Annotated in this window: 88 protein-coding genes, 1 other RNA gene and 5 pseudogenes (1 of these 94 only partly in view); 31 read left to right on the top strand and 63 right to left on the bottom strand. The window is 63.2% G+C overall.

Going from position 1 to position 89,433, the window contains the following annotated elements:
- A protein-coding gene (locus NKJ55_RS11830) for a potassium transporter Kup (RefSeq protein WP_352450050.1) crosses the window boundary here: on the bottom strand, positions 1 to 806 show its 5' end (the start). 1,108 nt of this gene lie to the left of the window's left edge; 806 of the gene's 1,914 nt are visible here — the first part of the coding sequence; the start codon lies at positions 804 to 806; its stop codon lies off the left edge, out of view.
- Between the two features lie 96 nt (positions 807 to 902).
- Positions 903 to 1,643, bottom strand: a complete 741-nt coding sequence (locus NKJ55_RS11835) for a pyridoxine 5'-phosphate synthase (protein ID WP_352450051.1) — start codon at positions 1,641 to 1,643, stop codon at positions 903 to 905.
- A gap of 115 nt (positions 1,644 to 1,758) precedes the next feature.
- On the opposite strand from NKJ55_RS11835, the gene NKJ55_RS11840 reads away from it, so the two are divergent.
- Positions 1,759 to 2,163 carry a SpoIIAA family protein gene (locus tag NKJ55_RS11840; RefSeq protein WP_352450052.1) on the top strand — a complete coding sequence of 135 codons (405 nt, stop codon included), beginning with the start codon at positions 1,759 to 1,761 and terminating at the stop codon, positions 2,161 to 2,163.
- A 19-nt stretch (positions 2,164 to 2,182) separates the two neighbouring features.
- Here the strand turns inward: NKJ55_RS11840 and NKJ55_RS11845 are convergent, their stop codons facing one another.
- The 8 genes from NKJ55_RS11845 to NKJ55_RS11880 all read right to left on the bottom strand — a co-directional run bounded on the left by NKJ55_RS11845 (position 2,183) and on the right by NKJ55_RS11880 (position 11,384).
- Entirely contained in the window at positions 2,183 to 3,310 is a 1,128-nt protein-coding gene (locus NKJ55_RS11845) for an ATP-dependent DNA helicase (RefSeq protein ID WP_023720791.1), read from the bottom strand.
- A gap of 147 nt (positions 3,311 to 3,457) precedes the next feature.
- Positions 3,458 to 3,790: a nitrile hydratase accessory protein gene (locus tag NKJ55_RS11850; protein ID WP_156937343.1), complete on the bottom strand. Its 333-nt coding sequence runs from the start codon at positions 3,788 to 3,790 to the stop codon at positions 3,458 to 3,460.
- Positions 3,791 to 3,809: 19 nt separating this feature from the next.
- Positions 3,810 to 4,469, bottom strand: coding sequence for a nitrile hydratase subunit beta (gene nthB, locus NKJ55_RS11855; protein ID WP_352450053.1), 660 nt, complete (start codon positions 4,467 to 4,469; stop codon positions 3,810 to 3,812).
- Positions 4,466 to 5,071 (bottom strand): nitrile hydratase subunit alpha, encoded by a 606-nt coding sequence (gene nthA, locus NKJ55_RS11860; protein ID WP_352450054.1) that lies wholly within the window; start codon positions 5,069 to 5,071, stop codon positions 4,466 to 4,468. Before nthA ends, nthB begins: the two co-directional genes overlap by 4 nt.
- A 56-nt stretch (positions 5,072 to 5,127) precedes the next feature.
- Complete coding sequence (locus tag NKJ55_RS11865) at positions 5,128 to 8,286, bottom strand: efflux RND transporter permease subunit (protein WP_352450055.1); 3,159 nt, start codon at positions 8,284 to 8,286, stop codon at positions 5,128 to 5,130.
- Positions 8,283 to 9,530 (bottom strand): efflux RND transporter periplasmic adaptor subunit, encoded by a 1,248-nt coding sequence (locus NKJ55_RS11870; protein WP_352450056.1) that lies wholly within the window; start codon positions 9,528 to 9,530, stop codon positions 8,283 to 8,285. Before NKJ55_RS11870 ends, NKJ55_RS11865 begins: the two co-directional genes overlap by 4 nt.
- Before the next feature lie 168 nt (positions 9,531 to 9,698).
- Complete coding sequence (locus NKJ55_RS11875) at positions 9,699 to 10,295, bottom strand: LysE family translocator (RefSeq protein ID WP_352450057.1); 597 nt, start codon at positions 10,293 to 10,295, stop codon at positions 9,699 to 9,701.
- Between the two features lie 132 nt (positions 10,296 to 10,427).
- On the bottom strand, positions 10,428 to 11,384 hold the full coding sequence (locus tag NKJ55_RS11880) for an acyl-CoA desaturase (RefSeq protein ID WP_352450058.1): 957 nt from the start codon (positions 11,382 to 11,384) through the stop codon (positions 10,428 to 10,430).
- Positions 11,385 to 11,570: 186 nt separating this feature from the next.
- Here NKJ55_RS11880 and NKJ55_RS11885 point away from each other — a divergent pair, with 186 nt between their 5' ends.
- On the top strand, positions 11,571 to 11,975 hold the full coding sequence (locus NKJ55_RS11885) for a metalloregulator ArsR/SmtB family transcription factor (protein ID WP_352450059.1): 405 nt from the start codon (positions 11,571 to 11,573) through the stop codon (positions 11,973 to 11,975).
- Here the strand turns inward: NKJ55_RS11885 and NKJ55_RS11890 are convergent.
- The 7 genes from NKJ55_RS11890 to NKJ55_RS11920 form a co-directional block, all read right to left on the bottom strand.
- Positions 11,972 to 12,658 (bottom strand): SEL1-like repeat protein, encoded by a 687-nt coding sequence (locus tag NKJ55_RS11890; protein ID WP_352450060.1) that lies wholly within the window; start codon positions 12,656 to 12,658, stop codon positions 11,972 to 11,974. The genes NKJ55_RS11885 and NKJ55_RS11890 overlap by 4 nt on opposite strands.
- A gap of 2 nt (positions 12,659 to 12,660) precedes the next feature.
- On the bottom strand, positions 12,661 to 13,233 hold the full coding sequence (gene ilvN, locus NKJ55_RS11895) for an acetolactate synthase small subunit (RefSeq protein WP_023676680.1): 573 nt from the start codon (positions 13,231 to 13,233) through the stop codon (positions 12,661 to 12,663).
- Positions 13,234 to 13,299: 66 nt separating this feature from the next.
- Positions 13,300 to 15,051 (bottom strand): acetolactate synthase 3 large subunit, encoded by a 1,752-nt coding sequence (locus tag NKJ55_RS11900; RefSeq protein WP_352450061.1) that lies wholly within the window; start codon positions 15,049 to 15,051, stop codon positions 13,300 to 13,302.
- 352 nt (positions 15,052 to 15,403) lie between these two features.
- Complete coding sequence (locus NKJ55_RS11905; protein WP_352450062.1) at positions 15,404 to 16,564, bottom strand: PcfJ domain-containing protein; 1,161 nt, start codon at positions 16,562 to 16,564, stop codon at positions 15,404 to 15,406.
- A 219-nt stretch (positions 16,565 to 16,783) separates the two neighbouring features.
- Entirely contained in the window at positions 16,784 to 17,311 is a 528-nt protein-coding gene (locus NKJ55_RS11910; RefSeq protein ID WP_352450063.1) for a GNAT family N-acetyltransferase, read from the bottom strand.
- A 21-nt stretch (positions 17,312 to 17,332) separates the two neighbouring features.
- Positions 17,333 to 17,644: a hypothetical protein gene (locus NKJ55_RS11915; RefSeq protein ID WP_352450064.1), complete on the bottom strand. Its 312-nt coding sequence runs from the start codon at positions 17,642 to 17,644 to the stop codon at positions 17,333 to 17,335.
- A gap of 1 nt (position 17,645) precedes the next feature.
- The gene (locus NKJ55_RS11920) at positions 17,646 to 18,212 is read right to left on the bottom strand and encodes a helix-turn-helix domain-containing protein (protein WP_352450065.1); all 567 of its coding nucleotides are present in this window, start codon (positions 18,210 to 18,212) and stop codon (positions 17,646 to 17,648) included.
- 150 nt (positions 18,213 to 18,362) lie between these two features.
- On the opposite strand from NKJ55_RS11920, the gene NKJ55_RS11925 reads away from it, so the two are divergent.
- Positions 18,363 to 20,189, top strand: coding sequence for an ATP-binding protein (locus NKJ55_RS11925; RefSeq protein WP_352450066.1), 1,827 nt, complete (start codon positions 18,363 to 18,365; stop codon positions 20,187 to 20,189).
- 36 nt (positions 20,190 to 20,225) lie between these two features.
- On the opposite strand, the gene NKJ55_RS11930 is transcribed toward NKJ55_RS11925, so the two are convergent.
- From NKJ55_RS11930 to miaA, 3 genes are all read right to left on the bottom strand, one after another.
- Complete coding sequence (locus NKJ55_RS11930) at positions 20,226 to 20,612, bottom strand: ester cyclase (protein ID WP_023676687.1); 387 nt, start codon at positions 20,610 to 20,612, stop codon at positions 20,226 to 20,228.
- A 135-nt stretch (positions 20,613 to 20,747) separates the two neighbouring features.
- Positions 20,748 to 21,542, bottom strand: a complete 795-nt coding sequence (locus tag NKJ55_RS11935) for a GGDEF domain-containing protein (protein ID WP_023676688.1) — start codon at positions 21,540 to 21,542, stop codon at positions 20,748 to 20,750.
- A 104-nt stretch (positions 21,543 to 21,646) separates the two neighbouring features.
- The gene (miaA, locus tag NKJ55_RS11940; protein ID WP_023676689.1) at positions 21,647 to 22,615 is read right to left on the bottom strand and encodes a tRNA (adenosine(37)-N6)-dimethylallyltransferase MiaA; all 969 of its coding nucleotides are present in this window, start codon (positions 22,613 to 22,615) and stop codon (positions 21,647 to 21,649) included.
- Here miaA and serB point away from each other — a divergent pair.
- Both serB and NKJ55_RS11950 read left to right on the top strand, forming a co-directional pair.
- Positions 22,605 to 23,492 carry a phosphoserine phosphatase SerB gene (gene serB, locus NKJ55_RS11945; protein WP_352450067.1) on the top strand — a complete coding sequence of 296 codons (888 nt, stop codon included), beginning with the start codon at positions 22,605 to 22,607 and terminating at the stop codon, positions 23,490 to 23,492. The two genes, miaA and serB, sit on opposite strands and share 11 nt — an antisense overlap.
- Positions 23,489 to 24,061: a GNAT family N-acetyltransferase gene (locus NKJ55_RS11950; RefSeq protein WP_023676690.1), complete on the top strand. Its 573-nt coding sequence runs from the start codon at positions 23,489 to 23,491 to the stop codon at positions 24,059 to 24,061. Before serB ends, NKJ55_RS11950 begins: the two co-directional genes overlap by 4 nt.
- Before the next feature lie 47 nt (positions 24,062 to 24,108).
- Here the strand turns inward: NKJ55_RS11950 and NKJ55_RS11955 are convergent, their stop codons facing one another.
- The 5 genes from NKJ55_RS11955 to NKJ55_RS11975 all read right to left on the bottom strand — a co-directional run bounded on the left by NKJ55_RS11955 (position 24,109) and on the right by NKJ55_RS11975 (position 29,519).
- Positions 24,109 to 25,626, bottom strand: a complete 1,518-nt coding sequence (locus NKJ55_RS11955) for a DegQ family serine endoprotease (protein ID WP_352450068.1) — start codon at positions 25,624 to 25,626, stop codon at positions 24,109 to 24,111.
- Between the two features lie 146 nt (positions 25,627 to 25,772).
- The gene (gene hflC / locus NKJ55_RS11960; RefSeq protein WP_023676692.1) at positions 25,773 to 26,735 is read right to left on the bottom strand and encodes a protease modulator HflC; all 963 of its coding nucleotides are present in this window, start codon (positions 26,733 to 26,735) and stop codon (positions 25,773 to 25,775) included.
- The gene (gene hflK, locus NKJ55_RS11965) at positions 26,735 to 27,829 is read right to left on the bottom strand and encodes an FtsH protease activity modulator HflK (protein WP_023676693.1); all 1,095 of its coding nucleotides are present in this window, start codon (positions 27,827 to 27,829) and stop codon (positions 26,735 to 26,737) included. Before hflK ends, hflC begins: the two co-directional genes overlap by 1 nt.
- A 161-nt stretch (positions 27,830 to 27,990) precedes the next feature.
- Complete coding sequence (locus NKJ55_RS11970) at positions 27,991 to 28,509, bottom strand: dihydrofolate reductase (RefSeq protein ID WP_352450069.1); 519 nt, start codon at positions 28,507 to 28,509, stop codon at positions 27,991 to 27,993.
- Entirely contained in the window at positions 28,509 to 29,519 is a 1,011-nt protein-coding gene (locus NKJ55_RS11975) for a DUF4424 domain-containing protein (protein ID WP_352450070.1), read from the bottom strand. The genes NKJ55_RS11970 and NKJ55_RS11975 overlap by 1 nt, the downstream gene beginning before the upstream one ends.
- A gap of 141 nt (positions 29,520 to 29,660) precedes the next feature.
- Between NKJ55_RS11975 and cobF the strand changes: the two genes are divergently transcribed.
- Complete coding sequence (cobF, locus tag NKJ55_RS11980) at positions 29,661 to 30,434, top strand: precorrin-6A synthase (deacetylating) (protein WP_352450071.1); 774 nt, start codon at positions 29,661 to 29,663, stop codon at positions 30,432 to 30,434.
- Between the two features lie 33 nt (positions 30,435 to 30,467).
- On the opposite strand, the gene NKJ55_RS11985 is transcribed toward cobF, so the two are convergent.
- The 6 genes from NKJ55_RS11985 to NKJ55_RS12010 all read right to left on the bottom strand — a co-directional run bounded on the left by NKJ55_RS11985 (position 30,468) and on the right by NKJ55_RS12010 (position 35,017).
- Positions 30,468 to 30,809, bottom strand: coding sequence for a winged helix-turn-helix domain-containing protein (locus NKJ55_RS11985; RefSeq protein ID WP_023676697.1), 342 nt, complete (start codon positions 30,807 to 30,809; stop codon positions 30,468 to 30,470).
- A gap of 81 nt (positions 30,810 to 30,890) precedes the next feature.
- Complete coding sequence (modC, locus tag NKJ55_RS11990; protein ID WP_352450072.1) at positions 30,891 to 32,003, bottom strand: molybdenum ABC transporter ATP-binding protein; 1,113 nt, start codon at positions 32,001 to 32,003, stop codon at positions 30,891 to 30,893.
- Positions 32,000 to 32,704, bottom strand: a complete 705-nt coding sequence (modB, locus tag NKJ55_RS11995) for a molybdate ABC transporter permease subunit (protein ID WP_023676699.1) — start codon at positions 32,702 to 32,704, stop codon at positions 32,000 to 32,002. The genes modC and modB overlap by 4 nt, the downstream gene beginning before the upstream one ends.
- A 15-nt stretch (positions 32,705 to 32,719) precedes the next feature.
- Positions 32,720 to 33,511, bottom strand: a complete 792-nt coding sequence (modA, locus tag NKJ55_RS12000) for a molybdate ABC transporter substrate-binding protein (RefSeq protein WP_352450073.1) — start codon at positions 33,509 to 33,511, stop codon at positions 32,720 to 32,722.
- Between the two features lie 286 nt (positions 33,512 to 33,797).
- A complete protein-coding gene (locus NKJ55_RS12005; protein WP_023676701.1) occupies positions 33,798 to 34,592 on the bottom strand; it encodes a thymidylate synthase in 795 nt (264 codons plus the stop codon).
- Positions 34,593 to 34,705: 113 nt separating this feature from the next.
- A complete protein-coding gene (locus tag NKJ55_RS12010; RefSeq protein ID WP_023676702.1) occupies positions 34,706 to 35,017 on the bottom strand; it encodes a DUF2853 family protein in 312 nt (103 codons plus the stop codon).
- Between the two features lie 162 nt (positions 35,018 to 35,179).
- Here NKJ55_RS12010 and ssrA point away from each other — a divergent pair.
- The 4 genes and pseudogenes from ssrA (at position 35,180) to NKJ55_RS12030 (ending at position 37,099) form a co-directional block, all read left to right on the top strand.
- Positions 35,180 to 35,535, top strand: a transfer-messenger RNA (tmRNA) gene (gene ssrA / locus NKJ55_RS12015).
- Between the two features lie 113 nt (positions 35,536 to 35,648).
- A pseudogene (locus NKJ55_RS12020) lies at positions 35,649 to 36,068 on the top strand (AAA family ATPase).
- On the top strand, positions 35,986 to 36,186 hold the full coding sequence (locus NKJ55_RS12025) for an AAA family ATPase (RefSeq protein WP_352450074.1): 201 nt from the start codon (positions 35,986 to 35,988) through the stop codon (positions 36,184 to 36,186). The pseudogene NKJ55_RS12020 and the gene NKJ55_RS12025 overlap by 83 nt, the downstream one beginning before the upstream one ends.
- A 172-nt stretch (positions 36,187 to 36,358) precedes the next feature.
- Positions 36,359 to 37,099: an SDR family oxidoreductase gene (locus NKJ55_RS12030; RefSeq protein ID WP_352450075.1), complete on the top strand. Its 741-nt coding sequence runs from the start codon at positions 36,359 to 36,361 to the stop codon at positions 37,097 to 37,099.
- 72 nt (positions 37,100 to 37,171) lie between these two features.
- On the opposite strand, the pseudogene NKJ55_RS12035 reads toward NKJ55_RS12030, so the two are convergent.
- Together NKJ55_RS12035 and NKJ55_RS12040 are read right to left on the bottom strand one after the other, a co-directional pair.
- Positions 37,172 to 37,987 (bottom strand): annotated as a pseudogene (locus NKJ55_RS12035) (LysR family transcriptional regulator); the annotation flags it as partial.
- Between the two features lie 101 nt (positions 37,988 to 38,088).
- Entirely contained in the window at positions 38,089 to 39,294 is a 1,206-nt protein-coding gene (locus tag NKJ55_RS12040) for a multidrug effflux MFS transporter (RefSeq protein ID WP_023676705.1), read from the bottom strand.
- A gap of 167 nt (positions 39,295 to 39,461) precedes the next feature.
- On the opposite strand from NKJ55_RS12040, the gene NKJ55_RS12045 reads away from it, so the two are divergent.
- From NKJ55_RS12045 to NKJ55_RS12060, 4 genes are all read left to right on the top strand, one after another.
- Positions 39,462 to 40,151 carry a TetR/AcrR family transcriptional regulator gene (locus NKJ55_RS12045; RefSeq protein WP_352450076.1) on the top strand — a complete coding sequence of 230 codons (690 nt, stop codon included), beginning with the start codon at positions 39,462 to 39,464 and terminating at the stop codon, positions 40,149 to 40,151.
- Between the two features lie 134 nt (positions 40,152 to 40,285).
- The gene (locus tag NKJ55_RS12050; RefSeq protein ID WP_352450077.1) at positions 40,286 to 40,822 is read left to right on the top strand and encodes an SspB family protein; all 537 of its coding nucleotides are present in this window, start codon (positions 40,286 to 40,288) and stop codon (positions 40,820 to 40,822) included.
- An 18-nt stretch (positions 40,823 to 40,840) separates the two neighbouring features.
- Complete coding sequence (locus NKJ55_RS12055; protein WP_352450078.1) at positions 40,841 to 41,044, top strand: DUF4169 family protein; 204 nt, start codon at positions 40,841 to 40,843, stop codon at positions 41,042 to 41,044.
- Between the two features lie 20 nt (positions 41,045 to 41,064).
- Positions 41,065 to 41,286, top strand: a complete 222-nt coding sequence (locus tag NKJ55_RS12060; protein ID WP_352450079.1) for a ribbon-helix-helix domain-containing protein — start codon at positions 41,065 to 41,067, stop codon at positions 41,284 to 41,286.
- Positions 41,287 to 41,446: 160 nt separating this feature from the next.
- On the opposite strand, the gene NKJ55_RS12065 is transcribed toward NKJ55_RS12060, so the two are convergent.
- Positions 41,447 to 41,572: a hypothetical protein gene (locus NKJ55_RS12065; RefSeq protein WP_352450080.1), complete on the bottom strand. Its 126-nt coding sequence runs from the start codon at positions 41,570 to 41,572 to the stop codon at positions 41,447 to 41,449.
- 86 nt (positions 41,573 to 41,658) lie between these two features.
- On the opposite strand from NKJ55_RS12065, the pseudogene NKJ55_RS12070 reads away from it, so the two are divergent.
- A pseudogene (locus NKJ55_RS12070) lies at positions 41,659 to 42,030 on the top strand (MarR family winged helix-turn-helix transcriptional regulator); the annotation flags it as partial.
- On the opposite strand, the gene NKJ55_RS12075 reads toward NKJ55_RS12070, so the two are convergent.
- Both NKJ55_RS12075 and NKJ55_RS12080 read right to left on the bottom strand, forming a co-directional pair.
- The gene (locus NKJ55_RS12075; RefSeq protein WP_352450081.1) at positions 41,975 to 46,006 is read right to left on the bottom strand and encodes an AsmA family protein; all 4,032 of its coding nucleotides are present in this window, start codon (positions 46,004 to 46,006) and stop codon (positions 41,975 to 41,977) included. The pseudogene NKJ55_RS12070 and the gene NKJ55_RS12075 overlap by 56 nt on opposite strands.
- Positions 46,007 to 46,100: 94 nt before the next feature.
- Positions 46,101 to 47,516: an FAD-binding oxidoreductase gene (locus NKJ55_RS12080; RefSeq protein WP_352450082.1), complete on the bottom strand. Its 1,416-nt coding sequence runs from the start codon at positions 47,514 to 47,516 to the stop codon at positions 46,101 to 46,103.
- A 119-nt stretch (positions 47,517 to 47,635) separates the two neighbouring features.
- Here NKJ55_RS12080 and NKJ55_RS12085 point away from each other — a divergent pair, with 119 nt between their 5' ends.
- From NKJ55_RS12085 to NKJ55_RS12095, 3 genes are all read left to right on the top strand, one after another.
- Positions 47,636 to 48,121 (top strand): thioesterase family protein, encoded by a 486-nt coding sequence (locus NKJ55_RS12085; RefSeq protein ID WP_352450083.1) that lies wholly within the window; start codon positions 47,636 to 47,638, stop codon positions 48,119 to 48,121.
- Positions 48,122 to 48,268: 147 nt separating this feature from the next.
- Complete coding sequence (locus NKJ55_RS12090; RefSeq protein ID WP_023676715.1) at positions 48,269 to 48,466, top strand: hypothetical protein; 198 nt, start codon at positions 48,269 to 48,271, stop codon at positions 48,464 to 48,466.
- A 180-nt stretch (positions 48,467 to 48,646) separates the two neighbouring features.
- The gene (locus NKJ55_RS12095; RefSeq protein ID WP_352450084.1) at positions 48,647 to 49,177 is read left to right on the top strand and encodes a hypothetical protein; all 531 of its coding nucleotides are present in this window, start codon (positions 48,647 to 48,649) and stop codon (positions 49,175 to 49,177) included.
- Positions 49,178 to 49,276: 99 nt separating this feature from the next.
- Here NKJ55_RS12095 and NKJ55_RS12100 read toward each other — a convergent pair whose 3' ends face one another.
- Entirely contained in the window at positions 49,277 to 49,756 is a 480-nt protein-coding gene (locus tag NKJ55_RS12100; protein WP_352450133.1) for an Lrp/AsnC family transcriptional regulator, read from the bottom strand.
- Positions 49,757 to 49,846: 90 nt separating this feature from the next.
- On the opposite strand from NKJ55_RS12100, the gene NKJ55_RS12105 reads away from it, so the two are divergent.
- A complete protein-coding gene (locus NKJ55_RS12105) occupies positions 49,847 to 50,755 on the top strand; it encodes an EamA family transporter (RefSeq protein ID WP_352450085.1) in 909 nt (302 codons plus the stop codon).
- Here NKJ55_RS12105 and NKJ55_RS12110 read toward each other — a convergent pair whose 3' ends face one another.
- Positions 50,756 to 51,655 carry a dienelactone hydrolase family protein gene (locus NKJ55_RS12110; protein ID WP_352450086.1) on the bottom strand — a complete coding sequence of 300 codons (900 nt, stop codon included), beginning with the start codon at positions 51,653 to 51,655 and terminating at the stop codon, positions 50,756 to 50,758. It abuts the gene before it with no gap.
- A 255-nt stretch (positions 51,656 to 51,910) separates the two neighbouring features.
- Between NKJ55_RS12110 and NKJ55_RS12115 the strand changes: the two genes are divergently transcribed.
- Together NKJ55_RS12115 and NKJ55_RS12120 are read left to right on the top strand one after the other, a co-directional pair.
- Positions 51,911 to 52,060 (top strand): hypothetical protein, encoded by a 150-nt coding sequence (locus NKJ55_RS12115; RefSeq protein ID WP_352450087.1) that lies wholly within the window; start codon positions 51,911 to 51,913, stop codon positions 52,058 to 52,060.
- Between the two features lie 9 nt (positions 52,061 to 52,069).
- Positions 52,070 to 52,501, top strand: a complete 432-nt coding sequence (locus NKJ55_RS12120; RefSeq protein WP_352450088.1) for a hypothetical protein — start codon at positions 52,070 to 52,072, stop codon at positions 52,499 to 52,501.
- A gap of 10 nt (positions 52,502 to 52,511) precedes the next feature.
- Here the strand turns inward: NKJ55_RS12120 and NKJ55_RS12125 are convergent, their stop codons facing one another.
- On the bottom strand, positions 52,512 to 54,821 hold the full coding sequence (locus NKJ55_RS12125) for a glucose/quinate/shikimate family membrane-bound PQQ-dependent dehydrogenase (protein ID WP_352450089.1): 2,310 nt from the start codon (positions 54,819 to 54,821) through the stop codon (positions 52,512 to 52,514).
- A gap of 252 nt (positions 54,822 to 55,073) precedes the next feature.
- Here NKJ55_RS12125 and NKJ55_RS12130 point away from each other — a divergent pair, with 252 nt between their 5' ends.
- Positions 55,074 to 57,797, top strand: coding sequence for an ATP-dependent helicase (locus tag NKJ55_RS12130; protein ID WP_352450090.1), 2,724 nt, complete (start codon positions 55,074 to 55,076; stop codon positions 57,795 to 57,797).
- Between the two features lie 12 nt (positions 57,798 to 57,809).
- Here NKJ55_RS12130 and NKJ55_RS12135 read toward each other — a convergent pair whose 3' ends face one another.
- From NKJ55_RS12135 to NKJ55_RS12155, 5 genes are all read right to left on the bottom strand, one after another.
- Complete coding sequence (locus NKJ55_RS12135; protein ID WP_352450091.1) at positions 57,810 to 58,859, bottom strand: ABC transporter permease; 1,050 nt, start codon at positions 58,857 to 58,859, stop codon at positions 57,810 to 57,812.
- Entirely contained in the window at positions 58,856 to 59,653 is a 798-nt protein-coding gene (locus tag NKJ55_RS12140; RefSeq protein WP_352450092.1) for an ATP-binding cassette domain-containing protein, read from the bottom strand. The genes NKJ55_RS12135 and NKJ55_RS12140 overlap by 4 nt, the downstream gene beginning before the upstream one ends.
- Positions 59,654 to 59,739: 86 nt before the next feature.
- A complete protein-coding gene (locus NKJ55_RS12145) occupies positions 59,740 to 60,753 on the bottom strand; it encodes a substrate-binding domain-containing protein (RefSeq protein ID WP_023676725.1) in 1,014 nt (337 codons plus the stop codon).
- Positions 60,754 to 60,917: 164 nt separating this feature from the next.
- Positions 60,918 to 61,826 carry a sugar phosphate isomerase/epimerase family protein gene (locus NKJ55_RS12150; RefSeq protein ID WP_352450093.1) on the bottom strand — a complete coding sequence of 303 codons (909 nt, stop codon included), beginning with the start codon at positions 61,824 to 61,826 and terminating at the stop codon, positions 60,918 to 60,920.
- On the bottom strand, positions 61,823 to 62,857 hold the full coding sequence (locus NKJ55_RS12155) for a Gfo/Idh/MocA family protein (RefSeq protein WP_352450094.1): 1,035 nt from the start codon (positions 62,855 to 62,857) through the stop codon (positions 61,823 to 61,825). Before NKJ55_RS12155 ends, NKJ55_RS12150 begins: the two co-directional genes overlap by 4 nt.
- Before the next feature lie 196 nt (positions 62,858 to 63,053).
- On the opposite strand from NKJ55_RS12155, the gene NKJ55_RS12160 reads away from it, so the two are divergent.
- A complete protein-coding gene (locus NKJ55_RS12160; protein WP_023676728.1) occupies positions 63,054 to 64,079 on the top strand; it encodes a LacI family DNA-binding transcriptional regulator in 1,026 nt (341 codons plus the stop codon).
- A gap of 10 nt (positions 64,080 to 64,089) precedes the next feature.
- Here NKJ55_RS12160 and NKJ55_RS12165 read toward each other — a convergent pair whose 3' ends face one another.
- From NKJ55_RS12165 to NKJ55_RS12190, 6 genes are read right to left on the bottom strand one after another with little or no spacing between them, the layout of a single operon-like run.
- Positions 64,090 to 65,007, bottom strand: coding sequence for a ribokinase (locus tag NKJ55_RS12165; RefSeq protein WP_352450095.1), 918 nt, complete (start codon positions 65,005 to 65,007; stop codon positions 64,090 to 64,092).
- Complete coding sequence (locus NKJ55_RS12170) at positions 65,004 to 65,879, bottom strand: MurR/RpiR family transcriptional regulator (RefSeq protein WP_023676730.1); 876 nt, start codon at positions 65,877 to 65,879, stop codon at positions 65,004 to 65,006. The genes NKJ55_RS12165 and NKJ55_RS12170 overlap by 4 nt, the downstream gene beginning before the upstream one ends.
- Positions 65,876 to 66,853, bottom strand: a complete 978-nt coding sequence (locus tag NKJ55_RS12175; RefSeq protein ID WP_352450097.1) for an ABC transporter permease — start codon at positions 66,851 to 66,853, stop codon at positions 65,876 to 65,878. Before NKJ55_RS12175 ends, NKJ55_RS12170 begins: the two co-directional genes overlap by 4 nt.
- Before the next feature lie 16 nt (positions 66,854 to 66,869).
- Positions 66,870 to 68,396 (bottom strand): sugar ABC transporter ATP-binding protein, encoded by a 1,527-nt coding sequence (locus tag NKJ55_RS12180; protein WP_352450098.1) that lies wholly within the window; start codon positions 68,394 to 68,396, stop codon positions 66,870 to 66,872.
- A gap of 46 nt (positions 68,397 to 68,442) precedes the next feature.
- The gene (locus NKJ55_RS12185; RefSeq protein ID WP_352450099.1) at positions 68,443 to 69,501 is read right to left on the bottom strand and encodes a sugar ABC transporter substrate-binding protein; all 1,059 of its coding nucleotides are present in this window, start codon (positions 69,499 to 69,501) and stop codon (positions 68,443 to 68,445) included.
- Positions 69,502 to 69,543: 42 nt separating this feature from the next.
- Entirely contained in the window at positions 69,544 to 70,533 is a 990-nt protein-coding gene (locus NKJ55_RS12190) for a TIM barrel protein (protein ID WP_352450100.1), read from the bottom strand.
- Positions 70,534 to 70,781: 248 nt separating this feature from the next.
- Here NKJ55_RS12190 and NKJ55_RS12195 point away from each other — a divergent pair, with 248 nt between their 5' ends.
- Positions 70,782 to 72,260 carry an esterase-like activity of phytase family protein gene (locus tag NKJ55_RS12195; RefSeq protein ID WP_352450101.1) on the top strand — a complete coding sequence of 493 codons (1,479 nt, stop codon included), beginning with the start codon at positions 70,782 to 70,784 and terminating at the stop codon, positions 72,258 to 72,260.
- Between the two features lie 145 nt (positions 72,261 to 72,405).
- Here NKJ55_RS12195 and NKJ55_RS12200 read toward each other — a convergent pair whose 3' ends face one another.
- Complete coding sequence (locus NKJ55_RS12200; protein ID WP_352450102.1) at positions 72,406 to 73,194, bottom strand: L,D-transpeptidase; 789 nt, start codon at positions 73,192 to 73,194, stop codon at positions 72,406 to 72,408.
- 204 nt (positions 73,195 to 73,398) lie between these two features.
- On the opposite strand from NKJ55_RS12200, the pseudogene NKJ55_RS12205 reads away from it, so the two are divergent.
- A pseudogene (locus NKJ55_RS12205) lies at positions 73,399 to 73,725 on the top strand (MATE family efflux transporter); the annotation flags it as partial.
- 31 nt (positions 73,726 to 73,756) lie between these two features.
- The gene (locus tag NKJ55_RS12210; RefSeq protein ID WP_352450103.1) at positions 73,757 to 74,860 is read left to right on the top strand and encodes an MATE family efflux transporter; all 1,104 of its coding nucleotides are present in this window, start codon (positions 73,757 to 73,759) and stop codon (positions 74,858 to 74,860) included.
- A 9-nt stretch (positions 74,861 to 74,869) separates the two neighbouring features.
- Here the strand turns inward: NKJ55_RS12210 and NKJ55_RS12215 are convergent, their stop codons facing one another.
- Positions 74,870 to 76,078, bottom strand: a complete 1,209-nt coding sequence (locus NKJ55_RS12215; protein ID WP_352450104.1) for an MFS transporter — start codon at positions 76,076 to 76,078, stop codon at positions 74,870 to 74,872.
- A gap of 156 nt (positions 76,079 to 76,234) precedes the next feature.
- On the opposite strand from NKJ55_RS12215, the gene NKJ55_RS12220 reads away from it, so the two are divergent.
- Positions 76,235 to 76,810: a TMEM175 family protein gene (locus NKJ55_RS12220; protein ID WP_352450106.1), complete on the top strand. Its 576-nt coding sequence runs from the start codon at positions 76,235 to 76,237 to the stop codon at positions 76,808 to 76,810.
- 7 nt (positions 76,811 to 76,817) lie between these two features.
- Here NKJ55_RS12220 and NKJ55_RS12225 read toward each other — a convergent pair whose 3' ends face one another.
- Entirely contained in the window at positions 76,818 to 77,099 is a 282-nt protein-coding gene (locus NKJ55_RS12225) for a hypothetical protein (RefSeq protein ID WP_029351415.1), read from the bottom strand.
- A gap of 129 nt (positions 77,100 to 77,228) precedes the next feature.
- On the opposite strand from NKJ55_RS12225, the gene NKJ55_RS12230 reads away from it, so the two are divergent.
- Positions 77,229 to 78,101, top strand: coding sequence for an SDR family NAD(P)-dependent oxidoreductase (locus tag NKJ55_RS12230; RefSeq protein WP_352450107.1), 873 nt, complete (start codon positions 77,229 to 77,231; stop codon positions 78,099 to 78,101).
- A 69-nt stretch (positions 78,102 to 78,170) separates the two neighbouring features.
- Here the strand turns inward: NKJ55_RS12230 and NKJ55_RS12235 are convergent, their stop codons facing one another.
- The 3 genes from NKJ55_RS12235 to NKJ55_RS12245 form a co-directional block, all read right to left on the bottom strand.
- Positions 78,171 to 78,602 carry a low affinity iron permease family protein gene (locus NKJ55_RS12235; RefSeq protein ID WP_031211766.1) on the bottom strand — a complete coding sequence of 144 codons (432 nt, stop codon included), beginning with the start codon at positions 78,600 to 78,602 and terminating at the stop codon, positions 78,171 to 78,173.
- A gap of 170 nt (positions 78,603 to 78,772) precedes the next feature.
- The gene (locus NKJ55_RS12240) at positions 78,773 to 79,414 is read right to left on the bottom strand and encodes a DapH/DapD/GlmU-related protein (RefSeq protein WP_352450109.1); all 642 of its coding nucleotides are present in this window, start codon (positions 79,412 to 79,414) and stop codon (positions 78,773 to 78,775) included.
- A gap of 96 nt (positions 79,415 to 79,510) precedes the next feature.
- Complete coding sequence (locus NKJ55_RS12245; protein WP_502901444.1) at positions 79,511 to 79,999, bottom strand: CreA family protein; 489 nt, start codon at positions 79,997 to 79,999, stop codon at positions 79,511 to 79,513.
- A 205-nt stretch (positions 80,000 to 80,204) separates the two neighbouring features.
- Here NKJ55_RS12245 and NKJ55_RS12250 point away from each other — a divergent pair, with 205 nt between their 5' ends.
- Both NKJ55_RS12250 and NKJ55_RS12255 read left to right on the top strand, forming a co-directional pair.
- A complete protein-coding gene (locus NKJ55_RS12250; RefSeq protein WP_352450110.1) occupies positions 80,205 to 80,783 on the top strand; it encodes an SCO family protein in 579 nt (192 codons plus the stop codon).
- Positions 80,784 to 80,794: 11 nt separating this feature from the next.
- Positions 80,795 to 81,667, top strand: coding sequence for a 50S ribosomal protein L11 methyltransferase (locus NKJ55_RS12255; protein ID WP_352450112.1), 873 nt, complete (start codon positions 80,795 to 80,797; stop codon positions 81,665 to 81,667).
- Between the two features lie 39 nt (positions 81,668 to 81,706).
- On the opposite strand, the gene NKJ55_RS12260 is transcribed toward NKJ55_RS12255, so the two are convergent.
- The gene (locus NKJ55_RS12260) at positions 81,707 to 81,886 is read right to left on the bottom strand and encodes a hypothetical protein (protein WP_352450114.1); all 180 of its coding nucleotides are present in this window, start codon (positions 81,884 to 81,886) and stop codon (positions 81,707 to 81,709) included.
- A 200-nt stretch (positions 81,887 to 82,086) separates the two neighbouring features.
- On the opposite strand from NKJ55_RS12260, the gene NKJ55_RS12265 reads away from it, so the two are divergent.
- A complete protein-coding gene (locus NKJ55_RS12265) occupies positions 82,087 to 83,931 on the top strand; it encodes an aminopeptidase P family protein (protein WP_352450116.1) in 1,845 nt (614 codons plus the stop codon).
- On the opposite strand, the gene NKJ55_RS12270 is transcribed toward NKJ55_RS12265, so the two are convergent.
- The 6 genes and pseudogenes from NKJ55_RS12270 to NKJ55_RS12295 all read right to left on the bottom strand — a co-directional run.
- Entirely contained in the window at positions 83,921 to 84,811 is an 891-nt protein-coding gene (locus NKJ55_RS12270) for a LysR family transcriptional regulator (RefSeq protein WP_352450117.1), read from the bottom strand. The genes NKJ55_RS12265 and NKJ55_RS12270 overlap by 11 nt on opposite strands.
- Before the next feature lie 316 nt (positions 84,812 to 85,127).
- The gene (locus NKJ55_RS12275) at positions 85,128 to 85,424 is read right to left on the bottom strand and encodes an AzlD family protein (protein ID WP_352450118.1); all 297 of its coding nucleotides are present in this window, start codon (positions 85,422 to 85,424) and stop codon (positions 85,128 to 85,130) included.
- Complete coding sequence (locus NKJ55_RS12280) at positions 85,421 to 86,149, bottom strand: AzlC family ABC transporter permease (RefSeq protein ID WP_352450120.1); 729 nt, start codon at positions 86,147 to 86,149, stop codon at positions 85,421 to 85,423. The genes NKJ55_RS12275 and NKJ55_RS12280 overlap by 4 nt, the downstream gene beginning before the upstream one ends.
- 107 nt (positions 86,150 to 86,256) lie before the next feature.
- Positions 86,257 to 86,949: a DUF2461 domain-containing protein gene (locus NKJ55_RS12285; protein ID WP_352450121.1), complete on the bottom strand. Its 693-nt coding sequence runs from the start codon at positions 86,947 to 86,949 to the stop codon at positions 86,257 to 86,259.
- Positions 86,949 to 89,156, bottom strand: coding sequence for an NAD-dependent DNA ligase LigA (ligA, locus tag NKJ55_RS12290; RefSeq protein WP_352450122.1), 2,208 nt, complete (start codon positions 89,154 to 89,156; stop codon positions 86,949 to 86,951). The genes NKJ55_RS12285 and ligA overlap by 1 nt, the downstream gene beginning before the upstream one ends.
- A 158-nt stretch (positions 89,157 to 89,314) precedes the next feature.
- Positions 89,315 to 89,433 (bottom strand): annotated as a pseudogene (locus NKJ55_RS12295) (IS110 family transposase); the annotation flags it as partial.

The raw sequence follows: 89,433 nt of genomic DNA on the forward strand, positions 1-89,433 counted from the left end.
CAAGGGAACACCACGGAGAACCACGCCAGCACGATCGGCCTGCGGCCGAAATGGCCGAGATCGACATAAAGGGCTTCGGCCCCGGTGACCGCCAGGAACACCGCCCCGACCGTGACGAACGCACCGGTGGGCGTATTGGCCAGATAAGCGACCGCGTAATAGGGATTGATCGCCAGCAGGACCGACGGGTCGTCCAGCAGATGGTAGACCCCGGCGGCGCCGATCGCCAGGAACCACGCTGCCGTCACCGGTCCGAACACGGCCGCCACCCTGCCGGTGCCAAAGCGTTGCACGGCAAAAAGTATTGCCAGGATGATCAGCGTGATCGGAACAACATAAGTTTCCAGCGTCGGGGTCACCACTTCCAGGCCCTCGACCGCCGAAAGCACGGAGATGGCCGGCGTTATGATGGCGTCGCCGAAAAACAGCGCCGCGCCGCAAAGTCCGATCCCCAGAATGAACCGGGCTCCCTTTGGATAAGCGTTGCGCGCAAGCGCCATCAGCGACAGCGTGCCGCCCTCACCCTTGTTGTCGGCTCTGAGCACGAAAGCGACGTACTTTATCGTGACGATGATCGTCAGCGCCCAGACGATAAGCGACAGCACGCCAAGGACGTCGTTGCGCGCTACCGGTCCCGACGATGCGTGCAGCGCTTCCCGAAACGCGTAGATTGGGCTCGTGCCGATATCGCCGTAAACCACGCCCAACGCGCCCAGCATCAAAACTCTGGTGCTGTGCTGCTCGGCCTTGGAGTGGCTGGATTGTTCGATGGGTTCTGCCTCGCTACCAGCGTGGGCAAGGGCCATGGACGACACTCCCATAGACGTGCGGCGCTCTATGCTGCGGGATGGAAAGGACGCGCTGCCGTGCCGGGAACGCATGGCCTATCGGCTCGCCTTTCTCTACCAGCCACAAGCCTTCAGAAACCGCCTGACCGTTGCGGCCATGCCATACTCCAACGCATCGGCTGTCAACCCATGTCCGATCGACACTTCGGCCAATGCCGGGATGCGCCTGGCCAGTGCCGGCAAATTGCTCACCACAAGGTCGTGCCCGGCATTGACCTGGAGCCCTGCAGCCAGTGCGGCATCCGCCGTTTTTCCCAATTTCTCCAATTCCTTCGCCGCTTTTGCCGAATCGGAATGATAGCTGCCGTATGGACCCGTATAGAGTTCGATCCGGTCGGCGCCGGTGTCGCGAGCGGCGTTCACGCCAGCGGGATCCGGATCGGAAAACAGCGATACGCGAAAGCCTCCCTTCTTCAGGCGCTTGACGACCGGTCTCAGGAACGCAGCCTCGGCGGCGAAGTTCCAGCCATGGTCGGAAGTCGCCTGCGCCGGGTCGTCGGGCACCAGCGTCACCTGCTCCGGCTGGTGCTTTTCCACAAGCGCCAGGAAATCCTCGCTCGGATAGCCCTCGATGTTGAATTCCGCATTCGGGAACTCGTCGTCGATCAGCGCCCTGATCTCAGGCAGATCGGAATGCCTGGTGTGCCGCTCGTCGGGTCGCGGGTGCACCGTCAGCCCATGCGCGCCGGCAGCAAGCGCGATGCGTCCAAGCCCGGTCACGCTTGGCCACGGCAGGTCGCGTCGGTTGCGCAGCATGGCGATGGCATTAAGGTTGACGGAAAGCTTTGCAGGCATTTGCACGGCTCCAGGCTGATCTTGGCGCGCATCTATACCGCCTTTAACGGGAACAGACAGAGGGTTTCAGGTGTTCCAAGGTGTGCGAAGAAAATCGAGCGCAAGGAGTTCCCTGTTGAATTTTCTCGAGGCCGTGCCGGCGGTTCGCCGCATCGACACCGATCGCGAAGATCTTTTCGCCATCGATGTCGTCGGCCATGTCGCAGCGGCTGACGCCGAAAACCTGTTCGGATTGCTGGAGGCGGCCTATGCGCTGCATCCGAAGATCGACGTGCTGGTGCGCCTGATCGACCATGAGGGTGTCGACTGGGCCGACGTATCGGACGAGACGATCGAACAGGGCATAGCTCATGCCGTGGAGCATATCGGCCGCTGCGCGGCGATCGGTGAGCCGAACTGGATACCGGAGGCAAGAGCCTTTTTGCCTGCCTCTTTGCCTATCGAACTCCGGCATTTCGAGGCCAAGGACGAAGCCGCCGCCTGGGAATGGCTTGACGCCAGACCGATCGCCCAGCGCTGATACGACGGACCTGACAGCCCTATCGGACGATCGTCAACCGTTCGGCCGCGCGCGTGATCGCGGTGTAGAGCCAACGCTGGCGAGTTTCCTTGAATGCCCAGCTTTCGTCGAAAAGCACGATCTCGTTCCATTGCGACCCTTGCGCCTTGTGCACGGTCAGCGCGTAACCGTAATCGAAATCGTCGAAGCGCTTCTTCTGCTGCCAGGGAATGTCGGCGTCGGGATCCTCGAATGCGGCCTTGAGCAGCTTGATCTTGGCGACGCCGCGATCCGGGTCATCTTCCTCCGGTGAGACCAGCAGATTGATGCCGGGCTTGACCGTCTCGCGCGACGAGGTCATCACCTTCCACAGCGAGCCGTTGAGCAGTCCCTTGGCCGGATCGTTGCGCAGACAGACCAGCTTGTCGCCGGCTTGCGGATAATCGGCGTTGAACCCCTTCAGCTCGCGCAGCCGCTGGTTATAACGGCGGCGCGTGCGGTTGGTACCGACCAGCACCTGGTCCGCCTTCAGCACCAGTTCCTGGGTGACGTCTTCCTTGCCGATCACCTGCGCCGCGCCATAGTCGCCGCGCATGAACTCGCGGCCCTCGCGCACGTCGAGCGCAAGCCGGATGATCGGGTTGTCTCGCGCCTGGCGATGGATTTCGGTGAGCAGAATGTCCGGCTCATGGTCCGTGAAGAAGCCGCCGCCGGAAATTGGCGGCAACTGGCCGGGATCGCCGAGCACCAGGATCGGCGTGCCGAAGCTCATCAGGTCACGGCCGAGTTGCTCGTCGACCATTGAGCATTCGTCGATGACGACGAGCTTGGCGCGCGAGATCGGGCTCTGCCGGTTGAGCGAAAATGTCGGCGACATCGATGTCTTGCCGGTTACCTCGTCCGCTACCGATTCTTCGCCCTTCGGCCGGTAGATCAGCGAATGGATGGTGCGGGCATTGACCGCGCCCTTGGAACGCAGCACCTGCGCCGCCTTACCCGTAAACGCGGCGAACTGCACCTGGCCGTCGACATGCTCGGCGAAATAGCGCGCCAGCGTCGTCTTACCGGTGCCGGCATAGCCGAACAGCCGGAACAGCTGCGGCTTGCCGGCTTTCAGCCAGCCGGCCACCGCCTTCAGCGCTTCGTCCTGTTGAGGGGAGAATTCCATCAGCGCGACAGACCGGATTCGCGAGGGAAAGACAAGGTGACTGCCGTCACCATCAATTTTCATCGCCGGCAATCACGCCGCTGCGACAGGGTCAGGCTATCAGTGACGAACAGGAACGTAAAGAGAACAAGGCCAGGCGACCGCAGCTTACCCGGCCCGCTGTGGATCGTTCTCCAGCTGGATCGGCTTGCCATGCGGCGTTGCATGCGCGGCGCGTTCCCAGGCAGCGGCGAGCGCATCGACGTCGCGCTTTCCGGCAACGCCCTTGGCCAAAAGCAGCTTTTCCAGCGCTGCCAGCCAGTGCTCGTAGTAATCGTGACCGTCGCGCGCGGCGCCCGGCCGCTTCACCTCTGCCGACAAAGCATCCGCCCATTCGCTCCACGAAAACAGCCCGTTGTCGTGCAGTGCTACCGTCATGGCAAAGGCCTCTGCTTGCCACGGCTCGGCAAACACAGGCGCCTCGACACCGGCGGGCAGCATGGCGGCGACTGAGCCCGTCTCACGCCGGCTCAAGGTAGCTCTCCCAGGCATCGATCGACACGACGAGTGTCGGATCGGCGCGCTCGCCCCAGATTTCGCCGCCGGTGAAGGCCACCGTATAGACCCATTGCGGGTTTTCGCCCTGGCCGTGCGCATTGGTGTCGGGAAAGACAAAGCCGTCGCGCACAGCCTCGACGACACCTCGCTTGCCGCGTGCATAGCGCGGCAGTCTGGTGTGGCCGGTCGGATGAAAGTTCCTGGTTCGCACGGGGTCGCCCGCCTTGAACCGCGCAGGCACGGCGACAGGCCGGTCGCAGTGCCCGCCCTTGGCCAGCACCGCCGGAACGTCCTTAGCCTTCAGCACCCGTTTGGGTGTCGCTGCCGGGTCGACTGCGTCGCCCGTAGCCAGGTCGCGGTCGCTGACGAAACCATGGCGTTTGAGCAGCACCTCCAGCGCCTTGATCCATATCTGGTAGTAGCTGGAGGCATAATAATCCGCTGGATGCAGCGATTCCCGCGCGTGCCGACTCTCGTCGATGGTCCAGGCGCCCATGGCGCCGGCGCACAACGTCACGCCCAGCGCCCGCCTTTCCCAATCGGCATGGAAATAGGGTTCGTCCGGTTCGGGCGCGACCGGCCCGAAACCCATCTGGCCGCCGAGATCCTGCGGCCCGTTCATGCCGGCTCCCGCGCCAACGCGGTGCCGATCATGGCATCGCGCGTCACCAGATCGGCGAGCAGTGCCTCATCCCAGCCCTCGGTGCCCCTTGGCTGCATAGGCACCACCAGATAGCGCAGCTCGGCGGTCGAATCCCACACCCGGATTGTCGTCCTCGCCGGCAAGGTCAGACCGAATTCCTCGAGCACGCCGCGCGGATCGATCACTGCGCGCGAACGGTAGGGCGGCGCCTTGTACCAGACCGGCGGCAAGCCGAGCACCGACCACGGATAGCAGGAACATAGCGTGCAGACGACGAGGTTGTGCGTGTCGGCCGTATTGAAGACCGCCTGCATGTGCTCGCCTTGCCGGCCGGTGTAGCCGAGCGATTCGATGGCCGCCGTCGCATCACGCTTCAGCCATGCGGCAAACGCGGGATCAACCCAGGCTTTCGCCACCACCTTTGCGCCGTTGCGCGGCCCGATCTTGGTCTCATAGGTGTCGACAATGACATCGATCGCCGCCGGATCGATCAGGCCTTTGCGGGTGAGAATCGTCTCCAGCGCGCGCACCCGCGCCGCAAAAGGATCAAGCTCGTTGTCGTGGTCGTGATTGTGCGGCATGGCGTCAAATTACGATCGCGGACCTCCGGCCGCAAGCACCACGGCTTGGGCCAGCGCTATTCGGCTGCCGCCTTCTGCGGCACTGGTTCTTCCTCCTCGTCGAACAGTGACGGCTGGTCGACCGCTTCGACCGGCCTCGGCTCGCCCCGGCGCCGCGCCCACAGCCTGACCAGCCAGCCGGAAAAATGCTCCATGTAGACGTAGATGACGGGCGTGACGAACAGCGTCAGTGCCTGCGAGGCGACAAGACCGCCGACCACGGCCACGCCGAGAGGCTGGCGCAGTTCCGCGCTGGCGCCGGTGCCGAGCGCGATCGGGATGGTACCCATCAGCGCGGCAAGCGTGGTCATCATGATCGGCCGGAAGCGCATCAGGCAGGCCTTGTGGATGGATTCGACGGGCGACATCCCCTCGCGCCTGAGTTCCAGCGCCACGTCGATCATCATGATGCCGTTCTTCTTGACGATGCCGATCAGCATCAGGATGCCGATCACCGCGATCACCGACAGATCCATCCCCGCCAGCCGCAGTGCCACCAGCGCGCCCAGCACCGCCGACGGAAGCCCGGTCAGGATGGTAAGCGGATGGATGAAGCTCTCATAAAGCATGCCGAGCACGATATAGATGGTCAGGATCGCGCCGCCGATCAGCAGCCCCTGGTTGGAAAGCGAATCCTGGAACGTCTTGGCCGTGCCCGAGAAGGCGGTCGAGATCGTCGGCGGCATGCCGATCTTGTCCTTCAGCGCGTTGATGTGGCTCACGCTGTCGCCGAGGGCCACGCCTTGCGGCAGATTGTAGGAGATGGTCACTGCCGGAAGCTGGCCGAGCTGGTTGACGGTCAAAGCACCGGCGGTCCGATCGACGCGGGCGAACGCACCGAGCGGCACCAGGCTGCCGCTCGCCGTTCTCACCTTGATGGCCAGCATCCGCTCGGGCGACCACTCGATCTTCGGATCGAGCTCCATGATCACGTCGTAGCTGTCGGCCGAACCGAAGATGGTCGACACCTGCTGGGTGCCGAAACCGCCATAGAGGCTGGAGCGCAACGTGTCGGTATCGACACCGAGGTTCGCCGCCTTGTCGCGGTCGATCACCAGCGTCGCCTGTAGCGCGTTGTTCTGCAGGTCATTGGTGACGTCGGTGAAGGCGGCATGATCGGCAGCCATCGCGTCCGTCAGCCTTTGCGCCCAGACGTTCGTCAGGCCGGTATCGAGGCCCTGCACGGCAAGCTGGTAGGCACTCGCCGAAGAACGCGCGCCGAGCCGCAGGTTCTGCACCGGTTGCATGTAGGTTTCGATGCCGGGCACATTGGCAAGCTGGCGCCGTAGATCCGAAAGCACCTTGTCGATGTTCGGTCGGTGGTCCTTGTCTTTCAGCTGCACAAACAGCTGGCCCTGGTTGAGCGCATTGTTTCCACTGCCCGCCGACCAGCCGACATGCGCCACGTAGGGCGAATGGGTGAAGACATCCGCCACTTGCCCCTGCAGCTTCACCATCGCGTCAAACGAAATGTCCTGGCGCGCGATGGTCGTCACCGAGACCTGGCCGATATCCTCCTGCGGGAAGAAGCCCTTCGGCGAGATCTGGATCAGCCACACCGACAGCCCGGCGGTCACGAGGAAGACAAGGCAGACCAGGAAATTGTGGCGCAGACAGAATGTCAGCAACCAGTCATAGCCCCGCATGAAGACGTTTTGTCTATGGTCCTCGCCGTGCGCTGCCTTCTGCTCGGCTTTCGATAATGACAACAGCCGCGAACACAGCATCGGCGTCAGTGTCAGCGAGACGAACATCGACGCCAGGATGGCGACCGTCACCACCACCGCGAATTCGTTGAAGATGCGCCCGATCACGCCGCCCATCAAAAGCACCGGAATGAACACGGCGACCAGCGAGATCGAGATCGAGATGATGGTGAAGCCGATCTCGCGCGCGCCCTTGAGCGACGCCTCGAGGGCCGAGAACCCGTCCTCCTCCATATGGCGGAAAATATTTTCCAGCATGACGATGGCATCGTCGACGACAAGGCCGACCGCCAATGTCAGCCCCATCAATGAGACGTTGTCGATGGAAAAGCCGAACAGGTACATCACGCCTAGCGTGGCGATGAGCGAAATCGGCACCGCCACAGCCGGGATGACCGTCGCCGTTACCCGGCGCAGGAACAGGAAGATCACCATCACCACCAGCGCGATGGTGAGCAGCAGCGTGAACTGCACGTCATCGACCGCCTCGCGGATCGATGTCGAGCGGTCGTTGAGCAACTGGATGCTCGCCGCTGCCGGCATCTGATCGTCGAAGGAAGGTAGCATCGCCTTGACGCGGTCGACGACGTCGACGGTATTGGCATCCGGCTGGCGCTGCACCGCCATGATGATGGCGCGCGTGCCGTCATACCAGCTTGCCGTCGTCGTGGTCTCGACCGAATCGATGACGCGGGTCACCTCGCCGAGCCGCACCGGATGGCCGTTCTTGGTGGCGATGATGATGTTGGAGAATCCCGCCGCATCGGTCAGCTGCGTGTTCGCGGTGATCGTCAGCTGCTGTTTGTTGTTCTTGAGCACGCCGAGCGGCGTGTTGCTGTTGGCCGAGGCAATGGCCGTCTGCAGCTGGTCGATCGAGATGCCCCGTGCGGCGAGCGCCGTCGGATCGATCTGGACGCGCACGGCATATTTCTGCTGACCGTAGATCGAAACCTGCGCAACGCCATCGATCGTCGACAGCGATGGCGAAATCACATTCTCGGCAAAGGCGTCGAGATCGGTCAGCGGAATGGTGTCGCTGACCAGCGACATCAGCAGGATCGGCGCGTCGGCTGGATTGACCTTGCGATAGCTCGGCGGGCTGGTCATCTCCGGCGGCAATTGTCGTTGCGTGCGTGCGATCGCTGCCTGCACGTCGGCCGCGGCGGCGTCTATGTCGCGGTTGAGCACGAACTGAATGGCGATCGAGGTCGAGCCGAGCGAGTTGGTCGTCGAAATCGAATCGATGCCGGCGATGGTGGCAAACTGCTTGATGAGCGGCGTTGCCACCGAGGTCGCCATGGTTTCCGGCGAGGCCCCGGGCAGCGAGGCCGAGACGTTGACCACCGGAAATTCGGCGCTTGGCAGTGCCGCCACCGGCAGGAATTTGTAAGCAAATAGCCCGCCCAGAACCAGAGCGAACGACATGAGCAGCGTGGCGACGGGCCTGCGGATGCAGAATTCGGAAATCATGGCTGTGTTCCGGCTGTCCGGTCAGCCTCGGCAACCTTCGGAGCCGCCTGATCGCCGGTGCCGGTCGAAGCCTTGCCTTCGCGCACCGCCGCGCCGTTCTTCAGTTTGGTCTGACCCTCGACGACGACACGCTCGCCGCTTTTCAATCCTTGGCTAATTGCGGTGTTGGTGCCTTCTGTCAGCGCGACCTGCACGGGCCGCATTTCAACGGTGTTGTCCGGCTTGATCACATAGACGAACGGGCCCTTCTGGCTGGGCTGGACGGCGACCGTCGGAACGGAGGTCATTTGTGGCATGATGCCGGCATCGAGCACGACGTTGACGTATTGGCCCGGCCATAGCGAAAGATCGGCGTTGGGCACACTGGCCCGCGTTGCGATCGTGCCGGACGCCGTGTCTACGCTGGAATCGACGAAATCCAGCGTTCCCTTGCCGATCTGCTTCGGGTCGCCGTCCTTGGTCAGCGTCACCGCACCTTGCTGCGGCGCTGCCAGCGCCTTGTGCAGCAAGGCAAGATCGCTTTCGGGGAGATTGAAGTTCACCTGCAGCGGGTCGACCTGCGTGATCGTCACCAGTGGAGTCGACGTGCTGCTGCCGTTGCTGGTGGTGACGAGATCGCCGACGGCGACGCTGACTGCGCCAAGCCTGCCGGAGATCGGCGCCCTGATCGTGGCGAAGCCAAGCTGGATTTGGTCCGCATCGATCGTTGCCTTGTCGGCGTCGACGGTGGCCGCGGCGGATTTCTGCGCCGCGACGGCCTGATCGTAGGTCTGCTGTGTTCCGGCCTGCCTGGCGACGAGATTTTTGGCGCGCTGAAGATCGGCCGTGGCGCTGGCAAGCAGCGCCTGGTCTTTCGCGAGCGTCGCCTGATCGCGTGCCAGTTGCGCCTTCAACGAGCGATCGTCCAGCGAGAAAAGAAGGTCGCCGGCCTTCACCATCTGTCCGTCCTTGACCGCGATTGCGACGATCTGGCTCGAGACCCGCGCGTTGATGCTGACCACGGCTGGAGAGGACACAAAGCCGATGGCATAGCGCCGGACCGGGAAATCGGCCGTCGTAGCGGTGGCGGCAACCACCGAAGTCGTACGCGCGGCATTTGCCGCTGCAGCGGGCTTGTCCGCCGTCGCCGTCTGCTTCGCCGACAGCATCTGCTGAAGACCGCTCATTGCGCTGGGCGAAAGATAGAGCCACGCCGCGGCAACGCAGGCTGCAGCGATCACCGCTAATACGATCTTTCCGCGCATCGACAAAAGACCTCTCGATCCGACACGCCGCTATCCGGTGGCCGTAGTCTAGCTCAACTCGCAGCCTCTTGCCGCGCTTTTGCCAGATAATAGAGGATGCCGACGGCGAAAAAGGGCCAAAACCCGTCATTACGAAGATTTAATGTGCAGTGCACAATAGAACGGCAGCTAACGCAGCATCGGCCACAGCGTCGCCGCAAGCATCACACCCATGGCGATGTTGAACCATTTGAGCCGCACCGCATCCGCCAGAAAGCCGCGCAGCGCCATGCCGAAACCGGCCCAGGTCGAAATGCTCGGCAGCATGACGACGGCGAAAGCGGCTCCGATCAGCACCACCGACACAAACGGGCGTTCCGGATTGGTATAGACGGCCATGGCTGTAATCGCCATCACCCAGGCCTTGGGATTGACCCACTGGAAAGCCGCAGCCTCGATGAAGCGCATCGGCTGGCCCTTCGCCTCGCCTTCGCCGCCGAGCGAGCGCGACATGGCGATCTTCCAGGCGAGATAAAGCAGGTAGAGGCCGCCGGCGATCTTCAACCCGGTATGCAGGACCGGAAAGGCCGTCAACACGGCGCCAAGCCCGAAGCCTACGGCAAGCAACAGCACGAGGAAGCCGATGCCGATGCCGAGCATGTGTGGCACGGTCTTGACCAAGCCGAAATTCACGCCCGAGGCCAAAAGCATGAAATTGTTCGGACCCGGCGTGATCGAGGTCACGAAGGCATAAACCAGCAGGGCGAAGAATGCGTCGAATGTCATGGAGGAATCGCAAAGATCAATAATACTAAAATACTGACTTAAATCGATGAAATGCTGAGTGCAAATGCAATTCGTTGGTCCACGCGCCCCAAGCGTTCCTTCATATCTTAGGCCAATATCCGCTGAGAACATCTATCTGCGGTAGGGCTGCACCGACCATAGATCTGAATCCGGGGCAGTTTCGCGCTGACGGCGCACGCGTCGCAGCCCTTTGCGTCTCGGCGTATTCTCCGGAATCTTGACGCTGTGCGCCAGACCCAGGATCGCCAGAACCTGAATGAATAGCCAGCCGAGATCGATCTGTCCGTGTTCCAGACCAAGCCGTGCAGACTCGGGAAACGCGTGATGGTTGCCGTGGAAACTCTCGCCGAACGTTACCAGCCCGAAACGCGGCAAATTGTATCCTTGCACGGCAACGTCGTCGACGCGCCATCCTTGCTCCCCATCCCGGTGCGCAAAATGCCCAACCAACCAATGCCCGGTAAGCGACACTGAAACGCGCACCGCGATTCCCCATACCACCCAATCCCAGCCGCCAAGTGCGAAAAAGAGGATCGCCCAGGGCAGTTGTTGCAGCATCCAGGTGCGTTCGACGAACTTGTAGAACCGGTCATTCCTGATCGAGGGTTCGATGACGAAGGTGGGTGGATTGCGCAAAGCGACCGCGCAATGCATCTGCCAGAAGGCATCGGTGAAAAATGGCCGACGATGGGCATGGAGATCGTGACATGCGGTCTGGCGCTGAGCCCAGTCACGAATATCGTGAGCATAGATCATCCCAAAAGGACCGGCCATGCCGACGAGCACGCCAAGGTAGACCAGCGCATGCTCGATCCAGATATGAACCTTGAACGACCGGTGGATGAGCAGACGGTGCATCCCCACCGAGTGTCCGGCGCAGATTGTCGCCGCCGTTGTCGCAACGAATAAGGCGAAGGCACTCCAGCTAAATGTCATCGGTCCCAACACAATGGCGGCTATCGTCATCGCCCCGACCCAGATCGACTTTGCCGGCACCCACACGACTTTGCCGTCTTCGGCGTCACTGTCCTGTTGGGAAATCATTCTGCCCGTGGATATGGTTTTCATCGGTACCCCTCCTCCTGCATGAACATTTCCGGACCACAGGCTTGCCTTCTGGCGCGTCTTCCGTTACTTAGGCAGTAAGCTAATCGTCTACTACTACGAATTAGGTATTTAGGCAATAGTCTAAATTAAAATGAGAAAAGCGGACCGAGGCGCAGCCAACGCCTCGGCATCACAAGGTGGCAGACAGTGATCGAAGATGCAGAGCACGCAGCGGATGCCGAAACGGCTGCTCACGCAAATGGCGCGATACAGCGCGTGTTTGAAGCGCTATCTTCAGCGCCCCGGCGCAAGATCCTCGCCTATCTTGCGCACTCTTCCCTAACGGCGGGCGAGATCGCGGCGCGCTTCGAGATGTCGAAACCGTCGATCTCGCAGCATTTGAGCATTCTCGAGACGGCCGGGCTCATCGCCAAGGAGCGGCACGGACAGTTCATCCACTACTCTCTGGTCCAGAACAATCTTGTGAACACGCTGAATGGATTTGTTCAGGATGTCTGCCCGGTATCGCGCCCTATCAAGAGAGAAAGCAAAGTACTTGGTCGAGGCGAGGCAGCGCAAAGATCGCACTTGCGCAAATCTGAAAAGCCCTAGCGGCTTTGCATCGTTTTCATGAGCGCCTTGGCGTATCGGCAGGCGTCAAATTCCATAGCGATCTCGCAAGACTTTTTGTAAGCGGCCATCGCCTCGGCTTCGTCCACAGAGACGCCTTCACCATGCTGAAGGGCGCTGCCATACATGGTGCAACCCCAGGCATCGCCCTCATTGCAGCTCAGCTTGAATGTGCGATAAGGGCAAGATTCATTGGCACTGCCGGCGGCAAGCAGTTTGTTTAGCCCAAGCCGACCCAAGAGAATTCCCGCGCCGCGATTTGTGCAGCCGCCGATACTGCCAATAGCGCAGGCCTGGGCGAACATCTCCTCGGTCCATTGCTTGTCTTCTGGCGAGTGCTCCTGGATGACCCTGGCCGTCTCGAAACAGGCTTCGCCCCTGCGTCCGTCGAAACACCGCTTGGCACAGGCCAAGACGTCTTTCTCACAACCTTGGTAATCTATTCCCGGCGTGGAAAAGAGCGCGTCATCGACGCCCGACGCCCTGCGCCAAATATCGGCCGGGCATTGTTGGAAATAATAGCTCGGTGTGCCCCTGCGGTCGATTTCTTCAAACAATTTCGGCAGCACTGACTTGTCGAATACCGGCTCCTGGCTGGCCGCCGCCGTCGTGACCGCAAGAACGATTGCGCCGGCGCCTGCTAGAATTGCCGCCGCGAGCATCATGATCACATCCCTTGTGGGCCGCGGTTCATCGCCGCCACTCCGGTACGGCAGATTTCAACTAGCCCGAGCGGTTTCATGATGGCGATGAACTGATCGAGCTTGGAGCCCTTGCCGGTGATCTCGAAGATGAAATGCTCGGTGTTGGCATCGATGACGCTGGCGCGGAATGCATCGGCGAGCCGGAGCGCCTCGACGCGGGCTTCGCCGGTGCCGGCGACCTTGACCAGCGCAAGTTCCCGCTCCAGTGGCCGCTCTTGTCCGAATTCCTGCGACCGCACGGTGAGATCGACGACGCGGTGCACCGGCACGATGCGCTCGAGCTGGTGCTTGATCTGCTCCAGCACGTGCGGCGTGCCGCGCGTCACGATGGTGATGCGCGACAGGTGCTTTTCGTGCTCGGTTTCCGAGACCGTCAGGCTCTCGATGTTGTAGCCACGTCCGGAAAACAGGCCGATGACCCGCGCAAGCACGCCCGGCTCGTTGTCGACCAGGACCGAAAGCGTGTGGTTCTCTGGTTTTTCCGTCTCCTTGGCGATGAAATAGGCGGAGCCGGTCGGTTGCAACTGTGCGTTCATGACATAAATCTCGATTTCAAACTTTTGCGCTAATCTGCTGTTTCCGCACAGCTTCCTCCAACCAGACTACACCAGTTCCCTGCCCTTGGCGTCGATCGCGTTGGCCACAGCTTCGTCCGTCGCCTCGTCCGGCAACAGCATCTCGTTATGCGCCTTGCCGGACGGGATCATCGGGAAGCAGTTGGCGAGCGTCGCCACGCGGCAGTCGAACAGGACGGGCTTCTTGACCGCTATCATCTCCTTGATGGCGTCGTCGAGCTCGTCCGGCTTGTCGCAGCGAATGCCGTGGCCGCCATAGGCTTCGGCGAGCTTGACGAAATCCGGCATCGCCTCGGTATAGGAGTGCGACAGCCGGTTGCCGTGCAGCAGCTGCTGCCACTGCCGCACCATGCCCATATATTGGTTGTTGAGGATGAAGATCTTGATCGGCGCCTCGTGCTGCACCGCGGCGCTCATCTCCTGCATCGTCATCTGCACCGAGGCGTCGCCGGCGATATCGATGACCAGCGCATCCGGGTGCGCGATCTGCACGCCGAGCGCGGCCGGCAGGCCGTAGCCCATCGTGCCCAGTCCGCCGGAGGTCATCCAGCGGTTCGGCTTCTCGAAATGATAGTGCTGTGCCGCCCACATCTGATGCTGGCCGACCTCGGTGGTGATGTAGGTGTCGAGGTCCTTGGTCAGCGCATAGAGCCGCTGGACGGCATATTGCGGCATGATCACCTCGTGGTTCATCTTGTAGGCGAGCGAATCGCGCGCGCGCCATTTGGCAATCTGCTCCCACCACGGGTGAAGCGCTTTCTTGTCGGCCTTGGCGGTTGCCCGCCACAGCCGCACCAGATCCTCCAGCACACGCCCGACATCGCCGATGATCGGCACGTCGGTGTGGACGTTCTTGTTGATCGACGACGGGTCGATGTCGATGTGGATCTTCTTCGAATTCGGCGAAAACGCCGTCAGCCGCCCGGTGATGCGGTCGTCGAAGCGCGCGCCGATGCAGAGCATGACGTCGCAATCGTGCATCGCCATGTTCGCTTCATACGTGCCGTGCATGCCGAGCATGCCCATCCAGTTCTTGCCCGACGCCGGATAGGCGCCGAGGCCCATCAGCGTCGAGGTGATGGGAAAGCCGGTGAGGTCGACCAGCTCGCGCAGCAAATGGCTCGCCTCCGGGCCGGAATTGATGACGCCGCCGCCCGAATAGATGATCGGCTTCCTGGCGCCGGCCATCAGCTCGACCGCCGCCTTGATCTTTTCCAGATCGCCCTTGACCTTCGGTTGGTAGCTGGTGCGCGGCGCCGTCTGCGGCGGGACATAGATACCCTTGGCGAACTGCACGTCCTTCGGAATGTCGACGACGACCGGACCGGGGCGCCCTGTAGTTGCCACATGGAAGGCCTCGTGGATCGTTGCCGCGAGCTCGTTGACGTCCTTCACCAGCCAGTTGTGCTTGGTGCAGGGCCGCGTGATGCCGACCGTGTCGCACTCCTGGAACGCATCCGAGCCGATCAGCGAAGTCGGCACCTGGCCGGTCAGGCAGACCAGCGGGATCGAATCCATCAGCGCGTCCTGCAATGGCGTCACCGCATTGGTGGCGCCCGGCCCTGAGGTCACCAGCATGACGCCGGCCTTGCCGGTCGAGCGCGCATAGCCTTCCGCCGCATGGCCCGCGCCCTGCTCATGGCGGACGAGGATGTGCTCGACCTCGTCCTGCTGGAAGATTTCATCGTAGATTGGCAGAACCGCGCCGCCCGGATAGCCGAAAACATGCTTGACGCCGTTGTCCTTCAGCGCCTGCACCACCATTTCGGCGCCCGTCATTTCGCTCCTTGGCATTTCAGTTCTTGGCATTTCGCGCCGCTCATTCTGTCCACTGCTCATCGGTCTGGTCCCGTACTGTTCGCCATCTGGCGATTGCTGGTCGTTTAGTCGTATTTCGGGCAATAAAAAAGGCCCCCGAGGGAGCCTGTGTCTTGCGCATGGGAGGTCATCGCCCGGCGGTTACACCGCCTTGCCCACGCGCTTTCCTACGAGAATGAGTGCCTTTTTCATGGTGGCGGACAATAGAATTGGTTTGACGCCGCTGTCAACGGCGAATGTGCACTTGGCCTGACGTCGGCACATCCGTCCATTGTGCACCCGCGCGGCCTTTCCGCCGCGCGGGTCTTCCGTTTCAGGCGCAGAGCACCACACCCCTCGCCTTGGCCCAGCGCTCGATGATCTTGCGCTCCTCGAGCGAGGCGAGACGGTTGCCGAAACCGCGCACCTGCACCGCACGGTTTTGCGGGTCGAGTTCGATCGTCAGCAACCGCTCGATCTTGCCGAGCGCCGAGCGCCGCAGCACCCAGATCGAGGCATTGCCGGCGATGCATTTGGCCGCGTATATCGAGACGCAATGATGCATCGCCCGGCTCTCGGCGACCAGATCCTCGGCTGTCTTCAACTGACGGATGAAGAAACGCTCGCCATGCGCCCTTGCCTCTTTGGTCGACGGCTGCCAGTCCCAGTCGTCGAGGCGCGAGCCGTCCCAGGCGCGACCCTGCGACTGCGTCCCGGCAGTACGCGTGGCCCGCCCGGCAGCGCGGCGGCGCATTGCCTCGATGCGTTCGATCGCGGCAATGTCTCGATGCCATTCCAGCATCTGCCGACGCAGCGAGGCGAGCGTGCGACCCTTCAGGCTGTACGCCGCATCGCGCTGGTGCACGGCGCCGATATAGTCGCATAGATCGTCGATCTCCTCCTTCGACGCGGGTTGCCCGCAGAAGAACCGTGTCACCTCGCGCCAGAAGCCCAGATCGTTACGTGGCGTGCGCGCAATTTTCGACTTGGCAAGTCGGGCCGCCAACCCGGAATCATCCGTGTAGGACCGGGCGATCGCCACCCAAAACGCCTCGTCGAACGTGAAATCGCCGGGCAAGTTCAAGAAGCAATGCACCTCCTTGCGAGACAGCCACGCACAGGCGCCCGCCTTGTAGAGCGAGTCACCACGCGCCACTGCGATATACCAAGCCTTGCGAAGCGCAATCTCGCCGGCATGCAACCCCGAGCTGTCCAGCCAGATCCCCTCGAGCGCGGCTGTAACCGGGTAGCGCGCATAGAGATGACGCGCCGCGGCCAGCCGCAGCCGCGCGGGGTCGCGCGTCTTCAGCTTTGGACGCCACAGCGCGCCGTCGCGGATCGCCATGCCGGCAAAGCCCCGACGTGCCTCGTCGAGCGCCCGCTCGAAATCCGGAGCGGGACGCGGGACGGGAAAAACCCGCCGCAGCGTTACGGCATATGCTTCAATGCGTTCGCGCTCGGCATCCTGCCTGCGCTGGATCATGGACTTTGCCATGGGCGTTCTTCCTGATTGGAACCCTGTCAGCCGCACGCAATTCCAGCGTCGGCACGGAATGTGTCGATCTGGATCGCCGGGTCATTGACAGGTCTCCTTTCAGGACGACGGATCAGAATGGGCGGCTTCTCTAAGCTCGCCGCCAATTTGACGCAAGAGCTATTCTTTCCATGCCCGCGATGGTCTGACGGGTGTTGCAAAGGTGCATCGTTGTCGCCATCACCGTGTCCGGCCGACGCATTTCCAGTAGATGAGGGTGCCTGTGAGCCCGCCATGCGGCTTCAGCGCATAATCCGGTATTTCGCCGACCAGCGTGAAGCCGAGCTTTTCATAGAGGCCGGAAGCCCCCTCCTCTTTTGCCGTGTCGAGGACCAACAGCGTGCGGCCTTTCTCCACGGCAACGGCTTCCGCCGCCTCCATCAGGCGGGTTGCGATGCCCTTGCCGCGATAATCGAGGCGGGTCATCAGCTTGGCGATCTCGGCCCGGTGCGGCTGGTTGGGAGGGCAGTCGAGCAGCAAGGTGACGGTGCCGACCAGAGCCTCACCGTTCCAGGCCCCAAGCACGGCCCTTTCGCCTCTGGCGGCCGCCTGAAGCGACCTGTTCCAGAAGGCCGCGGCCATCTCCGGCACCAGCGGATGCATGAAGCTGACCGAGCCGCCGGCAGCGACTGTCCCGATCAGCAGATCCGCCAGCATTTTTTGCGTTCCGTCAGTCCTGGTGAGTGGCCTGATTTCGGTCGAACTCATGTGGTTCCCCTGCGCCGTCCGTCAATCGAAATGACTGATCCGCTTCCGCTTCCTGGCCCGCCGGATTTCCGCGATGCGATCGGCGTCTTCCTCTTGCAGATGTCGCCCGCGTTCCAGCAGTTCGAGCGTGTATTCCTCATAGGTCAGGCCCAGCCGCTCGGCCTTGTCCAGCCGCATCAGCATGATCTCGCGGCTCGACACTTTCCATGCCTGGGCATGGGCGGTCCGCCAGGCAAGAAACACATAGGGCTCACCCTTGCCCCAGGGCGGACCGTCATAGTCGTCGAGCGGCGGACCCCCATTGTCGGAGCGTTTTGGACGGCGCGCCTTCACCTCAGCTCCTGGCCAACGCAACCAGATAGTCGGCGGCGTCCGGCCCCGGAGCGTGAAAGACGCAATCGGATGGCGCGCCGAGCGCCAGGCAGTCGCCCGGTTCGAGCCGGTGAACGATGTCCCCCTCGGTGAATTCCAGCCCCCCGGAGATCAGCCATATCTGTTGCCTGATGAAGGCATAGGACGCCGCCGGGAAACTTACCTTGGCGCCGGCCGGCAACTGGATCCGGATCAGTTCGAGGGGTATGTCGGAGACCGGCGAAAGATGCCGACGCACATAACCCGTAGCCGGATCGCGCCAGAGCGGCTGGTCACGTTCGCGAAGCAGGCCACCGCCCTGCAATTCCGCCCTTGCGATCAATGTGGACAGCGTCATGCCGAAGGCGGCCGCAATGCGCACAAGGAGCGCCGCCGTCGGGCTGGTCATGCCGCGTTCTACCGTGCTCAGCATGGCTTTCGAAACATCGGACCGCTCCGCCAGCGCTGCCAGGGACCACCCTCGAGCCACTCTTTCGGCATGTATTCTTCTGCCGATGGTCGAGGAGATGTCGTTCGCTATATCATCCATTAATCCAATATATCGAAATTTTTCTACGGAGCAACGGCCGTTTCATCCAGTTTTCGCAAACTCCTTAATGTCCGCTAAACCATCCGGCCTCATCCCACCTTAACCCCGTTCGCCTAGGCTCATCGCTTGGAAAAAGGGATCGGCGTGTCCATGCTCGTTGAACGCGAAGCCTCCATTGGGGAACCGACTTTGCTGGAGCGCCGCAGGGCGGAGCAGAACGACAAGCGCATTCTGGGCAATGTCGTGCAATGCGACGGCGCGCGCGCCACCATCAGCGCCTATGCCGACGATATCGAAGGCACGGTCACCGGCCTGTGGAGCGTCGGCAAGATGATCTCGATCAATCTCGGTACATCGCGAACCGTCGGCCTGGTCTATGAAATCGCCAAGTCGGATCGTGCCTGGAGCAGCGAGGGCCAGAATCCGATCGAGGTCAGCATCGAATTGATCGGCGAGGTGCGCGACGGTGCCGAACCCGGCGCGAAGCCGATCTTCGACCGTGGCATCACGACCTATCCGCATATCGGCGCCATTGCCCATCGTATCCGCAGCCGCGACCTGCAGGCCGTCTACGATCTCGCCGGTCGTCATTCGATCACCATCGGCACGCTGTCGCAGGACGAGGCCATCGACGCCAATATCGCCATCGACGATACGCTGGCGCGCCATTTCGCCATTGTCGGCACCACCGGGGTTGGCAAATCGACCGCCGTGTCGCTGCTCTTGCGCAAGTCGATCGCCGCCCGGCCCGACCTGCGCGTGCTCATCCTCGATCCACACAACGAGTTCGCCGCGTCGTTGGCCGAATATTGCGTCAGGGTCGATTCGACGACGCTCGACCTGCCCTTCTGGATGTTCAAGCTAGAGGAATTTGCTGAGGTGCTGTTTCGCGGCCGCGAGACGGTTCCGGAAGAGGTCGACGCCTTGCGCGATCTCATTCCCGCGGCCAAGAATCTCTACCGCAATCCCAACTCCGGCAACTATCTACGGCGCAGCACCGATGCGCTGACCGCCGACGCGCCGGTGCCCTATCGCATTGCCGACCTCATCAAGCTGGTCGACGAACGCATGGGATTGCTGGAAAGCAAGAACGATCGCCCGACCCTCAGGTCACTGAAGACACGTATCGAATCGGCGGCATCCGATCCGCGCTACCGTTTCATGTTCAACTCGCGCCTGATCGAGGACACCATCCACGAGACGATCGGCAACATCTTCCGCGTGCCACATCACGGCCGCCCTGTGACCTGCTTCGAAATGGCCGGCATGCCGTCCGAGGTGGTCAATTCCGTATGCTCGGTGCTGGCGCGGCTGGCCTTCGACCTGGCGTTGTGGAGCGAAGGCCGCCTGCGCCTGCTCTTCCTGTGCGAGGAAGCGCATCGCTATATGCCGGCCGATCCGCGCCTCGGTTTCGCGCCGACGCGGCACGCGCTGTCGCGCATCGCCAAGGAAGGCCGCAAATATGGCTGCTATCTCGGCGTCGTCACCCAGCGCCCGGGCGAACTCGACCCGACCATCCTGTCGCAGTGCTCGACGTTCTTTGCTATGCGGCTCGCCAACGATCAGGACCAGGCGATCATCCGGTCGGCGATTGCCGATTCCTCGGCTTCGACGCTGGCGTTCCTGTCTTCCATGGGCCAGCGCGAGGCCATCGCCTTCGGGGAAGGCGTGGCGACGACGATGCGGATGAAGTTTGAAAAGCTCTCCGAGGATTTGATCCCCGGCACGGCCAAGCGCGAGGACGCCTTGCCGTCCGAAACCGGCGACGAGGTCGACCTCGTGGCGATCGTCGAACGGCTGCGCAACGTGCCGAAATCACGACAGGCAATGCCTTTCGCGGAAGTCGTCGATTCGGGCCGGCAGGCCGGCGATTCGGACTATCGCAAGCCGTCGGCCGCACGCACCCAGCGAAACGACGATTTCGACTTGCGCTACGGCCTCAAGCCGGCGACCTTCGGCCTGCGTCCCCCAGAATGATTGAGCCGAGCGACTTTTAGGCAGCGCTCGCAGATATCAAAGCTGAGTTTCGATGGCTGTCTTGTCTATAACTGACCACACCTGGCGAATTTTCCCTCTCTGAAACTCATAAAATACGTTCTCGGCAAACGAAATTCTCTTCCCGCTTACATCGAGCCCAAGGAACGTTCCCCTTGGCGCGCAGTCGAAGCTTAGCCGGCTCGCTACATAAGGCGGATCGGCAACCAATAGCTGAATGTCGAAGTAAAGGTCCGGAATTTCGTCGAAGTCTCTCACCAACATTTCGAGATAGCCGGACAATCCGAGCTTGCGACCGTTGTGGGTCACTTCATCATGAACAAACCGCCCCAGATTTGGCCAATCCTGCTTGTTCAGGCATGCAATATAGCCTCGGTAAAGACCGGAGAGATCGGATTTAGTCACGGCAACACCTCTATTTCCGGCAAGCCCCGCAAAGGCAGCAGCATCTCAGCTTGACTGGGTGACGTCGGTCTGCGTGCACCGGAAACGCAGAAAACGATACCAGACGGCCGGCATCAGGAATTCAATGACGGAATTTCAGGCACAGACGCGGTTGCGCCCTTGCCTCTTCGCCTCATAGAGCTGGCGATCGGCGCGGCGATAGAACTCCTCGGCGGTTTCCTTGCGATCCCAGACGGCAAGCCCGACGCTGGTGGTGATTTTCAGTCGGACATTGCCCGTCAGCACCGACATGTTGGCGATCGCCTTGCGGATGCGCTCCGCGAATTTGGATAGCAGCTCGGCGTCCATATTGGGCGTGACCACCGCGAACTCCTCGCCGCCCAGGCGCGCCACCACGTCGTGATAGCGTGTCATGTCCTTGAGACAGTTGGCGACCGCCCGCAACACCTCGTCGCCGACATCGTGGCCGTGGCTGTCGTTGACCTGCTTGAAATGGTCGAGGTCGAGGATCATCAGCCCTACTGGTTTCTCGATGCGACGGAACTCTTCGAGATATTCCTTCAGCGCATCGTCGAAATAACGCCGGTTCTGCATGCCGGTGAGGCTGTCGGTGAGCGCCGCATGCTCTAGCGTCTCCGAACGCGCGCTGAGCGAAACGGTCATGGCGCGCAGCTTGCCTTCTTCCGTCGCCTGCTTTCGGATCAGCGGGTAGATGAAGAAAATGCCGAAGAACAGCGCAGTCGCCAGCAGCACGCCCGTCGCAAACAGCAGCTTGTTGAGATAGACGATTTCATCGAGTTCCGAAGGCGTATTGCTAATGTCGGCGGCCAGGGTTTGCAGGAGCCCATAGGCGTAAAGCGTCACCAGGCCGGCGGCCAGGATCACAAAAATAAAGACGAAAAAGGCTGATTCCGCCTTGTGGAAACGCATCTGCTCCCCGTTGGAAAGTTCGTAACGATCTTATGGCATGCGGGAACTTACGGACAGTTAACCTGGACAACTTCAACGCGAAATGTCCCCTCGGTGTCGACTTTTCAGGTTGCGCTCGAATGAGGGAGTGAGTGCATCGAGTCGATCCCCTCACCAGGACGCAATCTCTGCCATTCCGGGCCCAATTGGTGCCTGAACCAGGTCGCCTGCCGTTTGGCATATTGCCGCGTCGCGATTTTCGCGCGCTCGATGGCCTCGGGAAAACTGAAGGCGCCGGCCAGCGCGGCCTGAAGCTCGCGAACACCGATTGCTTTCATCGCCGGCAGGTCGGGATCGAGGCCGAGCGCTGAAAGCTGTTTCACCTCGTCCAGTGCCCCCTTGTCCAGCATGCGGTCGAAGCGAGCATCGATCCGCTCCACCAGCGCCGCTCGCTCCGGCTCGATGACGAAAAAGCGCGCGCTGCTCCTGTCGATCAACGGCCGGCCACGCGCGGCCTGCCAGTCCAGGATGGAACGCCCCGACGCGTCGAGCACCTCCAGCGCCCGCACGATGCGCTGGCCATCCGTCGGCTTCAGCATCATGCCGGCCGCAGAATCCTCGCGCAGCAGGATGCGGTGCAATCTCACTGCGCCCTGTTCCTGGAGCTCGTAGCGCCAGCGATCGCGGATCGACTTCGGAATGTCGGGCATCTCCGAGATACCTTCCGTGAGCGCCCGGAAATAAAGCCCGGTACCGCCGACGAAAATCACTGGCCGCTCCGAGAGCGTGCCGTCGTCGATCAGCTTCGTGACATCACGCAACCAGGCGCCGGTGGAATAGGCGGTGGACGGATCGACGTGTCCATAAAGAAAGTGGGGGACGCGGGCGAGTTCGGCAGGACCAGGCCGCGCCGTCAGCACGTCGAGCACCGAATAGCCTTGCATGGAATCGGTGTTGACGATGACACCGCCATTGCGCTCGGCGAGGTCGAGTGCGAGCGCCGACTTGCCGCTGGCGGTCGGCCCGGCTATCAGGATCGCGTTCTTCACGCGGCCTTCGCCCGCCTGTCCGCTGGAATTTTCGATGCCGCTGATCGCCACGCTTCTATCCCATCCCGCCGGCCGCGCATTGACGCCGACGCTAGCGAATATGGCCTCGCGGTCGGTCGGCGCAAGCGCTGTTCGCTGGCTGGCCGAAGGCATCGCCTGCGAACTCGACTTGCCGGAGACCGCCGACGCTTCCGAAATAACGGCGCGCCTGCAGGCCGCGCTTGCTTCCGAACCGATCGACGTGGCCGTCCAGCCGGCTGAGAACAGGCGCAAGAAGATCCTGATCGCCGACATGGATTCGACGATGATCGACCAGGAATGCATCGACGAGCTTGCCGACGAGATCGGCGTCAAGGATCGGGTCGCCGCCATCACGGCGCTATCCATGAACGGCGAGATCGCATTCGAGCCGGCCTTGCGCGAGCGTGTTGCGCTGCTCAAGGGTCTCGATGCCGCAATCATCGACCGCATCATCGACAATCGCCTGACGCTAGCCTCCGGCGGCCGCACGCTCGTCCAGACAATGGCGGCCAATGGCGCCTGGACGGCGCTGATCTCCGGTGGTTTCGACATCTTCACCACCCGCATCGCAGCATTGCTCGGCTTTCACGAAAATCGCGCCAACCGCCTGATCGAGCAGGATCGCCGCTTCACCGGCTTGGTCGCCGAACCGATCCTCGGCCGCGCCGCCAAGGCCGAAGCCCTTATCGAGATTTCCGCCCGCCTCGGCCTGACGCCTGCCGATGCCATTGCCGTCGGCGACGGCGCCAACGATCTCGACATGATCCGTCTTGCCGGCATCGGCGTCGCCTTGCATGCCAAGCCGGCCGTGGCAGCCGAGGCAAAGATCCGCATCGACCACGGCGACCTCACCGCCTTGCTTTATCTGCAGGGTTATCGCCGGGAGGAATTTGTCGAATGACGCCGATCCGCACCGAGCGCCTGATCCTGCGCAACTGGGGAGATCGTGACCGCGAGCTCTTCCATCGCATCAATTCCGACGAGCGCGTCATGGAATTCTTTCCGTTTCGGCGCGACCGTGCCCAGTCGGACGCCAAGATGGAGGAGTTGCGCGCGGCTATCGATCGCGACGGCTTCGGCTTCGCGGCCGCTGAGATCGCAGCCACAGGTGAATGCATCGGCTTCGTCGGCATAACCCGAACCGATCATTTGCCATTCCTGCCGCCCGGCACGATCGAGATCGGCTGGCGGCTGGCACCCGAATTCTGGGGCCGCGGCTATGTCACCGAAGCAGCCGAAGCCTGGCTGACCTATGGCTTTGAAAGACTTGGCCTCGACGAAATCGTGTCCTTCGCAGTCAAGGATAACAGCCGGTCCACTGCCGTCATGGAGCGCCTGGGCATGATCGCCGACCCGGCCTCCGACTTCGACCATCCCGGTGTTCCGGACAGCCACACCGCACTCAGGCGACATGTCTTCTACAGGCTGCCACGCACAGACTGGCAGGCAAGAAAAAGGGCGGCCCGCTAGCCGCCCTTTTTCGTTTCAAGATCAGAGTGTGGCAGGCTCTTCCGGACTCAATCCATCCGGATTGTCACAAACCTCAGCTCGCCGGTCTTCGACGCCAGCATCAAAAGCGCGTTCTTGCGCCCCTGCTCCTTCAGCGCGCCGATCCGGTCCATGACGTCCTTGGGCGTTGCGACCGATTCCTGCGCGATCTCGGTGATCACTTCGCCCGGCTGGATGCCGCGTTCGGCAGCCGCCGAATCCTTGGCGACGTCGGTCACGACGACGCCGGAGACGTCGGCGGCAATGCCGAACTTCGTGCGCGTCTCCTCATTGAGCTCGCCGATCGTCATGCCGAGCACGGCAGCCGTCGAAACCGCAGGCGCCTTGTCGGCATCGTCCTGGTCGGTGTTGCCGTTTTCACCGCCGCTGGCAAGCTTTTCGCCGTCCTCGAGCCGGCCGAGCGTCACCTTGACGGTCTGCTCGACCCCTTTGCGCACGATGATCACGTCGACCGCCTTGCCGACCGGGCTCTCCGCCACGACGCGCGGCAGGTCGCGCATTTCATGGATGTCCTTGCCGTCGAATTTGATGATGACGTCGCCGGCCTGGATTGTGCCGTTGTCGACCGGCCCGCCCTTGATGACGCCGGCGACCAGCGCGCCCTTGGCGGTCGCCATGCCCAGGCTTTCGGCAATGTCGTCGGTCACCGGCTGGATGCGCACGCCGAGCCAGCCGCGCCGCGTCTCGCCGAACTGGCGAAGCTGGTCGACGACGCCCGAGGCAAGCTGCGACGGGATCGAGAAGCCGATGCCGATCGAGCCGCCCGATGGCGAGATGATTGCCGTGTTGATGCCGATGACTTCGCCGCTGCTGTTGAACAGCGGTCCGCCGGAATTGCCGCGGTTGATCGCGGCATCGGTCTGGATGAAGTCGTCATACGGGCCGGAATTGATGTCGCGATTGCGTGCCGAGACGATGCCGACCGTCACCGTGCCGCCGAGACCGAACGGATTGCCGATCGCCATCACCCAGTCGCCGACACGCATCGTGTTGGAATCGCCGAACTTCACCGCCGTCAGCTTGTGCCCTTTCGGATCGACCTTCAGCACCGCGACATCGGTCTTGGTGTCGGTGCCGACCAGCGTCGCCTTGAGCGTCACCCCATCGGAGAAATTCACCTCGATGTCGTCGGCATCGGCAATGACGTGGTTGTTGGTCACCACGATGCCCTGCTCGGCGTCGACCACGAAGCCGGAGCCCAGCGACTGCACCTTTTGCCCGCCGCCGCCCTTGTCGCCGCCACGGTTCTTGAAGAAATCGTCGAAGAAGTCCTGGAAGGGCGAGCCCTCCGGCAGCTGCGGCATCGGCACTGCGCCCGGCCCCTCAGTGCCTTTAACAGTCTGCGACGTCGAGATGTTGACCACGGCGCCAAGCAGGCCGGCGGCGAGATCGGCAACCGAGGGCGGCCCGTCGGCTGCCATCGTCGGCGCCACGAACGACGGAACGGCAACGGCGCCGACCAGAAGCGCAGCGGCCCCGGCGATGAACGTCCGCCTCGCTGCACGCAGAAGGGTGGTGGATGTCATCGAAAGGCCTCCGGGTGTTCTGAAAAAAAACCGCTTCGGCAAAAATGCCGGTCCGCGTCATGTTGGCAAGAAATAAGGCACGTTTGCGGCTATGGCTACCGCCAGAGGATAAATCCTCCGTTACGCCGGCTATCCCTGCACCGGCCCTACTGGCCGGTGCTTGGCTGCGCTGCCGGTGGGGCGGGAGCGGCAGGTGCTGGCGCTGGTGCCGCCGGTGCCACAGGCGTTTCCTTGCTGTCCGGGTCGCGGAAGAAGCGGAAGAACTCGGAATTCGGCGACAGCACCATCGTCGTTCCGGCGCTGTTCAGCGCCGTGCCATAGGCATTCATCGACCGATAGAAATCGAAGAAGGCCGGATCGCGCTGATAGGCCCCGGCAAACGTGGCACTGCGCTGGGCTTCACCTTCACCGCGCAGGATTTCAGACTCTTTTTGCGCTTCGGCGACGATTTCGACCACTTCGCGATCGGCGCGAGCCCTGATCCGCTGCGCTGCCTCGTTGCCGCGCGCTCTCAGCCGCTCGGCTTCGGCGAGACGTTCGGCCTTCATGCGGTCGAAGGTCTGCTGCGAGACTTCGGCCGTGAGATCGGTGCGGCGGATGCGGACATCCTCGATCTGCAGGCCAAGCGAGGTGGCATCGGGCCTCAGTTGATCGCGCACCTCGCGCATCATCACCGCGCGCTCTTCCGAGAGTGCCGCCTCGAAGTCGCGCAGGCCGTAGACGCGGCGCAAGGCAGCGTCGAGACGCGTCCTCAGCCGGGCCTCGGCCAGTTCGATCTGGCCGGAGACCGCGGCGCGGAACACACGCGGGTCCGAGATACGATAGGCGATAAAGGCATCGACCTCATAGAATTTGCCGCCCGAAACCTGGACACGGATGTTGTCGAGGTCGAAGCGCAGGACCCTGTTTTCGATCAGCTGGACGGTGTCGGCATCGAAGAAGGAGAATGGCGCCTTGAAATAGATGCCCGGCTGGTTCTTGACGTCGACGATTTCGCCGAACCTGAGCACCAGCGCCTGCTGGCGCGCATTGACGACGAAGACCGACGAATAGAGCAGGAACAGGATGACCGCGGCGATGACCGCAATGACGGGAAGACGGTTGGCCATCACTGGTTTCCTCCGGTGGCCGGTGCCGGCGCCTTCTGCTGCAATGCCGGCAGCGGCAGGTAGGGAACGACCCCTTGCCCGTTGCCTTGCTCGACGATGACCTTGCTCGAATCCTTCAGCACCCTCTCCATCGTTTCCAGGTAGAGTCGCTTGCGCGTCACCTCCGGCGCCTTGGCATATTCGTCATAAACCGAGATGAAGCGCTGCGCCTCGCCTTCGGCCTCCTGCACGACCCGGTTTTTGTAGGCGGCCGCGTCTTCGCGGATCTGTGCGGCCGCACCGCGCGCCTGGCCGAGCTTCTGATTGGAATACTGATTGGCCTGCTCGACGAACTTGTCCTCGTCCTGCTCGGCGCGCTGCACCTCGTCGAACGCGTCTGCCACCTCGCGCGGTGGCGCGGCGTCCTCGATCGAAATGGCGTTGACGTTGAGGCCGGCCTTGTAACCGTCCAGCGTCGTCTGGATGATCTCACGCACCGACGCCGCGATGCCTTGCCGGTCGTCGCGGAAAATGTCTTGCGCCGGGCGCCGGCCGACCGCTTCGCGCATCGCGCTTTCGGCGACCTGCTGCAGCATGCCGTCCGGGTCGGACACGTCGAACAGATAGGCCTTAGGGTCGGAGACCTGATAGGCCACAGAGAACTGCACATTGACGATGTTCTGGTCGCCGGAAAGCATCAGGCCATTGCCGCTGGAACTGCCGCCGCCGATACTGACAAGCTGCTCGGCGATGTTGGCGGTCTCGACCGTTTCGATGGGCCACCAATGGAAATGCAGGCCAGGCTGCGACAGCTCCGCCTTCGGCTTGCCGAACCTGAGTTCCACCGCAACTTCGTCGGGCTGCACCGTGTAGACCGCCTTGAACGCCCATAGCACCACCAGCGCCGCGGCAATCAGCCCGAACACGGCAGGGCTCGCGCCACCGCCGCCCGGCAGCGCGCGCCGCAACCTGTCCTGCCCGCGCCGGATGATATCCTCGAGATCGGGAGGCGAGCCCTGCGGGCCGCTGGGTCCTTTTGGTCCCTGACCCCAAGGCCCCTGATTGTTGCCGCCGCCCCACGGGCCGCCGCCGCCGCTCTTGTCGTTCCAGGGCATAAATGTCCTTTCGCTTGGAATTCCCTCAAGCGCCGGCTCACCGGCGCAAAATCCAATATTATTCTTCTATAGGGATGCAACGGCACGCTTTCAACGCGATCGGCTGCCGCCACTGTCCGCTTTTGGGTCCATCTAGACCTGTCGCGACCCCTTTGTCGCCTTCAATGCACGTCGCGGCGCCGCTCGTAAACCGAATAGCGTGTCGCATGGCTGTCCTTTTCGCCAGCCTCCACCTCCTGCGAGCGGACGATCCGCCACAGCGTCGGATCGATCGGCGGGAAATGGGCATCGCCGTCGACCGCGGCCAGAACATGGGTCACGTGCAGCCGATCGGCCAACGGCAGCGCCTGAGCGTAGATCTCGCCGCCGCCGATGACGCAGATCTCGTCGGCGCCGGCCATGCAGCGCCCGCGCACCGTCGCCAGCGCGATTGCGTCCTCGATCGAGTGCGCGACTTCGACGCCCTCGGCGCGCCATGCCCTGTCTCGTGTCACCACGATATTGAGCCTGCCCGGCAATGGGCGGCCGATGCCTTCATAGGTCTTGCGGCCCATAATGATGGGCTTGCCCATCGTATCGGCTTTGAACCGCCTGAGATCGGTGGACAGCCGCCACGGCAACCCACCCTCGCGCCCGATCACGCCGTTCTCGGCGATGGCGACATAAATCGCGAGGTCCATCAGCCGCCGTTTCCGCCATCGGATGGCTCCAGCAGCAATATGTCGATGTCGTGCTCGGGGTAGAAGTTCTGCGCCTTCATCTCGAACGTCGTCGGTCCGACCTTCCTGACGTTTTCGCCGCAAAACGAGACCAGGTTCTTCGCATCGCCCTTGTCGACGGTCAGCTTGAACGTGCCGATGTTTCCCGACGCCCAGTTGCCACCCGTGGTCAGGATATAGGCGATGCGGTTCTCGAAATATTTGGGGTAGCCGTCGGGATCGTCCTTGGCTGCCTTGCGCACGGCATTCTCGAAGGCATCGTCCATGCAGTAGCGTGTCTTGTAGGCGGCATACTGAGCCTGGAACTGGCCGTCATAGAAGAAGCTGACCGAGGAGGTGCCGCCGACGCTCGGCTTGTAGCGATGCGAGACATGGACCGCCTTGTTGGCCGGAAACGTCGAGCGCCACCAATAGGTCGAGCGCAATTGCCAGAACGGCGTATAGACGGTCTTCATGCCCGAACCGTCGTCGGCAGTGTCCTCGATGATGATGCCGCGGTTGACCCAGTCGTCGGCGACCGCTTGCGGCAGCTTTGCCAGCGCTGCCTTGGCCGCATCGCCGAACGGATAGAACGGCACGCCCTGCGCCTTCAGGTCAGCGCCGATGTCGATGCCGAGCGCGAACACCTTCTGCTCGAGCTGCGGCTTTGCCGGCACCCCGTCGATCGTCACTTCGAAGCCGAGGAAATTGTCGCTCTGCGCCTCCGGAATCGCCGGTATTTCTTCGGGGTCGCCTTCGATGTCGGGCATCGGAAAGGCGACGATCGCATCGACATCCTTGTCGGTGTTGTTGCGGAAGACGTAACCGACCATCACTTTTTCCGGCGAGATGTAGAGATCCTCGCTTTCCATCGCCACCGCATCGCTGCGCGAAAGGATCAGCCCACCGGTGCCGAGTTCGGCGACCGAATCATTGGCGAGCGCAGGCGTAGCCGAGAGCGCCAAGGCTGCGGTCAGGACGTAACGGAACATGGAAACTCCCCCGGCGAGAATGCCAACATGACTCTAGCTGTTCAATGTGGCGTTTCAAAGCCTTTCGGCAAATGCGCCGGCGCCTGCCGGCATGTCGTGTCGGTCTGGACACGCCGGTCCCGATCGGGCAGGAGTTCGCCCATGCGCAAGCTTCTCGTCATCGGCATCGGCGCCGGCAATCCGGAACACATGACGGTCCAGGCCATTAACGGTCTCAATCGGGCCGACGTGCTGTTCATTCCTGACAAGGGCGCCAAGAAGAACGATCTCGCCGAATTGCGCCGCCAGATCTGCGACCGCTTCGTCATTAATCCGAACTCGCGCCGTGTCGAATTCGACGTGCCGGTGCGCGCCGAGCCGGCGCCTTCCTACCGCTCGACCGTCGACGACTGGCACGAGGCGATCGCCGCGATCTACGAAGGCCTGATCCGCGACGAACTCCCTGAAGATGGCTGCGGCGCCTTCCTGATCTGGGGCGATCCGTCGCTCTACGACAGTGCGCTGCGCATCCTCGAGCGCGTGCGCCTCAGAGGCAATATAGCGTTCGAGTTGGAGGTCATCCCTGGCATCACCGCCATCCAGGCACTCGCAGCCAGCCACAAAATGGCATTGAACCGGATCGGCGACGCCATTTTGATCACCACCGGCCGCCGGCTCGCCGAGGAAGGTCTGCCCGAAAACGCCGGCAGCACCATCGTCATGCTGGACGGCAAATGCGCCTTCAACACGCTGGACGACAACGACGTCACCGTCCACTGGGGCGCCTATCTCGGGACGCCCGACGAGATCGTCATCTCGGGCCGGATTGGCGACGTCGGCGACAAGATCGTGAGCACCCGTGAGCAGGCCCGCCGGAAAAAAGGCTGGATCATGGACACCTATCTGCTGCGCAAGCCGGGCGAGCCTAAGAAGTAACAGGGATCACACGCGGCATGAATTCCGCCGGCGTCACGCTGCGTCGATCTCGGCCTGCAGCGCCTCCATATGCGCCGCCGCTGCTGAAGACGCAGCCCGCTCGATCGCGCGGAAGCGGCTGACCACAGCAAGCCCGACCGACGTCAACTGGGCGCCACCGCCTTTTTTGCCGCCCGTCTGTGCCGCAACCAGCGGCTTGCCGAACACCCGGTTCATGTCCTCGACCAGGTCCCAGGCGTGCTTGTAGGACATCTCCATGCCGCGCGCCGCGGCCGAAATCGAGCCGAAGGCGGCGATCTGTTCCAGAAGCTCGATCTTGCCCGGTCCGATGCGGCCATCTGGATCGAGATTTATCCGCAAACTCAGCGACGGCATTTGCTCCTCCGCGGTCACGCCATTCTACAGGTTCTGCAGCGATACCGCTATTCCAAAACGATATAGCGAATCATCGGCCGTTCACTCATCCGCCTCGGCGGGCAGGCCGGCGCCGGTATTCGCCCGGTCGAAGCTCACCGTCTTGACCACGGCGAAGACCTGTCGACCAAGCCGAAGCCCCAGTGTCTGCCGCGACTGTTCGGTGATGCGGGCAAGCACGGTTGCGCCATTGCAGTCGAGGCCAATCTCGACCGTAGGCCCTTCGCCCGGCTCTATCGCCACGATCGTGCCCGGCAATATGTTGAGCGCGCTGAGGCCAACCGGCTGCTCGGTGGCGATCATCACGTCGCGGGCACGGATGCGGACGCGCACCGGCGCACCGACTGGCGTTGCCAGAAGCGGCACCCGGATCTCGCCCGCCAATGAGCCTAGCACCGTCATGCCAAAGGCTTCGTCGTGGCCCAGAACCGCGGTATCCAGCACGGCACCGCCCTCGCCGCGCTCTTCGGCCGGCAATAGATCCAGACGCTGCATGATCGCTCCGGTCGGACCGGAAGCGGCGACCTTTCCTTGCATCAGCACCACGACGTCGCTCGCCAGCCGCGCCACTTCGGCGATCGAGTGGCTGACATAGACGATCGGGATTTTCGTCTCGTCGCGCAGCCGCTCGATGTAAGGCAAGATCTCGGCCTTGCGCCCCTCGTCGAGCGAAGCCAGCGGCTCGTCCATCAGCAGCAATTTCGGACTGGCAAGCAGCGCGCGCCCGATTGCCACACGCTGCTTCTCGCCACCGGAGAGTTTTGCCGGCCGCCGGTCGAGCAAATGGCCGATCCCGAGCAGTTCGACCACGCCATTGATATCCGCGTAACGCTCAGCAGCCGGCGTGAACCAGCGGCCGTAGCGCAGATTGCTCGCCACGCTCATATGCGGAAACAGCCGCGCATCCTGGAACACCATGCCGATCCGCCGTTTGTGCTTCGGCACGAACAGACCGGCATCGCTATCAACCAGCACGCGGCCCTCGGCCGCGATACGACCTTTGTCGGGGCGGATCAGCCCGGCAATCAAATTGATCAGCGTCGTCTTTCCTGAGCCGGAAGGCCCGAACAGCGCAGTCAGCCGCCCGGCGCTTTCGAAGCGGGCATTGACGGTGAAACCGCCAAGCCGGTGGCTGATGTCGACCTGAACCGTCATTCGATGTCCATCCGCCGGCCGACGCGCCGCGCCAGCACTTCCGAGGCAACAAGTGCCGCCATCGAGATGACGATCGAGATCAGCGTCAGCCTGAGCGCGCCGGCGTCGCCGCCGGGAACCTGCGTGAAAGTGTAGATCGCCGACGGTAGCGTCTGCGTCTCGTTCGGAATGTTGGAGACAAAGGTGATCGTCGCGCCGAATTCGCCCATCGCCTTGGCGAAGGAGAGGATCGCACCGGCGATCAGCCCGGGCAGGATCAGCGGCAGCGTGATCGTGCCGAATACCCATAGCGGATTGGCGCCGAGCGTGCCGGCGGCCGCCTCGATTTTGCGGTCGACGGCCTCGATCGACAGCCGGATGGCCCGCACCATCAGCGGAAAGCCCATCACGCCGCAGGCGAGCGCGGCGCCAGTCCAGCGGAAGGAAAAAACGATGCCGAAATGTTCGGCCAGGAAAGCGCCGGCCGGACCACGCTTGCCGAAAGTCAACAGCAGCAAATAGCCGGTCACCACCGGCGGCAGGATCAGCGGCAGATGCACCAGACCATTGAGCAGCGTCTTGCCCCAGAACTGGCCGCGGGCAAGCACAAGAGCGATCAGAATGCCCGGCGGCAGGCTGGCAATCATCGCCACGGTCGCAACCTTGATCGACAGCCGGACCGCATTCCATTCGTCGGGAGCGAGATCCAGCAGCCAGTTCATGTGCGGTGCCGTACGTCAGTTGCTCGGCGCGAGGATTGTAAAACCTTGCGCCTTGAAGAGTTCGCCAGCCTTGGCGGATTGCAGGCATTTCAGGAATGCCGGAGTATCCCTGCTCTTCGAATCCGCAAGCTGGGCGACTGGATAGATGATCGGCGGATGGGTACCCGCGGGGAAAGTGCCGACCACCTTCACGCCAGGCTCCGCATGCGCATCCGTGGCGTAGACGATGCCGAGTGCTGCCTCGCCGGTCGATACCAGTTTTAGAGCGGCGCGGACATTCTCGGCCTGCGCCACCTTGCCTTCGACCGAAGACCAGGCACCGAGCGATTCGAGGGCTGCCTTGCCGTATTTGCCGGCTGGCACCGCCTTGACATCGCCCATGGCAAGTTTGCCGTTACCGACCAGCCCGGCAAGATCGAACCCCTTCTCGATCCTGGTCTCGACCTTGGAATCCTGCGGAGCAATCAGCACGATCTGGTTACCGAGCAATTTCACTTCGGTGCCGGGCTTGGTCAGCTTCCTGTCGGCAAGATATTTCATCCAGTCGAGATCGGCCGAGATGAACAGGTCTGCCGGCGCGCCGCTTTCAATCTGCCTGGCCAGCGCCGAGCTCGCCGCGTAGGAAATGGTTGCCGCCTCGCCGACATCGGCCTCGCAGGCCCTGTTGACGGCATCGAGCCCATCCTTCAGGCTCGCCGCGGCAAACACGACCACCTTGTCATCGGCATGGGCCGACGGCACCGCGGCCATCAGCATGGCGGCGAGACCCGCGATGGCAATCGTCGTCGAACCTTTGCGCGCCAGCATGAAACTCTCCTCGTCTCGGAACGCCCGAAGCCGCCCATCGATATATCCATGTGAACATAACAAGGAAAGGCTCTTTACCGCCGACGGCATTCTGAGCTGAGGTTTTCCCGGCCTGCGATAATCTTCGTTGGATACAGCGGTACCGAGGCCGAAGGAAATATTCACATGAAAATCAGCGACCAGGGATTGCGCGTCAAGTCGACGTCGGCCAATCAAGATGGATGCTGACAACGCCCGAGGCCGCAGCCGCAGTAGGCAATGTCGATAGGCACAGTCAGCTATGGTGCTAGACCGCGATCGGCGCCTTGATCGTCGCGTCGGCGAAATAGTTCTCGAGCCGGAAATCCTCGAAGCGGAAGGCAAAGAGATCCTTCACCTCGGGATTGATCCACAGCGTCGGCAACGCCTTGGGCGTGCGCCGCAATTGTTCGCGCGCCTGCTCGAAATGGTTCGAGTAAAGATGCGCGTCGCCGAGCGTGTGGATGAAATCGCCGGGTTTCAATCCGGTCACCTGCGCCACCATCAGCGTCAGCAACGCATAGGAAGCGATGTTGAACGGCACACCGAGAAAGATATCGCCCGACCGCTGATAGAGCTGGCAGGAAAGCTTGCCTTCAGAAACATAAAACTGGAACAGGCAATGGCAGGGCGGCAACGCCATGGCCTCCACCTCGGCCGGGTTCCACGCCGAAACGATCAGCCGCCGCGAATTAGGATTTTTGCGTATTTCCTTCAGAAGATTCGCAATCTGGTCGATGGCGCCGCCATGGCCGTCCGGCCACGACCGCCATTGTTTGCCATAGACCGGGCCGAGATCGCCGTTCTCGTCGGCCCACTCATCCCAGATCGAGACGCCGTGATCGTTGAGATATTTGATGTTGGTGTCGCCGGCCAGGAACCACAAAAGCTCGTGGATAATCGACTTCAGGTGCAGCTTCTTGGTGGTGGTGACCGGAAAGCCGCGGGCCAGGTCGAAGCGCATCTGGTAGCCGAATACCGAGCGCGTTCCGGTGCCGGTGCGGTCGCCGCGATCGGCGCCGTTTTCCAGCACATGCTTCAGAAGGTCGAGATACTGGCGCATCGGCTCCGGTCCGATTCGGGTTGTCAGCCATCATAGCCGAATGACCGTCGGCCGAACACAGCAAAGCGAGACGATTCCAGCAGAAGCCTCACCAGCACCGGCGGCGAGGTTGCTCAGAGCGAGCCGAGCATGCCCAGATCCTTGGCGACGAGGTAATAGAACGTCACCCGGCTCTTGCTGTTGTCGGCCGCCATAGCCTTGCAGGTCTTTTCGATAGCCGCATCCGCCTTGGCACCGTCGGTGACGCCGAGCTTGCCAGCGACCCAGCTGTTCCTGACGCGCTTCAGTTCCTCCGGGTCGGTGCAGGACACCAGCGAGGAATCGCGGTTCCTGAGCGCGATGCCCAGATGCTTGACGATCTTGGCGACCGCGTCGGCATCGGCCGCCGCATCATACTTCTTTACGTCTGCGAGATAATCGGCCATCGAATTTCCCCTCGTCGGCGCCACGGGATCCGGTCGATGAGGATTGTGGCGCGCTGCCGCAAGTATGCGCTAGGTCTCCTCACCGCCACAAAGCTTCGGTTGAGACCGGCTGCAAGTCAACCCCTTGATGATCCACTTTGGCACGGACGAAAGTGGCATTCCGGCCTTTCATTTTCCACCGCCAGTCCCTATATTCGTTTCGTCGGCTCGACCGACTATGGCGATAAACAGGCGATGAAATAAGCCGTTCGGACCCGGGGGCGGTACCCGGCGCCTCCACCAAAAACCGCTGCTCAGGAGCGGCTTTTGCTGGGGGCGAAATAGGATCGACGAAGGTGTAAAGATCGTACTTTTGCCCGGCATTGTACCACCGTTATCGGGCTAAACTTATAGTTGCCAACGACAACTATGCGGAAGCACGTCTCGCCGCGTAAGCGGTGCGATAGCTTCAATTCAAGCCCTAGTGGTTCGCACTTCTAGGCGGGGTTCGGAGGTACCTGGCAACAGAAACCTCCATTTCTCCCTCTCGACATATGCAGAAGCAGGCCCCGCCGGCCGGGCTTTCATGCGTCCTGACGGGTCCAAAAAACGCCCGTCTTCACACTTCCCCCATCCGATCCATGGATCAGAAATGCGCAACGATTCCAATCGGTTTTTCGTGCTGACCGGCGGTCCGGGCTCAGGCAAGACAACGTTGATCGAGGCTCTTAAGGTGGCAGACCTCGCAACCTCGGGCGAAGCCGGGCGCAGCATCATCACGACGAATTGGCGATAGGCGGCAACGCCTGCCCTGGCGGCTCTGTTCGCCGAGTTGATGCTGTCTTGGGAGTTGCGCTCCTACCGGATCGCGGGCGAGCAATCCGGCCCGGTCTTCTTCGATCGCGGCGTGCCGGACACTCTTGGCTATCTGCGCCTGACCGGGGTGCCGGTTCCCGATCACGCCACGAATGCCGCCCGACGCTTCCGCTATGCCAGGCGTCTTCGTCGCACCGCTATGGCCGGAAATCTTTCGGCAGGACAACGAACGCAAGCAAACGATGGACGAGGCTGAACGCACCTTTCACGCACTCGTCGCCGTTTACGCGGAACTAGGCTACGAGCTGGTGCCGCTGCCCTTGGCGCCCGTCGAAACGCGGCTGCGGTTCGTCCTCTCCGAGACAGCGTCGTAGCGAAGCACCGCAAGCGACGGTTTTGCGAAAGTCCAAGGGCCTCCCATCATCGGAACCTCCGATGGCAGCATTCGTTTCTTCCCGTTTCCCTTCTCTCATGCCTTGCGGGACAAGGCCTCAGTTTCTCGCCGCATATCGGTCAGGCCCCGGCGAGCTATCTGATGGAGATAAGATGAACCAGGAAACCACACCAGCACCCGAACGCATCCTGATCGTTGGCGGCAGTTCCGGCATGGGGCTGTCGCTGGCCGAACAGCAGCTTGCCAACGGCGCCGAGGTTACGATCGTCGGCCGCTCCGAGGACCGGTTGTCGGCCGCACGGCAGCGCGTGCCTCACCCCGAAAGGCTGAGGACGATCGCAGCCGACGTCACAAGCGAGGACGAGGTCCAGCGCCTGTTCCAGGATGTCGGCACGCTCGACCACATCGTCTCGACCGCCGCCGACGTTACCGGCGTCTATGTGTTGCTTCCCGAGATGGATATCTCGGTGGCGCGCAAAGTGATGGATTCCAAAGTCGTCGGACCGCTTCTTCTTGCCAAACATGGCGCGCCTCGTCTGACGCCTAGGGGATCAATCACGCTGACCTCGGGCATCGCCGCCTATCGTCCGGCGGCGAAAGGCTCGGTGGTGGCAGCCGTTAATGGGGCACTTGGCTCACTCGCCTACGCGCTTGCCGTCGAACTGGCGCCGATCCGCGTCAACGTCGTCTCGCCGGGCTGGGTCGACACGCCGATTTGGGATGCCGTCGTCGGCAGCGGAAAGATGGCTGCGCTGGAGGCCATGGCAAAGCGTCTGCTCGTCGGCCGGATCGGCCAGGCAACCGACATTGCCCAAGCCATCACGTCCCTCATGCACAACGGCTTCATCACCGGAACCGTGCTTCATGTCGATGGTGGCCAGCGGCTGGTCTAGTGACGGCCAGATTTCACGAACTATTGGGAGGAACAGCCGCATGACCGGCGCTTGAATGCGCCGGTGGCGCCATACCATGATGACCGGCGTCACCGGGCTGCTTGCGACCCAAGGCAACACGACAATATTGGCGTCAGCCGCGGAAGCCACGAGACGCGGAACCAGCGCGCAGCCAAGACCGGCTGCGACAAGGCCCCGTATCGCACCCATGCTGGCGAACTCGCCGACGAGTTTTGGACGGTCAGGCAACATTGCGGCAAACGTTTCGTCGAACATCCGCCTATAGACGCAACCGGGCTGGGTCACGAGGAAGGCCTCGTCAGCCAGATCGTCGGGCGTTATGGCAGAATATCCGGCCAACCGGTGATTTGCCGGCATTATGGTGACGAGCTCTTCCACTGCCACTTGCTCGCTTCGCAGCTCCGGCGCCGCCGCCGGGACGGCTCCGAAATGGAAAGATACGTCCAGCGCCCCGCTTGTCACGCCGGCACGCAACCCACTGCTATCGTCCGCCCTGAGGTTCAGTTCCACATCGGGATGGCGCCGACGGAATTCCGCCAGCAGAGCTGGCAAGCGTGTCGAGCAAAGCGTTTCCAGGCCGCCGACAGTCAGGCGACCGGCAACGGTGCCGCTCGCGTCGGCGACTGCGGAACGGGCTTCGTCCGCGAGGTCGAGGAGATCGTTTGCGTAGTCCAGCAGGCGTTGTCCCGCCGCCGTCAGCTTCAAGCCACGCCGTGATCTGTCGAACAGCGACGTGCCTAGATCGCTTTCCAGCGCCTGGATCTGTTCGGTCACGCTCGATTGGGCAAGATGAACCCGCTCGGAAGCGCGCGTGATATTCAAGGCGGTGGCGACCGCCACGAAGGTTTTGAGATGTCGAAGCTGCATGTCCTGAACCCGTCATATAGGCATAGGCTGCTTTGAACCGGGACCGCAAACGTGAAAAGGCCGGGAACATCGCCCGGCCTTTTTGTCTCGATAGGCGAAGTTTACTCCGCCGGCGCCTCCGCGACGTCCCGGCTGCGGCCGAGCGTTATTTTGGCCAGTGTGAAGGAGATCGCCGCGCAGAGCGTGATGCCCGCCACCATCGGCAGCGGCGTGCCGTCGAAAAACACGCCGGCGACGCCCATGGCGACCGCGCCGATGGCGAAGTGCAGCGTGCCCATCAGCGCCGACGCGGTACCGGCGATCTCGCCATGCTCTTCCATGGCCAGCACCGACGTCGTCGGGATGACCAGGCCGAGAAAGCCGTAGCCGATGAACAGCAGCGCCGCCATCACGTCGAGCCGGTCGACACCCGATGCCATCACCGCGAACAGCACCACCATCGTCGTCGCATAGCCGGTCACCGCGACACGCACCACGCGCTGCAGCCCGAACCGCTCCGACAGCAACCCGGTCAGCTGCGACATGCCGATAAAGGCAACCGCATTGATCGAGAAGAACACGCTGTAGACCGAAGGCGACAGGCCATAATGGTCGATCAGGATGAAGGACGAGCTCGACAGATAGACGAAGAAGCTCGCAATGCCGAAGCCGGCGATGGCCGTCAGGCCAAGGAAGTTGCGGTCGCCCATCAGGAAGCGGTAGCCGGAAAGTGCCGTCCCGAAGGACGACCCGGCGCGCTCCTCGACCGGCCGTGTCTCCTTGAGCGAGGTCGCCAGCAGGATGGTGGCGAGCACGGCCGCGCCCGTCACCGTCCAGAACACGGCGCGCCAGCCGAAATTCTCGATGATCTGGCTACCGGTCAGCGGTGCCAGGATCGGCGACACCGAAAACACAAGCATCAGCAGCGACATCAGCTTGGCGGCCTCGGTGCCGGTATGCAGATCGCGCACGATCGCGCGCGGCACGGCCATGCCGGCGCTGGCGCCGAGCCCTTGCAGGAAGCGGAAGGCGATCAGCCATTCGATCGAGGGAGCCAGCGCCGAGCCGACGCCGCCGACCATGAACAGCGCCAGGCCGCCGTAGAGTGGCAGCTTGCGGCCGACCATGTCGGAGATCGGTCCGACGACGATCTGGCCGAAGCCCATGGAAAGAAAGAAGATCAGCAGGCTCATCTGCACCGCGGCAGTGCCGGCATGCAGATCCTCGCCGATTGAAGGCAGGGCCGGAAGATACATGTCGATGGCAAACGGGCCGATCGCGGACAATAGGCCGAGCACGACCGCAATGCGGAGGAATTTGGCGTTCATGATAGCAGGCTCTTTCGAATTCTGGTTGCCGCCGAGGACCGGCGCGTAACCCTAGGACGTTCCATCCCGTGGAGTTCCGACTCTTCTGCGGAACGAAACCCCCTTCGTGCAGTCCACAAATTTAGACAGGCTTGTCTAATTCGTCAACCACCTCTATATAGTTTTGCATGAAGGCCAACGTTTCTCCTGACATTTTCCCGCCGCGGGGCCATGAGGCCAAGCGGATGTCGATTGTCGATGCCGCCGCCTCGGTCTTCTGCCGCGAAAGCTTTGCCGGTGCCAATATCGACATGATTGCCGCCGAGGCCGGCGTCTCCCGCCAGACCATCTACAATCATCACGGCGACAAGGAAAAACTGTTCGTTGCCATCGTCCGCGACCTCACCGAACGTTGCAATGCCGGCATCTTTGCCACGATTTCCACTTTTCCCGATCAGCCGAAGGATCTCGAGGCCGACCTCATCGCCTTTGCTGTGCGGATGAACCATAACTGCATCTGCAACCGCGACGGCAAATTCCTGCGCAAGCTGATCCAGACCGAGGGCGGGCGCTATCCCGAGTTGTTCGCCGAATGGCGCGAAGAAGGACCGGGCAGGACATGGCCGGCGATCGCCGCCCGCTTCGCCCGCCTCGCTCATGCCGGCTTCCTTGACATCGACGATCCCGATGTCGCAGCGCGCCAGTTCATGGCGCTTGCCAATGCCGAGTTGCAGACGACGTTCATGCTCGGCGGCACACCGACCGAGGACGAGGTGGTGCAATCGGCGACAAATGGCGTGCGCACCTTCCTGCGCGCCTTCGGCAAGCGGCAGCCTGTGGCCCGGGCGAGCAAACAGGGCGCGCTCGCCAGCGCTTGACGATCAAAGCCGTTTGACGATCAAATCGTCGCCAATGGGCTTCGCTTCCGCACGCCGGCGATCTATATCCGGTTTACGCCGCGCTCAAGCTTGATTACAGCTATCAGGACGATTCAACGGAACCCGACAGCCACATGGCCGACGACCACATCCGCTACGACATTCTGGCCCAGGAGGCGTTGCGCGGCGTCATGCGCAAGGTCCTGGCCGAGGTCGCGCGCACCGGTCTCCCGGGCAACCATCATTTCTTCATCACCTTTCTCACCGGCGCGCCGGGCGTGCGCGTGTCGTCGCGGCTGCGCGAGCGCTATCCCGAACAGATGACCATCGTCATCCAGTTCCAGTATTGGGACCTGAAGGTGAGCGACACCGGCTTTGAGGTTGGGCTGTCGTTTTCCGACGTGCCGGAGAAACTGGAAATCCCGTTCTCGGCCGTACGCGGCTTTTACGACCCGTCCGTCAACTTCGAGCTCGAATTCGACGTCAAGACCGATACCCCGGCGGAACAGGAGACAAAGGCCAAGCCTGCTCCCGAACCGCTGGCCATCGTCGCCGAGAAAAAGCCCGAGACGAAGAAGAAAACCGCCGAGGCGGAAAAGAAGCCTGCAGCGGCCGACGCCGTCGCCAAGGGCGCCGACGTCGTGTCGCTTGACGCCTTCCGCAAGAAGTGACCCGACGGGCGGCGTGACATGGCCGAGATCGTCAATCTCCGTCAGGCACGCAAGCAGAAGGCGCGAGCCGAGAAGGAGCGCCTGGCCGAACAGAACTGGGCGCTGCATGGCCGTTCCAAACCCAGCCGGGATCGCGACCGCCTGATCGCCGACAAGGCCGATAAATTCGTCGCCGGCCATCGCCGCGAAAATTCGGGCGATTCGGACAAATCCGATGCTTGAAGTGTGAGTAGGATCGTCTCGTGAGCCCGGTGGAAAAGCGCTCGGTCACCATTCGCGGCCACCGCACCAGCTATTCGCTCGAAAAGCCTTTTTACGACGACCTGGTCGCCATCGCGGCCGTGCGAAAACTGACGCTCGCCGCCCTTGTCGCCGAAATCGACGAGAGCCGCCCGCGGGATGCCAATCTCTCCTCGGCGCTCCGGCTCTATGTGCTGGATTGGGCCAAGCGCGGCAAATTGTAGCCTTCAGGCAACGCTATCCTGTTTCCTGCGCCGGATACGGAAGCCCAGCAAAGCCGAGCGGTCGCGTTCTTCGGCCTGCCAAGCAGCGTATCCTGCCGTTTCAGGTCGGCGAGCGTGAACTGGCCAAAATAGGCGATGTTCGTGGCAAGCCGGATCAGCTTCAAGAGGGCAATGCCGGCAACAACCCCGCCGTCGCAACCACCACCGCTATGCTGGCAATGAGCAGCACCCGGGCGTCGGTGGTAAAATCGCGCAGATGGCCGGGGTTGGCGTGATCGGACTTCATTTGCAGACCTTGCTTTCTGGCGGCGTGCCGACTTGCGGATAGGTCGCCGGCCGTGCCACCGAAGATGGCGGGCACGAGCGATGTTGGTGACACCACGCCAGCATCAGGCCCTGCTTGCAATCAAAGGGTTCCCCGGCGGAGGGCCGGTGACCATTGGCGACCACGCGGAGCGCCTGCGCATCCGCCATCACAGCGCAGTGGAATTGGTCAACCGTCTTTGCGAAGCCGGGCTGGTCGCGAGGGACCACGACGAGGAGGACCACCGCCGCGTGCCGCTGCGGCTGACCGAGCGCGCCGACGACAGTCTCACCGATCTGTCAGCCGCTCATCTCGACGAACTCGGGCGGATCGAGCCGATGCTGAAGCGCTTGCTTGCTGGACGCGACACTAAGGGATGCGCCGTCACCCGCCATTCAACGATTTCAGCAGATCGTCGATCGACGAGGGATCGAACTTGAGCTTTGGCGGGGGCTGCACTGGCGGTGGCACGTTATTTGCGGCCGGTGGCGCCCGTTCCGCTCGCTCCGCCGCGGCCTTGCGTTCGGCGTCGAGCCTTGCCTTCTCTTCCGAGGCGATCCGCAACGCCTCTTCCGCCCTCTGGCGTTGCTGTTCTTCGGCCTGCGCTGCTTCCTCGGCAGCCTGTTGCGCCGCCTTGGCTTTGGCTTCGGCATCCGCTTCGGCCTTTGCAGCCGCCTCGGCTTTCGCCCTGGCCTCGGCTTCGGCCTTCGCCGCTGCATCCGCCTTCGCCTTGGCTTCAGCCTGCGCCCTGGCCTCCGCTTCGGCTTGGTCCTGCGCCTCCGCATCCGCCTGTGCCTTGGCGTCCGCTTCAGCCTTCGCTTTGGCTTCAGCCTGCGCCCTCGCCTCGGCTTCGGCCTTTGCCTTGGCGTCGGCCTCGGCCTTCAGCCGCGCTGCTTCCTGTTGTCTGCGCAGTTCCTCCGCCGCTCTTTCACGCTCGGTTTGCAGCGCAGCGTAGTAGCGCACCTCCCGCCGCAGCCTTTGTTTCTCGAGCAGTGCGGCTTGCATGGCTTCGACCCGCTGCTGCTCCTTTTCCAGCGCACGCTGGGTCAGGAACTGTGCCAGCGGCTCGCTGTCGAACTGCCGTTTGGTGGCGCCGAACGGCCCGTCGACGCTGAAATTCAAAATCGGTTCGGAGCCGACCAGTGCCTCGTCGCCGGGCCGGTAAGCGATCTCGCCCTTGGCGTCGACGGTGCTGGTGTTCAGATCGGCGGTGATGTCGGCGGACAGCGTCGCGCCCGGGCTTTCGAATTTGACCGGCGGCGCCCTCAGCGTGCCGCCGGCGATGGTTAAGGCAATATCGGTGTCCTGCGCCGGAAAACTGCCCGCCGCGGCGATCTGCGGCACGAAGCCGGCAGTCTTCGACGCGTCGATATCGCGCCCTATCGCATCGGCCTTGGCGATGAATGCGCCAAAGGCATCGGGATTGAAGCCGGCAATAGTCATGCCCTTGAGCGTTGCCGTGCCGGAACCGGACAGCGCCGCAACCATCGCGTCGACCGATTTGCCGCTGGTCGAAAGCGCCGTCGAGAACTCGCCGCTTCCGCTGATGCCGGCCTCCGGCAGCACGGCTGCCAGATCGGCGCCGGCGAGTTTCATCTGACCGGAGAAAAGCCCGGTGCCGTCATTGTTCTTGATCTCGAACAGGCCACTCAACGCGCCGCCGAGGAACTTTGCCTTGAGGTCGGAAACGCGGATGCCCTCCTGGTCGAGCTGCAGCGACAGCGCAGCGTCATAGGCGGTGGCAAGCGGGCCGGCGGCAAGCGACGCCGCCGTCAGATCGAGATCGGCGGTAAATGGCAGACTGGATTTCTGGCTGAACGGTGCCGTCGGCCAGGTCCTGTCATTGACAAGGAAGGCCTGGTCACCGAACAGCATCACCGCGATCGGATCGAGGTCCAGCTCGTCCAGCGACAGCGCGCCGGCAAGATGCGGCAGCCCCTCTTTGATGTCGATATTTACGTCACCGGAAACCGCCGCTTCGTTGACGGCGCCGCTGAGGCCGCTCAGCACCAGGAGACCATTGCCGTAATCGGCATCGGCTGCAAGCGACGTCGACATGCCGGTGCCCATGCCGGGCAGGCCGACGCCGGTCGTCATCAGCCATGGCTCGATGTCGGCCGTTTCAAGGCTGACCTTGCCCTTGGCGGCCGCGCCCTGAGACGTGTCGGCAATTGTCCCGTCGAAACCAGCTTTGAAGTCATTGCCGGCCAGGCTGAATCGTGTCGCCAGGCCGCCGCCAAGCGTGCCTTTGGCCGAGACGTCGGCGGTCGCCTCGCCGAGCATGCCGAGTGGCAGCGCCGGCAAACCGTAAAGCGCCAGAAGCGCGGTGGCGTCGGCGTTCCTTGCGTTGAAGGTCAGCGTCACCGGCGCTTCGAGAGGCCGGTCGAGCGCCCCTTTGCCGGACAACGACGCCGAAAAGGCCGAGCCACCGGCCTTGCCCTGTGCGCTCATTGCCAGTCCGGTCGTACCGTCGCCATTGTCTGCGGCACTCGTGACCGCGTCGATGCGCGCATCCTGGAACAGCTCGGGATAGGCAGCAGCACGCTCCGCCAGGCCCTTCAGCACTGCATTGCCGGGATAATGCTGGACGGCGACGTCGATCAGCGGCTTGAGGTCGACGGCGACCACCGAGGCGTCGAGCTTGCCGGTCGGGCTCGCCGGGAAATCCTTGATTCGACCGGTGGCGCTGATCGAGGCGCCGGCAAGTCCGCCGACCGACAGTCGGTCGATCTCAAGCAGCCCCTCGCGCAATCTAAGCGCAGTATCGACGCTATCGGCGGTCAACCCGCCGGCGCTGACCGGCCCGGCCTTGATCTGGAAATCGAGGTCGCGGTCGGAAAAGCGGTTGGCGCCCTTGTCGCTGACGAAGATCGAGGCGAAGGCGGCGAGCCCATCGACATCGAGTTCGCCACCTTCCAGTTGCATCAGCACCGATGGCCGGGTGTCGTCGGGCTGGCTGGAATCGATGCGGCCGGAGAACTTCGCCTTGCCGAGGATGAGTTCGAGATCGCTGAAGGCCTGGTGCTTCTCGCTCAAATCCACCTTGGCCTTGAAGCCGGCGGCCGGCAAGCGGCGGATCGCCTCGTCGACGTCCTTCGACAGCCATGCGGCGAAGCCGGAGGGCTGCGCCACCGCCAGAAGCAGCGATCCGGTGAAACCGAAATGGTCCTCGACGCTGACCAAGCCATTGGCTTCCAGCTTGGCGCGGCCGGGCAGCGTGGCGGCCAGCGATTTTACCGCCCAGCCGCCCTCGGCCGGTTCGGCGGACAGATGCACGTCGCGAACGGTGGTGTCGCCTGCAACCACGGCCGGCAGTTTCACCTCGACCGTACCCGGTATGGTCGGCTTCGGTAGACCGAGCAGCGCCTGCTCCAGCGCCGCCACCCGCTCGGATAGCGTCAATCCGGCACCGGCCGCCGCCCCCACGGCCTCGTCGAACTGCACCTGCGCGCCATTGGTCTCGATCGAGAAATGCGGCTTCAGCCCAAGGTCGACCGTAGCCTTACCGTCGGCGGTGTAGGGATTGTCGAGTGGTCCCGTCTCGAAGCGGAATTCGTCGACGCCGAGCTTCTGGTGGTCGAGCGAAAACTTGCCGTTCAGCCTGAAGCCCGGATCCGGTTTGCCGGCGTTGACTTTCAGCGCTTCACCGTCGGTGCCGCGCGGCCGCGCCGCGGTCTGGTCTGCGCCTGATATCTTGAACTGGCCCGAATAGACGGCGGCGCCCTCGACGAGGCCCACATTGCCGTCGGTCTCGACGACCAGCGGATAGGCATCCGGATCGGCCTTGAGCCTGAGCCGCATTTGCCCGTCCGGTTCGGTCTTGCCGGTGGAAGCGGCGATCGTGGTCCGCAACCCGTCCAGCAACAGCGAGCCGTCCAGCCGCCAGGGGCCGGCCAGCGACTTGGCCGAGATCGTCGAGTTGATCTCGGAAATGAGATGGCTGCGCCCGCCTGCGGCGTGGCTGAGTGCGATCTGTCCTTCCGTCACCGTCAGCTTCTCGATGGAGATCTGGCCGGGATCGAAGGGCGAGGACGGCCGTATCGTCCAGTCGACCGTGCCGTCGGCGGCGATGTCGATCGTCGCCTTCGGCCGCACCAGCCGCATGTCGAAGATCAGCACCTCGCCGCGCAGGAATGGCGCGAGTTCTGCATCCATCGAAAAAGTTTCGACGGTCATCGCCGGCTGGCCGTTGGGGCCACCGGCAACGGCGACGTTGGAAAAGGTCACCGAGGGGAACGGCAACAGCCTTGCCGTTGCATCGCCTCGCACGGTCACCTTGCGACCCAGGACGGCACTCGCCTCGCGCTCGAAATCGGCACGGTAACCTGTCCAGTCGACAAAGTACGGCACCACCAGCGCCGCACACAGCACCAGCACAAGAAGCCCACCGAAGATCACGAACAGGCGTGCGAGCATGAACTCCTAGACAGTTGATAGTAAAGTCAGTGGCACTCTACCCGCATCAGCGTGTCGATAAAGAGGCAAATAGGGGTACGGCAGCGGCCTGATGTCAGTCCTTTCCCGGCAATATCTTGCCCGGGTTCATGATGTTCAGCGGATCGAGCGCCTGCTTGATCGTGCGCATGATGTCGACGCCATGGCCGAGCTCATGCCGCAGGAAGCCGATCTTGCCTTGCCCTATGCCGTGCTCGCCAGTGCAGGTGCCGTCCATGGCGATGGCGCGCATATTGAGCCGCGCCACGAATTCTTCCGCCAGTGCGATCTCCTTCGGATCGTCCACGTCCATCAGCACCAGCACATGGAAATTGCCGTCGCCGGCATGGCCGACGATCGGCGCGATCAGCCCCATCTCCGCGATATCCGCTTCGGTCTCCGTGACACATTCGGCAAAGCGCGAGATCGGCACGCAGACATCGGTCGACAGGCCCTTGGCGCCCGGCCGCAGTGTCAGCGACGACCAGTAGGCATCGTGCCTGGCCTTCCACAATTTCGTTCGCTCTTCGGCGACGCTGGTCCACAGGAACGGACCGCCGCCATTTTCCTCGGCGATCATGCCGAAGGTCTCGGCCTGCTCGGCGACGCTGGCATCGCTGCCGTGGAATTCGACGAACAGGCAGGGACTCTCCGGATAGTCGAGCTTCGAATAGGTCTTCATCGCCCGCATCTGCAGTGCGTTGACCAATTCTATGCGCGCCACCGGAATGCCCATCTGGATGGTCGCGATCACCGCGTTGCACGCCGCCTCGAGGCTGGGGAACGGACAAACGCCGCCTGAAATCGCCTGCGGAATGCCCTGCAGCTTCAAGGTCAGCTGTGTGATGATGCCAAGCGTGCCTTCCGAACCGATCAGCAGCCGCGTCAGGTCATAGCCGGCCGAGCTTTTCTTGGCGCGCTTGCCGGTCGTCACTGCCTCGCCGTCGGCCATCACCGCCGTCAGCGACAGGACGTTCTCGCGCATCGTCCCGTAGCGCACGGCGTTGGTGCCCGACGCCCGCGTCGCCGCCATGCCGCCGAGCGAAGCGTTGGCGCCGGGGTCGATCGGAAAGAACAGGCCGGTGTCGCGCAGGTGCCGGTTGAGATCCTCGCGCGTCACGCCGGGCTCGACGGTGCAGTCGAGGTCCTGCGGATTGACCGCAATGATGCGGTTCATACGTGACGTATCGAGCGAGATGCCGCCGCCCGGCGCATTGGTGTGGCCTTCCAGCGAAGAGCCGACGCCGAAGGCGATCACCGGCACGCGATGCGCCGCGCATGCGCGCACGATCTCCTGCACCTCCTCCGTCGTCTCGGCAAAGGCGACGCCGTCCGGCGCCTGCGTCGGGATATAGGTCGTGGTGTGCGCGTGCTGGGCGCGGATCGCCTGGCCGGTCTGGAATCGCTCGCCGAGCCGCTGCTTGAGGATGCCGAGCACGGCGGCGATGCCTTCTTCGTTGCGCTCGACCGGATTGAGGTCGCTTAGAGCCATCGATTCCTCCGCGAATGAACCAGCGTCCACCCTTGTTCTGCATCTAGGGATGCGTAGTCTCACCAACCACGCTCTGTCCAGTCCACGCTCACCCCGGCATGACGAGAAGGAAGTTTCCGATGCCCATCCCCGCCCCTTTCGTCTCTCGCGCCATGGACATCGAGGAGGCCTGGATCGACTACAACGGCCATCTCAACATGGCCTATTACAACGTACTGTTCGACCGGTGCTCCGACGAGGCCTTCGAGATGATGGGGATGGGGCCGGATTATGTGAAAGAACGGCGGCTGACCATCTACACCGCGGAAGTCCATGTCTGCTACGTCCAGGAGCTGCATCTCGACCACAAGGTCACGGTCTCGTTCCAACTCCTCGACCATGACGAGAAGCGCCTGAGGGCCTATCAGGAAATCCGCCATCTCGACGGCTGGCTTGCCGCCACATCCGAAACGCTGTCGCTGCATGTCGACATGGCTGGCCCGAAGGTGGCGCCCTTCCCCGCCGACGTCCTGGCCAGGGTGGAAGCGATGCGCGCCGCCCATGCCGCCCTGCCGATGCCGGAGCGCGCCGGCCGCTCGATCGGTATTCGTCGTAAGCCGGCTTGAACCACGGTCCAACCGCCGTTAACCTTACCGAGGTTTTAACGTGAACAAGCCGAATTGAGACGTTGAACGACTCAGCGCGGCGTTGGAAAACCGTCCGCATCGAATTGCGATACGGGCGGCGGAGCAGCAGCGGTTCGGGGAACGTGCATGAAAACCGATATCAAGGTCGAGGCGGACAGGCTGGCGGCTGATCCACGCATCACCGACTATGATTTCTGGCGCTCGCTGAAGAACCTCAACAACGAGATCTTCCACATCGCCAACAACAACGAGCCGATCCCCTTCGCCATGATCCGCTGGCGCGCCATCCTGAAGCAGGCGCGGATGAAACGCGGCCACGCCTGAACGGTGGGGGAAGAAACAGACCGGCCGTCCGGTTTGCATTTGTATTTTGCGCCGCCCCTTGCCACGCCGTGCACTTCTCCCCATCGCGCCAACGCGTTCCGCGACGGTACAGCGTCGGTGAATTGCATTGCCTACTCCCTGCCGATATGGATTGCTGGCGGATCGTAATGGGGATGCGGGATGGCGAATGGCTCGCTGTCTGAGATCGAAGCAGGGTTGCCGACATGGGCGGTGGCGATCGCAGATCGACTTGACTTCTTCCGGAGCCGGCATTTCAGCAAACACAGCATCAGTGAGTTGACGGCCGTTCTGGCTGCGCTTCGCCGCCGCGTGGCGGCACCCGGTGGCGGGGATCAGGCTCTCCTTGCTTTTCTGCACGCCTGCCTGGCGCTGCTTGAAGAGGCAGCGGCCTCGCGAACGGACCTGGCCAGTATCTCCCGTGACTTGGTAACACTGTGTGACATGGCGCGAACATCCCTTCACGGCGATTGCGACGATCGGCCGTTGATGGCCCACGAGGACAATATGAAAGATTTGTCTGGTGCATCGCGCTGGGCCGCCCGAGTCCCAGGCCGCGTGGTTTGGTTGGCTGCAATGGTTGCAGAAGTGCCTGATGCGGAAGGCGAAGCCGCCGTTATGCTGGTGAATGATCTAGCTGCCGTAGACGCGGACTTTCCTTTGCGCGCCCTTCGTGTGGCGTCCCGAGCTTAAGCGTTGTCTTGCGGCTCGTGGCTCTGCTCCTTGCGACCTCTGCCGCCGCGCGATAGGGCTACGTGGCTGTTGCCGACCCGCTCGCCCCGTCCTTGAACATCACAGCTGGCGCTTCACCGCCCCCAGCGGCGATCGCGGCACCACCGGCGACGACTGGATGATCGCCGTATTGGTCATCGCGAACGGAATGATCCGGTCGATCACCCGTTCGAGCTCGGCCACCGAGCCGACATGCGCCAAAGCGATGAAACAGTCTTCACCGGTGACCCGGTCGCATTGGGCGATTTCCGGTAGGTCGCGGATGATTTCGGCCACGACAGCCAGTTGCCCCGGCACCGGCCTGATGCGCAGCCATGCCGACAGCTTCATGCCGAGCGCGGCCGGATTGATACGCACCGTATAGGCCTCGATCACACCGCTTTCCTGCAGCCGCTTGATGCGCTCGGCAACGCTCGGCGCCGACAGGCCGACCGACCGCGCCAGTTCGGCGGTGCTGGTGCGCGCGTCCTTTTCCAGCAGGCGCAGGATTTTCAGGTCCGCCGGATCCAGATCGCTATTTTCATTTCGAAGGCGTTTCAGCGGAATACTCCTTGCTTTCGGAAACGAAATGGCCGCAATGCCCGGCCATCATCCATATCAATGGCAAAAATCGCCTGCGATACTGATCCCATGCAAGATCGGACGCAAGCCCCGGCAGCAAGTCCGGCACTCGCCGGCCCCGCCTTTACCTTGGCAAACGCGGTCCCGCCGCATCTCTGGTTCGGCGTCAGCGCCGTGTTTCACTATCTCGGACCGGCCTTGGCGGTGCTGCTGTTCCCGCATGTCGGCGTGCTGGGCATGGCTTGGCTGCGCATCGCCACCGCGGCACTCGTCTTTGCCCCATTGACCCGGCCATGGGTGGTCTTCGCCCGCGCCGACCGCTCGACGCGGTTGTTGCTTGTGGCTTTCGGCGTCTGCCTTGGGGTGATGAATTGCTCGTTTTACCTGGCGCTCGACCGGCTGCCGATCTCGCTGGTGGCGGCGATCGAATTCGTCGGCACCATCGGCGTTGCGCTTGTTGGCCTCAGAAGCCCGCGCAATCTCGCCGCCCTCGCAATCGCTGTCGCCGGCACCCTGTTGCTGATCGAAGTCAAATGGTCGAGCGATCCCGTCGGCCTGTTCTGGGCCTTCCTCAACGGCACGCTGTTCGTTGGCTACATCGTGCTCGGCCACCGCGTTGCGCGCGGCGGCGCCGGCGATGGCATCGCCGGGCTGGGTGCCGCCATGGCGGTCGCCCTTCTCGTCGTTCTGCCGATCGGTTTCGTCGATGCTCTGCCGGCTTTCTCGGCGCCGCCGCTGCTGTTTGCGGCGGTCGGCGTCGGCATCTGCTCGTCGGTTATTCCCTATATTTGCGACCAGCTTGCCATGTCGCGGCTGCCGCGCTCCAGCTTCGCGCTGATGCTGTCTTTGCTGCCGGTCACCGCGACGTTGATCGGCATCATTGTGCTGCGGCAGGTGCCGAGCCTCACCGACTGCATCGGCATCGCGTTGGTGGTGGCCGGCGTCGCCCTTCACAAACCGGCGCCGGCGCCCACCTGATCAGGCCAGCTTCTCCTTGAGGAAAGCGATCGTTCGGCCCCAGGCGAGGTCAGCCGCCTTCTTGTCGTAGCGGGCCGCCGACGTGTCGTTGTTGAAGGCATGATTGGCGCCTTCATAGACATAGACCGAGTATTCGACATGATCCGCGTCGAGTGCCTTCTTGAAGGCATCGATGCCTGCATTGGTGCGGGTGTCGAGCCCGGCATAATGCAGCATGAGCGCGGCCTTGATCTTCGGCACGTCCTCGGCCTGTGGCTGCATGCCGTAATAGGCGACGGCGGCGGCGAGGTCCGGCGCGTTGACGGCCAGCATGTTCACCGTGCCGCCGCCCCAGCAGAAGCCGACGGCGCCGACCTTGCCGTTGCCGTCCTTGTAGCCTTTGAGGTAGGCGACGGTTGCCACGGCATTGGCGGCGACCTGTGCTGGATCGAGCTGGGAAAACAGGTCACGTGCCCTGTTTTCATCGTCCGGCGTGCCGCCGAGCGGTGTCATGAAGTCCGGCGCAAGCGCCACGAACCCTTCCAGCGCCACGCGCCGCGCCACATCGCGAATATGCGGGTTGAGACCCCTGTTCTCGTGCACCACGATGACCGTGCCAAGCTTGCCGGTCTGATCCGCCGGCTTGACCAGATAGCCCTTCATCTCGCCGGCGCTGCCGGGATAGCTGATGTCCTCGCCTTTCACCCGCGGATCGTCTTCCGCCACGATTGCCGCCTGGGCCGAATTCGCCGCCAGCAGCGGCGCGATCGCGGCCGCTGCCGCACCCGATCCGGCAAGCCTGGTCAACTGCTCCATGAAGCGCCGCCGGTCGAGCGTCAGGTGCGTGTATTCGTCATAGGCATCGATCATCGCCTGGGTAATGACAGGCTCGGCGGCAGTGGGTCCGGCAGGTATTGTCATGGCGCGCTCCTCGTCGGCGCCCCCCGCGGCAACATAGAGCCGAAGCTTGCCTGGTCCAGTCACGGCTGAGTGAGGCTGCCATAAGTCCCTGCACGAGGGCCGTGATGCCGCGCGCCCCACTGTCGTTAAATTTTGGTCCTTTGTGGCAATGCTAAATGCACGCACCACCATATAAAACAAACTTACCAGGCTAGGCCTCGCTCGCGCCATTTGGTGAGGAAAGAATGCCTGATTGACGACGAAGGAATTACGCCCATGACCTTTCCCTCCCCGCTTCTGGCAAGTGGGTTCGCCCTCGCCGCTATAGCTTTGCTGGCGCTGCGGTTCACTGCCTTCACCGCCTTCAAACGATCGTTGATCAAAATCCGCGTCAACCGGCACCGGGCCGCAAACACCAAAGCCTGAGGAAAGGTCATGGACGTTCAGGACATCATCAACACCGTCTCCCAGAAATCCAGTCTCAACCAGGCTTTGACGGAAAAGATCGCCGGCACGATTTTCTCGGTGCTCGAACACGAGGCGGAAGGCACGACTCTGTCCAGCTTCTTTGCCAAAATCCCGGGAGCCGACGCCCTGGCCAAGCAATATGATGTCATGGCTCCCGGCGCAGCTTCCGGTGGTGGCCTCCTGTCCTCGCTGGAGGGCGCGCTCGGTGGCGCTCTCGGCGAAAAGACCGGCGCGCTGATCAACGGGGTCGCCATACTCAAGGCATCAGGCCTTACGCTCGCACAGATCAGCCAGGCCGGCACGATGCTGGTCCAGCAGGCCGAGACAGCCGCCGGCCCGCAGCTGACCAGTGAGGTACTTGCATCGGTACCCGACCTGAAAGGGCATCTCGGGCTCTGAAGGAACTTCTCTATTTCGGCAGCGTATAGGCCATCACATAGTCGCCCGGCTTGGTACCGACCGAGCCGTGGCCGCCGGCAACGATGACGACCAACTGGCGCCCGTCGGCTACCGTGTAGGTCATCGGTGTCGACTGCCCGCCCGCCGGCAGCCGCGCCTGCCAGAGCTGTTTGCCGGTCGTCAGGTCATAAGCGCGCACATAGTCGTCGACCGCCGCACCGAGGAAGGCGACGCCGCCGGCAGTGATCATCGGCCCGCCAATGCCGGGCACGCCGACCTTGAACGGCAGCGGCAATGGCGTCATGTCGTAGACGGTGCCGTTGCGATGCTTGTAGACGATCTTGCCGGTCCGAAGGTCGGCACCCGCCACATAGCCCCAGGGCGGCGCCTGGCAGGGAATGCCGAGCGGCGACAGGAACGGCTTCAATATCACTGCGTAAGGCGCACCGTCATTGCGGTTCAGGCCTTGTTCGCTGCCCTTGGTGTCGCCGGGCGGCACGTCGGCGCGCGGCACCAGCTTGGAGATGAACGCCAGGTATGTCGGCATGCCGAACATCACCTGCCGGACCGGATCGACTGCCACGCCGCCCCAGTTGAAGGTGCCGAAATTGCCGGGGTAGATCAGCGAGCCCTGCAGCGACGGCGGCGTATAGCGGCCCTCATAGCGCAACTTCCGGAGCTCGATCCGGCAGGCCAGCTGGTCGAACATGGTGATGCCCCACATGTCGGCGCCGGTCAGCGGTTTCGGACTGAAGCTCAGGTCTGAGACCGGCTGCGTCGGCGAGGTATGGTCGCCTTCGATCGCGCCGCCCGGCGCAGGCACTTCCTTGACCGGAACGATCGGCTCGCCGCTGCGCCGGTCGAGCACATAGAGGTCGCCCTGCTTGGTCGGCCCGACCAGCGCCGGCACCACGCCACTTTCCGTGGTGATGTCGACCAGCGTCGGCTGCGCCGGCACGTCCATGTCCCAGAGATCGTGGTGCACGGTCTGCCGCACCCAGCGCAATTGTCCGCTGTTGAGATCGAGCGCGGTGATCGAAGAGGAGAATTTCTCGTCATTGGCGCTGCGTCCGGCACCGAGTTGGTCCGGCGTCTTGTTGCCGAGCGGCACATAAAGCAGCCCGAGCTTCTCGTCGACGCTCGCCGTCGACCACATGTTGGGTGAGTTGTTGGTGTAGGTCTGGTCCGGCGGCAGCGGCGTCGTCTGGTCCGGATTGCCGGAATCCCAATTCCACAACAGCGCGCCGGTGTCGGCATCGTAGGCACGGATGACCCCGGACGGCTCCTGCGTCGAATAATTGTCGTTGACCGCGCCGCCGACGATGATCTTGTTGGCGACGATCAGCGGCGCCGAGGTCGAATAATAATAGCCCGGCTTCGGATATGGCATGTTGGCGAGCAGGTTCAGCGTGCCGCCTTCGGCGAAATTCGGGCAGACCTGGCCATTCGCCGCATCGAGCGCGATCAGCCGGGCGTCGGATGTCGGCAGGTAGATGCGTGTGGCGCAGGGCTGGCCAGCGGCGACCTTGGCATCGGCATAATAGGACACGCCGCGGCAGGTCTGGTGCTGGCGGTCCTTGTTGAGCTTGACCTGCGGATCGAAGCGCCATTTCTCCTTACCGCTCGCGGCATCGATGGCGATGGCGAAATTATGCGGCGTGCAGATGTAGAGCGTGTCGGCGATTTTTAGCGGCGTCACCTGATAGGTCGTCTCGCCGATGTCGTCGGGCCCTTTCACGTCGCCGGTGCGATAGGTCCAGGCCGGCTGCAGATTGGCAACGTTTTCGGCGGTGATCTGGTCGAGGGGCGAATAGCGCTGGCCATATTGGGTGCGACCGTAATAGTGCCATTCGCCAGCCGGCACGTTGCCGCCGAGATCGGCCGTCGGCGTCACCTTGTCGGTGTTGAGTTCACCCGCAATATCCTTTGGATCGGTCGTCATCGAATAGCCGGCGACCGCAAGCGATGCCAGCACGGCGAGGATAAGCGGTGCGCGTCCGTCGGGACCGGTAAGCCCGCGCCGCGCCCATGGCGTCAATAGCCACAGCGCGACAAGCACGATGATGCCGCCGCGCGGGCCGAGCTCCCACCAGTCGAAGCCGATCTCCCAGACCGCCCAGGCGAGCGTGCCGAGCACGATCGCCGCGTAGAGCCACAGCGCCGTGGATCTGCGCCTGTAGAGCAGCCAGGCCGCGACAAGGAAAGCTAGACCGACGATGACGTAGTACCAGCTGCCGCCCAGCGTCACGAGCCAGATGCCGCCGCCGCCAATCGCCAGGCCGATGAGGAAAAGGATCAGGGAGGTGATGACCACAGCCAAGACGGTGCTCCTTCGACTGGTGCGCTCCGCGACGCGTCCATGGGCAACCCCGCATTGCGTTCCTGCCCCCACGCAACTTTCTCCGGCCCGCTTCCCCTGTCAAGCAAGCTCGGCGTTTTACGGTGCCGGCCCATCGCAAGCCCGGCGTTTTGGTTAGCAGACCCATTCAGATTGTGAGTCTACCGACTGGACAGAGAACAAAACGGAGACACTTCTGGCCTTTCGCTGCCGAATCACTACATTCGGGGGGAGATGTCCGGCTTTTCGGAAGACATGCCCTTTTTTGACGAACCGAACGCGCGGCCCGTGGCCCCGTCGGGCATTGCCGCGCGCGCCATGGCTGCCCGCAGCAACCAGAACAACGCGCCCGATTATCTCAACGGCCTCAACCCCGAGCAGCGGCTGGCGGTGGAAACCACCGAAGGCCCGGTGCTGGTGCTGGCCGGCGCCGGCACCGGCAAAACGCGCGTCCTGACCACCCGCATCGCCCACATCCTTGCCACCGGCAAGGCTTTCCCCTCGCAGATCCTCGCCGTCACCTTCACCAACAAGGCGGCGCGCGAGATGAAGCAGCGCATCGGCCTGTTGATCGGCGAAGGCAATGTCGAGGGCATGCCGTGGCTCGGCACCTTCCACTCGATTGGAGTGAAGCTGCTGCGCAGACATGCCGAGCTGGCCGGGCTCAAATCCGACTTCACCATTCTCGACACCGACGATGTCGTGCGCCTGATCAAGCAGCTTATCCAGGCCGAAGGGCTGGACGACAAGCGCTGGCCGGCCAAGCAGTTCGCCCAGATGATCGACGGCTGGAAGAACAAGGGCCTCGGTCCCGCCGACATCCCCGAGGGCGATGCCCGTGCCTTCGCCAACGGCAAGGGCCGCGAGCTCTATAAGGCCTATCAGGAGCGGCTGAAAACGCTGAACGCTTGCGACTTCGGCGATCTCCTATGCCACCCGATCCGCATCTTCCGCGCCAATCCGGACGTGCTGAAGGAATACCATAAGCGCTTCCGCTACATCCTCGTCGACGAATATCAGGACACCAACACCGCCCAGTACATGTGGCTGCGGCTGTTGGCACAACGGCCGCAATCCTCCCCCCTTGAGGGGGAGGTGCCCGCGAAGCGGGCGGAGGGGGTTGCCGCAGAAGGCACCGCTAGAGCGTCGAGCACTGCCGCCGGTAGGTCGAGCACTGCCGCACGGACCCCACCCGACCGGGCTTCGCCCGGCCACCCTCCCCTCGAGGGGGAGGGAAGCCCGCGCCTGTCCACCGTAAATATCTGCTGCGTCGGCGACGACGACCAGTCGATCTATGGCTGGCGCGGCGCCGAGGTCGACAACATCCTGCGCTTCGACAAGGATTTCCCCGGCGCCACCATCATCCGGCTGGAGCGCAACTATCGCTCGACCGCGCACATCCTCGGCACCGCCTCCCACCTCATCGCCCACAATGAGGGCCGTTTCGGCAAGACGCTGTTCACCGAAAAGATCGCCGAGGACGACGAGAAGGTGCATGTCCACGCCGCCTGGGATTCCGAGGAGGAGGCCCGCGCCGTCGGCGAGACCATCGAGGCCTATCAGCGCCAGAAGCACAATCTCAACGACATGGCGATCCTCGTCCGCGCCTCCTTCCAGATGCGCGAATTCGAGGACCGCTTCGTCACGCTCGGCCTCAACTACCGCGTCATCGGCGGCCCGCGCTTCTACGAGCGCCTCGAAATCCGCGATGCGCTGGCCTTCTTCCGCGTCGTCGCGCAAGGCGCCGACGACCTCGCCTTCGAGCGCATCGTCAACGTGCCGAAGCGCGGCCTTGGCGAGGCCACCATCCGCCAGATCCACGACACCGCACGCGCCCTGCGCATCCCGATGCTGGAGGCGGCGGCAAAACTCGCCGAAAGCGACGAGTTGAAGCCGAAGCCGCGCGCCGCACTGCGCGAGGTATCGGCCAATTTCGAGCGCTGGCAGAAGGCGCTGGAAACCACGCCGCACACCGAGCTCGCCGAGACCATTCTCGAGGAGAGCGGCTACACCGACATGTGGAAGAACGACCGCTCGGTTGAAGCGCCCGGCCGGCTCGAGAACTTAAAAGAACTGATCCGCTCCATGGAGGAGTACGAATCGCTGCGCTCCTTCCTCGAACACGTCGCACTCGTCATGGACGCCGAGCAGAACGCCGAGCTCGACGCCGTTAACATCATGACGCTGCATTCGGCCAAGGGCCTCGAATTCGAGACCGTTTTTCTCCCTGGTTGGGAGGAAGGTCTTTTTCCGCACCAGCGCTCGCTCGACGAGGGTGGCCGCTCCGGGCTGGAGGAGGAGCGCCGGCTTGCCTATGTCGGCTTGACCCGCGCCAAGAAGAACCTGCACATCTGGTTCGTCTCCAACCGCCGCATCCACGGCCTCTGGCAGTCGACCATCCCGTCACGCTTGCTCGACGAGTTGCCGGAAGCCCATGTCGAGGTCGCCGAGAGCGGCAACAGCTACGGCGGTTACGGCAATTCCTACGGCGGCGGCTCGTTCGCCTCCGGTCGCGGCGGCCAAGGGGCAGGCAGGCAGAACCCCTATGGAGCATCGCGCTTCGACAACATTGGCGGCAATAACGGTGCTGAAAAATCCGGCGCTTTCTCCAGCACCTATGCGACACCGGGCTGGCAGCGCGCCCAAGCCAACCGCACCGAGGCCACCGACCGCAATTGGGGCACGCGCTCCGGCCACCAGGTCGAGCGCATCGGCTATGGCGAAACCGACTCCGGCTACGGCGCCGGCCGCACCTCGGTCAAGGGCCGCACAATCGACGGCGAGCTGGTCGCCAAATCCGTCGCCGACACGCCGTCCCCCTTCAGCGTCGGCGACCGCGTCTTCCACCAGAAATTCGGCAACGGCAACATCTCGGCCATCGAAGGCAACAAGCTGACCATCGACTTCGACAAAGCCGGCCAGAAACGCGTGCTGGACGGGTTTGTCACCGGGGTGTGAGGCCGCCGGGCGCTAGCGATACCGCGCCTGGTTCCACTTATGGCCGAGCAGCGACAGGATGATGATCAGGCCGTTGAAGAACTGGACATAGAAGCCGCTCAGGCCTGCCGCCACCACGCCGGTCTGGATGAACGAGACGGTGACCGCGCCGATCGCGCCGCCGACAACAGTGCCGATGCCGCCCCAGGTCGGGGTGCCGCCGACGAACACCGATGCCAGCACCGGCAGCAGATAGCCGTCGCCGGCGGTCGGCCACCAGGTGAAGTTGATCATCACCGAGAACGTGCCGGCGATTGCCGCGCCGATGCCGACGAAGACGAACACTTTTACGCGCACGCGCTTGACGTCGATACCCATCTGCTGGGCGCTGTCTGGATTGTCGCCGACCACCTTGACCTGGGCACCGAAGCGATGGCGGTTGTAAAGCAGCGCCGACAGCACGACGAAGCCGATGGCCCAGAAGATCTGCACCGGAATGCCGTAAAGCTGGCTGGAGAAGATCTTGTAGGCCCAGCTGTCGGCAAGGCCGGTCAGCGCCGTTGACCTGCCCTCGTTGATGATCTGGATCAGGCCGCGCAGCAGGAAATTCATGCCGAGCGTGGCGATCAGCGACGACAGCCCGCCATAGACGACCAGCGAGCCGACCAGGAAGCCGAGCAGCATGCCGGTGACGATTGCGGCGGCGATGCCGAGGAACGGGTCGTAGCCAGCCTGCACGACCAGCGCAAACACCCAGGAGGCAAAGCCCATCGTCGCCGGAAACGACAGGTCGATCTCGCCGCAAGTGACGACGAAGACCAGCGGCACCACCACGAACAGCGCCACCGGCAGCGTGGTGAGTACGGAGCTGTAGAGATACCAGGTGGTGAACACGATCGGGTTGGCGATCATGAACACCGCCATCATGACGATGAACACGGCAAGCGTGCCGAGCGCGGCGCGGTTGTCGAGAATGAACCCGCGCAGCCAATTGTCGGACGGGTGTCTCCACTCTTTCCCGGCGGCCTCATTATGCGTGCCGCCGAGGGGGCTCTGCAGATCGGGTTCCATGGTCTTGCTCATCGTGCCGCCCTCCCCGCATCGCCCGCGTCGTGCAACCCCGGCAATCCGCTGGGGTGGGCGACGTCTTCCATGAAATTGATCAGGTCTTCGGCCGATTTGACCTCGCTGCGGTCGGCGGTGAGCGCGACCTTGCCGCGGTCCAGCACCACGAAGCGATCGGCGATATCGAAGACGTGGTGGATGTTGTGGCCGATGAACAGGATCGAGCGCCCGCTCGCCCGCACCTGGCGCACGAAGTGGAAGACCTTGGCGGTCTCGGTCAGCGATAGCGCGGTCGTCGGTTCGTCGAGGACTATCAGCTCCGCCTTCTTATAGATGGCCCGCGCGATCGCCACGCCCTGTCGTTCGCCGCCCGAGAGCTGGCCGACGATCGACTGTGGCGTGAACACTTTCGAGGTGAAGCCGATCTCGCGCATCAGCCGGCTCGCCTCCGCGATCTCCTTGTTGACCTTCAGCCAGCCAAGCCAGCCGGTGAGCTCGCGGCCCATGAAGATGTTGCGCACGATCGTCTGCTGCACAGCGAGCGCCCGGTCCTGGAACACCGTCTCGATGCCGGCGTCGCGCGAGCGCGCAGGGCTCCATCCGGTCACCGGCTTGCCGCGGACGAGAATCTCGCCGCTAGTCGGTTTGACCACGCCGGACAGGATCTTGATCAGCGTCGACTTGCCGGCGCCATTATCGCCGATCAGGCCGACCACCTCGCCTCGATCGACGCTGAGATTGACCCCGCCAAGCGCATAGACCTGGCCATAGGACTTGCTGATGTCGCGCAGTTCGATAATGCGTTCGGCCATGGCGATCCTCGCTTGATTGTCGCGTGCCGGCCTTTTCGCCGGCGGTCCCGCCGGCCGGGCTCGATCCCGGCCGGCGGCTTGGGAGGTCAGCGCAGCGCCTGCTTGGCGAGCTCGGCGACGATCTCGTAATTCTGCGGCGTGACGAAGCCGGCGCCGGTATCGACATTCATCGGTGCGAGACCCAGCACAACCTGCTGGCAGAGGCTGAGGATCGGCAGATAGCCCTGCAGGAACGGCTGCTGGTCGGCCGTCAGTTGCACCCAGCCGCCCTTGAAGCCCTCGACGATCTGCGGGCTGGTGTCGAAGCCGAAGTTGAAGATATCGCCCGGCTTCCTGCCCGCCGCCTGCATGTAAGTCGGGACGTTGCCCAGCATCTGTCCGCCGGGATAGCCAACCGCCTTGACGTCGGGATTGTTGAGCAGTGCCGCGGTGATCACCGGAAGGGCCAGATTGGGGTCGGAAGCCCATTCGCCGCTCGGTGGCGAGGAGAGCTGTATGACCTCGACGCCCGCTTCCTTGAGGGCAGCGACAGTGCCGCGTTCTCGCGCGCCGCGGCTCTCGTTCTCGAACGGGCCGATCATGATTGCCTTGTCGCCGGCCTTGAGCCCGGCCAGCTTGACCGCCTCGGCGCCAAGCGCGCGGCCCTGCTGCTCCTGCTGGGCACCGACATAGCCGCCGCCGAACGCCGCCGTGACCGTCGGCACCGGCACGTTCTGGTACATCATCTTGATGCCGTCCTTGTGCGCCTGTTCGGCCAGCGGCATGATCGCGGCGTCGCCGGGGTGGCCCATCATGGCGATGCCTTGGGGCTTGACCGCGACAGCCTCGCGCAATTGCTGCACCATCTTCTCGACATCCCACTGGGAAAAGATGTAGTCGACCTTCGGCCCGAGATCGGCCGCCGCCTGCTTGGCACCATTATAGACGATCGTGCCGAAGGCATCGCCCTCGGCGCCGCCGACGAAGAAACGGATATGGACATCCTTGCACCACTGGGCATCGAGCGCCTGCGCCGGCAAGGTCGAGAGTGCGGCGGCGAGCGCCATCGCGGCCGCCGCGACGGTCGAGCGCAGAACTGTCCTTCTCATCGTAATGCTCATGCACTTATCCTCCCTTTGTTCCCTCGCTAGCCGAGGGGTGTTGACGATCGCTTCGGCATTGCGCCGCAATCTTTCGCTGGCCGGCACCTCCCGCCGGCTTGTCCTGTTTTATGCATGTCGTTATCGCAAAACCGCTGGGCACTTTTGCGCGACATGCATTAGCCTCACACCGGGTTCGGCAGATAGCTCGCGCCTCCCCGGCATTGTTGGAGATAGTCCAGTGCCCGCGCCTGGCCGGTGATCTCGAGATCGCCGCGGTAGACCGGGTCGTGCCAGCCCTCGATGTCGATGGCGCCCTTGTAGCCGGCCAGCCGCAGCTCGCTGATCACCCGCGTCCAGTCGCTATCGCCGAAGCCAGGGGTGCGCATCTGAACGAACGGCAGGCGGCCGAACACGCCATGTTCGCGGATCACGTCCCAGCGCACCGTCGCGTCCTTGCCGTGGACGTGGAAGATACGCGGCGCCCATTTGCGGATCTGCGGGATCGGATCGATCAGATAGACCAGCTGGTGGCAGGGCTCCCACTCCAGGCCGAGATTGTCGTCCGGCAATTCGTTGAACATCAGCTCCCAGGCGTCCGGATTGTGGGCGATGTTCCAGTCGCCGCTGGCCCAGTTGCCGTCCATGGCGCAGTTCTCGAACGCGATGCGCACGCCCTTGTCGGCGGCCCGCTTTGCCAGCTTCCCCCAGACCTCGCGGAAGCGCGGCAGGCTGTCGGGCAGCGGCTTGCCGCGGATGCGGCCGGTAAAGCCGCTGACCACATTGGTGCCGAACAGATGCGCGTTGTCGATGATCGTTTCCCACGCCTGGAGCACGCCGCGATCGACTTCACCGCTCTCCAGCGGATTGCCGAACACCCCGATTGACGAGACGACGACATCGGCATCGCCGATCGCCTCGCGGATCTCGCCCGCCAACCGCGGAATGTTCTTGCCGCCCAGCATCTGCCAGAAGAACGGCTGGATGCTCTCGAAGCCGAGCGGCAGGATCTGCCTGACATAGGCGGCCGGGTCGTCCAGATTGGCCCGCACCATGGTGCCGATCCTGATGTCGAGCAGCGGGTTTGGCATCATAATCCTTCCTGTGAGGCGATAGCGACCCGGCGCCCGGTTTCGGCGCTCTCGATTGCGGCGAAAACCATGGCCAGGCTCTTGATGTTGTCGGCGCCGCGCGTCTCCGGTTCGGTGCCGGTCTCGACGGCGCGGACGAAATCCTGGATGATGCCGAGATGGCCGCCGACGCGATCTGCCGGGTCGAGCGGCGGCACGGCTATCGGTTCGGTGCGGTCGAACAGGCCTTCACGGACCGGCCGCACGACTTCCGCCTTCAACCCGTCCGCGCCGTCCCAGACAATGCTGCCGCGCTCGGCGACGATCCGCCATGTGCTGTCCCAGCTGGTACGGAAGCCGGCCGCGCACCAGCTGCCGGCATAGGTGAACAGCTTGGCGCCGCCGAGGTCGAAGCTTGCGGTTGCCGACGACCCTTGCCGATACCAGGAATTGGTCGGCTCCCACTCGTGGCAATAGACGCCGGCCGGTTCGCCGGCCACCATGTAGCGGGCCGCATCGAATGTGTGGATCGCCATATCGAGCAGCAGCACATGGCGCATCTCTTCGCGAAAACCGCCGAAATGCGGCGCAACGAAGAAATCGGCGTGGATGCTGGTTGGCGCACCAATGGCGCCGGAATCGAGAAAGCGCCGGATGCGCCTGACGTTGGCGACATAGCGGCGGTTCTGCACGACGGCATGGATGCGGCCGGCGCTGCGGGCCGCCTCGACAATGGCACGCGCATTGTCCGGGCTGTCGGCCAGCGGCTTTTCGGTCAAGAGATGGCAATGGTGGGCAAAGGCGGAAAGCGCGACCTCGCGGCGGGCGGCGGGAACCACGACGTCGAATACCGCGTCGGGCCTGGTCTGGTCGAGCACGGCGTCGAGGTCGGTTCCGATGACGGCGCCGGAAAGCTCGTATTCGCGCGCCCTTGCCCGCGCCCTTTCGGCGTCGAGATCAACCAGGCCGACAATGGCGAGCCCGTCGATCTGCTTGGCCGCATCGAGCCAGGCCTTACTCATCGCGCCGCAGCCGACCAGGACGACATTGATCATCCAGCACTCCTCCCTCTCGGCCCCTCCAGACCGATCGTCACGGCGTTCACGGCAGGGCCGCAAACGTTTCTTCCGTAAACGTTTACGAGAACACACCCGATGGCGTAGAATGTCAATTGGCCGATAGCGAAAAACGTGATGCCGGCTTGGCCTGAAGAGCGGCCGGTGCTAGCCAAGCAAGGGGGAGAACTGTCCTTTGGCGTCCAGTATTCACGACCTTGCGCGTCACCTGAATATTTCCATCGGCACGGTGTCGCGCGCGCTCAACGGCCGCGCCGACGTCAATGCCGACACGCGCCAGCGCGTGCTCGATGCGGCCAAGAAGCTGAACTATTCACCGAACCAGTCCGGCCGCAGCCTGCGGCGCGGCGCCACCCATTCGATCGCCTTCATGCTGCAGCCGCATCCGGGCGACCAGGAATATGGCGAGCCGTTCTTCATTCCGTTCCTGACCGGGTTGCAGGCCAAGCTCGCCGAAAGCGGCCTTGACCTGATCGTAGTGATGGGCGCGCCGGGCGACTATCAGCAGGAGCGCCTGCGCCGTGTCGTCGAGACGCGGCGGGCCGATGCGGTGGTGCTGGCCTGGACGCGGCGCGAGGACGAGCGCATCGACTATCTGACCCAGGCCGGTTTCCCGTTCGCGACGCTCGGCCGCAGCCGCTCCGGCGGCGATTCCTATCCCTCGCTCGACCTCGATTTCGAAAAAGCCGGGGCTGACGCGGTCGATCGTCTCGTCGCGCGCGGTCACCGCCGCATCGCCGCCATCCGCCCGTCGCTCGACCTCAATTTCGGCTATCTGTTCCTCGCCGGCTATCGCAAGGCGTTGCGGCGGCACGGCATCGAGTTCGACCCCGAACTGATCGCCGACGGCTTCATCAACGAGGCCGGCGGCTACGCCGTGACGCCGAAGGTCATGCGCTCCAAGGACCCGCCGACGGCCATCATCTTCAACAATGACGCGATGGCGCTTGGCGGCTGCAAGGCTTTGGCCGAGGCCGGCATCAGGCCCGGCCACGACGTCGCGGTGATCGTCATCGTCGACACGCCGCTTTGCCGCTATTTTTCGCCGGCGCTGACCGGCTTCCGACCGGCGCTGGAGCCGATGGGCGAGCGGTTGGCCGAAATGCTGCTGGCATCGATCCCGGCTTACGCCGGCGCCGAAGGCGCACGCATCATCCGTGAAGTCTGGCCGCTGGAACTGATCGCGCGCGACAGCGATTGAATCGCGGCGGTCACTGAGCAGGCTCAGATTGAACAAGACCCCCGCGCTCGCGCTCCGGCGTTGCGACCAGCGAGGCAGCGGCGGCATTGGCGGCGGCAAGTGCCGCCTCGACGGGCTCTCCACGCGCAAGCCACGCCGCAAAGGCGCCGACGAATTCATCACCGGCACCGTGGGTGCTGACCACCTCCACCGGCATCGCCGGCAAGGCGAATGCCTGGCCGTCGCGGTCGCAATAGGCAACGCCCTCGCCGCCGGCCGTGACGATTGCAGCCGGATAGAAACCGACGAGCATGCCGGCCGCCTTCGCAGCACCCTCGAGCGTGTCGACGACCGAAACGCCGGCCAGGAACTCCGCCTCGATGGCGTTGACGATGACGATGTCGGTCAGCGCGATCAGTTCGGCTGTCAGCTTTCGCGCCGGCGCCGCATTGAGAACGACGCGGCCGCCATACGCCTTCACCGCTCGCGCCGCGGCGATATTGGCGGCTTCCGGCACCTCGTTCTGCAGCAGCAGAACCGCCGTTTGCGCCATCAGCTCGGTCGCCTCCGCAATGTCCTTTTCGCCGAGAGTGAGATTGCTGCCCGAGACGATCACCGCGCCATAGTCGCCGCTGTCGTCGAAAATCGCCACGCTCATGCCCGAGCCGGCGCCCGAAGCCACTCCCACGAAGCGCTGGTCGACGCCGTTGCGACCGAGATTGTCGAGAAGCGCGCGGCCGAAATCATCGTCGCCGACAGCTCCGATCATCGCCGCACGCACGCCGGCCCGCGCTGCCGATACCGCCTGGTTGCCGCCCTTGCCGCCGCATTTTGGATGCCAGGCATGACCGGTCACCGTTTCGCCCTTGCGCGGGCGATCGGCGGCTTCGACCATGATGTCGTAATGCAGGCTGCCGAATACGGTCACCAGCGGCGGGGAAGCCGTCATGTGCCCTTATCTTTCCGTTTCGACGTCACCGCAGACATGGTGCGGCCGAGATTGCGCTCCGCCGCCTGGTAGTCGCGTTGCGCGACCGCGACGAACAGCGCGTCGAGAATGTTGAGCTGGGCAATGCGGGCCGCTGCGTTCTCACCCATCAACGGCGAGCCTTGCGCGGTCGAGCAAAGCACGATGTCGGCGACGGCTGCCAATGGCGAGTTGTCATAGTTGGTGATGGCCAGCGTACGCGCGCCGCTTTTGCGCGCAAGTTGGATGGCGTCGATGACGGCGCTCGTGTTGCCGGAATGCGAGAAGCCGACAGCAATGTCGTCGGCGCCGAGCAGCGAGGCCGACATCAGCATCATGTGCGAATCGTCGTAGACAGAGGTGCGGATGCCGATGCGCAGGAATTTGTGCGAAACGTCGCGTGCGATCTGCGCCGAGCCGCCGACGCCGTAGAAATCGCGATTCCTGGCGCGGTAAAGCAGATCGGCGGCACGGTCGAAATCGTCCATGTCGAGGATGGCCAGCGTCTCCTCCAGCGCCTGGATAGAGGTGCGGAACACCTTCTGCACGATCTCGGCCGAACTGTCGTCCACCGACAGCTCCTGATGCATCTCGGCGGTCGGCAGGCGGCTGTATTCATAGACCGCCGTGCGAAAATCGCGATAGCCGGAAAAACCCAGCTTCTTGGCGATCTTGACCACCATCGCCTCCGAGACACCGGCCTCCTCGGCGATCTGCTTGAGCGGTATGGTCTCGTCGAAGCCGCGCCGTCCGAAGACGGTTTCAACCACCTTCGCCTCGAGCGGCGTCAGATGCGGCATCATCATGCGAATGCGCGGTCCTACTGCTTTCAGGTCCAGCCCGGTCAAGGTCATCCACGTCCCCTCGTCACGCGATCGATAAGCATCGCGGCGAGGATTATAAGGCCAGTTGCCAGGAGCTGATAGAAGGACTGCACGTTCATCAGCGTCAGGCCGTTGCGCATGCTGCCAAGGATGACGGCACCCAGGATGGTGCCGACGACGCTGCCCTTGCCGCCCATCAGCGAGGCACCGCCGATCGCCGCCGCTGCTATGGCGTCGAGCTCCCAGAGATTGCCCAGAATGGGTTCGGCCGCACCCAGCCGGCCGATCAGGATCTGCGCTGCAAGCGCTGCCAGCAGGCCCGAGATCATATAGGCGGCGATCTTGGTGCGGGCGATCGGCACGCCGGCTATGTAGGCCGCCTCCTCATTGCCGCCGACGGCGAGCAGATATTCGCCAAACGGCGTCTTCTTGAGGATGATCCAGGCAATCAGCGCGACCACGGCCACGATGATGACCGCCAACGGCAATCCGAACAGCGAGCCGTTGAAGATGGCACGGAAGCCGGCAGGCAGGCCGAGCACCGGATTGCCGCCGGTATAGATCAGCGCCAGCGCCCGGTAGGTGCTGAGCGTCCCCAGCGTGACGATGAAGGGCTGCAGCCCGACATAGGCAACCAGCACGCCGTTAAGCAGGCCGCAGGCGAGGCCGATGGCGAAGCCAGCGGCGATGGCCAGCGGAAACGGCACACCGGCAACCAGCATCGAGGCCGAGATGACCGCCGAAAGGGCTGCCGTCGGCCCGACGGACAGGTCGATGCCGCCCGAGATGATGACCAGCGTCATGCCCAACGCCAGGCAGGCATTGATGCTCGACTGCTGCAGGATGTTGATCAGGTTACGCTCGGCAAAAAAGCCGGGGACCAGCGCCCCGAAGACGGCAAGGATCACCACCAGGCCGATCAGCGTGCCGGCGTCGCGCACGGAAAACCGGTGCAGGAAATCTGCCCTTGGGCGCGCTGCTGTGTGTTGGCTTATATCGGTCATCCGCTGGTCCTGTCCGTTATGCACCGGCCCGATGGCCTTGCGCCTTGCCGGCCTCAATCTTCGTTTGGGGTATGGCGTGCGCGGCGATCGCGTGTTCGCTGAGACTTGCGCGGCCCAGTTCGGCGGCGACCGTGCCGTCGCGCATGACCAGCACGCGGTCGGCGAGCCGGATCACCTCGGGGAGTTCGGACGACACGACGATTACCGAATGGCCTTCGGCGGCGAGTTCCTCGATCAGGTGGTAGATCTCCGCCTTGGCGCCGACATCGATGCCGCGCGTCGGCTCGTCGAACAGAAGGATCCGCGTTCCCGCCGCCAGCCAGCGGCCGATGATCGCTTTCTGCTGGTTGCCGCCGCTGAACAGCCGAATTGGCCGGTCGAGCAGGAACGGCCTGAGATTGACTCGCTTCATCTTCTCGGCTGCGACGCGCTTCAGCCGGCGGTGGTCGATGAGGCCGCGCGGCGCGAACACGCCCATCGAGGCCAGCGCCATGTTGCTGGAGATCGACCGCAACGGCACGATGCCTTCGCGCTTGCGCTCCTCCGGCACCAGGCCGATGCCGGCCGCGATCGCGTCGCGCGGACTGGAAAGCTTTACCGCCTTGCCGTCGATCTCTATTGCGCCTGATGAGGCCCGGTCGGCGCCGGCCAGCAGCCGCAGCAGCTCGGTGCGGCCGGAGCCGACCAGTCCGGCAATGCCCAACACCTCGCCGCGATGCAGGTCGAACGAAACGTCACGGACCTTGGTTGCCGAGGCGAGGCCACGCACGCTCAGCCTGATCTCGGGGGAAGCATGCGAGCGGTGTTGTTCCTGGGCAAGCTCGCGGCCGACCATCATCGAAACGACGGCCTTTTCCGACACCTGCGCGAGATCGACGGTTTCGACCACAACGCCGTCGCGCATGACAGTGGCGCGCTCGCAGATGCCGAACACCTCGTCCAGCTTGTGCGAGACATAGATGACGGCGACACCGTCGCGTGCCAGACCGGCAATGACTTCCGCCAGCTGTTCGAACTCGCTCGGCGTGAGGCTCGACGTCGGCTCGTCCATCGCCACGATCCTGGCGCGGTCGAGCAGCGCCCGGGCGATCTCGACGATCTGCCGCTGCGCCACCTTCAGGCTGCCAAGCGGGGCTGCCGGATCGATGGTTGGGTCGATGGCGGCCAGCGCTTCCGCAGCGCGGCTTTCCTGCTCGCGCCGTGCGACGAAGACGCCGCCGCGCGTCAACGGATGGCCGAGAAACATGTTCTGGGCGACGCTGAGGCGTGGCACCTGCTGTAATTCCTGATGGATCATCGCCACGCCCGCGGCGCGTGCGGCGACCGGATTGTTCAGCATCACCGGCTTGCCGTCGATCAGCACGCTTCCCGCCGTCGGTCGGTAGACGCCTGACAGTATGCGCAGCAGCGTCGATTTGCCGGCGCCGTTTTCACCGAGCAGGCCATGGATCTCGCCGGCGCCGACCGAAAACGACACTTCGCTCAGCGCCCGCACAGCCGGAAACTCTTTGGAAATGCCCTCGAATTGCAGCCGCGCTGACATTGCTTCGGTTCTCCAGGACCCAAGGCCGGCACCTGCCGGCCCTGCTCTACTGGCCCGCTGCCGCGTCCTCGAGCAGCGCCTTGCGCACGGCGTCGCCGGCGCCAGAGTAACGGTCGGCATTGTCCTTGGTGATCAGCGCCTGCGGCGTGGCAACGACGCGCGGCAGCTTCTGCCCGGCCACCAGCCGCAGCGCCGATTCCAGCGCCACCTCGCCGGTCAGCACCGGGAACGAATCGACGGTGCCGGTCAGCTCGCCGGCGCGGATCGAGGCATAGGCGTCGGAGATGCCGTCGGTGCCGAAGACCGCAACCTTGTCCTGCAGCCCGGCAGCCTTGACCGCCTCGACGATGCCCAGCGCCATGCCGTCATTGTTGGCATAGAAGCCGATCAGGTCGGGGTGCTGCTGCAGGATGTTGGTGGCCGCGTCGTAGGAGGTCTGGCGATCCCAGTTACCGGGGACGCTGGCGACGACGTCGAACTTGCCGGCCTCGGTGATCGTTGTCTTGAAACCGTCGGTGCGCTGGACGGCGGCGTAGACGCCGGCCTGGCCTTCGACGATGGCGACCTTGCCGCCATCCGGCCGGTTCTTGATGAACCATTTGGCGACGCGCACGCCGTTGTCGCGCTGGACATTGCCGACATAGTGCTCGGCCTGCGGGATGACCGCGTCGTTGACGTTGACCACCGGCACATTGGCTGCCTTGGCCTGTTCCATGATCGGCTGCAGGTTGGAGTCGGTCTGCGGCGAAACGAGCAGCACGTTGTAGCCTTGCGTGACCAGGCCTTCGGCGATGGTGAGCTGGCCGAGCTGGTCGCCCTCGCTCTGCGCCGCCTGGTAGACCACGGGCACGCCGGTGCGGTCGCCGAACGACTTGTAGCCCTCTCCCAGCGAGCGCCAGTATTCGTTGGTCAGCGTCTTGGAGACCGCACCCGCCTTGGTGCCCTCGGGCAGCTTGGGGAAGGCCCCGAACTTGGCCTCGAGCTGCGACCAGTCGATGCGATCGTTCTCGGTGTCGGAATTGAGCGGCGCGAGGTCCGCGGAAAACGACGAGCCTATAGACAGCGCCATCAGGGCAGCGGTGGCGGTGGCAAGCAGAAATTTCATGGTCTTTCCTCCCTGGTTGAAAACGGTGATGGCGCCGGAGCTTCAGCTGTCCGGCCCGAGCATGGCTTCCTGGACGATGGCCTGCGAGGCGACCGCGTCCTGACGGTCGACGGCGGCTGACAGGCGATTGTCCTTTTCCAGCCGATCGACGACGCGCAGCATGCGCTTGACAGTCGCGATGTTGACTTCGCATTCGTGGACCGGGTCGAGCCCGGTCATGTCGGGGAACGTGTCGAAGTAGATGGCGCCGGCATAGCCGTCTCGACGGATCTGCCTGAGCAGCTCGATCGTCTGCAGCGTATGCACGGCCCCGACCATCAAGCCGTCGTCGCGCTTGGCGTAGCCGTCGTTGAGATGCACGCCGAGCAGCTTGCTGTGTCGCGCCACCAGCGCAGCGGCAAAGGCCGGCTGCTCGTCGGCGTAGAGCACATGGGCGAAATCGAGCGTCACGCCGAGATTGGGCAGGCCGATCTCGCGGATCGCCAGCAATGTCGTCGCCGCATCGGGCATCAGGCTGTAGGAGCGCGGCTCGTTGGGTTTGTATTCAAGGCTGATCTGGCAATCGGGGTCATGCGCCGCAACTTCACGAATTCCATCGATTTCGTGTTGCCAGAGCGTCGCATAATCGGCCTGGAAAGCATAATCGAAGCCATCCTGCCCGAGCCACAGCGTCATCAGGCCGGCGCCCGCCTCGCGGGTGGCGTCGATGCCGGCCTTGGTCAGGTCGATGGCTTCGCGGCGAACGGAAGGATCCGGATTGGTGAAGGCACCGAGCTTGAAAGCCGGATTGGAGTAGTAGCGCATGGCGAAACCATTGATGGAAAGCCCGATGTCGCCGAGTTTGCGCGCTATTTCCGTAGGTTTTTCGCCGACATGGTCGGGGAAGTTGAGGTCGAGATCGGTCAACTCCGCAACCTTCGCCGCACGTGCCGCCATTTGCAGCATGGACGGTTTGCCGACAAGATCGGGCCACTCGGACTGTGGCCGCGAGGCAAAGGAATTGAGGCGGGTGGCGAAACGACAGGCAGTCATCGGGGACCTTTCATTGTCATAACTTTACATAATAACGATTATTTGTAAAGTTGTTAATTGCTCGCTCGGCGACGACGAATTCGCCATACCTAGGCCAGTTGCGACCACGTGGGGACAAGCAAGCGCGGCACTGTCACGCAAGTATCATGTTCGCGTCCTAGATCGCTTCTCCGAAGGCTTTCGCGGCATCCTTGATGCGACGCGACGCTTTTTCGTGCCCCGGCAGCTTTGTCACAAAGAGGATTTCCATGAAAAACCTGCACCGAACCGCGTCCCTCGCCGTCGCGCTGGCGATGTTCACCGCCTTGACTCCGGCCTTGGCAGAAAACGCCGCGACCGTCGGCGGCGTCAGCTTCGTCAACAAGGGCTTGGTCGGTGTCGGCCGCATCCCGGCCAGCCAGAAGGACAAGTTCGGCGAGACGTTTGGCTCCGGCTCAGGCATGTCGATCGACGCTGCCGGCTGGACGCATGGCGCCGATGGCTACAAAGGCTCGTTATGGCTGTTGCCGGACCGCGGCTACAATGTCGTCGGTACCACCGATTACCGCCCGCGCCTCAACACGATCGCCCTCGAGTTCGCCCCGATCGCGCCGGGTGCAGTGCCGGCCACCGGCCAGGAACAATCGGGCCTCAAGGCGACGCTTGCCGACACCATGCTTTTGAGCGACGACAAGGGCGCCGACGCAACCGGCCTCGATCCGCTCAACGGCGTGCGTGCCGCGACCGACGACATGCCGATCCTGCCCGAAGCCAACGGCAAGCTCGCGCTCGATAACGAAGCGATCGCACGGCTGCCCGACGGCACGATGTTCATCTCGGACGAATACGGTCCGAACATCTACCGCTTCTCCGCCGATGGGCGTCTGATGTCGGCAACGCAGCCGCCGGCGGCGCTTGTCCCGATGCGTCACGGGACGCCAAACTTTGCTTCCAACAATCCCGGACCTGGCGCGGCAGACCCAGATCCGAAGGATCCCGAAACCGGCCGTCAGAACAACCAGGGCCTCGAAGGCATGGCGCTGACGCCGGACGGGAAGTTCCTGATTGCCGTGCTGCAGTCGGCCCCAAGGCAGGATGGCGGCGATTCCGCCTCGACGCGTCAGAACACGCGCGCGCTGGTCTACGATGCCTCGGATCCCGGCCAGCTCAAGCTCGCGCATGAATATGTCGTGCCGCTGCCGGTGTTCACCGATGCCAAGGGCAAAACCAAGATCGCCGCGCAGAGCGAAATCGTGGCGCTGTCGGACAAGACCTTCCTGATGCTGGCGCGCGACAGCGGCAACGGCCAGGGGCTGAAGGGCGACACCTCGCTCCACCGCGAGATCAGCGTCGTCGATGTGTCGACAGCAACCGATGTCGCCGGCACAGAATTCGACAAGGACAAGCCGCTGGCGCCCACGGGTGAGCTCGATCCATCGGTGACGCCGGCCAAGCTGACGCCGTTCATCGACATCAACGACAAGAGCGAGCTCGGCCGCTTCGGGTTGCACAATGGCGCGCCCAACGACCGCAACAACGTTTCGGAGAAATGGGAGGCGATGTCGGTGGTGAGCGTCCTCGATCCAACACTGCCCGACGACTATTTCCTGTTCGTCGCCAATGACAATGACTTCCTCACGCAGGACGGCTTCCAGGTAGGCGCGGCCTACAAGGCCGAGGATGGCGCCGATGTCGACACCATGTTCCTGGTCTATCAGGTCACGCTCCCAGGCCTCGCCAAGAAGTAGCGGCACCCATACAGGCGGACGCGCGGAACGCGTCCGCCTGAGCTGGCGCGATTGAGCGGTCGTGCCCTTCAGTTGCGGCTCGCCCGCGCAAGGACGGTGTCCTAGTGCGTTGCAAACCTGCGACTGACGATCCAGTCGACGGCACTTACCTCAACATCTCCGCGTCCTTTGGCACGCCGGCATCGATCGGCTCGGCCGTCCTGTTCGACACGGCGGCGATCTTCCCGGCGGCCGACAGGTTCGGGCGCACGAAGACCGGCGCGACGCCGTCGACGCGGCTGTAGAGGTCGATAATGTCCTGATTCATGAAGCGCACACAGCCGGAGGAAGCGTTCTTCCCAATGGAATCCCACTCCGGTGTGCCGTGCAGCCGATACATCGTGTCCTTGCCGTCGCGGAAGAGATACAGCGCGCGGGCGCCAAGCGGGCTCTGCGGGCCGGGCGGCATGCCGTCCTTGTATTTCGCCAGTTCCGGCCGGCGTTGGATCATTTCCGGCGGCGGCGTCCAGACCGGCCACTTCTTCCTCGCCTGAACCACGGCGCTGCCGGTCCATCCGAAACCGGCCTTGCCGAGGCTGACGCCATAGCGAATTGCCTTGCCGCCGTCGCGCACCAGATAGAGGAAGTGCTCGGAAGTATCGACGACGATCGTGCCGGGTTTTTCTCCAGTCGGGTCGGCCACGATTTGACGCACGAATTTCGGATCGACCTTGGCTACCGGGATTGCCGGCAGTTGATAGCCCTCGTCGCTGCGCGCGGTATACATGCTTGCGGCATCGCCGAGAGCCGGATCGCTTGGTGCCGCGGGCACCGGCGGCGCCGCCACGTCCGTCGTGGTGCACGACGAAAGAGCCACGGAGGCCGCGCCCAGAGCGGATGCACCAAGAAAGGCGCGCCGGTTCAGGCGCTCAAAAAACAACGGAATATCGGACATGAGCCCCCGGCTTACCCATGAGATCCAGGAAAATGCGGCCCCACGCGTGCGGGATCAATATACGATTCCGGAAGGTTTGAGAAATGCTTAGACCAAGGCACGCCAGGCGGAATTTACAGCGCCGCATCGACCTCTCCCGTTAAATCGGCAATCATTGCGGACTCAAGACAAGCCTTCGCCGAGTTGCCTGCCATGGACGACAACATGCCCGCGCGCCGGCAGACCGGCGACCTCACCAGTGGGCCTATCCCGCGCACCCTTCTACTGTTTGCCCTGCCGGTGCTCGGCTCCAATGTGCTGCAGTCGCTCAACGGCTCGATCAATGCCGTGTGGGTCGGCCGTTTCCTCGGTGAAGCGGCGCTGACCGCCACGTCCAATGCAAACCTCGTACTGTTTCTCATCCTCGGCACCGTGTTCGGCATCGGCATGGCGGCGACCATCCTGGTCGCGCAATCCGTCGGCGCTCGTGACCTGCCCGAAGCCCGGCGCATCGTCGGCACCAGCGCCACCTTCTTCTTCCTCGTCTCGGTGGTGTTCGCGGTTTGCGGCTGGATCTGGGTCGATGCGATCCTCGATGCACTCGGCACCGCCGGCCGATGCGTTGCCGCTGGCGCGCTCCTATCTGCGCATCATCTTCCTCGCCGTGCCGATGATGAACCTGCTCTCCTTCGTCATGACGGTGCTGCGCGGCGCCGGCGACTCGCGCACGCCCTTCCTTTTTATGGCGCTGGCCGTCGTGCTCGACGTCATTTTGAACCCGTTGCTCATCCTCGGCATCGGCCCGTTCCCCGAACTCGGCATCGCCGGCTCGGCCGCCTCGACGCTGATCGGCCAGACGGTAAGCGTGGTTGCCATCCTGATCGTGCTTTATGCGCGCAAGCACCCGCTGCGGCTGGCCGGCGCCAATCTCGCTCTGCTGCGGCCGGACCCGGCGCTGCTGCGCATTGTCGTCTTCAAGGGCGTGCCGATGGGCCTGCAGATGATCGTCGTTTCGGCCGCGGCGCTGACGGTGATGGGCATGGTCAACTCGTACGGCTCGCAGGTCGCGGCTGCCTACGGCATAGCCGCACAGCTCTGGACCTACATCCAGATGCCGGCGCTCGCCATCGGCGCCGCGGTCTCGTCCATGGCGGCGCAAAATGTCGGCGCCAGGCGCTGGGACCGGATTGGACGCATCGCCACCTCCGGCGTCGGCTTCAACCTTGTGCTCACCGGCATGCTCGTCGCGCTGCTGTTCGTGTTCGATCGCGGGGTGCTCAGCCTCTTCCTTGGCAGCGACAGTGCAGCAATCGACATCGCCACTCACATCAACAAGATCGCGTCGTGGTCCTTCATCCTGTTCGGCATCACCATCGTGCTCTTCGCCACCGTGCGTGCCACCGGCGCCGTGATGCCGCCGCTGATCATCTTGGTGATCTCGGTGCTGCTGGTGCGCACCAGCTTCGCCTATTTCTTCCGAAGCGTGATCGGCGAGGAAGCTCTGTGGTGGAGCTTTCCGGCTGGCTCTATAACCTCGCTCGTGTTGGCCGCGGCCTATTATCGCTTCGGCCGCTGGCGCAGCCTGCACATGATCGAGAGCCGGCCGGCTGCCGGCGAACCGCCGGATACCGGCCTCGGCGTACCGCGCCAGAGCGCGCATCTTTCGCCCGAGACACCGAACGGCTGAAGGGTCGGCTCAGCGCGCGTATTTCGCGCCAAACCCGAGAGCGACCAGGGAAAAGACGACAATCATGCCGGCAAAGGCCAGGCTTGCCACGGTCGCACCTGCCACCGTCGACAGAACGCCGATGCCGATTACCGGCAGCGCGTTGCCGCAAAAACAGCAGATGAAAAAGGCCGAGACGACTTCGGCGCGCCGGTCCGCCGGCGCGATCTCGTTCACCACTTGCAAGCCGCCGCGATAGCCGAGCGCTGCCGCCACGCCGCACAAGGCGGTCCCGGCAATCATTATGGTCATCGAGGCGAAGACCTGCGCCGCAACAATCAGCGCGACGGTTGGGATCATCAGCGCAAGCGCCGCGAACATCGCGGCTCGGCTCGAAAGACGTGCCGTCACCACAATGGTGGCGGCCGTCACGATTGCCAATTCAAAGAACAGAGCGCCGGCTTTGGCATGGTTGGTTACCTGCAGTTGCTGCGCCAAAATGCTCGGTGCGAGTGCTGCATAAAAGCCGACCAGCGCCATTGCGCCAAAGCCGGTCACCGCCGGCGCAACGAAACTTGCGCGGATGTCATCGGGCACGGAAAGCCGCGGCCGCATCGAAACGTCAGCCAGTTTCCCCGGCCGCGAAACGGTTTCCCGCGTGCGCCAGACCAGCAGGGTTACAGTCGCGAGCATCGCCAGGTAGACGACGAATGTCAGCCTGAGCGGCCAGGGCGCGTATTCGGCGAGCAACCCGGCCCCCAGCGCACCGAGGCCGAGGCCGAGAAAATTGGTGCTGGTGGCAATCGTCGCCGCCTGTGACTTGTCGTCGGTCGGGAGCAATTCGGCGAGCCAGGCGGTGCCGGTGCCCGCGCCGACGCCGATTCCCAGTCCGCTCAGAATTCGGGCGATGTCGAGCCAGGCGACATTTTCGGCGAACAGGAAAACCACCGCGCTGACCACGGCCACCGCCATCCCGGCCAATGCCATTGGACGGCGCCCGATGACATCGGACACACGCCCTAACATCAGAAGCGCTGCCAGATTGCCGATGACATAGACGGCGTAGACCAGCGTTAAAGTGATCTGCGAGAAGCCGAAGACCTGCTTGTAGATGATGTAAAGTGGCGTCAGCGCCGTGCTGCCGGCGAAAAGAGCCGCAATCATGGCGGCCACGGCGGCCGCTGCAGCGCGGCCGCCGAGTTCGTGATCGCGCGTCATGACTTGAGCGTGAGCTGTCATTTTTTCGACCTTTTGCTGTTCGGGATCTGACATCCTAACGCCTTTTTCGCGTCAGCCGTTCCCCCTCCCCGGCTTGCTCCTGACAAGTTTGGCAGCTTTGCCGATGGCGCTGAGCGAGATCCTCTTTTAACTTCAGCGGATTGTCAGGGGAGATTCATGGGCAAGGGACGAGTCGAAGCATTCACCGATGGCGTGGTCGCCATCATCATCACTATCATGGTGCTGGAATTGAAGGTGCCGCATGGCGAGGATTTTTCCGCGCTGGCACCACTCTGGCCGATATTCCTCAGCTATGTGCTGTCCTTCATCAATGTCGGCATCTACTGGAATAATTTGCACAACATGTTCCATACCGTGCAGCGGGTCGACGGCCGCGTGCTGTGGGCGAACCTCAACCTGCTGTTCTGGCTATCGCTGATGCCGGCGACGACAGCCTTCATGGGTGAGAACCATTTCGCGCCGGTGCCGGTTGCCGTCTATGGCGTCGACCTGGCGCTCTGCGCCATCGGCTTCAACATCCTCACCATGGCCCTGCATCGGCTGCACGGCAACGAGACTCTCTTCGCCAGGGCGTTGGGCAATGACCTCAAGGGAAAGATCTCGCTGGTCCTCTATCTTTCCGCCATCGCGCTGACCTTCGTCAATCACTGGATCGGTGTCTCGATCTATGTCCTGGTGGCGACGATCTGGTTCGTGCCGGACAGGCGCTTCGAGCGGCTGATCGAGAAATAGGCCCCGTCTAGCCTCGCATTGCTTTCAGCTTTTCCGCTACCGAAGCGGCAAGGTCGGCGTAGCGCTCCTCCAGCCGCTCGGCCGCCTTGATCACTGAAAAATCATGGCCGAATTTTTCCAGCGCCATGCGCAGCTTTTCGACGAATTCGGCCTGTTTTTCGAGCGCCGAAAACAGCGTTTTCACTTGCGCTTCGCTGATGTCGGGATTGGCAAGCATTTGCGGCACTTCGCGGCTCATCTGGTCGCCGGTGGCGGTCTGTTCTTTCAGGATCTCGATCCAGTCGGTCAATCGTCAGTCTCCTTTTTTCGATACCAGCATGCGCAGCGCCCGCCGACGCGGTCAACCCGAAGATGCCGCACCGGCTTGCGCGAGCCTCTTTCCGCGCTAAGTTCGCCGCGGCCAGAACAGGAGAAAATCATGACCACCGACGCCGAGATCCAGACCGCCCTGCCCGCACTCGCCTCCGGCAATGTCGCCGTCATCACCGGCGCGGCCAGCGGCATCGGCCTCGCCGCGGCCAAAAGGCTGGCGGCGATGGGCATGAAGATCGTGCTGGCCGATATCGGCGGCGCACGCCTCGATGAGGCCCGACACGCCGTCGTCGCCATCGCCGGCGACAGCGCCGTACTTGCCGTCGCCACCGATGTCTCGAAGGCCGACGAGCTCGACCGCCTCGCCGAAAGGACATCCGGCACTTTCGGCGACGTGTCGCTGCTGATGAACAATGCCGGGGTCGGCAACAACCCCGGCAAGCCCTGGGAGAACCGTGACGCCTGGAAGCGACTGCTGGACATCAATTTCTGGGGTGTCGTGCATGGCGTAGAGGCGTTCGCGCCACGCATGCTGGCGGCGGGAAAGCCCGGCCTGATCGTCAACACCGGCTCCAAGCAAGGTATCACCACGCCGCCCGGCAACCTCGCCTACAACGTCTCCAAGGCTGGCGTGAAGACCTATACCGAGGGCCTTGCACACGCGCTGCGCAACGAGCCCGGCGCCAATGTCGCGGCGCATTTGCTCATTCCCGGGTTTACTTTTACCGGCCTGACCGAAGGTGCGACCGAAAAGCCGGCGGGCGCCTGGACCGGCGAGCAGGTCATCGACTTCATGCTGGCCTCGCTGCTGCGTAGCGATTTCTATATCCTGTGTCCCGATAACGAGGCGACCCGGCCCATGGACGAAAAGCGCATGGCCTGGGCAATCGGCGACATCATTGAGAACCGTCCTGCTCTGTCGCGCTGGCATCCGGACTACAAGGATGCTTTCGCGGCATTCATGACACGCAGCGCATGATCCCGAACCGAAGATCACCTAGCAAAGAATCGGATCCGATCTTCGCAGGTATGGCGCCGGACCTTTATATCACGCCGCTGCGTGCTTCTTCGTGTTCCGCTTCTTCGCCATGGCTTTCTCGGCTGCCAACTCGGCAAGCTTCTGATCATGCCGCTTCGCTGCCTGTTCGCACTTCTTGCGGATCTCTTCGACCTCGGTCTCAGTCAGGTGTTCGATACCGATGAAGGTGTTCTGGGCTGTGCTGACCCGGATCAATTCGTCGAGCTTCGCCTGGATCGCGGCGCCATCGCGGTTCTGGGTGTTCTGGATGAGAAACACCATCAGGAAGGTGACGACCGTCGTGCCGGTGTTGATGACGAGCTGCCAGGTGTCCGAAAAGCCGAACATCGGCCCGCTTGCCGCCCAGACGACGATGATCAGGAAACAGACGGCAAACGTCGGCGGCAGGCCGGCAAAATGGGCGACGTTGTTGGCGATCCTGGTGAAAAGCTTCTCAATCATTCAAACTCCCTCAACAGCCGGGCGACGAACCCGGACGGAAGCCGAGTTCATTGTGTCTGCAGAAACAGTTGGCAGCCGCTCCTGGTTCCCTCGTGGCGGAAGATCGCGGGTACATTGTTGGAGGAGCAGATCGCGCAGGCCGTCGGACCGCTTGCAGATACGCCCCGAAGTCAGGGGGCGCCGTTTTCCCAGCGGTCGAGGAAAGCCTCGATGGGCAAGGCCTGCATGTCGGGGACTGCCCTGGCCAGTTTCTCGACCGGCCAGTCCCACCAGGCAAGACGTTCGATCCGGGCCGCAGTTCCCGCGCTGAAGCGCTGCCGCAATGGCGTGGCCGGAACGCCGGCGACGATTGCATAGGCCGGCACGTCGCGCGTCACCACCGAGTTGGCACCGACGATCGCGCCATTGCCGATCGCCACGCCCGGCATGATCACGGCGCCATGGCCGATCCAGACATCGTGGCCGATGCTGACGGCTCTCGCCCGCCGCCGGTCGCGGAATGCCTGATCGACACCCAGCCAGCGGAAGTACTCGTTGGGCCGATAGCTGATTTTGTGCTGCGTCAGCCGCTCGACCGGATGCTCCAGCGCATTGATGCGGCTGTTGGCGGCGATCGAGCAGAATTTGCCGATCGTCGTATAGATCGCCTCGGCGTGGCGCTCGAAGTAGGAAAACTCGCCGACCATCACCTCGCGCAGGATGACGCGCTCGCCGATCGACGCATAACGTCCAAGCTTGCACGCCTTCAGCTCCGCCGTCGGATGGATGCGCGGCTCGGGATCTTTTAGGACAAGGTGTTCAGGACGGTCCATGCGGGCGCTTTACGCCCGCGCGCATAGTCTCGCAAGCCGAGTGCAGCGCCGCGCATCCGTTTGGACGCGCCAAGGACCCCGTAGCACCTTCAGTCTCTATTTCGGCTTGCCGCTGGTCCACACCACGTTCTGGCCGTAGAGCGGCACGGTGGTGACCGACATTTTTGCCGAGCCATCCTGCACCTGGCGCGAATGCGACAGGTAGATCAGCGTCTCGTTGGCCTTGTCGTAGATGCGGTTCACCACCTGCTTTTTCCAGATCAGGCTGATGCCTTGCTTGAACACCTCCTCGCCGGCCTCGCTCATGTCGATGTCGCCAATGGTGATCGGCCCGGTCTGGCGGCAGGAGATCGAGGAATCGGACGGGTCCTCGAACCAGTTGCCTTTCTGCAGGCGGTCGATCATGCCACGGTCGAAATAGGAGACGTGGCAGGTCACGCCCTCGACCTTCGGATCCTTGATCGCCTCGACGATGATATCGTTGCCGAGCCAATCGACGCCGACCTTGCCGACTTCCTCGGTGGCGGCCGCGCCGGCGCCAATGACCAGGCATGCGGCTAACGCACCGCCAATCAGTTTTCGCAAAGAGGCCTCCTGCGGTTCGAATTTTGCCGACCTCAGGTGGGACGAACGGCAGCGCTTTGCAAGCAGATCGCCTCCCACAGGATTGCCGGTTGCGGCAACGCGACATCTTTGCGTCGGCGCGACCGAACCGCTAAGAGTGTTCGCCAAGCCAGGGCCTTCACGGCGCCAACCCGGCGCCCGATGGAAATAACGACGGACTTCACTGATGATGCGTTCAATTCTGGTCGGTATTCTCGTCCTGATGGCCGCTGGCATCGGCTGGCTCACCTTCGACTGGTACCGCGGACATTATGGCGGCGAGCCGTTCGGAGCACCGTTCACGCTGGTCGACCAGAAGGGCGCGCCGGTCACCGAAGCCGCGTTTCGCGGCCACCCCAGCGTCGTCTTCTTCGGCTTCACGCATTGTCCGGAAGTCTGCCCGACCACGCTTTTCGAGTTGGCCGGCTGGCTGAAGACGATGGGCGACGACGGCAAGAACCTGCGTGCCTATTTCGTTACGGTCGACCCGGAGCGCGATACGCCGGAAATCATGAACACCTATGTCAGCAATTTCTCCGATCGCATCCTCGGCATATCAGGCGATCCGGATAAGGTCCACGCCATGGCCAAGTCCTTCGGCATCTACTGGAAGAAAGTCGACACGAACGACGGCGACTACACGATGGACCACACCGCTTCGGTGCTGCTGCTCAATGCCAAGGGCGATTTCGCCGGCACTATTGCCTATGGCGAAAGCCCGGACGCCGCCATCGCCAAGCTCAAACGGCTGGCGGCGGAAGGTTGACACATCCGGTAATGACGCAGACGCGTTTGTATTTCACCGCGGGCAAGATCGAGGCTGATCGCATCTTCGCGGCGCTCGGTGCGGCGTTCGACGATGAGGGCCTGCCGATTGCGGTGCTCGAGGTCGACGAGGACCGCGACATCCACGAAGTATCGCTCTATGCCGGCGACGACGTCGATGCGGTCGAGGCGCGGCTCAGGGATGTACTTGCCGGACTGTCGCTGTCGAAGCCTATAGCGCGCGAAACGCTGCCCGACATCGACTGGGTGGCGCGCTCGCTGGAGGGATTGAAGCCGGTGCGGGCCGGGCGCTTCTTCGTCCATGGCGCGCATGACCGCAGGAAGCGCCACAGCGGCGAAATCGCCATAGAGATCGAGGCCGGCCTTGCTTTCGGCACCGGTCATCACGGCACCACCGCCGGCTGCCTCGAAATGCTGGAGCAGGTCGTACGGCGCGAGCATCCGCGCAACGCGCTCGACCTTGGCACCGGCAGCGCGGTGCTCGCGATCGCAGCGGCCAGGCTCGCGCATATACCGGTGCTGGCGACCGACATCGACCCGGTCGCCGTCAAGGTGGCCGCCGCCAATGCGCGGCTGAACCACGTCAAGGGGCTCGTCGAAACAGTGACGGCGCCCGGATTCCACCACCCGATCTTTGCCGCGCGCGCGCCCTTCGACTTGATCGTCGCCAACATATTGGCGCGGCCGCTGATGCGCCTGGCGCCGCAAATGGCGGAGCATATCGCGCTCGGTGGCTCGATTGTTTTGTCGGGCATCCTCGAGCGCCAGCGCGATGCGGTAATCGCGGCCTATGTCGGCCAGAAATTCCGGCACGTCCGCACCTTGCACCGCGAGGGCTGGGTGACGATTCACCTCAAGCGCTGAGGCGCGACGCCTTCAACGCAAGCCGGAATCCGCTCGGACTTAGCGCGAGTTCGCCGCTTTCTTTAGCTGTTCGCGATCGTAGCCGTGAGCTTTCAGCGTTTCGTCGTCAAAGCCAAGCAGAACGCCGCTTACATACCGGCTCGCTTCGCGCTGGCGAGCTTCGATCAGCGCTTTCACAGCGTTTTTGAAAAATCCGCGTCTAGGTGAAATCGTGGACATGACGGTCTCCTTTGCAGGGCAACAGGACTTTTCCTCCACATTAAGAAGGTAAGCTCCGCTGACGCTTTTTGAAATCGTCGATTCTGCATGGCGTCCATGCGCAAAGAGACACGCAGCAACCGGGAATGATCGGTCCGAAAATCGATTCCGATTTTCGAAGTCATGCGCTACGGTCGCGCCAGCATTCGAGGAGAGCCTACATGTTCCAGACCTTCGATTCCGCCGGCGATCCGGCTGTTGGCAAGCCGCGCGTAGCAATGCTGCGCCAATGGTTGGCGGCGAACGGGCTGGATGGCTTCATCGTGCCCCGTGCCGACGAGCACCAGGGCGAATATGTCGCCGACCGCTCGGCACGGCTGAAATGGCTGACCGGCTTCAGCGGCTCGGCCGGTGTCGCCATTGTGCTTGGCGAGCGCGCCGTCATGTTTGTCGACGGGCGCTACACGCTGCAGGTGCGCCAGGAGGTCGATCTCGACATCTTTTCGATCGAGAGCCTTGTCGACAACCCGCCGGCCAACTGGATCAGGGACAATCTCGGCAAGGGCGTACGGTTGGGCTTCGATCCGTGGCTCCATACGATCAGTGACGTCAAGGCGCTGAAGGCCTCGGCCGAGAAGTCCGGCGCGACTTTGGTGCCGCTCGAACAAAATCCAATCGACGCCATCTGGCAGGACCAGCCCGGGCCGCCACTGGCGCCGGTCGAGATCCACCCGATCGGCTTTGCCGGCGAACTGGCCAAGGACAAGCTGGTGCGGCTGGCGGCGGCCATCGAGAAGGACGGCGCCACCCATGCCGTACTGACCGACCCCTCCTCCATTGCCTGGGCCTTCGACATCCGTGGCGGCGACGTACCGCACACACCGCTGGCGCTCGGCTTTGCCGTGCTCGCCGCCGACGGCTCGCATCTGCTTTTCATGGACCAGCGCAAGTTTTCGCGCACCGTCGCGGCCTACCTGACGCAGCTCGCCGAATTGCACGACCCAGGTGAATTCGAATCGGCGATCGTCACCCGGGCCAAGGGCGGCGCAAAAATCGCGCTGGACCCGGTTCTCGCGGCGGACAAGCTCAGGATGCTGGTCGAGGATAATGGCGGCACCGTCATTGCCACGGCCGATCCGGCCCGCATTCCACGCGCAACAAAGAACAAAGCTGAGATCGCCGGCGCACGCGCCGCACATCGCCGCGACGGCGCCGCGGTCGCCAAGCTGCTGTGCTGGCTCGACCGCCAGAAGCCCGGCACGCTCGACGAAATCGCCGTTGTCACCAGGCTTGAGGAGACGCGCCGTCAGACCGGCGAAGAAACGCAGATGCCGCTGCGCGACGTATCGTTCGATACCATCTCCGGCGCTGGTCCTAACGGCGCTATCATGCACTACCGCGTCTCCCGCGCCACCAATCGCAAGCTGGGGGATGGCGAGCTGTTCCTGCTCGATTCCGGCGGGCAGTACCAGGACGGCACCACCGACATTACCCGCACGGTTCCGATTGGCGCGCCAACCGAGGAGATGCGCGAGCGCTTCACGCTGGTGCTGAAAGGCATGATCGGCATCTCCATGCTGCGCTTCCCCCAGGGCACGCGCGGCTCCGAAATCGATGCAGTGGCGCGCCTGGCGCTATGGAGACACGGCTGCGATTTCGCCCATGGCACCGGGCACGGTGTCGGCTCCTATCTTGCCGTGCATGAGGGCCCGCAGCGTATCGCCAAGACCGGTACCGAGAAGCTGCTGGCCGGCATGATCGTCTCCAACGAGCCCGGCTATTACAAGGAAGGTTCCTACGGCATCCGCATCGAGAACTTGATTCTGGTGACACCGGCCGAGGCAATCGAGGGCGGCGACATCGCCATGCACGGCTTCGAGACACTGACGCTGGCGCCGATCGATAAGCGGCTGGTCCGATCGGACCTTTTAACCCGCGACGAGTTGCATTGGCTTGACGAATACCATGCGCGCGTACTGGCCGAGATCGGACCGATGCTCGACGGCGAAACGCTGGCCTGGCTGGAAAAGGCAACCGCGCCGCTGCCGCACGACTTCAAGCAATAGCCGCGGCGGCAACGCCGGTTGACAGGCTTTGCTCCGCAAGCAGTCCCTGCAAAGCGGTGACGTTGGGAGAACCGGCTCCCTTGCGCCAGAACAACACTGTGACGGCATTGTCTTCGTCAGCGGGCAGTTCGTGCAGCTTTAGCCAGCGGCTTTCCGGAAAACCCGAAAGCACGCTTTTCGGCATCAGCGCTATGCCCATGCCAGCCACCACGCAACCAAGGATGGCATGGTATGAGCCAAGCTCGATGGTTTTCTCGGCCATGAACCCTCTGCGCGCATACCATTGTTCCAGCCGCTTGCGGTGCGGACAGCCGTGCTCGAAGGCTATCATGGTTTTGGGCATGTCCAGGTGGTCTTCGACCGAAACGCGCGATGCCGCCGAGACAATGACCAGCTGCTCGTGGAATGCGGGCAGCTTTTCGAACGGAACGTCAGCGATCGGCTCGGCGGCGAAGGCTGCATCGAGTTCGCCGGCAAGCATGGCGGTCGCGAGAACCTGCGGATTGCCGGTGCGCAACTGGATTTCCACTTCGGGATGCCGTGCATGGTATTCGGCGAGCAGACTTGGAAGCCGTGCCGCGGCGGTGCTCTCCATGGCACCTAGGCGAAGAGTGCCGCGCGGGCGTGGATCGAGCATCGCCGTTCGCGCCTCCTCCGCAAGCGCCAGCAGCCGATCCGCATAGCCGACCAATCTGTGACCGGCCGGCGATACGTGCAGGCGCTTGCCCTCCCGGATAAACAGCTGCACGCCGAGATCCTCCTCGAGCTGCCGGATGCGTGTGGTCACGTTCGACTGCACGCGAAACAGTTTTTCCGCCGCCCTGGTGATTCCGCCCTCGCGCACCACCGTGCGGAAGATGCGCAGATCGGCCAAATCCATACATCTCTCCTGGAGAACATAACGATCTTAATTATTCATTTTAACTGATTATGCCTTTCCCGTAAATCGCCGGTGTAGCTGCCGATCAACACGGCAAACCAGGGGAGATGGAAATGTCGCGTGAGCCCTTCGGCATCCAGCCGATCGATCTAAGCGCATTGACGCCGAAGCAGCGCGAAGCGCTCTATAGCGACGCCGTGCGTCGCGCCCACCAGGAGAGAGCGGAGGCGATCCGGCTGAGCCTGTCGCGGGTCGGCGCGGCAATAGTCGCTGCGGTAAGGCGCATGTGTGCTCTCGCCGTCAAGGCAAAAGTCGATCAGCCGACGAGCTGCCGCGCGAGGATCAGCACGGCAGCACCCGCCAGGAACATCGCCATCAGGCCGCCGCGCAGTGAGACCAAGGCGGCAACGATCAAGGCTGCCCATTCCGCCGGCCCGGCGCTGAGCGCCGCCGGCGCCACCAGCGTGGTCAGCACCGCCGCCGGCACGGCGCTGAGCCCGGCTTCGACGCGCGGATGGATATGATCGAAGCGGGAGATCACCAGATGACCGCCGATGCGGGTCAGATAGGTCGCGATCGAAGCGGCGATGATGATCCACAAGGTCGTGCTCATGGCCGTGCCTCCACGCCGCTGTGGCGGGGCGGCAGGATGACGGCGAGCAGCACGCCCGCCAGCGCACCTATGGAGACATGCCAGGGCGAGCCGACCGTTTTGTATGCAATGATGGAGGCGGCAGCGCTGGCGACGACCACCGGCAGCCACAGAGGCCGCTTGCGGAAGCTCATGACCAGGCCGAGAAAATAGATCGGCAGCAGGAAATCGATGCCCAACGCATCGGTGTCGGGAATAAGCTTGCCGAACATCGCGCCGAGCGCGCTTTCGATGATCCAGAACAAATAGACCGGCAGACCAAGCCCCATATACCAGGTGAACCCGACGGTCTCGCCGGCCTCAGCCTTGCGCTCGGCCACCGCGAACTGCGGATCGGTCAGCACAAAATAGCCTATCGCCTGCTGCACCAGTGGCCAATGCGCAATGCGCCGGCCGATGCCAGCCGAATAGAGCACATGGCGAAAATTCACCGCGAAGATCGACAGCACGATCAGCCACGGCGCGACATGCTGGCCGAACAGCTCGATGCCGACCATCTGGCTGGCGCCGCCGAACACCGTTGCGCTCATCAGGAACGCTTCGAGCACGGAAAACCCGTTGTCGACCGCGAGCGCCCCGAACAGCAACGCAAACGGCGCCGACGCCACCACGACGGGCATGCTGAGCCGCACGCCGTCCCAGAAATCGCTTTTCGCACTGTTTTCGGAGATTGCTTCCGCCGACATCGACCGCTCCTCGGGAAGCGCCTATGTAGGGAGGGCGGCGCGGCTTGTCACACCAATTCGCTTGAGGGGAAATGACAGCTGAAGGTCGCGCAAACGCGCTTCCGTGCCTAGCGCGGCGAAGCCTTGCCTTCGATCGCCCTGCCCCAGTCAAGCAGCGGTTTAGCCCGCATGACGAAGTCGACGAGTTCGTCGACCAATCCAGCTCCGTAGATATCCGCCGGCTCGATTGCGTGCCGGACGGCAAAATGCCGGTTGCGGATCGCGGCAGCGAGATCGGGCTCGGCGATATGCTCGAAGCCGCGCGGCGTGCGCTTCATGCAGCCGTCCGGGTCGAATTCGAGGCCGTTCTTCTTCAGCGCCGCAACGAGGGTACGGAATTCAGCGGGCCGCTTCGCGATCGCGTTGCGCAGCGCCAGCAATAGCTCCGGTCCAGGCTGCCACCAGGCAACGGCGGCAAAGCAGCGCTCCAGCCCGATATGGACGTAAAACACGCCCTGTTCCATCTTGGTGCCGTCAGGCGAAAGGATCGCCGACAAATGCCGGTTATAAGGCCGTTTGTCCTTGGCGAAACGCACGTCGCGATTAATCCGGAACAGCGACTTCTTGCGGTCGCCGCGCAGGCCGAGCCCCGCGGCCGTGAAGCGCTCGGAGAGCGTCTCGACCAGATCGCCGAAGGGATCGCGCAGGTCGCGTTCGAAAAGGTCGCGGTTCTCTAAAAACCACTCCCGGCTCTGATGAAAATCCAGCGCCTTGAGGAAGGGAATGGCCTTTTGCCCAAAACCGTTGAACGCAGCCGCCATCACCCGTCCTTGCCAATCCGCTGCAGCCAGGTGTCCTCGTCGATCACCTCGATGCCGAATTTGGTCGCATCCTTCAGCTTGGAACCGGCGCCTGGCCCTGCCACCAGAAGATCGGTCTTCGCGGAAACCGAGCCGGCGACCTTCGCGCCGAGACGTTCGGCCATCGCCTTGGCCTCCGGGCGCGTCATCTTTTCCAGCGTGCCTGTAAACACGATTGTCTTGCCGGCGACCGCACTATCGGCTGAGACGTTCACAATGTACGGCTTCGGGTGGACCTGTGTGAGCAGCGCTTCAAGTACGGCGTCGTTGCGTTCATTGCCGAAGAAATCGCGAAGGGCGCCTATCACCGTATCGCCGATGCCGTTGATCGAAGGAAAAACGGTGTGTGGATCGGCTGCCGCTGCTGTCTCCTTGCCAATGCGGATCAACTCCTCGATCGTCGAGAAGGTTCGGGCGAGCACAACGGCCGTCGTTTCGCCGATATGGCGGATGCCCAGCGCAAAGATGAAGCGATCAAGTTCGGGTTCGCGGCGGGCGTCGATGGCAGCGAAGAGCTTGTCGAGGCCGTCATAGTTGCGTTCCTCGACGCTGCGTACATTCTTGCGCGTTTTGCCCGATGCGGCGTCGCGCTGCCTGGCCTGCTCCTCCCGTCGCTCCGCCAGCGCCTTGGTGACGGCGGGACGGCGGTCCCGGAGCGTGAAGATATCGGCGGCAGTTTTGACCAACCCGGCATTGAAGAACAGGTCTATGTTTTCAGCCCCCAGGCCTTCGATATCCATGGCGCCGCGCGACACAAAGTGGCGTAATCCTTCCACGGCCTGCGCGGGGCAGATCAGCTCGCCGGTGCACCGTCGGCGGGAATCCTCCTTGCCGGTCTTCTCGTTGATCTCGCGCGTTGCGGGCGAGCCGCAGATCGGACATCTGTGCGGGAATTCGTAGGGCACGGCATCAGTCGGCCGCTTGTCGGCGACGACACTCACGATTTGCGGAATGACGTCCCCTGCCCGCTGGATGACCACCGTGTCGCCGATACGCACGTCATAGCCGTCGCGGATCGGCTGGCCGTTGCTGTCCAGACCCTTGATGTAATCTTCGTTGTGAAGCGTGACATTTTCGACCACGACGCCGCCGACCGTGACGGGTGCAAGCCGGGCAACGGGCGCCAGCGTACCGGTACGGCCCACCTGAATGTCGATCCTGAGCACGGTTGTCATCGCCTGTTCGGCTGGAAATTTGTGGGCAATGGCCCAGCGTGGTTCGCCAGTGACGAAACCCCATCTGCGCTGCAATTCCAGCTGGTCGACCTTGTAGACGACGCCGTCGATGTCGTAGCCCAGCGATGAGCGCTGGGTCTCGATTAGGTGATAGTGCGCGACCAGTTCCTCGACCGATCTTGCCCGGACCATCAGCGGGCTGACCTTGAATCCCCACTCCGCGAATTTTTGCACGGAATCGTATTGGGTCGGAGCTGGATCCTTTGAAGCATAGCCCCAGGCGTAAGCAAAGAATTTAAGGTTGCGGCTGGCGGTAACTAACGGGTCCTTTTGGCGGAGCGACCCGGCCGCCGTGTTACGCGGATTGACGTAATCCTGGCCGCCTATCGCCGCCGAACGTTGCTTCAGCGCCTCGAATTCCGCGTAGGTCATATAGACCTCACCGCGTATTTCGATGACCTCGGGCCAGTCCGATCCCTTCAAGGTCTTGGGAATATCGGCGATGGTCTTGATATTGGCGGTGATGTCCTCGCCGACGACGCCGTCGCCGCGCGTTGCTCCCTGCACGAACACACCGCCTTCATACCGCAGGGAAGCCGATAGCCCGTCGATCTTCGGCTCCGCCGTGAAGGCGATGTTCAGATCCTTGTCGCGGTCAAAGAATCGCCGGCCCCGTTCTATGAAGTCCGCGACGTCCTGGTCGGTATAGGCCTTGGCAAGGCTGAGCATCGGCACCGCGTGGCGCACCTTGGCAAAACCTTCGGCCGGCGGGGCGCCGACCCTGCGTGAGGGCGAATCCTCACGCACAAGATGCGGGAACTGCTGCTCGATGGCGAGGTTGCGCCGGGTCAGCGCGTCATATTCCGCATCCGTGATTATCGGCGCGTCCTCGCCATGGTAGCGCCGGTCGTGCTCGGCGATCTCCTGCGCCAACCGCTTCAACTCGCTTGCCGCCTCGCTTTCGCTGAGCGACTCGACTGGTTTTTCGTCCATGCACTGCTCCCTCCACGGTGGCGCGACACAATAGAACAGGATTCTCTCACGAGGGAGAGACCAGGCACGGAAAATCATTCCTGAACAGCAGGATGGCGCCAGACCCTGACTCAGGTCGCGAGCGCCGGAAACGAACTCGCCTGGAGTATCCGTGTTGGTCAAGGGAGAGATGGTGTCCAGGTCCGATTGTCGCTGAGTAGTGCGTTTGCGAGGATGATGAGCTTTCGCATGATGGCTGTGATGGCGAGTTTTGAGGCTTTGCCGTCGGCCGTGAGCT

The organism is Mesorhizobium sp. M0106, from assembly GCF_040322715.1.
In the GTDB taxonomy this organism is placed as follows: Bacteria; Pseudomonadota; Alphaproteobacteria; order Rhizobiales; family Rhizobiaceae; genus Mesorhizobium.

Excerpts from the sequence above, each read along its gene's own strand:
- NKJ55_RS11835 (WP_352450051.1), bottom strand. The coding sequence starts at position 1,643 with ATGCCTGCAAAGCTTTCCGTCAACCTTAATGCCATCGCCATGCTGCGC.
- NKJ55_RS11845 (WP_023720791.1), bottom strand. The coding sequence starts at position 3,310 with ATGGAATTCTCCCCTCAACAGGACGAAGCGCTGAAGGCGGTGGCCGGC.
- NKJ55_RS11850 (WP_156937343.1), bottom strand. The coding sequence starts at position 3,790 with ATGCTGCCCGCCGGTGTCGAGGCGCCTGTGTTTGCCGAGCCGTGGCAA.
- nthB (WP_352450053.1), bottom strand. The coding sequence starts at position 4,469 with ATGAACGGGCCGCAGGATCTCGGCGGCCAGATGGGTTTCGGGCCGGTC.
- nthA (WP_352450054.1), bottom strand. The coding sequence starts at position 5,071 with ATGCCGCACAATCACGACCACGACAACGAGCTTGATCCTTTTGCGGCG.
- NKJ55_RS11865 (WP_352450055.1), bottom strand. The coding sequence starts at position 8,286 with ATGATTTCCGAATTCTGCATCCGCAGGCCCGTCGCCACGCTGCTCATG.
- NKJ55_RS11870 (WP_352450056.1), bottom strand. The coding sequence starts at position 9,530 with ATGCGCGGAAAGATCGTATTAGCGGTGATCGCTGCAGCCTGCGTTGCC.
- NKJ55_RS11875 (WP_352450057.1), bottom strand. The coding sequence starts at position 10,295 with ATGACATTCGACGCATTCTTCGCCCTGCTGGTTTATGCCTTCGTGACC.
- NKJ55_RS11880 (WP_352450058.1), bottom strand. The coding sequence starts at position 11,384 with ATGAAAACCATATCCACGGGCAGAATGATTTCCCAACAGGACAGTGAC.
- NKJ55_RS11890 (WP_352450060.1), bottom strand. The coding sequence starts at position 12,658 with ATGATGCTCGCGGCGGCAATTCTAGCAGGCGCCGGCGCAATCGTTCTT.
- ilvN (WP_023676680.1), bottom strand. The coding sequence starts at position 13,233 with ATGAACGCACAGTTGCAACCGACCGGCTCCGCCTATTTCATCGCCAAG.
- NKJ55_RS11900 (WP_352450061.1), bottom strand. The coding sequence starts at position 15,051 with ATGACGGGCGCCGAAATGGTGGTGCAGGCGCTGAAGGACAACGGCGTC.
- NKJ55_RS11905 (WP_352450062.1), bottom strand. The coding sequence starts at position 16,564 with ATGGCAAAGTCCATGATCCAGCGCAGGCAGGATGCCGAGCGCGAACGC.
- NKJ55_RS11910 (WP_352450063.1), bottom strand. The coding sequence starts at position 17,311 with ATGAGTTCGACCGAAATCAGGCCACTCACCAGGACTGACGGAACGCAA.
- NKJ55_RS11920 (WP_352450065.1), bottom strand. The coding sequence starts at position 18,212 with ATGGATGATATAGCGAACGACATCTCCTCGACCATCGGCAGAAGAATA.
- NKJ55_RS11925 (WP_352450066.1), top strand. The coding sequence starts at position 18,363 with ATGCTCGTTGAACGCGAAGCCTCCATTGGGGAACCGACTTTGCTGGAG.
- NKJ55_RS11935 (WP_023676688.1), bottom strand. The coding sequence starts at position 21,542 with ATGCGTTTCCACAAGGCGGAATCAGCCTTTTTCGTCTTTATTTTTGTG.
- serB (WP_352450067.1), top strand. The coding sequence starts at position 22,605 with ATGCCGCTGATCGCCACGCTTCTATCCCATCCCGCCGGCCGCGCATTG.
- NKJ55_RS11950 (WP_023676690.1), top strand. The coding sequence starts at position 23,489 with ATGACGCCGATCCGCACCGAGCGCCTGATCCTGCGCAACTGGGGAGAT.
- NKJ55_RS11955 (WP_352450068.1), bottom strand. The coding sequence starts at position 25,626 with ATGACATCCACCACCCTTCTGCGTGCAGCGAGGCGGACGTTCATCGCC.
- hflC (WP_023676692.1), bottom strand. The coding sequence starts at position 26,735 with ATGGCCAACCGTCTTCCCGTCATTGCGGTCATCGCCGCGGTCATCCTG.
- hflK (WP_023676693.1), bottom strand. The coding sequence starts at position 27,829 with ATGCCCTGGAACGACAAGAGCGGCGGCGGCGGCCCGTGGGGCGGCGGC.
- NKJ55_RS11970 (WP_352450069.1), bottom strand. The coding sequence starts at position 28,509 with ATGGACCTCGCGATTTATGTCGCCATCGCCGAGAACGGCGTGATCGGG.
- NKJ55_RS11975 (WP_352450070.1), bottom strand. The coding sequence starts at position 29,519 with ATGTTCCGTTACGTCCTGACCGCAGCCTTGGCGCTCTCGGCTACGCCT.
- cobF (WP_352450071.1), top strand. The coding sequence starts at position 29,661 with ATGCGCAAGCTTCTCGTCATCGGCATCGGCGCCGGCAATCCGGAACAC.
- NKJ55_RS11985 (WP_023676697.1), bottom strand. The coding sequence starts at position 30,809 with ATGCCGTCGCTGAGTTTGCGGATAAATCTCGATCCAGATGGCCGCATC.
- modC (WP_352450072.1), bottom strand. The coding sequence starts at position 32,003 with ATGACGGTTCAGGTCGACATCAGCCACCGGCTTGGCGGTTTCACCGTC.
- modB (WP_023676699.1), bottom strand. The coding sequence starts at position 32,704 with ATGAACTGGCTGCTGGATCTCGCTCCCGACGAATGGAATGCGGTCCGG.
- modA (WP_352450073.1), bottom strand. The coding sequence starts at position 33,511 with ATGCTGGCGCGCAAAGGTTCGACGACGATTGCCATCGCGGGTCTCGCC.
- NKJ55_RS12005 (WP_023676701.1), bottom strand. The coding sequence starts at position 34,592 with ATGCGCCAGTATCTCGACCTTCTGAAGCATGTGCTGGAAAACGGCGCC.
- NKJ55_RS12010 (WP_023676702.1), bottom strand. The coding sequence starts at position 35,017 with ATGGCCGATTATCTCGCAGACGTAAAGAAGTATGATGCGGCGGCCGAT.
- NKJ55_RS12025 (WP_352450074.1), top strand. The coding sequence starts at position 35,986 with ATGCCAGGCGTCTTCGTCGCACCGCTATGGCCGGAAATCTTTCGGCAG.
- NKJ55_RS12030 (WP_352450075.1), top strand. The coding sequence starts at position 36,359 with ATGAACCAGGAAACCACACCAGCACCCGAACGCATCCTGATCGTTGGC.
- NKJ55_RS12040 (WP_023676705.1), bottom strand. The coding sequence starts at position 39,294 with ATGAACGCCAAATTCCTCCGCATTGCGGTCGTGCTCGGCCTATTGTCC.
- NKJ55_RS12045 (WP_352450076.1), top strand. The coding sequence starts at position 39,462 with ATGAAGGCCAACGTTTCTCCTGACATTTTCCCGCCGCGGGGCCATGAG.
- NKJ55_RS12050 (WP_352450077.1), top strand. The coding sequence starts at position 40,286 with ATGGCCGACGACCACATCCGCTACGACATTCTGGCCCAGGAGGCGTTG.
- NKJ55_RS12055 (WP_352450078.1), top strand. The coding sequence starts at position 40,841 with ATGGCCGAGATCGTCAATCTCCGTCAGGCACGCAAGCAGAAGGCGCGA.
- NKJ55_RS12065 (WP_352450080.1), bottom strand. The coding sequence starts at position 41,572 with ATGAAGTCCGATCACGCCAACCCCGGCCATCTGCGCGATTTTACCACC.
- NKJ55_RS12075 (WP_352450081.1), bottom strand. The coding sequence starts at position 46,006 with ATGCTCGCACGCCTGTTCGTGATCTTCGGTGGGCTTCTTGTGCTGGTG.
- NKJ55_RS12080 (WP_352450082.1), bottom strand. The coding sequence starts at position 47,516 with ATGGCTCTAAGCGACCTCAATCCGGTCGAGCGCAACGAAGAAGGCATC.
- NKJ55_RS12085 (WP_352450083.1), top strand. The coding sequence starts at position 47,636 with ATGCCCATCCCCGCCCCTTTCGTCTCTCGCGCCATGGACATCGAGGAG.
- NKJ55_RS12090 (WP_023676715.1), top strand. The coding sequence starts at position 48,269 with ATGAAAACCGATATCAAGGTCGAGGCGGACAGGCTGGCGGCTGATCCA.
- NKJ55_RS12095 (WP_352450084.1), top strand. The coding sequence starts at position 48,647 with ATGGCGAATGGCTCGCTGTCTGAGATCGAAGCAGGGTTGCCGACATGG.
- NKJ55_RS12105 (WP_352450085.1), top strand. The coding sequence starts at position 49,847 with ATGCAAGATCGGACGCAAGCCCCGGCAGCAAGTCCGGCACTCGCCGGC.
- NKJ55_RS12110 (WP_352450086.1), bottom strand. The coding sequence starts at position 51,655 with ATGACAATACCTGCCGGACCCACTGCCGCCGAGCCTGTCATTACCCAG.
- NKJ55_RS12115 (WP_352450087.1), top strand. The coding sequence starts at position 51,911 with ATGACCTTTCCCTCCCCGCTTCTGGCAAGTGGGTTCGCCCTCGCCGCT.
- NKJ55_RS12120 (WP_352450088.1), top strand. The coding sequence starts at position 52,070 with ATGGACGTTCAGGACATCATCAACACCGTCTCCCAGAAATCCAGTCTC.
- NKJ55_RS12130 (WP_352450090.1), top strand. The coding sequence starts at position 55,074 with ATGTCCGGCTTTTCGGAAGACATGCCCTTTTTTGACGAACCGAACGCG.
- NKJ55_RS12135 (WP_352450091.1), bottom strand. The coding sequence starts at position 58,859 with ATGAGCAAGACCATGGAACCCGATCTGCAGAGCCCCCTCGGCGGCACG.
- NKJ55_RS12140 (WP_352450092.1), bottom strand. The coding sequence starts at position 59,653 with ATGGCCGAACGCATTATCGAACTGCGCGACATCAGCAAGTCCTATGGC.
- NKJ55_RS12145 (WP_023676725.1), bottom strand. The coding sequence starts at position 60,753 with ATGAGCATTACGATGAGAAGGACAGTTCTGCGCTCGACCGTCGCGGCG.
- NKJ55_RS12150 (WP_352450093.1), bottom strand. The coding sequence starts at position 61,826 with ATGATGCCAAACCCGCTGCTCGACATCAGGATCGGCACCATGGTGCGG.
- NKJ55_RS12155 (WP_352450094.1), bottom strand. The coding sequence starts at position 62,857 with ATGATCAATGTCGTCCTGGTCGGCTGCGGCGCGATGAGTAAGGCCTGG.
- NKJ55_RS12165 (WP_352450095.1), bottom strand. The coding sequence starts at position 65,007 with ATGACGGCTTCCCCGCCGCTGGTGACCGTATTCGGCAGCCTGCATTAC.
- NKJ55_RS12170 (WP_023676730.1), bottom strand. The coding sequence starts at position 65,879 with ATGACCTTGACCGGGCTGGACCTGAAAGCAGTAGGACCGCGCATTCGC.
- NKJ55_RS12175 (WP_352450097.1), bottom strand. The coding sequence starts at position 66,853 with ATGACCGATATAAGCCAACACACAGCAGCGCGCCCAAGGGCAGATTTC.
- NKJ55_RS12180 (WP_352450098.1), bottom strand. The coding sequence starts at position 68,396 with ATGTCAGCGCGGCTGCAATTCGAGGGCATTTCCAAAGAGTTTCCGGCT.
- NKJ55_RS12185 (WP_352450099.1), bottom strand. The coding sequence starts at position 69,501 with ATGAAATTTCTGCTTGCCACCGCCACCGCTGCCCTGATGGCGCTGTCT.
- NKJ55_RS12190 (WP_352450100.1), bottom strand. The coding sequence starts at position 70,533 with ATGACTGCCTGTCGTTTCGCCACCCGCCTCAATTCCTTTGCCTCGCGG.
- NKJ55_RS12195 (WP_352450101.1), top strand. The coding sequence starts at position 70,782 with ATGAAAAACCTGCACCGAACCGCGTCCCTCGCCGTCGCGCTGGCGATG.
- NKJ55_RS12200 (WP_352450102.1), bottom strand. The coding sequence starts at position 73,194 with ATGTCCGATATTCCGTTGTTTTTTGAGCGCCTGAACCGGCGCGCCTTT.
- NKJ55_RS12210 (WP_352450103.1), top strand. The coding sequence starts at position 73,757 with ATGCGATCCTCGATGCACTCGGCACCGCCGGCCGATGCGTTGCCGCTG.
- NKJ55_RS12215 (WP_352450104.1), bottom strand. The coding sequence starts at position 76,078 with ATGACAGCTCACGCTCAAGTCATGACGCGCGATCACGAACTCGGCGGC.
- NKJ55_RS12220 (WP_352450106.1), top strand. The coding sequence starts at position 76,235 with ATGGGCAAGGGACGAGTCGAAGCATTCACCGATGGCGTGGTCGCCATC.
- NKJ55_RS12230 (WP_352450107.1), top strand. The coding sequence starts at position 77,229 with ATGACCACCGACGCCGAGATCCAGACCGCCCTGCCCGCACTCGCCTCC.
- NKJ55_RS12235 (WP_031211766.1), bottom strand. The coding sequence starts at position 78,602 with ATGATTGAGAAGCTTTTCACCAGGATCGCCAACAACGTCGCCCATTTT.
- NKJ55_RS12240 (WP_352450109.1), bottom strand. The coding sequence starts at position 79,414 with ATGGACCGTCCTGAACACCTTGTCCTAAAAGATCCCGAGCCGCGCATC.
- NKJ55_RS12250 (WP_352450110.1), top strand. The coding sequence starts at position 80,205 with ATGATGCGTTCAATTCTGGTCGGTATTCTCGTCCTGATGGCCGCTGGC.
- NKJ55_RS12255 (WP_352450112.1), top strand. The coding sequence starts at position 80,795 with ATGACGCAGACGCGTTTGTATTTCACCGCGGGCAAGATCGAGGCTGAT.
- NKJ55_RS12260 (WP_352450114.1), bottom strand. The coding sequence starts at position 81,886 with ATGTCCACGATTTCACCTAGACGCGGATTTTTCAAAAACGCTGTGAAA.
- NKJ55_RS12265 (WP_352450116.1), top strand. The coding sequence starts at position 82,087 with ATGTTCCAGACCTTCGATTCCGCCGGCGATCCGGCTGTTGGCAAGCCG.
- NKJ55_RS12270 (WP_352450117.1), bottom strand. The coding sequence starts at position 84,811 with ATGGATTTGGCCGATCTGCGCATCTTCCGCACGGTGGTGCGCGAGGGC.
- NKJ55_RS12275 (WP_352450118.1), bottom strand. The coding sequence starts at position 85,424 with ATGAGCACGACCTTGTGGATCATCATCGCCGCTTCGATCGCGACCTAT.
- NKJ55_RS12280 (WP_352450120.1), bottom strand. The coding sequence starts at position 86,149 with ATGTCGGCGGAAGCAATCTCCGAAAACAGTGCGAAAAGCGATTTCTGG.
- NKJ55_RS12285 (WP_352450121.1), bottom strand. The coding sequence starts at position 86,949 with ATGGCGGCTGCGTTCAACGGTTTTGGGCAAAAGGCCATTCCCTTCCTC.
- ligA (WP_352450122.1), bottom strand. The coding sequence starts at position 89,156 with ATGGACGAAAAACCAGTCGAGTCGCTCAGCGAAAGCGAGGCGGCAAGC.